107 protein-coding genes and 1 other RNA gene (1 of these 108 running past the window's edge) are annotated in these 115,343 nt (G+C 43.8%); 62 read left to right on the top strand and 46 right to left on the bottom strand.

The window, feature by feature from the left end; translation table 11 throughout:
* A protein-coding gene (gene pmbA / locus EXT48_RS16510; RefSeq protein WP_130165061.1) for a metalloprotease PmbA crosses the window boundary here: on the top strand, window positions 1-1,128 show its 3' portion. The gene continues 222 nt to the left of window position 1, outside the view; 1,128 of the gene's 1,350 nt are visible here — the last part of the coding sequence; the start codon falls outside the window, past its left edge; it ends in the stop codon at window positions 1,126-1,128.
* A 61-nt stretch (window positions 1,129-1,189) separates the two neighbouring features.
* Here the strand turns inward: pmbA and mgtE are convergent, their stop codons facing one another.
* The 12 genes from mgtE to EXT48_RS16450 all read right to left on the bottom strand — a co-directional run bounded on the left by mgtE (window position 1,190) and on the right by EXT48_RS16450 (window position 10,822).
* Window positions 1,190-2,548, bottom strand: a complete 1,359-nt coding sequence (mgtE, locus tag EXT48_RS16505; RefSeq protein WP_039492930.1) for a magnesium transporter — start codon at window positions 2,546-2,548, stop codon at window positions 1,190-1,192.
* Window positions 2,549-3,070: 522 nt separating this feature from the next.
* Complete coding sequence (locus EXT48_RS16500; RefSeq protein WP_010376658.1) at window positions 3,071-3,340, bottom strand: HPr family phosphocarrier protein; 270 nt, start codon at window positions 3,338-3,340, stop codon at window positions 3,071-3,073.
* Window positions 3,341-4,207, bottom strand: coding sequence for an RNase adapter RapZ (gene rapZ, locus EXT48_RS16495; RefSeq protein WP_010605937.1), 867 nt, complete (start codon window positions 4,205-4,207; stop codon window positions 3,341-3,343). It lies immediately after the preceding gene.
* Window positions 4,200-4,658 (bottom strand): PTS IIA-like nitrogen regulatory protein PtsN, encoded by a 459-nt coding sequence (ptsN, locus tag EXT48_RS16490; RefSeq protein ID WP_010605936.1) that lies wholly within the window; start codon window positions 4,656-4,658, stop codon window positions 4,200-4,202. The genes rapZ and ptsN overlap by 8 nt, the downstream gene beginning before the upstream one ends.
* 1 nt (window position 4,659) lies before the next feature.
* Window positions 4,660-4,947 (bottom strand): ribosome hibernation promoting factor, encoded by a 288-nt coding sequence (gene hpf, locus EXT48_RS16485; RefSeq protein WP_010376661.1) that lies wholly within the window; start codon window positions 4,945-4,947, stop codon window positions 4,660-4,662.
* A 29-nt stretch (window positions 4,948-4,976) separates the two neighbouring features.
* Window positions 4,977-6,476 carry an RNA polymerase factor sigma-54 gene (locus EXT48_RS16480; RefSeq protein WP_130165060.1) on the bottom strand — a complete coding sequence of 500 codons (1,500 nt, stop codon included), beginning with the start codon at window positions 6,474-6,476 and terminating at the stop codon, window positions 4,977-4,979.
* 46 nt (window positions 6,477-6,522) lie between these two features.
* Complete coding sequence (gene lptB / locus EXT48_RS16475; protein WP_039492925.1) at window positions 6,523-7,248, bottom strand: LPS export ABC transporter ATP-binding protein; 726 nt, start codon at window positions 7,246-7,248, stop codon at window positions 6,523-6,525.
* Window positions 7,248-7,790 (bottom strand): lipopolysaccharide transport periplasmic protein LptA, encoded by a 543-nt coding sequence (lptA, locus tag EXT48_RS16470; RefSeq protein ID WP_039492922.1) that lies wholly within the window; start codon window positions 7,788-7,790, stop codon window positions 7,248-7,250. Before lptA ends, lptB begins: the two co-directional genes overlap by 1 nt.
* Window positions 7,780-8,334 (bottom strand): LPS export ABC transporter periplasmic protein LptC, encoded by a 555-nt coding sequence (gene lptC, locus EXT48_RS16465; RefSeq protein WP_017219042.1) that lies wholly within the window; start codon window positions 8,332-8,334, stop codon window positions 7,780-7,782. The genes lptA and lptC overlap by 11 nt, the downstream gene beginning before the upstream one ends.
* Window positions 8,331-8,882 carry a 3-deoxy-manno-octulosonate-8-phosphatase KdsC gene (gene kdsC / locus EXT48_RS16460; RefSeq protein WP_130165059.1) on the bottom strand — a complete coding sequence of 184 codons (552 nt, stop codon included), beginning with the start codon at window positions 8,880-8,882 and terminating at the stop codon, window positions 8,331-8,333. The genes lptC and kdsC overlap by 4 nt, the downstream gene beginning before the upstream one ends.
* Window positions 8,882-9,853 (bottom strand): KpsF/GutQ family sugar-phosphate isomerase, encoded by a 972-nt coding sequence (locus EXT48_RS16455; protein WP_130165058.1) that lies wholly within the window; start codon window positions 9,851-9,853, stop codon window positions 8,882-8,884. The genes kdsC and EXT48_RS16455 overlap by 1 nt, the downstream gene beginning before the upstream one ends.
* Before the next feature lie 9 nt (window positions 9,854-9,862).
* Window positions 9,863-10,822 carry a calcium/sodium antiporter gene (locus EXT48_RS16450; RefSeq protein ID WP_010376669.1) on the bottom strand — a complete coding sequence of 320 codons (960 nt, stop codon included), beginning with the start codon at window positions 10,820-10,822 and terminating at the stop codon, window positions 9,863-9,865.
* 174 nt (window positions 10,823-10,996) lie between these two features.
* Between EXT48_RS16450 and EXT48_RS16445 the strand changes: the two genes are divergently transcribed.
* Genes EXT48_RS16445 through murA form a run of 7 tightly spaced genes read left to right on the top strand, consistent with a single transcriptional unit; the run spans window position 10,997 to window position 15,654 of the window.
* Window positions 10,997-11,797 carry an ATP-binding cassette domain-containing protein gene (locus tag EXT48_RS16445; protein WP_010376674.1) on the top strand — a complete coding sequence of 267 codons (801 nt, stop codon included), beginning with the start codon at window positions 10,997-10,999 and terminating at the stop codon, window positions 11,795-11,797.
* Window positions 11,798-11,799: 2 nt separating this feature from the next.
* Window positions 11,800-12,579, top strand: coding sequence for a lipid asymmetry maintenance ABC transporter permease subunit MlaE (mlaE, locus tag EXT48_RS16440; RefSeq protein ID WP_010376675.1), 780 nt, complete (start codon window positions 11,800-11,802; stop codon window positions 12,577-12,579).
* A gap of 13 nt (window positions 12,580-12,592) precedes the next feature.
* A complete protein-coding gene (gene mlaD / locus EXT48_RS16435; RefSeq protein WP_010376676.1) occupies window positions 12,593-13,138 on the top strand; it encodes an outer membrane lipid asymmetry maintenance protein MlaD in 546 nt (181 codons plus the stop codon).
* A 2-nt stretch (window positions 13,139-13,140) separates the two neighbouring features.
* Window positions 13,141-13,827 carry a phospholipid-binding protein MlaC gene (locus EXT48_RS16430; RefSeq protein ID WP_045987633.1) on the top strand — a complete coding sequence of 229 codons (687 nt, stop codon included), beginning with the start codon at window positions 13,141-13,143 and terminating at the stop codon, window positions 13,825-13,827.
* Complete coding sequence (locus EXT48_RS16425) at window positions 13,814-14,119, top strand: lipid asymmetry maintenance protein MlaB (protein ID WP_039492913.1); 306 nt, start codon at window positions 13,814-13,816, stop codon at window positions 14,117-14,119. Before EXT48_RS16430 ends, EXT48_RS16425 begins: the two co-directional genes overlap by 14 nt.
* A 5-nt stretch (window positions 14,120-14,124) precedes the next feature.
* Window positions 14,125-14,382 (top strand): BolA family protein, encoded by a 258-nt coding sequence (locus EXT48_RS16420; RefSeq protein ID WP_039492911.1) that lies wholly within the window; start codon window positions 14,125-14,127, stop codon window positions 14,380-14,382.
* A 12-nt stretch (window positions 14,383-14,394) separates the two neighbouring features.
* Window positions 14,395-15,654 (top strand): UDP-N-acetylglucosamine 1-carboxyvinyltransferase, encoded by a 1,260-nt coding sequence (gene murA / locus EXT48_RS16415; RefSeq protein ID WP_017219046.1) that lies wholly within the window; start codon window positions 14,395-14,397, stop codon window positions 15,652-15,654.
* Window positions 15,655-15,715: 61 nt separating this feature from the next.
* Here the strand turns inward: murA and EXT48_RS16410 are convergent, their stop codons facing one another.
* The 3 genes from EXT48_RS16410 to EXT48_RS16400 form a co-directional block, all read right to left on the bottom strand.
* Complete coding sequence (locus EXT48_RS16410) at window positions 15,716-16,795, bottom strand: trypsin-like peptidase domain-containing protein (protein ID WP_039492907.1); 1,080 nt, start codon at window positions 16,793-16,795, stop codon at window positions 15,716-15,718.
* 102 nt (window positions 16,796-16,897) lie between these two features.
* Window positions 16,898-18,250, bottom strand: a complete 1,353-nt coding sequence (locus tag EXT48_RS16405; protein WP_010376687.1) for a DegQ family serine endoprotease — start codon at window positions 18,248-18,250, stop codon at window positions 16,898-16,900.
* Between the two features lie 115 nt (window positions 18,251-18,365).
* Entirely contained in the window at window positions 18,366-18,821 is a 456-nt protein-coding gene (locus tag EXT48_RS16400) for a YhcB family protein (RefSeq protein WP_010376689.1), read from the bottom strand.
* A gap of 123 nt (window positions 18,822-18,944) precedes the next feature.
* Between EXT48_RS16400 and zapE the strand changes: the two genes are divergently transcribed.
* The 8 genes from zapE to EXT48_RS16360 all read left to right on the top strand — a co-directional run bounded on the left by zapE (window position 18,945) and on the right by EXT48_RS16360 (window position 25,505).
* Window positions 18,945-20,033, top strand: a complete 1,089-nt coding sequence (gene zapE, locus EXT48_RS16395; protein WP_130165057.1) for a cell division protein ZapE — start codon at window positions 18,945-18,947, stop codon at window positions 20,031-20,033.
* A 354-nt stretch (window positions 20,034-20,387) separates the two neighbouring features.
* Window positions 20,388-20,816, top strand: coding sequence for a 50S ribosomal protein L13 (gene rplM, locus EXT48_RS16390; protein ID WP_010376694.1), 429 nt, complete (start codon window positions 20,388-20,390; stop codon window positions 20,814-20,816).
* An 8-nt stretch (window positions 20,817-20,824) separates the two neighbouring features.
* Complete coding sequence (gene rpsI / locus EXT48_RS16385) at window positions 20,825-21,217, top strand: 30S ribosomal protein S9 (RefSeq protein ID WP_161796706.1); 393 nt, start codon at window positions 20,825-20,827, stop codon at window positions 21,215-21,217.
* A gap of 514 nt (window positions 21,218-21,731) precedes the next feature.
* Window positions 21,732-22,322: a ubiquinol-cytochrome c reductase iron-sulfur subunit gene (petA, locus tag EXT48_RS16380; protein WP_039492902.1), complete on the top strand. Its 591-nt coding sequence runs from the start codon at window positions 21,732-21,734 to the stop codon at window positions 22,320-22,322.
* Window positions 22,322-23,623 carry a cytochrome b N-terminal domain-containing protein gene (locus tag EXT48_RS16375; RefSeq protein ID WP_045987630.1) on the top strand — a complete coding sequence of 434 codons (1,302 nt, stop codon included), beginning with the start codon at window positions 22,322-22,324 and terminating at the stop codon, window positions 23,621-23,623. The genes petA and EXT48_RS16375 overlap by 1 nt, the downstream gene beginning before the upstream one ends.
* Window positions 23,620-24,357, top strand: a complete 738-nt coding sequence (locus EXT48_RS16370) for a cytochrome c1 (protein WP_029215832.1) — start codon at window positions 23,620-23,622, stop codon at window positions 24,355-24,357. The genes EXT48_RS16375 and EXT48_RS16370 overlap by 4 nt, the downstream gene beginning before the upstream one ends.
* A gap of 96 nt (window positions 24,358-24,453) precedes the next feature.
* A complete protein-coding gene (gene sspA, locus EXT48_RS16365; RefSeq protein WP_017219052.1) occupies window positions 24,454-25,080 on the top strand; it encodes a stringent starvation protein SspA in 627 nt (208 codons plus the stop codon).
* Complete coding sequence (locus EXT48_RS16360; RefSeq protein ID WP_130165056.1) at window positions 25,080-25,505, top strand: ClpXP protease specificity-enhancing factor; 426 nt, start codon at window positions 25,080-25,082, stop codon at window positions 25,503-25,505. The genes sspA and EXT48_RS16360 overlap by 1 nt, the downstream gene beginning before the upstream one ends.
* Before the next feature lie 37 nt (window positions 25,506-25,542).
* Here EXT48_RS16360 and dolP read toward each other — a convergent pair whose 3' ends face one another.
* The 4 genes from dolP to EXT48_RS16340 are packed head-to-tail and all read right to left on the bottom strand — an operon-like array spanning window position 25,543 to window position 28,956.
* Complete coding sequence (dolP, locus tag EXT48_RS16355; protein ID WP_017219053.1) at window positions 25,543-26,109, bottom strand: division/outer membrane stress-associated lipid-binding lipoprotein; 567 nt, start codon at window positions 26,107-26,109, stop codon at window positions 25,543-25,545.
* The gene (locus EXT48_RS16350) at window positions 26,106-26,693 is read right to left on the bottom strand and encodes an SIS domain-containing protein (protein ID WP_010376705.1); all 588 of its coding nucleotides are present in this window, start codon (window positions 26,691-26,693) and stop codon (window positions 26,106-26,108) included. Before EXT48_RS16350 ends, dolP begins: the two co-directional genes overlap by 4 nt.
* A gap of 1 nt (window position 26,694) precedes the next feature.
* A complete protein-coding gene (locus tag EXT48_RS16345; RefSeq protein ID WP_069020035.1) occupies window positions 26,695-27,060 on the bottom strand; it encodes a YraN family protein in 366 nt (121 codons plus the stop codon).
* 9 nt (window positions 27,061-27,069) lie between these two features.
* On the bottom strand, window positions 27,070-28,956 hold the full coding sequence (locus tag EXT48_RS16340) for a penicillin-binding protein activator (protein WP_130165055.1): 1,887 nt from the start codon (window positions 28,954-28,956) through the stop codon (window positions 27,070-27,072).
* A gap of 60 nt (window positions 28,957-29,016) precedes the next feature.
* On the opposite strand from EXT48_RS16340, the gene rsmI reads away from it, so the two are divergent.
* The 10 genes from rsmI to EXT48_RS16290 all read left to right on the top strand — a co-directional run bounded on the left by rsmI (window position 29,017) and on the right by EXT48_RS16290 (window position 37,350).
* Window positions 29,017-29,877 (top strand): 16S rRNA (cytidine(1402)-2'-O)-methyltransferase, encoded by an 861-nt coding sequence (gene rsmI / locus EXT48_RS16335; RefSeq protein ID WP_130165054.1) that lies wholly within the window; start codon window positions 29,017-29,019, stop codon window positions 29,875-29,877.
* Window positions 29,878-29,931: 54 nt separating this feature from the next.
* Window positions 29,932-30,302, top strand: an RNA gene (gene rnpB, locus EXT48_RS16330) — RNase P RNA component class A.
* 238 nt (window positions 30,303-30,540) lie between these two features.
* Window positions 30,541-32,016, top strand: coding sequence for a serine hydrolase (locus EXT48_RS16325; RefSeq protein WP_130165053.1), 1,476 nt, complete (start codon window positions 30,541-30,543; stop codon window positions 32,014-32,016).
* Window positions 32,017-32,483: 467 nt separating this feature from the next.
* Window positions 32,484-33,503, top strand: a complete 1,020-nt coding sequence (dusA, locus tag EXT48_RS16320) for a tRNA dihydrouridine(20/20a) synthase DusA (RefSeq protein WP_130165052.1) — start codon at window positions 32,484-32,486, stop codon at window positions 33,501-33,503.
* 179 nt (window positions 33,504-33,682) lie between these two features.
* Window positions 33,683-34,339 (top strand): PspA/IM30 family protein, encoded by a 657-nt coding sequence (locus EXT48_RS16315; RefSeq protein WP_130165051.1) that lies wholly within the window; start codon window positions 33,683-33,685, stop codon window positions 34,337-34,339.
* Between the two features lie 47 nt (window positions 34,340-34,386).
* Window positions 34,387-34,596, top strand: a complete 210-nt coding sequence (locus tag EXT48_RS16310) for a PspC domain-containing protein (RefSeq protein WP_010376716.1) — start codon at window positions 34,387-34,389, stop codon at window positions 34,594-34,596.
* 22 nt (window positions 34,597-34,618) lie between these two features.
* Window positions 34,619-34,960 carry a hypothetical protein gene (locus EXT48_RS16305; RefSeq protein ID WP_045987624.1) on the top strand — a complete coding sequence of 114 codons (342 nt, stop codon included), beginning with the start codon at window positions 34,619-34,621 and terminating at the stop codon, window positions 34,958-34,960.
* Window positions 34,961-35,055: 95 nt separating this feature from the next.
* Window positions 35,056-35,580: a copper chaperone PCu(A)C gene (locus EXT48_RS16300; RefSeq protein ID WP_010376720.1), complete on the top strand. Its 525-nt coding sequence runs from the start codon at window positions 35,056-35,058 to the stop codon at window positions 35,578-35,580.
* A gap of 17 nt (window positions 35,581-35,597) precedes the next feature.
* Complete coding sequence (locus EXT48_RS16295; RefSeq protein ID WP_130165050.1) at window positions 35,598-36,584, top strand: DUF2333 family protein; 987 nt, start codon at window positions 35,598-35,600, stop codon at window positions 36,582-36,584.
* 4 nt (window positions 36,585-36,588) lie between these two features.
* Window positions 36,589-37,350 (top strand): TIGR04219 family outer membrane beta-barrel protein, encoded by a 762-nt coding sequence (locus tag EXT48_RS16290; protein WP_010376724.1) that lies wholly within the window; start codon window positions 36,589-36,591, stop codon window positions 37,348-37,350.
* 86 nt (window positions 37,351-37,436) lie between these two features.
* Here the strand turns inward: EXT48_RS16290 and EXT48_RS16285 are convergent, their stop codons facing one another.
* Complete coding sequence (locus EXT48_RS16285; protein WP_017219066.1) at window positions 37,437-38,315, bottom strand: TIGR03899 family protein; 879 nt, start codon at window positions 38,313-38,315, stop codon at window positions 37,437-37,439.
* A 1-nt stretch (window position 38,316) separates the two neighbouring features.
* Window positions 38,317-38,799 carry a hypothetical protein gene (locus EXT48_RS16280; protein WP_130165049.1) on the bottom strand — a complete coding sequence of 161 codons (483 nt, stop codon included), beginning with the start codon at window positions 38,797-38,799 and terminating at the stop codon, window positions 38,317-38,319.
* Window positions 38,800-39,019: 220 nt separating this feature from the next.
* Here EXT48_RS16280 and EXT48_RS16275 point away from each other — a divergent pair, with 220 nt between their 5' ends.
* Both EXT48_RS16275 and EXT48_RS16270 read left to right on the top strand, forming a co-directional pair.
* Window positions 39,020-41,209: an EAL domain-containing protein gene (locus EXT48_RS16275; RefSeq protein WP_130127081.1), complete on the top strand. Its 2,190-nt coding sequence runs from the start codon at window positions 39,020-39,022 to the stop codon at window positions 41,207-41,209.
* Window positions 41,210-41,332: 123 nt separating this feature from the next.
* On the top strand, window positions 41,333-41,593 hold the full coding sequence (locus tag EXT48_RS16270; RefSeq protein ID WP_010376734.1) for a hypothetical protein: 261 nt from the start codon (window positions 41,333-41,335) through the stop codon (window positions 41,591-41,593).
* Between the two features lie 740 nt (window positions 41,594-42,333).
* Here EXT48_RS16270 and EXT48_RS16265 read toward each other — a convergent pair.
* From EXT48_RS16265 to coaBC, 4 genes are all read right to left on the bottom strand, one after another.
* Complete coding sequence (locus tag EXT48_RS16265; RefSeq protein WP_130165048.1) at window positions 42,334-45,246, bottom strand: TonB-dependent siderophore receptor; 2,913 nt, start codon at window positions 45,244-45,246, stop codon at window positions 42,334-42,336.
* A gap of 266 nt (window positions 45,247-45,512) precedes the next feature.
* Complete coding sequence (locus EXT48_RS16260) at window positions 45,513-48,284, bottom strand: prolyl oligopeptidase family serine peptidase (protein ID WP_130165047.1); 2,772 nt, start codon at window positions 48,282-48,284, stop codon at window positions 45,513-45,515.
* A gap of 106 nt (window positions 48,285-48,390) precedes the next feature.
* Window positions 48,391-48,978 carry a nucleoid occlusion factor SlmA gene (gene slmA / locus EXT48_RS16255; RefSeq protein ID WP_095729731.1) on the bottom strand — a complete coding sequence of 196 codons (588 nt, stop codon included), beginning with the start codon at window positions 48,976-48,978 and terminating at the stop codon, window positions 48,391-48,393.
* Window positions 48,979-49,135: 157 nt separating this feature from the next.
* Window positions 49,136-50,332 (bottom strand): bifunctional phosphopantothenoylcysteine decarboxylase/phosphopantothenate--cysteine ligase CoaBC, encoded by a 1,197-nt coding sequence (coaBC, locus tag EXT48_RS16250; RefSeq protein WP_130165046.1) that lies wholly within the window; start codon window positions 50,330-50,332, stop codon window positions 49,136-49,138.
* A 128-nt stretch (window positions 50,333-50,460) separates the two neighbouring features.
* On the opposite strand from coaBC, the gene radC reads away from it, so the two are divergent.
* The 3 genes from radC (at window position 50,461) to rpmG (ending at window position 51,998) form a co-directional block, all read left to right on the top strand.
* Window positions 50,461-51,135, top strand: coding sequence for a DNA repair protein RadC (radC, locus tag EXT48_RS16245; protein WP_010605891.1), 675 nt, complete (start codon window positions 50,461-50,463; stop codon window positions 51,133-51,135).
* A 459-nt stretch (window positions 51,136-51,594) separates the two neighbouring features.
* A complete protein-coding gene (gene rpmB / locus EXT48_RS16240; RefSeq protein ID WP_010376746.1) occupies window positions 51,595-51,831 on the top strand; it encodes a 50S ribosomal protein L28 in 237 nt (78 codons plus the stop codon).
* 11 nt (window positions 51,832-51,842) lie between these two features.
* Window positions 51,843-51,998 (top strand): 50S ribosomal protein L33, encoded by a 156-nt coding sequence (gene rpmG / locus EXT48_RS16235; RefSeq protein ID WP_010364212.1) that lies wholly within the window; start codon window positions 51,843-51,845, stop codon window positions 51,996-51,998.
* Window positions 51,999-52,054: 56 nt separating this feature from the next.
* Here the strand turns inward: rpmG and EXT48_RS16230 are convergent, their stop codons facing one another.
* Window positions 52,055-54,028, bottom strand: a complete 1,974-nt coding sequence (locus EXT48_RS16230; RefSeq protein ID WP_130165045.1) for a winged helix-turn-helix domain-containing protein — start codon at window positions 54,026-54,028, stop codon at window positions 52,055-52,057.
* A gap of 131 nt (window positions 54,029-54,159) precedes the next feature.
* Here EXT48_RS16230 and EXT48_RS16225 point away from each other — a divergent pair, with 131 nt between their 5' ends.
* Window positions 54,160-55,983 (top strand): alpha/beta hydrolase, encoded by a 1,824-nt coding sequence (locus EXT48_RS16225; RefSeq protein ID WP_130165044.1) that lies wholly within the window; start codon window positions 54,160-54,162, stop codon window positions 55,981-55,983.
* Window positions 55,984-56,102: 119 nt separating this feature from the next.
* On the opposite strand, the gene gorA is transcribed toward EXT48_RS16225, so the two are convergent.
* Entirely contained in the window at window positions 56,103-57,461 is a 1,359-nt protein-coding gene (gene gorA, locus EXT48_RS16220) for a glutathione-disulfide reductase (protein ID WP_130165043.1), read from the bottom strand.
* A gap of 177 nt (window positions 57,462-57,638) precedes the next feature.
* On the opposite strand from gorA, the gene prlC reads away from it, so the two are divergent.
* The 4 genes from prlC to EXT48_RS16200 all read left to right on the top strand — a co-directional run bounded on the left by prlC (window position 57,639) and on the right by EXT48_RS16200 (window position 63,870).
* A complete protein-coding gene (gene prlC, locus EXT48_RS16215) occupies window positions 57,639-59,678 on the top strand; it encodes an oligopeptidase A (RefSeq protein ID WP_130165042.1) in 2,040 nt (679 codons plus the stop codon).
* 126 nt (window positions 59,679-59,804) lie between these two features.
* On the top strand, window positions 59,805-60,956 hold the full coding sequence (locus EXT48_RS16210) for a PleD family two-component system response regulator (protein WP_130165041.1): 1,152 nt from the start codon (window positions 59,805-59,807) through the stop codon (window positions 60,954-60,956).
* A 131-nt stretch (window positions 60,957-61,087) separates the two neighbouring features.
* Window positions 61,088-61,786: a class I SAM-dependent methyltransferase gene (locus EXT48_RS16205; RefSeq protein WP_239652605.1), complete on the top strand. Its 699-nt coding sequence runs from the start codon at window positions 61,088-61,090 to the stop codon at window positions 61,784-61,786.
* A 161-nt stretch (window positions 61,787-61,947) separates the two neighbouring features.
* Window positions 61,948-63,870 (top strand): methyl-accepting chemotaxis protein, encoded by a 1,923-nt coding sequence (locus EXT48_RS16200; RefSeq protein WP_039492851.1) that lies wholly within the window; start codon window positions 61,948-61,950, stop codon window positions 63,868-63,870.
* A gap of 743 nt (window positions 63,871-64,613) precedes the next feature.
* Here EXT48_RS16200 and EXT48_RS16195 read toward each other — a convergent pair.
* Window positions 64,614-66,743, bottom strand: a complete 2,130-nt coding sequence (locus EXT48_RS16195) for a S8 family peptidase (protein ID WP_130165040.1) — start codon at window positions 66,741-66,743, stop codon at window positions 64,614-64,616.
* 543 nt (window positions 66,744-67,286) lie between these two features.
* Between EXT48_RS16195 and EXT48_RS16190 the strand changes: the two genes are divergently transcribed.
* Entirely contained in the window at window positions 67,287-68,474 is a 1,188-nt protein-coding gene (locus tag EXT48_RS16190; protein ID WP_130165039.1) for an NAD(P)/FAD-dependent oxidoreductase, read from the top strand.
* Window positions 68,475-68,598: 124 nt separating this feature from the next.
* Here EXT48_RS16190 and EXT48_RS16185 read toward each other — a convergent pair whose 3' ends face one another.
* The 4 genes from EXT48_RS16185 to EXT48_RS16170 form a co-directional block, all read right to left on the bottom strand.
* A complete protein-coding gene (locus EXT48_RS16185) occupies window positions 68,599-71,706 on the bottom strand; it encodes an efflux RND transporter permease subunit (protein ID WP_130165038.1) in 3,108 nt (1,035 codons plus the stop codon).
* Window positions 71,706-72,806 carry an efflux RND transporter periplasmic adaptor subunit gene (locus EXT48_RS16180; RefSeq protein ID WP_130165037.1) on the bottom strand — a complete coding sequence of 367 codons (1,101 nt, stop codon included), beginning with the start codon at window positions 72,804-72,806 and terminating at the stop codon, window positions 71,706-71,708. The genes EXT48_RS16185 and EXT48_RS16180 overlap by 1 nt, the downstream gene beginning before the upstream one ends.
* 15 nt (window positions 72,807-72,821) lie before the next feature.
* Window positions 72,822-73,547: a TetR/AcrR family transcriptional regulator gene (locus tag EXT48_RS16175; protein ID WP_130165036.1), complete on the bottom strand. Its 726-nt coding sequence runs from the start codon at window positions 73,545-73,547 to the stop codon at window positions 72,822-72,824.
* Window positions 73,548-73,731: 184 nt separating this feature from the next.
* On the bottom strand, window positions 73,732-74,394 hold the full coding sequence (locus EXT48_RS16170; RefSeq protein WP_045988002.1) for an alpha/beta hydrolase: 663 nt from the start codon (window positions 74,392-74,394) through the stop codon (window positions 73,732-73,734).
* A gap of 165 nt (window positions 74,395-74,559) precedes the next feature.
* Between EXT48_RS16170 and EXT48_RS16165 the strand changes: the two genes are divergently transcribed.
* Window positions 74,560-75,027 (top strand): N-acetyltransferase, encoded by a 468-nt coding sequence (locus EXT48_RS16165; protein WP_130165035.1) that lies wholly within the window; start codon window positions 74,560-74,562, stop codon window positions 75,025-75,027.
* Between the two features lie 16 nt (window positions 75,028-75,043).
* On the opposite strand, the gene recG is transcribed toward EXT48_RS16165, so the two are convergent.
* Genes recG through asnC form a run of 3 tightly spaced genes read right to left on the bottom strand, consistent with a single transcriptional unit; the run spans window position 75,044 to window position 78,367 of the window.
* Entirely contained in the window at window positions 75,044-77,131 is a 2,088-nt protein-coding gene (gene recG, locus EXT48_RS16160; RefSeq protein ID WP_130165034.1) for an ATP-dependent DNA helicase RecG, read from the bottom strand.
* A 28-nt stretch (window positions 77,132-77,159) separates the two neighbouring features.
* Window positions 77,160-77,858: a tRNA (guanosine(18)-2'-O)-methyltransferase TrmH gene (gene trmH, locus EXT48_RS16155; RefSeq protein WP_069020577.1), complete on the bottom strand. Its 699-nt coding sequence runs from the start codon at window positions 77,856-77,858 to the stop codon at window positions 77,160-77,162.
* Between the two features lie 50 nt (window positions 77,859-77,908).
* A complete protein-coding gene (gene asnC / locus EXT48_RS16150) occupies window positions 77,909-78,367 on the bottom strand; it encodes a transcriptional regulator AsnC (RefSeq protein WP_010374296.1) in 459 nt (152 codons plus the stop codon).
* Between the two features lie 161 nt (window positions 78,368-78,528).
* Here asnC and asnA point away from each other — a divergent pair, with 161 nt between their 5' ends.
* The 6 genes from asnA (at window position 78,529) to EXT48_RS16120 (ending at window position 84,461) form a co-directional block, all read left to right on the top strand.
* Window positions 78,529-79,524, top strand: coding sequence for an aspartate--ammonia ligase (gene asnA / locus EXT48_RS16145; protein WP_010374293.1), 996 nt, complete (start codon window positions 78,529-78,531; stop codon window positions 79,522-79,524).
* Window positions 79,525-79,994: 470 nt separating this feature from the next.
* Window positions 79,995-80,618 carry a guanylate kinase gene (gene gmk / locus EXT48_RS16140; RefSeq protein ID WP_130165033.1) on the top strand — a complete coding sequence of 208 codons (624 nt, stop codon included), beginning with the start codon at window positions 79,995-79,997 and terminating at the stop codon, window positions 80,616-80,618.
* Window positions 80,619-80,720: 102 nt separating this feature from the next.
* Complete coding sequence (gene rpoZ / locus EXT48_RS16135; RefSeq protein ID WP_010374289.1) at window positions 80,721-80,996, top strand: DNA-directed RNA polymerase subunit omega; 276 nt, start codon at window positions 80,721-80,723, stop codon at window positions 80,994-80,996.
* A gap of 248 nt (window positions 80,997-81,244) precedes the next feature.
* Window positions 81,245-83,347, top strand: a complete 2,103-nt coding sequence (gene spoT / locus EXT48_RS16130) for a bifunctional GTP diphosphokinase/guanosine-3',5'-bis pyrophosphate 3'-pyrophosphohydrolase (protein WP_010605866.1) — start codon at window positions 81,245-81,247, stop codon at window positions 83,345-83,347.
* 10 nt (window positions 83,348-83,357) lie between these two features.
* Window positions 83,358-83,750 carry a RidA family protein gene (locus EXT48_RS16125; protein WP_010374286.1) on the top strand — a complete coding sequence of 131 codons (393 nt, stop codon included), beginning with the start codon at window positions 83,358-83,360 and terminating at the stop codon, window positions 83,748-83,750.
* A gap of 120 nt (window positions 83,751-83,870) precedes the next feature.
* The gene (locus tag EXT48_RS16120) at window positions 83,871-84,461 is read left to right on the top strand and encodes a biliverdin-producing heme oxygenase (protein WP_130165032.1); all 591 of its coding nucleotides are present in this window, start codon (window positions 83,871-83,873) and stop codon (window positions 84,459-84,461) included.
* 71 nt (window positions 84,462-84,532) lie between these two features.
* Here the strand turns inward: EXT48_RS16120 and EXT48_RS16115 are convergent, their stop codons facing one another.
* The 4 genes from EXT48_RS16115 to EXT48_RS16100 all read right to left on the bottom strand — a co-directional run bounded on the left by EXT48_RS16115 (window position 84,533) and on the right by EXT48_RS16100 (window position 86,470).
* Window positions 84,533-84,757 carry a hypothetical protein gene (locus tag EXT48_RS16115; protein WP_130165031.1) on the bottom strand — a complete coding sequence of 75 codons (225 nt, stop codon included), beginning with the start codon at window positions 84,755-84,757 and terminating at the stop codon, window positions 84,533-84,535.
* Window positions 84,758-84,801: 44 nt separating this feature from the next.
* On the bottom strand, window positions 84,802-85,485 hold the full coding sequence (locus EXT48_RS16110) for a hypothetical protein (RefSeq protein ID WP_130165030.1): 684 nt from the start codon (window positions 85,483-85,485) through the stop codon (window positions 84,802-84,804).
* 25 nt (window positions 85,486-85,510) lie between these two features.
* The gene (locus tag EXT48_RS16105) at window positions 85,511-85,693 is read right to left on the bottom strand and encodes a hypothetical protein (protein ID WP_045964906.1); all 183 of its coding nucleotides are present in this window, start codon (window positions 85,691-85,693) and stop codon (window positions 85,511-85,513) included.
* A 459-nt stretch (window positions 85,694-86,152) separates the two neighbouring features.
* On the bottom strand, window positions 86,153-86,470 hold the full coding sequence (locus tag EXT48_RS16100) for a helix-turn-helix transcriptional regulator (protein ID WP_130165029.1): 318 nt from the start codon (window positions 86,468-86,470) through the stop codon (window positions 86,153-86,155).
* A gap of 255 nt (window positions 86,471-86,725) precedes the next feature.
* Here EXT48_RS16100 and EXT48_RS16095 point away from each other — a divergent pair, with 255 nt between their 5' ends.
* Window positions 86,726-86,959 carry a hypothetical protein gene (locus tag EXT48_RS16095; protein WP_130165028.1) on the top strand — a complete coding sequence of 78 codons (234 nt, stop codon included), beginning with the start codon at window positions 86,726-86,728 and terminating at the stop codon, window positions 86,957-86,959.
* A 99-nt stretch (window positions 86,960-87,058) separates the two neighbouring features.
* Here the strand turns inward: EXT48_RS16095 and EXT48_RS16090 are convergent, their stop codons facing one another.
* From EXT48_RS16090 to EXT48_RS16080, 3 genes are read right to left on the bottom strand one after another with little or no spacing between them, the layout of a single operon-like run.
* Entirely contained in the window at window positions 87,059-87,565 is a 507-nt protein-coding gene (locus tag EXT48_RS16090) for a DUF3299 domain-containing protein (protein ID WP_010605860.1), read from the bottom strand.
* Window positions 87,566-87,575: 10 nt separating this feature from the next.
* Entirely contained in the window at window positions 87,576-88,907 is a 1,332-nt protein-coding gene (locus EXT48_RS16085) for an FtsX-like permease family protein (RefSeq protein WP_130165027.1), read from the bottom strand.
* A complete protein-coding gene (locus EXT48_RS16080) occupies window positions 88,901-89,593 on the bottom strand; it encodes an ABC transporter ATP-binding protein (protein ID WP_130165026.1) in 693 nt (230 codons plus the stop codon). Before EXT48_RS16080 ends, EXT48_RS16085 begins: the two co-directional genes overlap by 7 nt.
* A 188-nt stretch (window positions 89,594-89,781) precedes the next feature.
* Here EXT48_RS16080 and EXT48_RS16075 point away from each other — a divergent pair, with 188 nt between their 5' ends.
* The 7 genes from EXT48_RS16075 (at window position 89,782) to EXT48_RS16045 (ending at window position 96,680) form a co-directional block, all read left to right on the top strand.
* Window positions 89,782-90,882, top strand: a complete 1,101-nt coding sequence (locus tag EXT48_RS16075; protein ID WP_045964896.1) for a phosphoribosylaminoimidazolesuccinocarboxamide synthase — start codon at window positions 89,782-89,784, stop codon at window positions 90,880-90,882.
* A gap of 116 nt (window positions 90,883-90,998) precedes the next feature.
* A complete protein-coding gene (locus EXT48_RS16070; RefSeq protein ID WP_010374271.1) occupies window positions 90,999-91,631 on the top strand; it encodes a methylamine utilization protein in 633 nt (210 codons plus the stop codon).
* Window positions 91,628-93,964 carry a bifunctional diguanylate cyclase/phosphodiesterase gene (locus EXT48_RS16065; protein ID WP_130165025.1) on the top strand — a complete coding sequence of 779 codons (2,337 nt, stop codon included), beginning with the start codon at window positions 91,628-91,630 and terminating at the stop codon, window positions 93,962-93,964. Before EXT48_RS16070 ends, EXT48_RS16065 begins: the two co-directional genes overlap by 4 nt.
* Window positions 93,951-94,778, top strand: coding sequence for a DUF3034 family protein (locus EXT48_RS16060; RefSeq protein WP_130165024.1), 828 nt, complete (start codon window positions 93,951-93,953; stop codon window positions 94,776-94,778). Before EXT48_RS16065 ends, EXT48_RS16060 begins: the two co-directional genes overlap by 14 nt.
* Complete coding sequence (locus tag EXT48_RS16055; protein ID WP_130165023.1) at window positions 94,779-95,198, top strand: group 1 truncated hemoglobin; 420 nt, start codon at window positions 94,779-94,781, stop codon at window positions 95,196-95,198.
* A gap of 248 nt (window positions 95,199-95,446) precedes the next feature.
* Window positions 95,447-95,848 (top strand): adenylyltransferase/cytidyltransferase family protein, encoded by a 402-nt coding sequence (locus tag EXT48_RS16050; protein WP_010605851.1) that lies wholly within the window; start codon window positions 95,447-95,449, stop codon window positions 95,846-95,848.
* Between the two features lie 4 nt (window positions 95,849-95,852).
* A complete protein-coding gene (locus EXT48_RS16045) occupies window positions 95,853-96,680 on the top strand; it encodes a sulfurtransferase (protein ID WP_130165022.1) in 828 nt (275 codons plus the stop codon).
* Window positions 96,681-96,759: 79 nt separating this feature from the next.
* Here EXT48_RS16045 and EXT48_RS16040 read toward each other — a convergent pair whose 3' ends face one another.
* Entirely contained in the window at window positions 96,760-97,728 is a 969-nt protein-coding gene (locus tag EXT48_RS16040; protein ID WP_130165021.1) for a class 1 fructose-bisphosphatase, read from the bottom strand.
* 154 nt (window positions 97,729-97,882) lie between these two features.
* Between EXT48_RS16040 and EXT48_RS16035 the strand changes: the two genes are divergently transcribed.
* Window positions 97,883-100,306 (top strand): zinc-dependent metalloprotease, encoded by a 2,424-nt coding sequence (locus EXT48_RS16035; protein WP_130165020.1) that lies wholly within the window; start codon window positions 97,883-97,885, stop codon window positions 100,304-100,306.
* Window positions 100,307-100,507: 201 nt separating this feature from the next.
* On the opposite strand, the gene argE is transcribed toward EXT48_RS16035, so the two are convergent.
* On the bottom strand, window positions 100,508-101,674 hold the full coding sequence (gene argE, locus EXT48_RS16030) for an acetylornithine deacetylase (RefSeq protein WP_130165019.1): 1,167 nt from the start codon (window positions 101,672-101,674) through the stop codon (window positions 100,508-100,510).
* Between the two features lie 176 nt (window positions 101,675-101,850).
* On the opposite strand from argE, the gene argC reads away from it, so the two are divergent.
* The 7 genes from argC (at window position 101,851) to EXT48_RS15990 (ending at window position 110,238) form a co-directional block, all read left to right on the top strand.
* Entirely contained in the window at window positions 101,851-102,861 is a 1,011-nt protein-coding gene (gene argC / locus EXT48_RS16025; RefSeq protein ID WP_205992110.1) for an N-acetyl-gamma-glutamyl-phosphate reductase, read from the top strand.
* The gene (gene argB, locus EXT48_RS16020; RefSeq protein ID WP_130165017.1) at window positions 102,858-103,637 is read left to right on the top strand and encodes an acetylglutamate kinase; all 780 of its coding nucleotides are present in this window, start codon (window positions 102,858-102,860) and stop codon (window positions 103,635-103,637) included. Before argC ends, argB begins: the two co-directional genes overlap by 4 nt.
* 9 nt (window positions 103,638-103,646) lie before the next feature.
* Complete coding sequence (locus EXT48_RS16015; RefSeq protein WP_010374249.1) at window positions 103,647-104,567, top strand: ornithine carbamoyltransferase; 921 nt, start codon at window positions 103,647-103,649, stop codon at window positions 104,565-104,567.
* An 11-nt stretch (window positions 104,568-104,578) separates the two neighbouring features.
* Window positions 104,579-105,790 (top strand): argininosuccinate synthase, encoded by a 1,212-nt coding sequence (locus EXT48_RS16010; RefSeq protein ID WP_130165016.1) that lies wholly within the window; start codon window positions 104,579-104,581, stop codon window positions 105,788-105,790.
* A 14-nt stretch (window positions 105,791-105,804) separates the two neighbouring features.
* Complete coding sequence (gene argH, locus EXT48_RS16005; RefSeq protein WP_130165015.1) at window positions 105,805-107,670, top strand: argininosuccinate lyase; 1,866 nt, start codon at window positions 105,805-105,807, stop codon at window positions 107,668-107,670.
* A gap of 402 nt (window positions 107,671-108,072) precedes the next feature.
* The gene (locus EXT48_RS16000; protein WP_223193776.1) at window positions 108,073-108,528 is read left to right on the top strand and encodes a hypothetical protein; all 456 of its coding nucleotides are present in this window, start codon (window positions 108,073-108,075) and stop codon (window positions 108,526-108,528) included.
* A gap of 405 nt (window positions 108,529-108,933) precedes the next feature.
* Window positions 108,934-110,238, top strand: coding sequence for an IS5 family transposase (locus EXT48_RS15990; protein ID WP_130165014.1), 1,305 nt, complete (start codon window positions 108,934-108,936; stop codon window positions 110,236-110,238).
* Between the two features lie 365 nt (window positions 110,239-110,603).
* Here the strand turns inward: EXT48_RS15990 and EXT48_RS15980 are convergent, their stop codons facing one another.
* Both EXT48_RS15980 and coaD read right to left on the bottom strand, forming a co-directional pair.
* A complete protein-coding gene (locus EXT48_RS15980) occupies window positions 110,604-111,962 on the bottom strand; it encodes a capsule assembly Wzi family protein (RefSeq protein ID WP_069020555.1) in 1,359 nt (452 codons plus the stop codon).
* Complete coding sequence (gene coaD / locus EXT48_RS15975; RefSeq protein ID WP_010374242.1) at window positions 111,959-112,441, bottom strand: pantetheine-phosphate adenylyltransferase; 483 nt, start codon at window positions 112,439-112,441, stop codon at window positions 111,959-111,961. Before coaD ends, EXT48_RS15980 begins: the two co-directional genes overlap by 4 nt.
* Before the next feature lie 185 nt (window positions 112,442-112,626).
* On the opposite strand from coaD, the gene EXT48_RS15970 reads away from it, so the two are divergent.
* The gene (locus EXT48_RS15970; protein WP_010374241.1) at window positions 112,627-113,283 is read left to right on the top strand and encodes a TetR/AcrR family transcriptional regulator; all 657 of its coding nucleotides are present in this window, start codon (window positions 112,627-112,629) and stop codon (window positions 113,281-113,283) included.
* A 219-nt stretch (window positions 113,284-113,502) separates the two neighbouring features.
* Window positions 113,503-114,960 carry a tRNA uracil 4-sulfurtransferase ThiI gene (thiI, locus tag EXT48_RS15965; RefSeq protein WP_010374240.1) on the top strand — a complete coding sequence of 486 codons (1,458 nt, stop codon included), beginning with the start codon at window positions 113,503-113,505 and terminating at the stop codon, window positions 114,958-114,960.
* Window positions 114,961-115,343: the final 383 nt, after the last annotated feature.

The raw sequence follows: 115,343 nt of genomic DNA, 5'->3' as shown, positions 1-115,343 counted from the left end.
AAAGGCTCAGCATCAACAGCGGATCTGAGTCCTGAAGCCTTGCGCTCAGTGGTTGAAAAAGCCGTAGATATTGCTCGATTTACCTCGGATGACCCCTGTAATGGTGTGGCTGATAAAGCCTTGCTAGAGATGTCACCAACAGATTTAGATCTTTTCCACCCTTGGCAAGTTTCTCCCGATGAAGCCATTGAGCAATGTATTGCTGCGGAAAAAGCCGCGTTAGAATTCGACCCTCGAATCGTCAATTCTGATGGCGCGAGCTTATCGAGTCACCAAGGGATCCGTGTATATGGCAATAGCCATGGCTTAGTAGCAGGGTTCCCACGTACCAGACACAGCCTGAGCACCATGGTGATCGGTAAAGAAGGTGAGCAAATGCAGCGGGACTCTGCATATGCCTTATCTCGCGTACACACAGAGCTAAAATCCCCTGAAGAAGTTGGTTTAGAAGCTGCGCAATCTACGCTAGCAAAATTAGGCAGTCGCAAATTATCGACGCGTAAAGTACCAGTTATTTTTCGAGCGGATATCGCGAACAGCTTATTTGGGCACTTAGTGTCAGGTATTGGCGGCGGCGCGCTATATCGTAAGTCTAGCTTCTTGTTGGATTCTTTAGACACACAAATTTTTAATCGCTGCGTAAATATTGAAGAGAAGCCACATTTACTAAGAGGGCTTGCTTCGAGTCCTTTCGATAGCGAAGGTGTAAAAACCATCGACCGTGAAATTATCACAGATGGCGTGCTTAATACTTACTTATTGGCAAGCTATGCCGCACGCAGAATGAATATGCAAGCGACAGGTCACGCAGGTGGGATCCATAACTGGTTAGTAAAACCAACACACGACGATTTAACCAGCCTACTTGCGTCGATGGGCACTGGCTTGTTAGTCACTGAACTAATGGGACAAGGTGTTAATACGGTAACTGGTGATTACTCAAGGGGAGCAGCTGGCTTTTGGGTTGAAAATGGTGAGCTTCAATATCCTGTAAGTGAAATTACTATCGCTGGTAATTTAAAAGATATGTTTATGGGGATTGAAGGCGTTGGCGGTGATATTGAATGCCGAGGCGCAGTACAAACCGGCTCTATACTACTCAATAATATGCAAATAGCGGGCGAATAACTCCCTTCATCAGCTCAAGAAATGCTGGTTTTGACCAGCATTTCCCGCCATTTCGACACTGTTACACTAATAACCAAGTTGCGGTGCCAAGGAATGCAAAGATCCCGACAATATCGGTAACCGTTGTTAGTACCACACTACCAGCTAGTGCTGGGTCGATATTCATTCTCTTTAGCATAATTGGAATACTGGCACCCGCGATACCTGCTGCGACTAAGTTCATAAACATTGCGAAGGCAATAACTGCACCGAGTGTAAAATCCCATTGCCATACAGCAATAACCCCAGCGATCAATACTGACCACAGCACGCCGTTTAAGGCGCCGATCGCCAGCTCTTTACCCATTAAAAACTTTTGGTTAGTCTGGTTAATATGACCAAGGGCAATACCACGAATCACTAGGGTTAGCGTTTGGCTACCGGCAACGCCACCCATACTTGGTACTATGCCATTTAACACTGCGAGAATAGGTAAAATATCCAGAGTACCTTCGAAGAAGCTTGCAACAAACGCAGCCATCAATGCGGTTAACAGGTTAATCCCAAGCCAAATAGAGCGGCGCTGGCTACTTTTTAGAACTGGCGCAAAGGTGTCTTCTTCATCTTCAAGACCTGCCATACTTAACAAGCTGTGCTCAGCATCTTCACGGATGACGTCAACAACGTCATCAATGGTGACACGACCAAGCAAATGAGCGTTATCGTCAACTACAGGAGCCGAGATCCAGTTATGACGCTCAAAAAGCTGCGCCACTTCAGACTCATCCATGGAGATAGGGATCGTTTCCTTATCTTCATCCATCAAGTCTCGAACCATACTGTCAGGAGACTTAGTTAATAAGGTATTGACAGGCAGCGTGCCTAAAAAGCAGTTATCTTTATCAACTACATACAACTCGTCCGTACCGTCTGGCAATTCGCCTTTAAGACGTAGATATCTAAATACAACTTCTAAGGTAACATCGGGTCGAATAGTGACCGTGTCGGTGCTCATTAGCGCACCGGCCGAGTGCTCTTTGTAGGACAATGCTTGTGTCGCACGTTCTCTATCTTGGCTATCCATCGCACCGATAACGTCTTGGTAGACGGTATCAGGCAGGCTTCTTAGGACATCACCAAGGTCATCGTCGTCCATGTCTTCTGTAGCGGCAGCAATTAGCTCCGGCTCCATCTGGGCGATGATCCCAAGTCTTACGTCCTCTGACAGTTCCTCTAAGACATCCCCTTGGATATCTGGGTCAACGAGCTGCCACAGCATAGAGCGAACTTTATGAGGAGATGATTCTAAAAGCAGTGCTGTGTCACAAGGAGCTGTTTCTGCGAGCATACGCCTAACTTGAACAAACTGACCACTGTTTAAGGCTTTAGTTACCTTTTGGAGTTGTTCCAGTGTGTAGTCTTGTTCAAATACTTCAGGCATAGGCATCCTTTTTGATAATAATGTTGGCTAACGTGATTTAGTTAACCTAATTCATTTACTTTATCGCAGAAACCAATTTCTTAATTTGAATTTTATTCGTGTTGTTTCTGCTGGTGGGTTGCTACCGTTAATACACGTCAAAGGTGTACGCAACGATAAAGTTGGATTTTCTCGGCAACTCGCTTTACTGCACGAAAGAAACCTAAATTGGTATTACAGTGTAACTCAGTTTATTGAGAACTACCAAGGTTTACGCTTAATTATGAGAGACTTATTATACCAATTCGCTTAATTAAGTGATCTATTTTGAAGCGAGAAAATCTTGTCGATAACACGGCGAAAATTTTGCTATTTAGTTGTTCAAAATGGGAGATTTTTAACACAGTTAGCGTCAGATTTGCTCCTTCAAACTGAGTAAGTATTAAGACTAATTGGTATTAGACCTGTCTGGTTACGGAGGGGGAGATTAGCAGGGAATAAATGAATCAGACCTTAGTGCTATTTTGGTGCTAGTAGCCCAAGTTACTCGGATTCATTAAATTTATTTTCTATTAGTCCGCCAATGGCGTCTAGTGCATACTGAGCATCAGGACCTTCACAAACCACTCGGACTTCTTTCCCTTGGCTGCTTTCAAGTAACAACAGCGCTAGTACGCTGTCAGCAGCTGCACTTTTGTCTCCTTGATATAAGGTCACTTCGGCATCAAATTGGGTCGCTAATTGTGCAAGAACTGTTGCCGCTCGGGCGTGCAGGCCGAGTTTATTCTGGATTAAAAACGTATCTTCTAACATTTAACCCTCTTGCTCACGGTGGCGGATTTTGACGTTTGGATGGGTTTTAGCAAAACGCTCGCCAATGGTTTGCGCTAAGTATACCGAGCGATGTTGCCCACCTGTACATCCTATTGCAATCGTTAGATAACTGCGATTGTTACGCTCTAAGTGTGGTAACCAAGTTTGTACAAAGGTTTGGATCTGCCAAGTAAACTTTTGCACTATGCTGTGACTCGACAAATAGTCTTTGACTGGCTGATCTAAGCCAGTTAGCGGCTTAAGCTCAGGCTCCCAATGTGGATTGGGCAAAAAGCGCGCATCAAAAACGTAATCCGCTTGTTTTGGGATGCCGTGTTTAAAGCCGAAAGATTCAAAGGTAATAATGAGTTGTTTGTCTTTTTTACCTAAGATTTTTTCACGGATATCTTCTGCAAGTTGATGAACGCTCAGGCCTGTAGTATCAATGAGAAAATCGGCGCGAGTGATCAATACGTCTAACAATTCCCGTTCTTTCTTTATTGCAACATCTAGTGGAAGATTATGCAGTGAAAGAGGGTGCAAACGGCGTGTTTCTGAGAAGCGTTTTATCAGGGTTTGATCGTCACTGTCTAAATAAAACAGGGTAGGTTTGGCAAAGCCTGGTAAGTATTCAAGAATGTCGTTAAACTCGTCCTGTTCTTTAGGTAAGTTTCTGACATCAATACTGACTGCTATTTTATTATAATTGTCCGAAACGCTGCGGACTAAAGACGGCAGCAAATTGACCGGAATGTTATCTACACAATAGTAGCCTAAGTCTTCCAATACTCGAAGCGCTACAGATTTACCAGAGCCTGAGCGGCCACTGATAATGATAAGCTCGAGTCCTTTTTCTTCATCACTCATCAAGTTCACCTTGGATCACTGCATATAACTCATCGTCACTTTTTGCTTGCCTAAGCATTTTGCAGAAAGACTTGTCTTTGAGTGTATCAGCAATCGCCGCTAAGGTCTTCAGGTGCTGTTGATTATCACCTTCGGGTACGATGAACGCGACAAAAATATCGACAGGCTGCTTATCTATGGCTTCAAACTGGATCCCTTGCTCGCTGACAAGCACCATTGCAAGGATTTTATCCAAACCTTCAAGTCGACCATGGGGAATGGCAATGCCTTTACCGATCCCTGTGCTGCCTAATTTCTCTCGCGCCATTAAAGCGTCCAAGATAGCATGCTGACTGGTATTTGGAATTTGGCTATGAGCCAGTTCGCTGATGTATTCTAAAATACGTTTTTTGCTATTAAAAAGGACCGCAGCTTTACTGCAGTCCTTGTTCACTAATTCACTTAATTTCATCTTAGTGTCGAGTGAGCTTCTCTTTGTGTTTAATAACTTGACGATCTAGCTTGTCGATAAGGCCATCAATTGCGGCATACATATCTTGATGCTCTGTTGATGCAAATAGCTCGCCGCCGTTTACGTGTAATGTTGCTTCTGCTTTTTGTACTAGTTTCTCGACATCAAGGATCACATGCACGTTATTGATATGATCAAAGTGCCTTTCTAGCTTCGCAAACTTGTTGGTGACATAGTCTCTTAATGAGTCAGTAATTTCTACATGGCGACCAGTTAGATTTAGTTGCATAAGCATTTTTCCTTCTTGGGTTTTACGTCTTATATCAAGCTTTTACGCTGATTTGACGGTGGAATGGCTAGGGATTCACGATATTTTGCAATCGTACGTCTCGCTACCTTAATTCCTTGCTCAGCTAAGATATCTGCAATTTTGCTGTCACTCAATGGCTTCGCGGTATTTTCTGCAGCTATCAGCTTTTTGATAAGTGCTCTAATTGCTGTAGAGGAGCACTCACCTCCATTTTCTGTACTTACATGGCTAGAGAAGAAATACTTCAGCTCAAATATTCCCCGAGGTGTATGCATGTATTTTTGTGTTGTCACACGGGAAATTGTGGACTCATGCATCTCAACCATTTCAGCAACATCATTTAGCACCATAGGGCGCATTGCTTCGGGGCCATGTTCAAAGAATGCCTGTTGTTGTTGCACAATGCAATTGGTAACTTTTAATAATGTATCATTTCGGCTTTCTAAGCTTTTAATAAACCACTTTGCTTCTTGTAAATGTGAGCGAATAAACTGACTATCCGTACTGGATTTCGCCGTTCTAGACATCGCAGCGTAATGGTCGTTTACTCTTATTTTAGGCATAGCATCAGGATTTAGCTCTACGACCCAGCGACCTTTTACTTTTTTCACTGATACGTCAGGGATCACATATTCAGGCTCTTCATGAATAATGCTTGCCGCTGGTTTTGGGTTAAGGCTATGAATTAACGTCATGACCTCTTTGAGATCGGCTTCTTTAAGGCGCGTTTTCTTAGCCAAAGTTCGATAGTCACGGCTGGCAAGCAAGTCGATATGCTCTGTCAGGATCATTTTCGTTTCGGCAATCCATGGTGTATCTGGGGCGAATTGATTTAGCTGAATACACAAGCATTCCTGTAAACTGCGCGCTGCGATACCGACAGGATCGAAAAGCTGAATACGTTTGAGCACGGCTTCGACTTCATCCAGCTCGATAGGCTCTTCGCTACTTTCATCATTAATGCTTTCTAAAATCTCTTCGCAAGACAGTGTTAAAATGCCTGACAGGTCAACGGCTTCAATAATCGCAATTGCAATCGCTCTATCTGTTGGACTAAATGGCGTCAGCTCAAGTTGCCACATGAGATAGTCGTGGAGAGATTCAGAGGTTTCCCCTTGATAAACATTATCGTCATCGGGAAGTGGGCCTGAGCTTGCAGCGGGCGCTGCGCTCATATACTCATCCCAAGTGACATCCATGGCAAGGTCATCACTGACAGTGTCTTTACTCATGGCGGTATCTGAGTCTATTTCATAGTCACTAACCTGCGCTTCATCGCTTGAATCTTGATTGTCGTCAGCACTGCTCTTTTCTTGGCTGTGTTGGTCAGCGTTTTCGCCGTCAGTATTATCACCTTCTTCCACTTCCAACAATGGATTGCTGTCTAATGCTTCTTGTATTTCTTGTTGCAGATCCAATGTACTAAGCTGCAGCAAGCGAATGGCTTGTTGCAGTTGTGGAGTCATTGTAAGTTGCTGCCCCATGCGCAGCTGTAATGATTGCCTCATGTATCTCTAACAATCCTTTTTAACAGTTATTAATACTACGTCTTAACTATAGCTTGAATTGTTCGCCTAGGTAGACATCTCTTACGGTTTGATCTGCCAAAACATGTTCTGGCGTGCCTGCAGCGATTAACTCACCATGTGAAACGATGTAGGCTTTTTCACATACGTCCAGCGTTTCTCTAACGTTATGATCGGTGATTAGCACACCGATACCGCGGTTTTTTAGGTGCTCTATGATTGTCTTTATATCTAACACCGAAATAGGATCAACACCAGCAAAAGGTTCATCTAACAGGATAAACTTAGGATTAGCGGCTAAAGCGCGAGCAATCTCTACGCGTCTTCTTTCGCCTCCCGACAATGCCATGCCCTGTGAGTCGCGAATGTGTTGAATATTAAATTCGTCAAGTAACTCGTTTAGTTCAGCTTCTCTCTCAACTTTAGATAAGTCTTTTCGAGTTTCTAAAATCGCCATCAAATTTTGATAGACCGTGAGTTTTCTAAAGATTGAAGACTCTTGCGGTAGATAGCCAATACCAAGTCGCGCGCGGCTGTGCATCGGTAGCAAAGTGATATCTTCATCATCAATCTGAATAAAACCTTTGTCGCTTGGTACTAACCCTACAATCATGTAGAACGTAGTGGTTTTACCTGCACCATTTGGTCCTAATAAGCCTACAATGCTGCCAGCCTTAACACTTAAGCCAACATTTTTGACGACTTCACGACCTTTATAACTCTTTGCTAGACCAGTTGCTTTGAGCTCGCTCATTAATTGTTACCTTCTTCCTGCGCTTTTTTATCTTTTGCGTCTTTTTTGTCATCAACAGGAACAAGGATGGTTCTTACCCGAGAATCTTCTTGGTCTGAGCGCTCAGCACTGATCAATTGCTTTTCAATGTCATAGGTGATGACTTGCGCATTAATTTTTTGCCCAGTTTGATTGATTTCCGCATCGCCAGAAATGACTAAGGTGCCTTTCGCAACGTCGTAACGAATTTCGTTTGCTTTGGCTTCTAGCAAATTACCATCAGGTTGACGTTCGCTGAAAATAGCTGGGCTGCCAGTTGCAACAAGCAGTTGCTTGTTAGTACCAAGCTCCGCGCGGCGGTGGACTTCTAGGCGATCGGCATTTATTTTTCTGTTGCCATGAATAATAACAACATTCTGTTCAAAAATACCGATGTTGCTTTGCAGTTGAGCTTGCTGACGGCCAGCATCAATAATGACTTCATTTTGTTCTGCAGCATTTGCTAAAGTAGAACTTGCAAGCAAGCCGATGAAAACTAGTTTGTTAATGATTTTACTGGTCATAATAAATTGTCTTTGTGTGGTTGATGAGTTCGATCACTTGCTTTTGTAGATCCGCATGCAGCCCTTTACCCGTGATCCTAAGACTAGGACCGGTGATAACGACAGGGTGTTCCGATTTCATCAATTTTTGCTTAATTTCAACTCTTACATTATCGGCATTGATATCGGTGATCATGGCGTTAGGCGTTAAATTTTTTGCCAGCACATTGCCTTCCAGTATCAAGGTATTGTTTTCGTACAGTGTTGCTTCTAATGCACTTATTTGCCAATTCTGCTCACCGTTATATAAGGTGAAAATAGGCTTTTCAAAGTGACTAAAGCCAAGATCTTGATACAACTCCATCTTATCAGCAGTTACTTGATAGTTTAATAAGCCATTTTCACTATAGGTCGTTTGCTGAAGCGTGGTTGCAACATAATCGGGCTTAGCTAACGGTTCATCTTCTTTTGCTGAGTCCGCCTCTGATGGATTAAACATGGGCGACCACATCCATACCATTAAAGAAGCGAAAACAATGAGTAAGATGACACGTAATACGGTCATGTACTTGATCCTTTGGAAGTCAATAAGTGATTTTGGCTGAGCATTAGAAGATCAGTCAGTTCTCTCACAGCACCAAAACCACCAGGCATCAAGGTTGTGTAATGAGCGATATGTTTAACAAGAGGATGTGCATCATTGACAGCAACGGCAAAACCGACTCGTTCCATTACGGGTAGGTCTGGACCATCATCACCAATATACGCAATTTCGTCATCACTAAGGTTGAGCTTAGTCTTCAATTCATCATATGCCACTAACTTGTTTTCTTGGCCTTGGTAAATATAAGTTACATTTAAACTAGTCATGCGTTGCTGAACTATTTGTGAATGCCTACCAGTGATAACGGCGACTTCGATACCACTATCAATTAAGGCCTTAATACCAAACCCATCTTTGGTATTAAATGCTTTCAGTTCTTCACCATTATTACCAAGGTATATACGGCCGTCTGAGAATACGCCATCAATATCGCAAATCAATAATTTGATTTGTTTTGCTTTTTCCCAAGCTTTAGGTGAAATCGTCTGATATAAATCTTCAAATTGCATTACAGCACCCCCGCTCTAAGTAAATCTTGCGTATTCAAGGCGCCAACCGGGATGTTGTTTTCGTTTACCACAATCAAGCCATTAATTCGTTTGGTTTCCATGATATTGAGTACCTCAGCTGCGAGCATATCGGCGCGTGCAGTCGTACTTTTAGCCGTCATTACTTGCGTGATTGGGGTGGTGTGAATATCGACCTTTTGTTCGATAATTCGGCGCAAGTCACCATCGGTAAAAATACCCTGTAATTGCGAGCTTTCATCTACGATTGCCGTCATACCTAAACTTTTAGCTGACATTTCAAATAAAGCTTCTTTAATTGTGCAATGACTATTGACCATAGGGATTGCATCCCCTTGATGCATGACATCAGCAACGGTTAGTAGTAGACGCCTTCCTAAACTACCGCCAGGGTGAGAAAGCGCAAAATCATCAGCCGTAAAGCCTCTGGCTTCAAGTAGCGCAACCGCGAGCGCATCACCCATCACTAGCGTAGCTGTGGTGCTGGCCGTGGGTGCAAGTCCTAATGGGCAGGCTTCTTTCGATACTCTAACACAAAGGTGAACTGTCGCATTACGAGCCATTGTAGAGCTCGGGTTGCCCGTCATAGAGATTACCGGGGCACCTAAACGCTTAATCACAGGTAGGATAGAGATCACCTCTTGGGTTTCCCCTGAGTTGGAGATCATCAAAACCACATCGTCTTTGGTGATCATACCCAAGTCGCCGTGACTTGCTTCACCTGGATGAACAAAAAATGCGGGGCTGCCAGTACTTGCGAGTGTCGCTGCGATTTTGTTACCGATGTGGCCTGATTTACCCATGCCAATCACGATGATGCGACCTTGGCAGCCAAACATAATTTCACAGGCTTTTACAAATTGTTGATCAACAAACTGTTGCACTTCTTCTATTGCTGCAAGTTCAGTAGCAAAAACTTGATTTGCAGAGTCAATAAATAGGTTCGTTGTCACAAGGCTTCCTTAAATGATGTAGTAAATATAACCGACGAAGCTTGCGACAAGTATGCCACCTTCTAAGCGGTTGATGCGGCGCTGACCTGTTAAGCTGAGGCTCATTAGGATAAGCAGCAGTGTCGCGCCAAGCATAATAAATATATCACGTGACGCAATATTGGCGTCGAGGACAGATGGGTTAATGATCCCAGCAATGGATAGCACGGCCAATATATTAAAAATGTTCGAGCCAATAATATTACCAAGCGCTAGATCGTCTTCTTTTTTAAGTACGCCAGCAACACATGCCGCAAGCTCGGGTAAACTAGTACCAACGGCGATAATGGTTAATCCTATTAGCAGGTCACTCATGCCAAAATATTTGGCGATATCAACCGCAGCGCCAACGAGATAGTCTGCGCTAATAGGCAGTAAAATCATACCCACGATTAACCAGAAAACGGCTTTTTGAGTTGGAATATTATTTGGCACTTCTTCACAGGCTTCACTGACAAATGGGTCATCATTATCTCCACCACCACGCTTGGTGATAATGATAAGTGCAAGAAGAAAAGCGGCGAAACCGACTAATAACAAAACACCTTCTACGAAACTAAAGTGATTATCACTAACGATATACCAAGCAGCCAATGAAACGATGACTAACAGCGGCATTTCGCGGCGCAAAATACCAGAGCCTACGGAGAGTGGCCTTAATAACGCGGTGAGACCCAAAACGAGTAAGATATTGGCGATGTTAGAACCTATGGCATTGCCCACGGCGGTGTCTGTTTTATCTGCAAGAGCGGCTTGCGCAGCAACCATCATTTCTGGTGCTGAAGAACCCATGGCCACGATAGTTAAACCAACAATTAATGTTGGCACACCAAAGTTTCGTGCAAGAGCGGCCGCACCAAAAACAAAGCGGTCAGCACTCCAAACCAGTGCAATAAAGCCAAGAATGAGAATAACAAACGATAAAACCATGAACCTCTAGCCAATAGGATTAAAATTTCGATAGATACTACCAAAAGCGCTCTGGAAAGTATAAGCAAACCGTTACATTTCACTACTTACAAAATTTTACCAAAACGATTTTCCATCTTGTTTGAAAAAAAAGTATCATACTTGGATGAATATAGTCTGGATCTGGAGAGCGACTTGTCGCAGTCAATTGTAGAAATCAAGGATGTAACCTTCTCTCGGGGTGAAAGGATCATCTACAAAAACATGAGCTTTTCCGTACCAAAGGGTAAAATTACCGCAATAATGGGACCGAGTGGCATTGGTAAAACCACCATGCTGCGTTTAATCGGTGGTCAGCTTAAGCCTGATAGCGGTGATATTCTTTTTGCTGGAAACAGTATCCCTAACATGTCACGAGCAGCTTTGTATCAAGCTCGAACGCGCATGAGTATGTTATTTCAAAGCGGTGCTTTGTTTACCGATATGAGCGTGTTTGACAATGTGGCATTTCCTCTACGCGAGCATACCGAGTTATCTGAAGAACTAATCCGTTTAGTGGTGCTGATGAAGCTTCAAGCGGTTGGTCTTCGTGGTGCAAAAGATTTAATGCCGGCAGAGCTCTCTGGCGGTATGGCAAGACGCGCGGCTTTAGCGCGTTCTATCGCACTTGATCCTGAATTAATTATGTACGATGAACCGTTTGCAGGTCAGGACCCGATCTCCATGGGTGTTCTAGTTCGCTTGATTAAGTCCCTTAATGAAGTGTTGGGATTATCGTCGCTGATAGTCACTCATGACGTTACTGAAGTGCTGAGCATTGCCGATCACGTCGTTATTATTGCTGAGCAAGGTGTGATTGGTACAGGAACCCCTGAGCAGATGCTTGAACATGAATCGCCATTAGTGCAGCAGTTCTTACAAGGCCTTGCGGATGGGCCTGTGCCATTCCACTTTAAAGCGCCTGATTATCAGCAAGCGCTGTTGCAAGGAGAGTGAGTATGGTCGACTTTTTACAAAAACTAGGCCACAAAACCCTCAGCCGTTTTGCTGCACTTGGCCGTGCCACAACAATGCTTTTTGGTGCGCTATGTAGCTTACCTAATTTCCGAAAAGGCACGCCGCTGTTGATTAAGCAACTTTACATGGTTGGCCATCAATCATTGTTGATTATCATGGTGTCTGGTTTATTTATCGGCATGGTATTGGCATTACAAGGCTATACCGTGTTAGTTGGGTATGGCGCTGAAGATAGCCTTGGACCTTTGGTTGCTTTGAGTTTACTTAGAGAGCTGGGCCCTGTGGTAACCGCACTCTTATTTGCAGGACGTGCAGGCAGTGCGTTAACTGCCGAAATCGGTTTGATGAAGGCTACGGAACAATTATCTAGTTTAGAAATGATGGCGATAGATCCGCTTAAACGCGTGGTTGCTCCTCGTTTCTGGGCCGGTTTTATTAGTATGCCGTTACTCGCATTGATATTCTCTGCAATCGCTATTTTAGGCGCACACTTGGTGGGGGTTGATTGGTTAGGCGTAGATTCAGGTAGCTTCTGGTCAATTATGCAATCGCAAGTGTCGTTTCAACAAGACATCTTAAATGGTCTTATTAAGAGTTTCGTATTTGCACTATTAGTAACTTGGATCGCGCTATACAAAGGCTATGACTGTATTCCCACTTCTGAAGGAATAAGTAAAGCGACGACAGAGACGGTAGTACATTCTTCACTGGCTGTACTTGGCTTTGACTTTGTATTAACAGCGGTTATGTTCTCAAGTTAAAAGGTTTTAAAAAATGAATACACGGAAAATAGAAATTTTAGTTGGGTTGTTCGTGGCATTGGGCATTGCTGCATTTGTTATGTTGGCGCTAAAGGTAGCTAACTCAGGCTTAAGCGGCAATGGTGAAACTTACACTTTGCATGCTAAGTTCGAAAATATAGGTTCGTTGAAAACCCGCGCCCCAATTAAGGTGGGTGGGGTTGTGATTGGTCGTGTTGATGGAATTCACATCCATCCACAAGAGTTCGTGCCGGTAGTTTCAATGAGTTTAGATAAAAACTACGAGTGTCAGTTTTCCGATACGTCGTCGGTTTCGATTTTGACTTCGGGCATTTTGGGAGAGCAATACTTAGGTATTTCTCCCGTTATTGCTGCTGAATCTGCGAAGCAAAAATGTCTTGGTCAGGAGGTAACGAGTGAAGATAGCGTTGATCTTGAGTCTCTTTTTGGTGTGGAAACAAAAGCGCTAAAAGACGGTGATATGATCACAGATACAAAATCGGCACTGGTATTAGAAGAGCTAATTGGTCAGTTCCTATTTAATCAAGGGAGCGAGTAAATATGTTAAAAAACATCTATGCAAAATGTCTGACTTTGCTTGTAGCATTGATGGCTACCGCATTGGTTCAGGCGAAAGAAGTGGACTCAAGCGATCCTTATAAAATGGTGGAGCAAGTTGCGGCGCAAACTTTTCAGCGTGTTACGAAAGAGCAAAACATCATTGAAAAAGACAAAGAACACTTACGCGTTATCGTAGAAGAAGAGCTCTTGCCGTACATTGATTACAAATATGCTGCGTATCGTGTATTAGGTTCTTATATTCAAAAGGTTCGCAACATTGAAAGTAAAGAGGAGAAAGCTGCTGCTGTCGAGCATATTAGAGAGTTTATTGAAGTATTCAAAAATTACCTGGTAGCGACTTATGCTGGTGTATTTACTCAATATAAAGACCAAAAGGTAGAGTTTGGTGAGCATCGCCCATTTGAGAATGAAGGTGTGGTGGTTGTTAAGACCAAAATTGTAGAGCCTGGTAAGCCTGATATCAAAATTGATTTCAAAGTTAGACGCGGTCAAGACGGTGACTGGCGTGCTTTTGACATGATGGCGGAAGGCATTAGTTTACTCGATGCCAAACAATCGGAGCTACATGGTATTTTACGCCAGCAGGGTATTGAGCATGTGATCCAACTGTTAGATAAGAAGAGCAAGCTTCCGGTGCAATTTAGAGGAGATGATGGTGACGCCTAGTATTTCATTCACCGAAAGTAAAGGTGAAATCGTGTTAACTGGTGAACTTACGAGAGCGAGTTTACCAAGCGCACTGAAACAGTCGACCATCGTTCAAGTGTTGAAAAATGCACAATCAACCGTCTATTTTAACCTTTCTGAGGTGACAAGGGTTGACACCGCGGGCTTAGCTTGGTTAATTCACTCTTTAGGTCAATTGAAACAGCGCGACATTCGTCTCGAGCTGAAAAATACGCCTGAACAACTGCAAAATTTAATGGAGTTGGGGCAGGTGACAACCCTATTTGAGTGAGTCTAATGGAAACAAATCAAGTCGAAACTTTATTGAGAGATGCACTATCGCTTGACGAGATCATCGTTAAAGCTAATGGTAGTCACTACGAAGTCATTGCTGTTGGAACGTGTTTTGACGGATTAAGAAGGCTGAAAAGAGAACAGCTGATCTACGGCCCACTGATGGATACTATTAAAGACGGCACCATCCATGCTGTTAGTATTCGTGCATTCACACCTGATGAATGGCAAAAAGAGCGCAAATTTATTCTTCCACAATAACGGAGTGCCGCAATGGATCAGTTTGTTATCCAAGGTGGCACCACTTTAGCCGGTGAAGTCACTATTTCAGGGGCTAAAAACGCAGCCCTACCTATTTTATTCGCTGCTCTGCTTGGCGATGGTAAAAGTCGTTTTTCTAATGTACCGCACTTACGCGATATAGGTACCACTGAAGCCTTATTAAAAACACTGGGCGCTGAAGTTGAGTGGGACGGCGATATCTTAGAAATCAACGGAGCAACGGTAAATAGCGTGCTTGCACCTTATGAACTCGTTAAGCAAATGCGTGCGTCGGTACTGGCGTTAGGCCCATTAGTCGCAAGGTTTGGTCAAGCGCAAGTATCCCTACCGGGAGGCTGTGCTATTGGTGCTCGTCCAGTCGATCTGCATATTTCAGGCCTTGAGAAAATGGGCGCCAAGATCAAAGTTGAAAATGGTTATATCCATGCGGTAACCGAAGGTCGTCTTCGGGGCGCCGAGATCTTTATGGAAACCGTCAGCGTTGGTGCTACTGAAAACTTACTGATGGCTGCAACCCTCGCCGATGGTAAAACTGTGATAGATAATGCTGCGCGAGAGCCAGAGATTATTAACTTAGCTGAATGCTTAGTTGCCATGGGTGCCAAGATCAGCGGTGCAGGTTCGAGCCGAATTGAGATAGAAGGCGTTGAGCGTCTTAATGGTTGTGAGCATAAAATCCTTCCTGATCGCATCGAAACAGGGACCTTTTTGGTTGCTGCGGCAATGGCAAAAGGCGAAGTGCTGTGTAAAAACACGGATTATCATAGCCTTGAACCTGTGCTTGAAAAGCTACGCGCCGCCAATGCGATTGTGGAGGTAAGTGAAGACAGTATTTATGTGGATATGCGTCAACGCGCTTTGAAAGCCGTTAATATCAAAACTATGCCACATCCTGGTTTTCCAACAGACATGCAAGCTCAGTTTACCGCATTAAATGTGGTGGCTGAAGGGAGCGCGACAATCACAGAGACTATCTTTGAAAACCGTTTTATGCACGTACCAGAGCTACAGCGTATGGGCGCGAATATTCGTTTAGAAGGCAACACTGCAATCTGTGGTGAGACTGAGTCGTTATCTGGTGCGCAGGTAATGGCAACCGATTTACGCGCTTCAGCGAGTCTTATCCTAACGGGTATTGTGGCAACAGGCGAAACCATAGTCGATCGCATCTATCACGTTGATAGGGGCTATCAGAAGATAGAAGATAAGCTAAGTCGGTTAGGTGCAAATATAAAACGCCGTAAAACCTGAGCTTAATTAAGCGAATTGGTAAAAAACAAAAAAGCGTCCCTCTGGACGCTTTTTGCTTTGCTTAATACAGTCCTGTTTCGAGTTCAGCGACTTCCACAGTAATGGTGAGGCGCTGACCACCTCTGAGTACTTCAAACTCGAGTTTAGTACCAGGCGCAGTGTTGCCAATCGTCTTCAATGTCCTTTGCGGATTAGTCACAGGCTCTCCACCTACTTTAACCACAATATCATGCTCTTTCATGCCAGCTTGCCATGCGGGACCTAGCGGGTCTAATTCGCTCACAGCAAGGCCGACAATTGGTGTGTAGAGATCCGTTACGCTTTTACCTGTATTGTCAACTGGCGTGCCTCTAAAGCCGAGGTAGCCTCGGATCACTCTGCCATCCATAATGAGTTTATGCATGACGTCCATTGCAAGATCATAAGGGATCGCAAAAGAGATACCTTGGATATCAATATTCAAACGCGTGCGAAATTGTGCAGAGGTAATGCCAACTAGCGCGCCATTAGAATTGACAACGGCACCACCTGAATTACCAACATTAATCGCGGCATCCATTTGCAGCAAATTATTGAACTGGCTTTCTGTGAGAGTCTGTTTGCCTGTAGCACTGATAATGCCTTGCGTAATGGTTTGTCCAATGTTCAATGGGTTACCAATTGCGAGCACCACATCCCCAACACGTGGTGAGTAGTCATGATCGATAGGAATGACAGGCAAATTCTCAGCTGGAATTTTTAATAAAGCTAAGTCCGTAATCGTGTCAAAGCCTATCAGTTGCGTATCGCTATACTGGCGGCCATCAGGAAGAAGCACAATGATTTGGTCGGCATTGTTCACCACATGATAGTTTGTCAGTATGTAGCCATCTCGGCTCATGATTACGCCAGAGCCAAGTTCTCTAACCGTGCTTTGGCGCTGATATCTTGGCTGATTGCTAAAGCCCTCGGAAAAAATCGTCACGACCGCTGGAGCTGTTTTTTCTACAGCATCAGCAAAACTCATATGATGGGCCTGAATATGTGGGGCCTCAAGTTTTGGCAAGTTATCCCTTAGCTCAGGATTAAACCAAATGATGATAAAAGCGATCCCTAGTCCGGCAAGCAGCGGTGGAAAAATGAATTTAATTAATTTGAACACAAGAGCTTATATTTATCGTTATCTAATACTGCTAATAATGACACAAAAAAAAACACAGCGACAAGTTTCGCTGTGTTTCATTTTTAATATTTGTCTATTTCGTTACTGAATGAGGTAGAAAACCGTCTCGCGATCGCGTTTAATCCCAAGTACGATATTACCTTTAATACCATTAATTAGTTTAGACATATCTTTAACACTAGTGACACGTTGGCGATTCACTTGCATGATCACATCGCCTTCTTCAAGGCCAACGCGTGCAGCTGGTGAGCGAGGTTCTACTGAGGTAATGACGACACCTTCATTACCATTGCGCTCGCCACTCTCTAGTACCGCGCCTCGTAGGTTTGGATGTACATCCTCTGCATTCGCCTGTTCTTCTTGCTTACCACCAAGCTCTACGTCGATAAATTTGGTTTTGCCATCACGGTAAACACCAAGTCGTACCTCACGACCTTCACCCATCGTAGCCACTTTACCGTGGAGTTCATTAAAGCTTTCAATGTCGTCGCCGTTGAGGCTGACAATGACATCATTGGCTTTCAGACCCGCTTTGTCCGCTGCAGAATCTTCCACTACGCGCATGACATAAGCACCGCGCTTAACATCAAAGCCTTGTGCTTTAGCAAGACCAGCATCTAAGGTACGACCCAATATACCCAATGAACCGCGACGAACTTCTCCGTACTCAACAATTTGATCCACTAGGTTTTTCATCATGTTTGATGGAATAGCAAAGCCGATCCCGACATTACCGCCAGACGCGCCTAAAATAGCAGTGTTGATACCAATGAGTTCGCCGTTTAAGTTAACTAGCGCACCACCTGAGTTACCTTGGTTGATTGCCGCATCTGTTTGGATGAAGTCTTCATAGCCTTCGATATTTAAGCCGCTACGGCCTAGTGCACTGATTATTCCTGAGGTGACGGTATGACTTAATCCAAATGGGTTACCAATAGCAACGGAAAAATCACCCACTCTCAACTTGTCTGAATTAGCGAGTTTTATTTCTGTTAGGTCTTCGCCGTCGATTTGTAGCAATGCGATATCAGATTCGGCGTCGCTACCGATTAATTTGGCCTCAAATTCTCTGCCATCCTTTAAAGTGACAAGCATTTCGTCTGCATCATCAATAACGTGATTGTTTGTAACGACATAGCCTTTATCTGCATCGATGATGACACCTGAGCCGAGGCCACTAAAAGGGCGCTTTTGGCTACGAGGCTGCGGTTGTCCAAAGAAAAAGTCGAAAGGGTCGACACGGCGACGCACTTCTTTAGCACCTTTTACTTGGATACTAACAACGCCCGGGGCGACCTTTTCGAGCATAGGTGCTAGCGTTGGTAGTTGTTGGCCGTCTACGGCAACAGGAAGTTTGGCCATGCTTTGCTGCGGTAACAGCAATAAGCTAGAAGAAAGTAAAGCGGCCGATAACAAAGATAGTTTAAATTTCATAGTCGTGAAGTACTCCGCTATTAGCGTTAATATAAGTCATAAGGGGCTGATAATTAGCCCCTTATGAGTAATCAATAACTTCTTTTAAAGACTATGGGGTCAACAAAAAGTTTCATCAAGAGGCTTTAATTTGCTCACTTTCTTTTTTTTGACCAGAAAATAACCCAGTTTCACCTTCGGCATAGTCACTCGGTGGTGCCTCAAAACTTGGATCTTGCTTACGTCTTCTCTCTGGGCGCGCTTGAAGAGAAGCTTGTAGTTGTTCTGTGGTTTCTTTCGAGAAAAAAGGATCCGCAGGATGAGATGGGCGATCCTGTGTCAGTAGTTGGTTGGTTTCTTCCACATGGGTAAGCAGTTGTTGATAACTATCCTGCATTTTATTTACTAGCTTTTTGGTGCTAGCGAGGTGATCTGATACGTCTTGACGATATTGCTCAAGGTCGTGTTTAGCTTGTTGTGCTTGCACTTCCAGCTCGTCGTGTTTGAACTGCTTTTTCGTTACAAAGCCACCTAAAAAGAATGCAGCAATGGCAACAATGATCAGTAATCCAAGCCAAGTAACGGTAGTCATAGGTTTCTCCCTGTGTGCCTCAACGGCAAATAAAATTAAAACTCTGTTAGAGTTAAATATACGCTGTGAATACAGTCGTGTTAATATAACCTACAAACAAATCGTAAAAAAATATTTAAGTCGATGACGCCTTGGGAAAAATATCAGCAAGATCTACAACGTGATGATTTTCAATATGACAGCGCACAAGAAAATGCCGTAAAGCATTTACAGCGACTGTATGACGACCTTATCAATCAGCCCCCGGTCAAACAAAACTTCTTCTCGCGCTTGTTTGGTAAAGCTGAGCCGCCAAAAGTGAAAGGGTTGTACTTTTGGGGTGGAGTAGGGCGTGGTAAAACTTATCTGGTTGATACCTTTTACGATGCCTTGCCGACGGAGCGTAAAATGCGAGTGCATTTTCACCGCTTTATGCATCGTGTTCACGCAGAGCTGAAAAAGCTTAATGAAGTGAAAAACCCTCTGGAAAGCATCGCTGATACCTTCAAATCTGAAACTGACATTATCTGCTTCGATGAATTTTTCGTGCAAGACATCACCGATGCCATGTTACTGGGTGGATTAATGCAGGCGCTGTTTGCGCGCGGTATCGTGTTAGTGGCCACATCGAATATTGTGCCTGATGATTTGTATAAAAATGGCTTGCAGCGTGCGCGATTCTTACCAGCCATTGAGTTGGTAAAAGCCAATACTGAGGTAGTCAATGTGGACTCGGGTATTGACTATCGCTTGCGCACGTTGGAGCAAGCGGAAATTTTTCACAGCCCACTTGATAAACAAGCGGATGAAAACTTATTCGACTACTTTAACAAACTCTCTCCGGAGCCAGGTAAAGCCGGACAGGCGATTGAGATTGAAGGTCGGATGATCCAAACTCGGATGGTGTCTGATTGTATTGTTATGTTTGATTTCCCTGCGCTATGTGAAACCGCTCGTTCGCAAGTGGATTACATGGAGATCAGTCGCTTATATAACACCGTGATTCTATCTAATGTGAAGCAAATGGGTCAGCAAAACGATGACGCGGCAAGGCGCTTTATTGCGCTCGTCGATGAGTTTTATGAGCGCAATGTGACGCTTATCATCTCGGCTGCAGCGCCTATTACTGAACTTTATACCGAAGGTACATTGAGTTTTGAGTTCAAACGCTGCATTAGCCGCTTGCAAGAAATGCAATCCCATGAATATTTAGCAAGAGAGCATTTAGCCTAACGGCAATTACTTTTTTGTTAAGAGGACTTGTTCGGTGTGGGTGTTTGTTAATATCCTATTTGAACGAGTCCTTGTCACGCACACGTCGTCATTTCGTTGGATTTTTTGCCTTTTCTATTTTTTTCGAAATTCTTCAGATTTTCTTGTAGAAAAAAGCACCAAGCGCTGGTTTTCACCCAGAAGGCTTGCTATAATCCGCGGCCTGCCACGTTGCGTTCTATTGCCCTCGTCGGCTTAGCCACTGACTTGAGCGGCATAAAAGTCTTAAACTCGAAGGGGTTAAAGCAAATACAAGTAGAGCGGTAGTCCAAGGACTGCCTGTGGTTTTAAAATTGAAAACTTTGGATTTTTATAATGAAAACGTTTGTTGCTAAACCAGAAACTGTAAAACGTGACTGGTACGTAGTTGACGCTGAAGGTAAAACTTTAGGTCGCATCGCTACTGAAATCGCTCGTCGCCTTCGCGGTAAGCACAAAGCTGAGTATACTCCACACGTTGACACTGGTGATTACATCATCGTAATCAACGCTGAGAAAGTTACTGTAACTGGTAACAAAACTCAGGACAAAATGTACTATGCTCACTCTGGTTACCCAGGTGGCCTTAAGTCTATCAACTTTGAGAAACTTCAAGCTAAAAAGCCTGAAATGATCATCGAGAAAGCGGTTAAAGGCATGTTACCTCGCGGTCCTCTAGGTCGTGAAATGTTCCGTAAACTTAAAGTTTACGCTGGTAACGAGCACAACCACGCTGCACAGCAGCCTCAGGTTCTAGACATTTAAGGAGCACTATCATGGCAAATCAATACTACGGTACAGGTCGTCGTAAAAGTTCAAGTGCTCGCGTATTCCTACGCCCAGGCACTGGCAACATCGTAATCAATAAGCGCTCTTTAGAAGAGTTCTTCGGTCGTGAAACTTCTCGCATGGTTGTTCGTCAGCCTCTAGAGCTAGTTGAAATGACAGAAAAGTTTGACCTATACATCACTGTTGCAGGTGGTGGTACAACTGGTCAAGCGGGTGCTATCCGTCACGGTATCACACGTGCACTAATGGAGTTTGACGAGTCTCTACGTCCAGCTCTACGTAAAGCTGGCTTTGTTACTCGCGATGCTCGTAAAGTTGAGCGTAAGAAAGTTGGTCTTAAGAAAGCACGTAAGAAGACACAGTTCTCTAAGCGTTAATTTATTACGTTTCAAGAATTCAAAAACCCAGCTTATGCTGGGTTTTTTGTTTTTAGCATCTCCTATGCACATCCATCTCTCGAGTTAACGAGGCATCTCGTTCGTTTTATCCTGCTTATTTGCTCAAAAATATCGCGTCGAGTTAAAAAAGTTCAATAAATATAATAATTAGTGCAATTCGAGCGGTAACTTGGCGGTTTTTTTTGCTACAATTGGCGAAGCAAGTAGAAAGACCTGAGATCCAGTCACGCGATTTGGTGCGTATCCTTAGTCGGGGGGTTGATCTTAGTCAGTATATTGTTGTGTCAGATGCGATATCATAAATACTCGGTTTCATGCTCGAAGTAATCATAGATGATTTTCTGCGGGTTTATTCGGGCATGGATCTGGAATAACCTTGTTTTAATCAAGGTATTTATTTATGATCGCGTCTATTTTGTAATTTCTTAAATTAACCTGCTGTAACTGATGTTCTCAATATAGCAAGTGTTGGGAATCAAGTGGAGATAAGTGGATGAGCAATGCGCCTGTAGACAACAGCCGACGTCGCTTTTTAACTATCGCTACCTCTGTTGTAGGTGGCGTTGGTGCGGTTGGAGCTGCTGTTCCTTTTATTGCGTCCTGGAATCCAAGTGAGCGAGCTAAATCTGCAGGTGCGCCTGTAGAAGTAGATATCAGCAAGCTTGAGTCTGGACAACTTATTCGTGTTGAGTGGCGAGGCAAACCAGTTTGGATTGTTAATCGTACACCAAAAATGCTAGAACAAATGAAGCAACACGAAGACAAACTTCGTGATCCTAACTCTGAAGAGCCACAGCAGTTGGCATCAGCGCAGAACGGTTACCGTTCTAAGCGACCTGAGCTTTTCGTCGCGGTTGGGATTTGTACTCACTTAGGGTGTTCACCATCTTTCCTTAACGGAAGCTTTGGTGAAAAAGTAGAAGGCACTGATAGTGGTTTCTTCTGTCCTTGTCACGGTTCGAAGTTTGATATGGCGGGGCGCGTATTCCAAAACGTACCTGCACCTCTAAACTTAGAGATCCCTCCGTATACCTTTATTGACGACACTACCATTTTGGTAGGTGAAGAAGAAGGGGTTGCATAATGTCTGTTAATGTAGATAAAGCAGCAAATACGGGCGTTGTGGGTAAAGTTGTTGATTGGATTGATGCTCGTATTCCGATGACTCGCGTCTGGAATATGCACATTGCTCAATACCCAGCGCCAAAAAACTTTAACTTCTGGTATTTGTTTGGTTCACTCGCCATTCTAGTACTGGTAAACCAGATTGTAACGGGTATCTGGCTAACCATGAACTTTGTGCCTTCTGCTGAAGGTGCATTTGCATCAGTAGAATACATCATGCGTGATGTTGAATATGGTTGGTTATTGCGATACCTACACTCTACCGGCGCATCCGCATTCTTTATCGTGGTCTATCTTCACATGTTCCGCGGTATGATCTACGGTTCTTATCAAAAGCCACGTGAATTACTGTGGTTGTTCGGTATGTTTATCTTCCTAGCACTAATGGCTGAAGCTTTCATGGGCTACTTATTACCATGGGGTCAGATGTCTTTCTGGGGTGCTCAGGTAATCATTTCATTATTCGGTGCAATCCCTGTAATTGGTGATGACTTAACGCTTTGGATCCGTGGTGACTACGTTATTTCTGGTGCGACGCTCAACCGCTTCTTTGCACTACACGTTATTGCACTACCATTAGTACTGGTTATCTTAGTATTCCTTCACATTGTTGCACTGCACGAAGTAGGCTCGAACAACCCTGACGGTGTTGAGATCAAGCGCAAGAAAGGCTCTGTAGCTGAGGAAGACAAACCTAAGTTTAAATTCCATGAATACTACACTGATAAAAAAGATATTGTGGATGCAATTCCATTCCACCCTTACTACACAGTAAAAGATGTCTTAGGTGTTGCTGGCTTCTTAATTTTCTTCTGTGCCATTGTGTTCTTTGCACCGGAAATGAATGGTTTCTTCCTTGAAGCACCAAACTTTGAAGCGGCAAACCCGCTTAAAACACCTGAGCACATTTTCCCAGTTTGGTACTTTACGCCATTCTATGCGATCCTTCGTGCTATCCCTGATAAGTTGATTGGTGTAATTGCAATGGGCGCTTCAATCGTAGCATTGGCACTACTGCCTTGGATTGACCGTGGTTCGGTTCGTTCAATTCGCTACCGTTGTGGTTTCCATAAGTTGAACATTGCTCAGTTTGTTGTCACATTCGTTATCCTTGGCTGGATTGGTGCAACACCGCAAACTGACTTTAAAACGCTATTGTCGCAAATCACGACAGTAACTTATTTTATGTTCTTCGTGTTGCTATTCTTCTACAGTAAAAACGAGAAGACGAAGCCACTACCAACGAGGTTGACGAAATGATGAAAAAGCTAGTAATCGGTTTATTCGCATTGTTGCCAACGTTATCGATGGCAGCGGGCCCATCAGTGCCTTTGATGGAAGCAAACAACGACTTAACTGATAAAGCATCTCTACAGCGCGGCGCTAAGTTATTTATGAACTACTGCCTTGGCTGTCACCAAATGCAATATCAGCGTTATGAGCGTACTTTCCGTGACATCGGTATTCCAACTGAAATTGGTCAAGAAACGCTTATTTTCGATGGTTCAAAAGTAGGTAGCCATATTAAAAATTCTATGGCTAAAGATGATGCAGCAAAATGGTTTGGTGCTGCGCCACCGGACTTAACACTTATCTCTCGTGTTAAGTCTCCGGACTACATCTATACTTACTTGAAGTCATTCTATAAAGATGAGTCTCGCCCATTTGGTGTGAACAACGTTGTTTTCCCATTGGTCGGTATGCCTCACGTACTACAAGAGTTACAAGGCTTGCCAACACCGATCACTGAAGAAGTGGAAGAACACGGTCACACAGTGACTAAAGTTGTCGGCACTGAAACAGATGGTACCGGTGAGATGAGTGTTGATGAATATGACCAAGCAGCACGTGACCTTACAAACTTCTTAGCTTATGTAGGTGAGCCTTCTCGCCTAGAGTCAGAAGCTATTGGTATTAAGGTTATTGGTTTCTTAGTTATCTTCTTCATCCTGGCATTCTTCTTGAAGAAAGAATACTGGAGAGATGTTCATTAATTTGAATATTCAAAGGTAATTTTTGCAATAGGGGCGTTCGCCCCTTTTGCTGTTTAAAGTGATTTAATTACTTTTAGTTTTTTAATGGAGGTAGGCATGGCCGTTGCTGCCAATAAGCGCCCTGTAATGACACTTTTTTCTGGGTCAAACTGTATGTACAGTCACCAGGTACGTATTGTACTTGCTGAGAAAGGTGTAAGTGTTGATATTCATCAGGCTGAAAAGGACAACTTACCAGAAGCTCTACACGAGATTAACCCGTATGGCACTGTTCCTACGCTAATCGATCGTGAGCTTGGCTTGTACCAAGCGAATATCATTATGGAGTATCTAGACGAGCGCTTCCCGCATCCTCCTCTGATGCCTGTATATCCAGTAATGCGTGGTCGTAGTCGTTTAATGATGCATCGTATTGAAACTGACTGGTACTCACTTGCTGAAAAGATCACTGCGGGTGGTGATGAAGCGGCTCAAGCTCGTAAAGAGTTAACTGAAGCGCTGCTAGCTGTAGCACCTATCTTCAATGAAGCACCTTACTTCATGAGTGAAGAGTTCAGCCTAGTTGATTGTTATTTAGCTCCACTACTTTGGCGTTTACCACAGCTTGGTATTGAGCTGAATGGCGCTGGTAGCAAAGAGCTAAAAGAATATATGCTGCGTTTATTTGAGCGTGACTCATTCCAAGCATCGCTAACGGATGCAGAGCGTGAGATCAGATCGTAATGACGTCTAATCGTCCTTACTTACTACGCGCATTTTACGAGTGGATTGTCGATAACGAATGTACACCGCATTTAGTGGTGAACGCAGACTTTCCCTCGGTACAGGTTCCAACACAATTTGTGCAAGAAGGGCAAATTGTGTTGAACGTAAGCCCGTCTGCTGTGACGAATTTCTCAATGGACAATCAAGCACTGAGCTTTAATGCCCGGTTTGGTGGCCAGCCGATGCAGGTATATGTGCCTAATGGTGCGGTATTGGCTATCTATGCAAGAGAAAATGGTGAAGGCACGGTATTTACACCTGAAGAAGAAATCTTTGAAGATGAAGAGTTTGATTTGGTAGAAGAGACGGAAATCTCACAATCGCCAGAGACTAAGCCGGAACCTGAAAAGAAAAAAGGTTCTCACCTTCGAGTGATAAAATAAAAAAACCTGCGGATGCAGGTTTTTTTATGGCTATTGTTTAGATGTACTCAAAGGCTTTAATCACACGTTTTACACCATTAATATTTCTGGCGATTTCTACGGCTGAGTTTGCTTCTTGTTTGGAGACTAAGCCCATTAAGAACACTTCGGCATTCTCGGTAACTACCTTAATATTTGCGCCATTGACTTCGTCGGCCGCCAGCAGTTTGGTTTTAACTTTGGAGGTCAGCCAAGTATCATGTGTTTGCGTCGTGATGCCGATGTTTGAGCTTATTCTCAACTGATTATGTACTTGCTTAATCCCTGCAACGTTCTGTAGCGCACGCTCAGCTTCCGTTTTCATTTCTTGATTAGTGACCTGACCAATCATTAATACTACGCCATTAACACTTACAAGCGTGATATTGGCATGATCAGCAAGGCGCTTAATCTCTTTGATAGCAAGCGTACCTTTGATCTCGATATTGTTATCGTCAATTTGTGCACCGATAGTGCGTCTATCATTTGCTGCAGACACCGCACCGGCTGTACCAGCAACTACCGCAGCAGCACACCCTTGTAGTAACAAGATGGCGGCAAGTAAAGAGGTTATTCTCATCATCATACTTCGTCCTGAGGGAATAAAATTGCGTCGATTAGCTCACTTAAACAGTGAGTATTGAATAGTTGTGACTCGATTATCCGGCTTGGGCGTTTACTTGGGATCCGGATCTCTACATCCTGAGGGCCCAACAGGCCTGTAATTTCACCACCATCATCGCCAACTAGCGCGATGACTTTCATATCTCTAGTAAGAGCCGCTTCCACTGCGCCAATAACCGCCTTTTCTTGCCCGTTTATGGCATACGCCACCAGCAAGTCTCCTTGCTGCGCGAATGCGCGTATTTGCTTGGCAAAGCGCTCTCTGGCTTTGCCATTTTCTGGTGACGCCAAATTATATTGCTCATTCGTTAGTGCAATCGCGGGCAGACATGGGCGTTCGGTTTCGTAAAAGTTGCTTAAGATGGTTGCGAAGTGGTGCGCCAACATATGATTACTTGGCGCGCCGCAGCAGATGATTTTATTGCCATTGATCAGGCTCTGAGCCATAGTCATCGCTGCGGTTTCTAGCGCTTTAGGCAATACTTCGCCCGCGGCTATCTGCGCTTGAATTGACTCTGTAAATATAGACTTTATAGATTCTTGCATGCTAAAAAATATTTCTAATCCAGTTTATTTCAGGGGGATCGGCCCCTTGAATGGCAACAAAGTCGACTCTAAGTTGCGTGTTATGCAAATTTTGCTGTGCTAAATAATTATAAATACTACGCTTTAATCTTTGAAGCTTAGTTTTTGATAGTGCGTTAATTGCGCCACCAAAGTGGCTGCTATCGCGATACTTTACTTCAATAAACACTAAGGTTTGCGACTCTCGCATAATGAGATCTATCTCTCCGTATTTACAGAGATAGTTTCTGGTGACGGGGGTTAATCCTTGTTTTACCAAGAATTGCTCCGCAATCACCTCAAAATGCTCGCCCTTACTCCGTGTGTTGCTAAATAATCCTTTAAACATCCAGATATCCTATCTGATCAAAGAGTCTCCCGCAGGTTTCTCTTGTTGCATAAATAATGGTAGCGGAGGCTGTTCATCTAAGCTCACCAAACGAATTTGTTTATTATGATACTGTGCCCAACTGAGCTTTCGCACAACATCACTGCCACCGCGGATGCTGAGCTGACCGGTTAAGCCATCAAAACTTTTACCCGAGAGCCAAGCCAGTTGGCGCAACTCGGGGACTAAATTCGTGGCGTCATATGCCATTGCAAACAGGCGCTGTTCTAAATCGGCCTGCTCAGGCCATAAAGATTGATAGGCATCTCGAAGCGGTGCTTTTTCAACAGCACCCGGTAGCATCCAAGGCTGCTCGGTAAAATAAAGTCCTTCTAAATCGCCCTTATCAGTAACATCAATTTGTTTACTATAGCTGCGAGAGCTGGCATATAAAGGGATCCTATCGGCAAATGTACTGACATTGACGTCTAAATAAGGTTTGAGCAGTCTAGTTTCCATTGCATCACCTAAAATATAGATGGCATCAATGTCGCGTCTAGAGCGTGTTTCACTTTTGACCTCCTTGCGAAATAGACTTTTGATGACGCTAGTGCGTGCTTTGGATGCATCGACCTCTAAAATATCCGTGATGACATCCGCCATGTTGGTACTATTGGTATAATAACCCACTTCTGGTGCGGTCTCACTGTAGCGTTTCCAACCTTGATCAAAATACTCAATTAAACGCTTACCAGAGGCGTTCGCTGGAGCCAGTAACATGGGTTTTTTATAGCCTTTAGCAAGAAAGTGCTTCATTGCTTGCTCGACTTCATGCTCAGGGTTAAGCGCAAAAAAGTACTGTTCACTGCTGCTAGGCGTAAGGGTTTCGCGAGCATTTAAAAATAAGGTGGGGTAAGCCGCAAAACCTTTATCTGCGAGTAGTTTTTCAACGTTGGATTTTAATAATGGACCAATGACAAAATCGACATTTGCCTCAGCAAGTTGCGTTACGATTTCAGATTCGGATGCCATTTCATCAATGAAGAAGACCTCTTCAATCGCGCCTTCGTCAGTAGCAGCCAAGAAACCATTTTTCAAGGCTGTGCCGAGTCGCTCGCTCGCACCAGATTGTGGTAATAACACTGCAAGTCTTTTAACTTGGTAAGGTTCAAGCGCAACAGCGCCTTGTAAATCTTTAGGCAGCAAAGCAACCGCAGGGTGATTAGTAAAACGACGACGCCAATTATTCATGGCTTGGTCGAGCTGGACGCTAGAACCCAAATAAATTTGTTGATATTTAGCCAGTGTCACCCAACCACGTTGTAAAACTGAGCCAGAATCAAAGCGCTCTAGGGCGTAACTTGATAGCTGCTGTAGCGCGAGCCAAATCTCTTCGTGTAACCCGGCCACCGCTAAGTTATGTTCATTGGCAATATCGGCCGCTTTAAAATACTCAACCAACGCTTTTTTTGGTAGTTGCTGAGAGGCATAAATACTACCCAGTAAATACTCATACCAAGCTTGGTGTTCAGGGGTGTTGAGCCTACCTTCTAGTGTGTTCAGGATGGCTAACGCATTGGCATACTGCGACAATTCTTTGCGAGCAAGTGCGATGTATAATTTGTTTTGAATATGATCAACACTGGCTTTTGCTTCCATCGCTAAACCAATTTGCTCTAACATTTGCCAGTCTTTTTCTAAGATAGCAGCGTCTCTGGCTGCATATAGCAATTGGATTTTGGCAACGCCTTCTTTAGTCTGCGCCTTTGCAAATAACGACGCGGCATTGTCATCCGATTGGCTAACGGCTTTAGTTGTTTTAGTTTCTTGGGCGGATTTGGTGACATTTGTGCTTGTACTACAAGCGGATAACCCCGACAATATGGCAACTAAAAGCGCTATCTTTTTAAACTGCACAGGCAAACCTTCTTTTTCACGACTGAGTGGATATCTTACTGACTGATATTGGAGAGCTCAATGGCTAATCTTCACAACGAAAACAAAATCGGCACCCTACATATTGTAGCGACACCAATAGGTAATTTAGATGACATCAGTGAACGTGCACTGAAAGTGTTAAGTCAGGTCGATTTGATCGCTGCCGAAGATACGCGCCACACCGGTAAATTATTGAGCCACTTTAGCATTAAAGCAAAAACTTTTGCACTGCATGATCACAACGAGAAGCAAAAAGCGCAGCAAATTTTAGATAGGTTAAACGAAGGTAAAGACATCGCGCTAGTGTCTGATGCGGGGACGCCGCTTATCAGCGATCCGGGCTATGCTGTGGTAAACCTGTGCCGTGAAGCAGGTGCGACTGTGACTCCCGTTCCTGGCGCGTGTGCCGCCATTGCTGCGGTGAGTTGTTCAGGCTTACCGACAGATAAGTTCCAATTCGTGGGATTTTCACCAGCAAAAAGCCAAGCGCGTCAGCAATTTTTTAAAGATGCAGTCGCCTCTGGTATCACCAGTATCTTGTACGAAAGCACCCACCGCATTATGGCAAGTCTAGAAGATATGAAAATCGCGCTGGGCGAAACACAACAAGTTGTTTTTGCTAAAGAACTGACCAAAACCTATGAAACCTTTTTCAGTGGCACGGTTACCGAGCTCATTGAGTTTTTAACCGCAACACCTGAAAAGCAAAAAGGTGAACTGGTGTTGATGTTACCCGGTGAACAAATAGATGAACAAGCATTAACACCAGAAGCGAAAAAGCTGATTGAGTTACTAGAGCCAGAAATGCCATTGAAAAAGGCCTGCGGCGTAGCAGCTGAATATTTAGGGCTAAAAAAGAACGCCTTGTATAAGGCTATCATTGCTGAGCGAGAAGCGTAATACACGCAATTTATCGCGTGCGTTATTGCATTAAAGTGCGTATAATCCACCGCCTGAGTCAGCCGGATAATCGCTGCCTGTGACGAAAATGATCAGGGGGAGGAAAGTCCGGGCTCCAATGGGCAGGGTGCCAGCTAACGGCTGGGGGGCGTGAGCCTACGACAAGTGCAGCAGAGAGAAGACCGCCTAAGTCCTTCGGGACCGGTAAGGGTGAAAGGGTGCGGTAAGAGCGCACCGGGCCACTGGTAACAGTTGGTTGCAAGGTAAACTCCATCCGGAGCAAGACCAAATAGGGTTCCTTATGGTGTGGCCCGCATCGGAACCGGGTAGGTTGCTCGAGCCTAGGAGCGATCCTAGGCCTAGACGAATGATTATCGATCTCCTTCGGGAGTGAACAGAACCCGGCTTATAGGCTGACTCACACCTCAAGCGTAAACATCCCAACATGAGATGTTTACGCTTGAGACTCCCACTTTATCACCTCACGATTACCTTGTTAAAAACGCCATTTATTTGTATATCTCACCACTTTTCGTTAATTTATTCACTAATTTTTACTTTCTGAATTTGTTTAAGTTGCTGATAAACAATGATTTTTAAGGTTGGTACAATACTTGGAAAGATAGAGCTATCTCTCAAACGAAAATGAGTAATGGAACTATCATGTACAAGAACAACAAAGTTTTACTATCAACCGTGTTATGGTTTGGCACGCTTTTATGGTCGGCATTATTTTCATCCTTAGTGAAGGCTGAGTCGGTAGACAAGCTGATCAAAACCCTCATGAAAGAAAGGCATATTCCCGGATTACAGTTAGCCGTGGTTAAAGACGATAAAATCATTAAGCAAGGAAGTTATGGTTTTGCAGACTTACAGCATCAAGTGCCTGTGACTGAGCAGACGTTATTTCCGATTAATTCGATGACAAAGGCGTTTACCGGTGTTGCGATTGTACAGCTCGCTGAGCAAGGTTATCTAAACATTGACGATGAAATTGGTAAGCACTTACCCGATTTACCAAAGGCTTGGCAGCAACTTAAAATTAATCAATTAATGGGTCACACCACAGGTTTGCCGCCGATCCTGGCATCAAATTATGCCCTAGAAACCATTGTACCGAATGATGCGGAAGCCTCATGGCAAGCTGTGCAAAAGCAGCCACTTCAATTTACACCTAACTCGCGTTTTAGTTATAACCAAACCGGCTATGTGATTTTGGGTAAAGTCATTGATAAATATGCACCTGAAGGGTTTCCTGCTTTTATTACCAAGATGCAGTTAGCACGTGCTAACATGCCGCAAACCGCGCAGGCAGGTTTTGATTATCTTGAACTTATGGTGCCAAATCAGGCTCGCCAATATATTCATTTAGGTGAGGGGAATTACAAAAACTTTTACGGCGAATTCCCTTATATGTTGAGAACCGCAGCGGGAATGAGTTCAACCGCAACGGAACTAGCTAACTATGTTGTATCACTACAACAAGGCGAGCTGGTTAAAGAGTTAGATATGCTATGGACGCCAGTTAAGCTAAACAACGGGCGTACAGAAGCCTTTAACACCAAAGAAAACGGCTATGCAATGGGCTGGCAAGTGGTTCAGCGTAAATATCACCCCGCAATCAGTGCAAGCGGTGGAAATGCGACTACAGTGATCACCTACCCTGAAGACAAGGTTTCGGTGATTGTGCTTACTAACCTGTTGGGTGGATTACCCATTGAGTTTGTTGATGATATTGCCGCTTACTATATTCCCAACTTTAACGACGCTAGTAAGCAAAAGGCTTATCAGCCGATGGCGTACTTAAAGCAGCTTACAGATAAACATGGCTTTGCCGACTTCGCGACTATGTTTGCAAAAGCGCAGCAAGATACAGGTGTAATGTATGATTTAGAGATCTTGGTGGAGTGGGGCAATAAGCTTGTCGAAAATGGTCAAGTTAATAATGGTATCGAAATCTTTAAATTTGCACTGACACAAAATAACGAGCAGCCATATTACCACAACAGCATCGCGCAAGCGTATGAGTTAAATAAGCAGTATGCACAAGCACTTGAGCATTATCAGCAGTTACTTGCGATAAACCCAAACAGTCAGTTCGCAAAAAATAAAGTCGCGGTAGTGAAGGAGTATCTTTAACTCTCCATAAGACTGTGACGGCAGCCTAAGCAAATCGAAAGCCGCAAGTTCAATTACTTGCGGCTTTTTGGTATTTAACCTGAGGTTTGGATAAGGAATTATCTAACTCATTGTTTTTAAAATAATATTAAATTATTTCCTTGTCTAGCCAGAAAGTTTTGGAGATAACTCCGCTCTCGTGTCCTGCTACCGCCTAGCTACCTACATCCTTGTAGGCAAGGCGAATTTACGCACCAATAGCTGGGCTATTGGAAGTGAATTCAACGCAGTTAGCGCAAAAACTGGCTGCTAGAAAGGCATAAATTATCCGAAGCTCAGGTTATTTACTTTTGGCAATAAATTGCTGTCTATACTTAACGAAGTATTAGAAGCTGCGGTATACTACGCAATCACCTATTTGAGCTATGTACTGCTATAGATAGTTAGTGCAGCTCGTTGATAGCAAATCTGATTGAGAAAGTCATACCATGAGCCAACAACCAACTCTACCCTTAGCGCCACAAACACCGAACCACTGCGTTGATGCCTTTCGCCGCTTTAGCGTTGCACCCATGCTGGATTGGACGGATCGCCATTGCAGAACCTTTCACCGTAAGCTGACTAAACATGCGGTGCTTTATACTGAGATGATCACTACAGGTGCGATTATTTTTGGTAAAGGGGATTATTTGGCGTTTGGTGCACATGAGTTACCAGTGGCGTTGCAGTTGGGTGGCTCTGATCCTAAGGCGCTGGCAGAGTGCGCTAAGCGTGCTGAGGAATATGGCTACAGTGAGGTAAACCTAAATGTGGGTTGCCCGTCAGATCGCGTGCAAAATGGTCGCTTTGGTGCATGTTTAATGGCTGAGCCTCAGCTCGTTGCTGATTGTGTGGCGGCGATGAAGGCAGAAGTGAATATTCCGGTAACGGTAAAAACGCGCATTGGTATTGATGAACAAGACTCTTATGAGTTTCTTACGGCGTTGATTGAAGCCTCGCAGGCGGTGGGCTGTGATGACTTTATCATTCATGCCCGTAAAGCATGGTTGCAAGGCTTAAGCCCGAAAGAAAATCGTGAGATCCCACCATTAGATTATCCTCGCGTTTATCAATTAAAGAAAGACTATCCAGATCTGCATATCAGTATTAATGGTGGTGTTAAAACTCTTGAGGAATGTCAGCATCATTTGGCTCACCTTGACGGCGTAATGGTTGGCCGTGAAGCCTACAGCAACCCGTTTATGTTGTCGCAGGTTGATGAGCTATTGTATGGCGAAGCTGCGTTTACGCAAACTCGCCATCAAGTCGTAAGAAGCATGTATGACTACTTTGAAAGTGAAATGTCGAATGGTGCAAATTTTTGGCATATTGCGCGTCACATGTTGGGTATTTTTCAAAATCAGCCTGGTGCGAGAGGATTCCGTCGTCACTTATCAGAAAATGGTCACAAAAAAGAGGCTGGCATAGAGGTGATGGAAAAGGCGCTGTCTTTTGTACCTGAAGTGTAAAATATATTGCTCCAATCCTATGTGTGAAAAAGACGATTTTATCGTCTTTTTCACTATTTAATGTATCTCAATAAATCTATTTTTCTTTTCAAAAAACCTTAACTCAATGATTTAATTTTGTTTTTATTTTTGGCACGGCTCTTGGAATAGTCTAACTATATTATAAAAGGAGCCGAACAATGACCATCATCAACAGAATTGAAGATCTTATCAAAGCGGAACTTAACGCATTACTAGATAAAGCCGAAGACCCACAAAAAATGGCAACTCAGTTAGTGCGTGATTTAGAAGAAGCGCTATCTGATTGTCGTGCAACGGCAGCTGAGCTTATTTGCCAACAAAAAATAGCGCAGCGTCAAGCTGAGCAAGCAAATAAAGCTGCGGCAACGTGGCAAAGCAAAGCCGAACATGCTCTTGAAAAAGGTCGTGAAGATCTTGCCCGCTCAGCCCTTGAGCAAAAGCAGCGAGAAACCGAAAAAGCGCAAGAAGCACAGCAAAAAATTGATGATCTAACGCCTGCACTTGAAAAACTCAGCACAGATGCGAACAAGTTGCAAAGCAAAATTCAGCAATTAAAGGCAAAAGAAAAGGCCATGTTGCGCCGCTTGGAAGCTGGTAAGGCAAGGTTAACTATCAAACAAACGCTGAATAGTGACGATATGCACTCTGCAACGCGCAAGTTCGACGAGTTAGAACGTAAGGTGGCGCGCCTTGAAGCTGAAGTCGAATCCTATGACTTAGGGCAGCCCGATGTATGGCAGCGCTTTGAAGATGAGCAAAAGCAACAACAAATCGACGATGAATTAGCCCAACTGAAGCAAAAAATGGCGAGCTAGGCTCGCCCACAGCAACGACTGAGCAATCAAAGCGAAAGGGGATAAAGATGAAAAATAGATATCAATCAACACTGTCTCAAATGAATAGTTCAAAGAAAATTGGTGGCGTATGTGCGCAACTAGCACAACGTTTTGATATGCCAATTTGGTTAACGCGTTTACTAACGGTATTGCTGTTTTTTAAGTTTCCAATGTTGGTGTTATTGGCGTATGGCGTCGCTTGGTTTGCAATGCCAAAAGCGCAATACGAAAACTAAGTACGGCGACGAGGTAGGCACTATGAAAGTCGTGGCCGGTATATTATTAGCGCTGGTATTTTTATTGGCGCTATCTTGGGTGTCGCTGCCACTAATATGGTTAGACATCAGCGATCTGCAACTCGATATGGGATTTGACCTAGGTTGGTTTGGCTTTGAAATACTCACGTTGCTATTTGCAATTGTAGCGCTGGTGGTGCTAGGAGCACTCTTGAGCGCGGGTGTTTTAGGGTTGCTCCTTATTGTGTTCATTGGGCTAGTAATGACATTGCTATTTAATTCGCTGATAGTGCTATTTCCACTCATCTGTATTATTGCAATTGTGTGGTTAGTGGTAGACAAATCTGCTCAAGCAAAAGTTTGAGCAGTGGGTTTTTGTTGGCGGTAGGAGATAAAAAACACGCTAAATTGGGATCTGTGATATAGTTATTTGCAGTTATAAATCCAAGGAAAGCCAACATGAAATCAAGTGTAATCAAAACCTTAATTTTTGCTTTATCAACTTTTATCGGCTTTAACGCTTCAGCTCATCAAGGGCATGAACATGGTGAACATCATCATGGTTCGGAGCAACTTTCTGTTCACAACGCAACCGTGCGTACTTTTTTACCGGCAGCGCCTTCAACTGCAGGTTATCTCGTTATTGAAAACCCAACGCAGCAAAATAAAGTGCTGGTTAAGGCTTCGCTTGAAGGCGTTAAGCGTGTTGAAATTCACGAGCATGTTCATAAAGAAGACATGATGAAAATGCAACGTGTCGACGAGCTCGCGATCCCCGCGGGTAAATCAGTAACATTTCAGCCTGGTGGTTATCACTTAATGGTGTTTGAACCAGTAGAAACATTAAAAGTCGGTGAGAAGCGTAAGCTTACGCTATATTTTGCTGATGGCGATAGGATCTTCACCATGGCGGAAGTCGTCGCACTTGCAGACATGTTTGGTGGCAAAGAAAAATCAAACGCCGGACATCACTCTCATCACTAAAAACAGTGAGGTATTAAATGGGAAATCATACGGGAAAAATCATCTCTGGCATTATCGCTGTCATATTTCTGGGTTATGTTATAGCCGTGTATTGGAGTGTGGAACCAGAGCAGTTTGACGTCGTCGCGGCAGCAAAAGCGGATGCGCAGAAAAATGGCAATACATTAGTCACTGGATATGTAACGACACATACCTTGATTAAAGTGACAGATACACTTTTAAATAAGCCAGGTGGTTACTTGTCGAATGACATGATGCCACCAAGCGTAATGATGGATAACATGCCTGCTTGGGAATACGGCGTGCTTGAGATGACACGAGATCTTACACTTTCGATGCGTAAAGATTTTAGTCGTTCACAATCTCAATCGACTGAACACCCAAGTTTAAAGCTAGCCCAACCACAGTTTAATATCAGTTCAACAGCGTGGATGTGGCCAAGTGCTGAAGGTGAATATCAAAAAGGCAATGACTTACTACGTCAGTATTTGACTCAAATCTCTGATAATAGTAACCGCGACAGCCAGTTTTATGCGCGTGCTGATAACTTGAGAGCTTGGCTAAAAGAGGCCGAAAAGCGCATGGGCAGCCTAAGCCAAAGATTAAGTGCAAGCGTAGGTCAAGACAGATTAAATACCGATTTAGCTGGGGATTCGGCAGCCGATCAAGCAACCATGACGCCAAGCCATAATATGGTGAAAACCTCTTGGTGGCAGATTGATGATGTATTCTATGAAGCCAGAGGCGCCACGTGGGCGTTACTGCACTATATGAAAGCGGTAGAGCATGACTTTAGACCTGTGCTTGAAAAGAAAAATGCACTTGTCAGTCTACAGCAGATCATCAGAGAGCTAGAGGCGACTCAAGAGACAGTGTGGAGCCCTATGGTATTAAATGGCAGTGGCTTTGGCTTGGTAGCGAATCATTCTCTGGTTATGGCAAATTATATTTCGCGAGCCAATGCGGCTCTCATCGAACTTAGTGAACTTTTAGCGCAAGGATAACATCATGAAAAAACACTTTTTAGCAGCGGCATTATCTCTCGCTTGCTTAGCACCTGCTGCACACGCAGACACGGTACTCGGGCTTTATGTCGGTGCAGAAGGGTGGGATACCGAAACCGAAGGTAGCTTTGCTGAAAAAGGCAATATGCAAACCTTTAACTTTGACGATGAAACTTTTACGAGTTTCTATGCTGCACTTGAGCACCCAGTACCGCTGGTACCAAATATCAAGTTACGATATACCGAGCTTGAGTTAAATGGTCAAACGACGTTAACAGAGTCTTTTGACTTTGGTGGCCAAGTTTATACGGTTGGTACTGACGCGACAACAAACGCAGATCTAAACCACATCGACTACACATTGTATTACGAAGTGCTAGACAATGACTTGTTGACGTTAGACTTTGGTGTGAACTTTAAGCAGTTTGACGGTTCTATCATGGTAACTGGTACTGCAAATGGTCAAACACGCACAGAAGAGGTTGAATTCTCAGGCTTTGTTCCTCTAGGTTATTTGCGAGGTGAAGTGGGTTTACCACTTACAGGGCTAAGTGTTTTTGCCGAAGGCAGCATGCTTGCAATTGATGACAGCAAAATCCAAGATTATCAAATTGGTATCGCTTATGAGTTTATCGACAATATGGCTGTTGATGTTGCGGTAAAAGTGGGTTACCGCTCTATGGTACTTGAGCTAGATGATATTGACGATATCTATACTGATTTGGATGTCTCAGGTCCATTTGCAGGGATCCAACTACACTTCTAAGATAATGTAGTTTACTCCTTTACCGGCTTGGTGCGAGCGATCGGCCAAGCCTTTTTGGTTTGTGTTGAGTAAATAGAACAACTTCCTTATCTATCTTCCCACTCGAGAGAAAATTCGCTTTCAAAGGCCTTTTCTACAAGTTGCTTGTATTGTTTATTGATTGGGCTTTGGAGTAGTTTTTTTAGCTCGTCTCCGGTTTGCGTTAGCTTGTAATAGCTCAGTACCAAGTCATTGGATTTGGCCGTTAAGGTCATTTTTTTACGTAAATAAACCAGCTGCATTGACTGTCCTTTTTGTAGCGATGCGGACTCAATTTCTTGCCGATAAAGGATATTAATATCCATCAGCGTAAGTATATTTGGGAAGTTCAGCCCAGCTTGACTTAAGTTGATGGATTCAGTGCTGCCTTTACGTAGCAAATCAAAAATAGACGGCTTTTTATAGTAGCCATGAAGAATAAGGTAGCTGTCTTCTTTTTCTAAGTAGCCACACAATGGTGCACATCTTTGTAACGCGGTTGCTTCACGCTGGGTCATCATCTTTAGGGTTTGCAGACTTTTAATTGAAAAAGTGCCGGGTGTAATACTTTCACCCACTAATATCTTTGCCCACAACTTTTGCATAGAGTGATTGGCAATGTCTTCTGCAAGGGTGATGAAGTGCTCCAACCAATCGGGATCGGGGCGACCTCGGGCGGTAACCTCGGGGCATAATGTCAGCGCCATGCCCATAATGGCCTCAAGATTTTGCTGGCGCTGGATCTTGATTAATTGTTGGCGCTTTAGAGCGCGTTTTAGCGTGCCGTGCTCAGTTCGCACCGTGTATTGGTTATCTTTATTTTTATCAGACTGATAACGGTCATTTTGAGTGACCAGCGGTGTGATCCGTTTCACCATGGGGTAGCCGAGCTTTTCTTCAATCGAAAGCGCTAAGGCTGATTTTACTTGTGCATTTTTGACTGCCATATCAAGCTCGTAGTTTATACAGTGTATGCATATGATTGACCGCAGAATTGGTTACTTGCGGTAAATACTGCTGCATAAAAAGTGCGATAAAACTGCCAATAAAGGGCGTATTGGCTCTTCCTTCAATCGTGATGGTCAGTTGTTTATCGGCCTGAGCAGTCAACAAATTAAGGCTAATTTTGGCTAAATGTTCATCGTCTACATGTAATGAAAGCTCTAAACTCTGTTCGTTGATTTTGGTGATGGTCATTTCTGCTTCTCCCCAAGGATGCACTAACACTGCTGAACCACCCACTCGTTGCTTTTTTGGCAAAATACGAAAGTGGATGTCTTCGGTTGCTTGCCAATTAAATAATGCTGGCCAATGGGATAATACCAATGGAGAGAGTGTTGTGTTATTTGCAGAAATATCGGTGCTTTTTACCACTTTATAATGGTGTGGCATCGCTAAACCAGCAATCACAATGATAAGTGCCAAAATCATCAGCATTCTAATAGGAGTAGATAAACGTTTGATACAGAATCCTCTTTGGTAAAAAGTATGCTAAATCATCTATTTTGTTCTATGCTCGACTATAATATTTCATGTATGTTAATCAAACAGAACTGTAATAGTAAAAATGTACCATATTTTGTAAGATGGTAAACACTGGAGTGAATCAGTGCCTATAATTAAAGAGTAGTGCGGATTTAAAGGGTAAAACATGGCACCTGAGCAAGAAGATTATTTGTTTGCAGAGCACGAAGAAGTTACTCAAGAAGAAGAAACGACAAGTGCTTTTTGGGATGTCTTAGTCGTTGATGATGACCCAGAGATCCATTCTGTTACTAAACTTGCGCTGTCTAATTTAGAGTTTTGGGGCAAAAAGCTCAGGTTTTTTCACGCCTATTCTGGCAAAGAAGCCATTGAGATTTTAAAAGAACAAAATAATATCAGTATCCTTTTACTCGATGTGGTGATGGAAACCGACGACGCAGGTCTTAATGTCGTGCGTCGAGTGCGCGAAGAGATCAAAAATATGGCAGTACGTATTATTATGCGTACAGGTCAACCGGGTTATGCACCGGAAGAAAAGATCATTCGTGAGTTCGACATTAACGATTATAAAATGAAGACAGAACTCACCCGCAGCAAACTGGTTACTTCTTTACTTACCGCTATCCGTTCTTATCAACAAATTTGTGAGCTCGAAGCGCAAAGCCACGCACTAGAGCAGATCCTTTCAGCTTCTCGCGCCATACTCGGCCATACCGATATGGGCTCCTTTGCAGCAGCGGTCGTTGCCCAATTGGCAAATATTTTAGATGCGTCAGGCGAAGGCTTAGTGAGTGGCTACCTAGATGATGATATGCATTTAAGGGTGTTTGGCGGTAGTGAGCAGTACCGTGAATTCTTTGGTCATGGTATAGAGCAGCTTGATAATGGTCGTGTCATCATGCAAGTACAAAACTGTATTGATACCGAATCCCACCAATCTACCGCGCATGACATTACCTTCTTACTTGAAAGCAAAAACAAAAAAGCAGCCATTTATTTAGAGCTAGAGGCTGAGCCATCGGAAGCGCAATTGAAGTTTGCTGAGATATTCCTGACTAACGTTGGTGTTGGTCTTGATAATATTAAGCTATTCAACGAATTACGTGAGGTTGCTTACAAAGATAATCTCACCAAACTACCTAATCGCGCTAATTTTATCGAGAAAATAGAGTCGTACTTTAACCAGCAACAGTCGCTCGTTTTTATTCTTGTTGATATTGCTCAATTTTCTGACATCAATAACGGGTTAGGCCAAGAAGTTGGGAACTTGCTGTTATTAGGAGTTGCTGAGCGAATTAGTATTGAGTTTCCTGAGGCCCAGTTAATTTCACGAATTGGTGCGGATGTGTTTGGCTTTTTAATGCCAGAGTCGCAGTTTGATGAAGAGTCTTTTATTGATAACTTGTGCGTGCCCTACCATGTCGGGGAGCATTTGTTGACTATGCACTTTCATATTGGAGTGTGCCGTCAAGAAGACTTCCAACCGCAAGGAATAGAGACCTTAAAACTTGCGTATATTGCGCTTAACCAAGCAAAACAGTCGAGTATTCCACTGGATTGGTATACCCCAGATTTAGAAGAAAAAATGGCTTGGAAGCTGGGGTTAATAAGACAGCTCAGGCAAGATTTTGAGATGAAAAAACTCGAGGTCTGGTATCAGCCTCAGTTTTCTATTGCTGATCGCAAGGTGATTGGCTGTGAGGCTTTGTTGCGTTGGCCTTCAGGAAACGGGAATTATATTTCCCCTGCGATTTTTGTTCCGCTTGCGGAAAATGCAGGGCTTATTGTCGAAATTGGCCAATGGGTATTAGAACAAGCCTGTCAGTTGCAGGCAACGTTGCAGCAGCAGGGATTCGGTGAGCTTAGCATTGCTGTTAACGTCTCTGTGCCGCAGTTTAAGGTGCCAAACTATGCACAGCAGGTTAAGGACACTATCTTGTCGTTTAATGTGGAGCCTAAGCATATTGAGCTTGAAGTGACAGAAAGTGTAGTCATGGATGAGGTAAACTCGGTGATCAATACACTCCAAGAGTTACAAGAATTTGGTGTTGAGGTGGCCATTGATGACTTTGGTACAGGATTTTCTTCTTTGAGCTATTTGCAAAAACTTCCTTTAGCACGGCTTAAAATCGACCGTGCTTTTGTCAAAGATATTCCTCATGATGACAGCGGTGCAATTGCCGATCTTGTCATCTCTTTAGGTCAGCATCTTGGCCTAAAAACCATTGCGGAAGGTGTTGAGACAGAAGAGCAAATGACGGTGCTACAAAAGCTTGGCTGCGATGAGGTACAGGGATTTTTATTAGCAAAGCCAATGCCTGAGCGAGACTTGCTTGAATTTTTAGAGTCAAATTAGACAATTGTGTTGTTAAAATCGGTGCAATTGCTTTTCTTTGTAATGTTGATTAGACTAAAGTTTGAACACTCCGTTCTTAAATGTACTTAGGTACTTTGTATTATCAATAATAAAGGATTTGCTATGAAAATCGCAGGAGTTTGTGTTGTCCTATTGGTGCTTCTGACGGGTTGTAATTCAACGACCGAGTCGGCAAAAAACAATAATGAGAGCACGATAGCTAAGAATCAAGATGATTTATACTGTAAGCAAGATATCATCACTGGTAGTAAGTTTACAAAACGAAGATGTCGTACTAAAGACCAGATCGAGCATGATCGACGTGCGGCGAAAGACATGCTTAACCGACAGCAGAGTACTGTTGGCGTTCAGGGCGGTCAGTAAATTTCGCTTTGTTAGGCTAGCACGAGCAGTCTAATTATTTGCTCTAATTGAGGAAACAGTTGCGAGTTGCGCTGAAAACTCCTCTTTTAGAGCAATTACCTTTCTTTCTCTCTCAAGTTTAAATTACGCTTTATCTTTCCTGACTATCTCCACTTATTTAACCTGAGGTTTGGATAAGGAATGAGCTAACTCATTGTTTTTAATAACACATTAAATTATTCCCTTATCTAGCCAGACAGTTTTAGGGATAACAAGGCGAATTTATGCACCAATAGCTGGCTATTGGAAGTGAATTCAACGCAGTTAGCGCTAAAACTGGCTGCTAGAAAGGCATTAATTATCCGAAGCCCAGGTTATTTAATTGTGATTACGGTGGTATGAACGTTAGCGGTGATAGATATTATTGTGTGCATGGTATCTCATGTTTTAATACCAAATAGTCTTAATACCCACTCGATGTGAGAGGGGAGACCTGACGCTAGCTGCGTTAAAACTTCTTTTTTAGAATAACTAGGTGCATTGCTGCTAGCTGGGTGCGGAGCAAGCGACAAGACTTTCTAACCTCAAAAATAGCTCACCTTATTAAAAAAGCTTTGATGTCAGATGAGTAGTTAACAGATATTTGCCTTCAAGGCATCATGATTAAGCAGTGGTGTGAGAGTGACGTTAAACTAAAAAAGCCCCCGCAGCTTTAAACCTGCGGGGGCTCATAGTTACGACTAAATCTTGCGGGCTTTAGACTACAGTCTAAATGTGAAACCTGCGAAGATATAGCGACCCAAAGAATCATAGAAACCAGGGTAAGTGTTACCATTTGCTGGGCCTGCAGGACCATTTGGTACTAGTGGAGCTGTATTATCAAAGATATTATTTACACCACCGCGGAATTGCAGGTTATCAGAAGCATTCCATGTTACTGCAATATCAACGTAATCACGTGCAGTCATTGGAACTGGTCCATCGATTACTTGGCCGTCGTCATTTCGTGCGAATTCCTTCACTTCACTTACATAACGATAGGTTGCTGTAATGTTTGCATCCCAAGGTGTTACCCAAGTTGTTGAGAAGTTTGACTTAAAGTCAGGAACTGGATATTCACATACCGCTCTATCCCAACGACCAGCACAATCGTCAATATCACCACCTGGTAAGTTTTGCGTTGCAAACTTATCTAGCCATGTACCGATTAGCTTGAAGCGTAAAAGACCCATATCATCAGGCAGGTTATAACGGTATGATGCATCAAAATCGATACCGCTTGTTTCTACGCTACCAATGTTGGTATCAATCGCAGTGATCGCATCCTGGCCTAGCCACAATGAGCCTGTTGGACCACGGTTAATCAGTCCACAGAACTCGTCGTTACCATTAATCGCACACTGATTGAAGATTGTTGCTTCAGGGATTTCTTGAATTGCGTCTTCAACAGTAATGTCGAAGTAGTCAATCGCAATGTCTAAACCTTCAATGGCTTCAGGAGATAATAGAATACCAAACGAGATAGTATCTGATTTCTCAGGCTCTAGGTCTGGGTTACCACCAGTGATACTATTGTATTGACCTGCTGGGTTGATTAGTGCGTTAGAACCATATTTAGATGGATCAAGACCTGTTCTGGCACACTGCTCAACAGTTAAAGTTGGATTCGCGCCACCACATGGATCTTCCCAGTTAAACAAACCTAAACCAGCAGATCTGAATAGGTCACGTACGTTACCTGCACGCACTGCGCGTTGGAAGCTTGTTCTCAAACCAAGTTGATCATTAACGCGGATATCAAACGCACCTTTATAGGTGTTAGTTGTTTTATCCGTTGAATAATCAGAGTAGCGGTAAGCTAACTCTAAAGTAATATAATCAGCAAATTCAGAGTCTTCGACTAAAGGTACGTTGAATTCAGTAAAGAATTCATTGACGTCAAATTCACCACTTACGCCAAGAACTGGACCACCTTGACCTGCACCGTCACCCGACTGGAAGCCTTGATCCGGATTGAAGTCTAGCGACTCTTTTCTGTGCTCAAGACCAAATACCACGCCCACACCAGTGGAAGTCCCAGGTACTACAACACCGTACTCAGTAAGGTCACCAGTAACATAACCACTAATTTGTTTTGTTCTCGTGTCACCACGAGCAAATAGAGGCATAGTTAGATAGTCAATTTGCTCTTGAGTGATGTTCGCTGGATCGAAAATATTCCAAGGAATACAGGTTGGATCGCTACCATCTACAACTGACTTACATACCACGTTACCGTCATCATCTGTTGTTGCTTGTAATGAACGAATGATTCTGGTTGTAGACATGTCGTTTTGGTAAGTCTGAGCATATGATACGTTACCAAAGTTCATATACGCATCATAACTCCAGTTGTCATCGATTTCACCGCGAACACCTAGTACAAAACGAGTTGAGGTATGGCGAATATCGTCTTGACGAGGGCCACCTTCAACATTACGTTTACCGATGAAAGCACCCTTAACAACACCATCTGTTGCAACACCGTCAGGTCCGCAAAGCGTATTTCTTTGTGAAGCTGAAAGTAGTGGGTTATCACAGCTAATATCAACTTGATTCAGGAATGAACCAGAAGGTGCGATCTGAGCCACTGTGCGGTTGTCCATGTAGTTAAACTCAGCATAAAACGTATGGCTGTCGTTAAAATCATAGTGACCTAGTAAACCAAATGTTTTACGTTTGTCTGGACGTTGGAAATAGTTTAGTGGGCCGTAGTTGTACACTGTGCCAGCTGTAGGAACTAGATCGGTACCAGATACTTTGTAGTCATAGGTATCGAAATCGGTAATACGGCCATCTGGAATTGTTCCTGAACCACCACAAATACGTGTACCTGTCGCGTTTATATTCATAGCACAGGCACTGTAGTCACGGTTATCCTGTGTCACCTCTTCGATATCACGCCAAGTCGCGTAACCTGTGATGTTAGCACGGCCATCTGCAGAGTTTGCACCAAAAGTCAGAGAGATATCATGGGTGTCGCCATCCCATTGACTTCCGTCAGGTACCGGGAAGCCTCTATCTTTTAGTGCTCGTTGCATGTCTTTGTGGTCGTTATCATGTTGATAAACACTACCTTGATACTCAACTTGGAAGCCTTCAAAGTCGTCTTTCATGATAAAGTTTACAACACCAGCAACAGCGTCTGAGCCGTATGTTGCTGACGAACCACCAGTTAACACATCAACACGATCAACTAAAGCTGCTGGGATTTGGTTAAGGTCAGCACCGATACCACCAGCAACAGGAGAACCAGAAGGCAAGCGACGTCCATTAACGAGTACCAATGTACGTTCTGTGCCTAAGTTACGAAGGTTTACTGTTGCGGTACCTGTAGCTCCATTTGCTTGGCCTGAAGTTTGGTCAGCAAAGATTGCAGGCATATCGTTGAGTAGATCTTCTACCCTAGTAATACCTGCAACTTTAATGTCTTCGGCCGTAACACTTGTTACAGGGCTCGCACCGGTCATGGCAGCTCGCTTGATACGCGTACCAGTAACCTCGATTCGTTCTACGCTATTAGTAGCGTTGGCATCTGTTTCTTCAGCGTGGGCGATACCTGATACGCCTGCAGTCAGCGTTGAACAAGCCAGTAGAGATAGCCTGATCGTTGCTGATAGGTTAGAAAGTTTCATCTTATTTCCTTATTTATTTATTTATTAGCAGAGTAGGAAAATGTTCCTGCAACATAGAACTTACAACGCATCTACTGAAAGTTCAATGGTTCGTTTGTAAAACCGTCAAATGTAATGGAGATATGAGCTTTTTTATAACGAAATTATACGGATGAAAGTTGAAACAAAACATTTCTAGATAAAAGTAAAACAAAGGAATGAGTAAATTGTTGCCAAAAAAAGGACACCGCGATGGTGTCCTTGACGATGAATACCTGTGGAGTTGCTTACTCTTCAGTGATAAATGCTTCACCGGATTGAATCCACTCTGCTGGTGGCAATCCTTTCAGGTGATAATCAAAGTATTCTTTCATACGAATTGAATAATCTAGCTGATTTGGCAGCTTTTTCAGATGGTGCGGTTCACCTTCGTATTGTAAGAAAATAGCGTCTTTATCATGTCTTCTTAAGGCTAAATAGTATTGAATACCTTCTTGCCAAGGCACTGCGCCGTCGTTATCGCCAAACATGATCAAAATCGGCGTGTTTACTTTATCAGCGTAAAACACTGGAGAGTTTTCTATATATAATTCAGGCGCTTCTGTTAGCGGCTTACCGATACGGCTTTGGCCTGTTTCGTATTGGAACTGTCTTGCAAGACCTGATTCTAAACGGATCCCACTGAATGCTGAAGTCATATTGGATACTGGCGCGCCAGACACAACCGCTTTAAACATATCTGTCTGTGTGATCATAAATGCACTTTGGTAACCAGCCCAAGAGTGGCCTTGTAAGCCAATTTTATCCGGATCCGCAACACCTGTATCAATCAGCGCTTGTGCTGCATTGATCATGGTTTGTGTTGAAGAGCGCCCTGGGTGGCCGATTTCAAAACGAATATCAGGCAAGAATATCGCATAACCGTTTGAGGTATACATTGGCAGGTTTGGTCTGTGATTTAACTCCATTTTCGGGAAGTCATACATGCGCTGGCTCATATAGCGGTAGAAGTAAATCACCACTGGCACTTTATCACCGGCTTTATAATCAGCAGGTTTGATTAACACGCCTTGAAGATCTTCGCCATCGTAGCCTTTGTACTTCACAAGTTCAGGTTTTTGGCCCCAAGCAAATGTCTGCTGCTGTGGATTTAAATCTGTGAGTTTTGTCGGGTTATTAAAGCTGCTATCTGAGACCCAATAATCAGGAAATTCTTGATAAGACTGTCTTGTGAAAATATAAGTGTCCGCCTCTTTGGCTTTTCTCACAACACCATATTTAGCTTCGCCAGACAAAACAGTTTGCAACTTGTTAGCTTGTAGGGAAAGCGTTGCAATATGCGTTTGTTTATTTTCGAGGTTGTGCGCACTTAATAGTAAGGTATCGTCTGGGTTAAAGCCTAGTTTGTCCTTATCTTTATACTCAATGCGGTATTGTGTTTGGGTCTTATAGCCGTCAGTTAGTCGAGTTGCTTTTGCCGTTTTGGTATCAAATGCCCAAATATCATATTTACTATAGGCGTAGAGCGTCGAACCATCGAGCTGCCAACCAGCAAATCCAAACCCTTCGTTTGGTTCTGGTTTATCATGTTTATCATCAGCAAACAGTGCGTTTTTAACCGCTTTGCTGACCGGGGTAAGCTGTTGTGTGGATAGCGATTTCAACCAGACTTGTTGACCGTCGAAATAGGCCGCATGTTTACCGTCAGGTGCGACGGTAGGGCGATTTGAACTTTCTTTAACAATGAGTTGTTTATCACCGCTGTTGATATCAACGCTGTAGTAGTCGCGATAAAAGCCCTTGTACATAATCTGCTTTAGGTAGGGAGTATCGTCGCTGGCCAGCACAAAATTTGCGTTTGTGCGCAGTGAAATAGCAGGCACTTGAAGGTTTTCAAGCTGTACTACACGCTCGCCATTAATGTGATAAACCGCTTGATAATGTTGATCTCGACGGCTTTCATTCCATGTTTTTATTTCTCTAGTTTTGATTTCAGGATCGGCATTGTGCCAAACTTTTAAGCCTTTTTGCTGGCGAATGGTATCGTAATCATAAAGTGAGCTTTCATCTGTGTATTTAAGCACTTTGGCTTTTGCTTCAAGCTGTGGACGATTTTCAAAAAACAGTCGAGAGCCATCTTCAGACCATTTGATTGATGCTGTCTTGCCTGAAAACCAACCGCTTGGGTTGTGGATGTCGGTTATTTTATTGCTTGTTGGAGACCATAATTTGAGTTGGTAGTCGCGGCGGCGTTTGTCATCGTTGACATAATTACCTAAATAAAAAGCGACATGTTGAGAATTGGGTTGCCAAGCAATGTCTCCTAAAGTCACACCGGGCTCATCAATAAGACTTGTGATTTGATTGCTTGCTAAGTCAATAACGGCCACACGGTTTTTACTGCCGTCTTCACTGCGCTGATTGACAAGTATCGCGTTACTATTTGGTGCTACTTTGTATGCTGCGATGTCGTCATAGCGAGTGCTCTCATTGTTAGAAAGATTCAGCACTACAAGCGTTAAGGTTTCGTCGCCTTTATCTGCACTGATTTTGAGTTCATCAGTTTGCTCGTCTGTATTCGCTTTTTCGTCTGATTTGTTGTCGCCTTTTTTTGCATCCTCACGGTACACCAGCCATAGGCCATCATCTGAAAGTTGATAATCTTTAACCGAGCTAAAGGTTTGCTGGGCCTTAGTTGTGGTATTCACCAACACTAAGTTGTTTTTTAGTGTTTTTTTCTTCTTTTTATCTGCCGTTTCTTTTTCAAGTAGGGTAGGGCGCTGGGTAAAGCTAACCCATTGACCGCCTTTATTGATAACTGGATTCGTGCCACGGGGAACCGATGCAATCAGTGCTTTATTATTGAGAGAATACACTTGGCCTTCGCTGTCACCACGGTAAGGCTTTGCACTTAGGCCGAGGAATGTGCCTTGTTCGGAGATCACCGTACCCTGAGGGTAACGAAAATCAAAAACATCTTTAAATTCAAGGCTGGGTTTAGCTGCTAAGCTGCTTACACTAAAAAGTGCTGCGCTTAAGAGAGAGAGTTTTAGAGTCATATTTAGAGCATTTTAGTATGTATTTATGATGTTTTTATCACTTTTAACGGTGAAACTAAAATGCTCTGCGGTGTGCGGATGTATTTAAGCGGCTAGCCGCAGGTGCTTAAAGCCAGATTTTCTCAAGCTCAACCCACTGTTTATCGAATTGCGCGGTTGGTTTTGCTTTAAAGTCACTTCTGACAAACTGATTCATCTTACCCTCAACAAAAGCTAAGAATAGGTTAGCCAGTACACTTTCTTCGCTCGTGAATGTCTTACCTTCTCGTAGTTTACGCTCTCTTAATACTTGTTTGAATTGTGTCTCAAGCTTTTCAAATAAGCTTTGTACTCGTTCACGTAAGCGTTCTTGCTCACCTTGTAGTGCATCACCCGTTAAAATACGTGTGATCCCAGGGTTTTTCTCTGCAAAGGCTAGGAGTAGAGTAAGAATGTTGTAGATCCGGTTACGGGTTTCTTTTTCGTTTTCTAGGATTAAATTAATGCGTGACAGTAACGTATCTTCGATGAACTCAATAAGCCCCTCAAACATTCTCGCTTTACTTGGAAAGTGGCGATAAAGCGCAGCTTCTGAAACCCCGACTTCAGCAGCGAGTTTAGCTGTGGTGATACGCTGTCCCGGGCTGGTTTCCAGCATTTGTGCGAGTGATTGAAGAATTTGCTCTTTGCGATTACTACGTTTTGTCGCTGGCATGAAATTTCCCTTATTTTTCTAATTGTTATATTGTTTTTGTCGGGTTTATTAAGCACAGAGAGTGATGCGCAGAAGTGCAAACCCCGACTCGTTTACACGTTATCGGGGTATCATGTTAATGTTTTATTCAGTTTCTTTCCAGTCTTTTACATGAAGGTTATTTTATCTTTTCGGCAATAGCTTGCATGACAGTGAGTGCTAACTCTTTTTTGCTAGAGTGAGGGAGTTCAAGTCGGTCTTTTTTCCAATATAGGGTCAATGCGTTGTTATCTGAATTAAAACCACCTGTGCTATCCGACACATCATTCGCACAGATCATATCCAGCCCTTTATTTACCAATTTTCCTTGCGCATATTCGGCGACATTCTGCGTCTCAGCGGCAAAGCCAACGGTATAAGGACGAGACTGTTTTAGTGCTGCGACAGTGGCGATAATATCGGGGTTTTTGACCAGTGTAAGTGTGATTTCATCGCCTTGCTTTTTAATCTTTTGCTCGGCAACGGTGGCTGCACGGTAATCAGCGACCGCCGCGCAGCCGATAAAAATATCCGATTGTACGGCATATTCGAGTGCAGCTTGTTGCATCTGCTCAGCACTTTCTACATCAATTCGAGTAATTCCAGTGGGGGTATTCAGTGAAACCGGCCCTGCTATCAGATTTACGCTTGCACCTAGAGCTTTTGCTGCCTCGGCAAGACTAAAACCCATTTTTCCTGAACTGTGGTTGGTAATAAAACGCACCGGATCTAATGCTTCGCGTGTCGGTCCTGCGGTGATAGTTACCGTTTTTCCTGTTAATACTTGCTCAGTAGGGCGAAGTGCAGTTAAACACAGTTGTACCAACTCGTGAGGTTCAAGCATGCGTCCTGCGCCTACATCTCCGCAGGCTTGCTCGCCTTTACCGGGTCCCCAGATTTGGACATGGCGTGAAGTAAGGGTATTGAGATTTGCTTGAGTCGATAGATGTGCATACATCTGTTGATTCATTGCCGGCGCTACGGCAACAGGCGCGGGCGTTGCGAGCAGTAATGTGGTCAGTAAATCATCTGCAATACCCGCCGCCATTTTGGCGAGGATATTCGAGGTCGCAGGAGCAACCAGCACTAGGTCTGCCCATTTTGCAAATTCGATATGCCCCATTGACGCTTCTGCTTGTGGGTCAAGCAAAGAGTCAGAAACGATTTCACCAGAGACCGCCTGCATTGTCAGTGGCGTGATAAAGTGCTTAGCAGACTCAGTCATCACCACTTTGACATCTATTTGCTGTTCTTTTAGGCGGCGAACGAGTTCTGCGCATTTGTAAGCAGCGATACCACCGCTGATCCCAAGTAAGAGGCGTTTATTTCTTTGCATGTTTGTTTTATACGATCACAGTATCAATAAACTAAAGATATCACAGTCTGTGTTTGCTTTTGAATAATCGTGATCACCCGCTAAGCTTAATTTAGTCAAGGAGACATACAAAGATAAGGAATAGTAGGATGCAAATATCAGCCTTACCCAAATCTGCACGACCAAGAGAAAAGTTAATTGAGCAAGGCCCTGAGGCGTTATCCAATGCCGAATTATTGGCTATCTTTTTACGCACAGGGATCAAAGGATTAAATGCCATAGAGCTTGCCGAATCCTTGTTGCAAGAACAGCAAACGTTACAGCGTTTATTCAATGCCTCGTTAGAAGAGTTTTCAGCGTTAAAAGGCTTAGGCGTTGCCAAATACACGCAGTTACAGGCCGTTTTAGAGCTAAGTCGGCGTTATCTAAAAGAAGAGTGCTTAAGAGAAACGGTATTTCAAAACCCGACAGCGGTACGTGACTATTTGAGTGCTCAACTACGGGGGCTTGGGCATGAAGTGTTTATGGTGCTGTATCTAGACAACCAAAATCGCCTGATAAAAGATGAAGTGTTGTTTCACGGTACAATTAACGCGGCTTCGGTTTATCCAAGAGAAGTAGTAAAGGCGGCACTAAAATACCACTGTGCAGCCGTGATTTTTGCCCATAACCACCCATCGGGTGTGGCAGAGCCCAGCGAAGCGGATAAACTCATCACGAAAAAGTTGCAGCAAGGTTTGGCACTGGTTGATATTAATGTACTTGACCATTTAATCGTCGCCGGAAGTCATTGTATTTCGTTTGCCGAACGAGGACTGATTTAAGCTGAGTTGCTGTTTTATCAGGTGGGTTTCGCTTTCTCAAGCTGTCCTTTTGAACTGAGCAAAATAGAATGGAGCTTGATCACTCAGCTTTTACTCGAAGTGTGAGGTAGCTGGTGGAGTGTTGCTGCCTAAATATACGTATAAGCACGAAAATTAAACAGTGAAAATTACGATGTAGAAAGGGCCAAAATAGAAATTTGCTCGTTAAATCAGCATATTTGTATAAATTTTATAAATTAGTTCAATTTAAATGCAGTTTTTACTTTCCTAGTGGGCTTCGGATCATTATAATTGGCCGCTATCAAATTTACCCATGAGCTGATTTCAGTAGGATCAGATCCTTGATCTCTGCCTGTAGATACTGTATAAAGAGCGCCCTTTGATTTTACCTAGGGCACGCAGTTAAAAGGCCTTTAAGGGAAAATTAAGCTCGAGCGAAGTTATTGGAGATACATAGACATGTCTAAAGTCTGTCAAGTTACAGGTAAGCGCCCAGTGGTTGGTAACCACCGTTCGCACGCGCGCAACGCTACTAAGCGTCGCTTCCTACCTAACCTACAAACACACCGTTTTTGGGTTGAAAGCGAAAAGCGTTTCGTTTCTCTACGCACTACTACTAAAGGTATGCGTATTATCGATAAAAAAGGCATCGACGCGGTATTAGTAGATATCCGTGCTCGCGGCGAAAAAGTTTAAGGAGCTGAATCATGCGTGATAAGATCCGTTTAGTTTCAACTGCTGGTACTGGTTATTTCTACACTACCGACAAGAACAAGCGTAACATGCCTGAAAAAATGGAGATCAAAAAGTTCGACCCTAAGGTTCGTAAACACGTGATCTTCAAAGAAGCGAAAATCAAGTAATTCGTTTCAAGAATCAATAAAAACCCAGCCTCGGCTGGGTTTTTTGTTTTTGTACTTTAATTTTTCACGGTTAATTGCCAAAGCTCACCACTTGGTTGCTTCAGCTCACTGAAAATCACATCGCCATTTTGCAATATATCAAACTGTCCAATAAATCGTTGTGGCGGGGTGAAATACAACTTTTCTTGTTTAGTCTTCAGGTCAAATCGCCAAATACTTTTGTCTTTTTCATAGTAAAGCGCATTATCTCTGAGTCGCCAATTCAACCAATTTCTCACTGGTACATCCGTCACAACTACAGACTCTAGCCCGTCTTCCAGTTGCCAAATTCCGGGTTGTGTAAACTTGGTAAAATACAACACATTATTAAGCTTGTAGCCGCTGTAGCCACCTTGTGTTGTAAGTTGCTGATGTTGGTTTGTTATTAGATTTAGAGACCATAACTGCCAACTACCAGAGCGTTCACTGCTGTAAATGATTTCGTTGTTATCTTGGCTGTAATTGGCAACGTAAGGCTTAAGCTCAGGACTTATAAGTTGTGTTGTTTTTTGGCTGTTGATAGCAAACTGGTAAATAGCGTCTTGATATTCATACAGTATTGTTGAGGCATCGTGGTTAAGTTGAAAGCGCTGAAAATTAAATATGTGAGGCAAGTCAACTTGAGTGTGTTGTTGTGTTTCAGTGTCCATAGACCATAAAGCGGAATGCGCGCCGTGATCCGAAATATACCAAACTCGCGGCATTTGATTTGCGCGAGGTAAGCGATTCAATGCCTGATTATCAACAAGTGGTGAAAAGGTTTGATCCGATGCGTCGAAAAGGTGAATTAGGCTAGTTAACTTATATTGGTTAAAGAGCAGGGTCTCATTGCTATCTTGTAATACTAGGCTTTCGATTGGTGCTGTGAGCTTGTGAAGCAGTTCTGCTTTACTCGATTTTATATCAGCGCGATAAACGCTACTACCTGCGCTAAAGTAAATAGATTGTCCGCTGGCAGACCAAGTTAGTGCCGTGAGATTATAAGGTAACTTAACGGTGCTCTTTACTGACATGCTTGGGTAATCGTACACCGTCAGTTCGTGCTTATCTTCTCCAAGATAGCGTGCGGCGGCGAGTTGGTCTTTAGTTGTGGATAAACTAAATAGATGATCGCCTCTAAGGTTTCCTGAGATTGGAGGAAGCGTTAGCTGAATATGTTGTTTTGTATTCGAATCGAAACGGTAAAGGCCGTATCCACTATGTATATTTGTGCGTTTTCGATAAATGATTTCGTGCGGATTTGCGCCCCATATTAGTTTAATGTTTTCGATAGGCTGGCAAGGAAATAGCGCCATGTGCTGTGCCTGCGTGATATCAAACTGTTTTACGGTACAGCCATTATCATCGTCGATATAGGCAATGTGTTTGGCGTCTGAGCTTAAGGCTTGTGCGCTTATGTTGCCAGAAAACAGCTTTCTATTTTGCTTGCTGTGATTGAGCCATAACTCCGATTGCTGAGTGTCGGTAGGATGCAGGTAGCTAAAGCTTTTATATTGAGGTGCGCTACTTAACTGCAGCTCGATACCGCTCTGGCTCGTTAATTTTTGGGGCGCGAGTGGTTCGTTATTTTGCGCTGGCTGCATGAACTGATAGGCTATAAATGCACATACGCTGGTAATAAGTAGTGAAGCACCTAAAAGTGGCGCGATCCGGGAGCTGGTCTTACTTATTGTAGCCGGAGTATGACTTGTGACTGCCGGAATAAGTCGGTATCCAAGGGTAGGGATAGTCTCTATATACTCGGTTTTACCATCTAATTTATTCATATACTGGCGCAACGTCGACATGGCTTTATTGATTGCGCTTTCTGTGACTACGCGACCTTGCCACACTTCTGCAATGAGTTTATCGCGCGAAACAACATTACCATTTGCTGCAATTAAGGTTTGTAGCAATAAGTAAGGCTTAGGCTCAAGTCTGATGGAGTCTGTGCTACTCGTCAGCGTTCGATTAACCGTATCAAACCGAATGGCTGCAATCTCATAGCGCATTTATTATCCCTTTGATTATATTGTTTATATTTATTGGTAAGGAATTCCTCACAACGATTTCATGTGAATTCGTCGCGGCCTTTTTCAAAGTATTTAGAGTACATGAAAACAATAAAATAGGAATGGCTAACATGACAAGTCGAATGTTTTTAAAACAGGCGTTAGGTTTAACACTCGCAGCTTTAGTCGCGGGTTGTGGCAGCAGTAGCGACAGCAAAAAGGCGTCAAGCAATGACGATGGAGTGTTAAAGCCCGTAAATGGTTTAGAGGTTCATCAACTCAATGGGCGTTACTATTATATGAAGCCGATTGAAAAGTCGCATAAAGCGTACAAGCTGATGTTGGCTTTTCATGGTTCTGGAGGGACTGCTTACGGTATGGCAAGTTTAACCAAGCTACATGAGCAAAGCGATGATTATATCGTCGTTTATCCCAAATCAAAAAATGAAGAGTGGAATGAAGGCTGTGGTTGTAACAAGGCACATCGTTTAGGTGTAGATGACTTAGGCTTTGTTGATCAGATGATTGCGGAAATAAAAGCCAAATATGATGTCATTGACGGTGAAATTTATGCGACTGGCTTTTCTCAAGGCGGGTTATTTGTACAAAACCTATTATGTAACCGCTCGGGGACGTTTAATGCGATAGTAACGGTTGCAGCACCTATGTCCTACCAATTAGGTGATAGCTGTAATTTTTCGACACCTACAAACTACCGAATTATGCACGGTAAAGCAGACTCAGTATTGCCTTATAATGGCAAAAGTCACGCAAATTTTGGGCTACTCTCGTCACCTCAAGCGATTAAAATTATTGCTAACTTAAATTATGAGGCTGCTTTATCTGTTGATGAAGAAATAGCGGAAGGCGTGACGTTAACTCACTATCCTAATCGCAATATTCAAACGCAGCTAATTAGTGTAGACGGGGCTCATCATAGTTGGAATTTACCACCTGTCCATACCACCGAATCGATAATGACATTTTTTGAATCGACAAGTCGTTATGTGCTGCCCCAAGGTTCTGATCTTATCGCAGTAAACAACGATTATTACCATGTACGGCAATTAAAACAGCACACTGATAAACCAACCGTGGTCATGCTCTCGGGTGCGAATATGCATTTTCATAGTGACAGTGCTTGGTTCGCGTTACTACAGCCTTACTTGGCAGAGAGTTTTAATGTTTGCGTCATTGATAGGCTAGGGCAGGGATTAAGTAGTGTTGATGACGCGCCTTCCATGAATAAATTTGCACAAGACCTCCCTGTACTATTTGAAAAGCTCAATCTCAGTGATGTGCATTTGCTGAGTTACGCAAATAGTAATTCAGTGCAGCTAATTGCGATGCAAAAATCACAGGAATTTAAGCAAAAGATAGCAAGCATGTTGTGGTTAGACCCAGATATTTTGCTGCCACATTCTATTGCTCAGTATCAAGGTTACCCAGTTGATGTTTATCGTCAATACGGACAAGACTTGATTGATCATGTTGCTGCCGGTAATTGGCAAGAAAAAATGGATGGCAAAATAGCTGAAGAACAGGCGCATATTGAAGCTCTGCTTGAAGGGAGTGAGTTTGCAGACTACATGGATTGGCAATATTTCAATCACATCATGCAAACCCGCCACAGTGTTGCAGCTCAACTTACTCGAGTACACGAGATGATGAACTACCATGACGACTTGGAGTTAGTAAGAAACTGGCAGCCAGACAGCAGCATTCCGATTTCAGTGATAGACAGTGAGTTTGAAAAACTAGATATTGCCAATGCAGAGTCTGAGGAAGTGAAAGCCAATCTAATAAAATGGGAGGCTGAGGGGAGAAAATGGTCTCAAGAAGTTGCTGAAACCAGCGGTGGGCAGTATTTACAAATATCATCAACTGAGCACTTGATCCCATTTACCCATCCTGAGCTTATCAAGCAGGCATTGACTGAGCTTGCGAACCAATGACACCTATCCAATTTGCTAGATGAACGCTTGAAGCATTGAGTTAACATATAAAAAAACGCGAGCTTGTCTGCCGCTCGCGTTTAATTTTTAAAAGATTATTTGATATTTAAATCAGTATGTTACCTCATAGTAACAAATTCCTCGGAGCCGGTTGGGTGTATCGCGACTACCGAGTCAAAGTCTGCTTTGGTTGCGCCCATCTTCATTGCGACGGCGAAACCTTGGATCATCTCATCTACTGCAAAGCCGATACCGTGTAAGCCCACTACGGTTTCTTCTGGGCCTGCGCACACTAGCTTCATACGACACGGTTGGCGGTGCTGAGTGACCGCGGTATACATTGCAGCAAAGGTTGAGGTATAGACCTTGATGTTGTCTTTACCGAACTTTTCTTCCGCTTCTGGCTCTGTTAGACCAATGGTGCCAATTGGTGGGTGGCTAAAGACGACGGTAGGGACTAAGTCGTAATCCATTTTTGCGTTTGGCAATTCCGGATTGAATAGGCGCTCGGCTAGCATTCGACCTGCTTTCACGGCAACAGGAGTAAGCTCTATGCCCCCATCCATAATATCACCGAGCGCGTAGATACCTTTGGCTGTGGTGTTTTGCCACTCGTCGACTTTAATATGGCCGCTAGGCGTGGTTTCTACATCTGTCGCAGCGAGGTTGATAAGATCTGTCATAGGTTCACGGCCAATTGCCCAGATCAGTTTGTCTACGGTGTAAGACTCACCATTTTCAAGATGTAAGGTGACTGAGCCATCTTCTTCTTTAGTCACTGACTGTGGCACTGCGTGAGTGTGCAGCGTTGGACCTTCTTTTTCCATTACCTCAGTTAAGGTTTCAACCAAGATAGGATCAAAGTTACGAAGTGGAGCGTGCTTACGAACAAATAGGTGGGTTTCTGTGCCCAAGCTGTGCAATACGCCCGCAAGCTCTACCGCGATATAACCCGCGCCCACAACCGCTACGCGGCGAGGTTGCTCTTTAAGCTCAAAGAAACCGTTTGAATCGATACCATGCTCAGCGCCTGGAATATTAGGGATCGTTGGGCGGCCACCTACGGTAATATTGATATGATCGGCAGTGTAGTGCTCACCATTGACTTCAATGGTGTTGTTATCAACAAACTTAGCAAAGCCATTGATCACGGTGACGCCATTTTTCGCTAGGTAGCCGTTGTAACCTTGGTGAATACGGCCAATGTAGGCTTCGCGGCTTTCTACCAGCTTACCCCAATCGAAGTTCTTTAGTTCAACATCAAAACCATAATCTGGTGCGTATAGTTTAATGGCTTCAGCAACTTGAGCGCCGTGCCACATGGCTTTTTTTGGCACGCAGCCCACGTTTACACAAGTACCGCCTAAGTGCTTTGCTTCTATTAATGCCACCTTGGCACCTCGCATCGCCGCTCGGTTTGCAGATGCGATCCCGCCGCTACCGCCACCGATTGCGATATAGTCAAAATGTTGAGCCATAAAAATTCCTCGCCAATTATTTGTTTTGCTTAAACCCTACTACTTTATATTAAGTAAATAGCAAAAGTGCACAACCGAAGACCGATATTAAGCAAAAATCTGTTCAGATACTTGTAAATGCGGTCATTCACCCTTATTTCAACCTCAATATTAGAATAGAAAATAAAGAGCGTGCCCATGAGTAACCCATTAATCGGGCTAGAAGGATTGCCTCCTTTTTCGAAAATTAAGCCTGAACATATTGTTGAAGCATTAAAATCTGTCATCGCGCACTGTCGTGAAACTATCGACACTGTTTTAGCGCAGTCGAATTATACCTGGGACAACTTTGTACTACCGCTAGAAGAAGCGGACGATAAACTTAGCCGCATGTGGTCGCCGGTATCGCATATGCACTCAGTGGTCAATTCAGAAGCGCTGCGCAAAGCGTATGATGAGTGTTTGCCATTAATCTCTGAATATTCGACTTATTGTGGCCAACATCAAGGACTATATGAAGCTTATAAAGCAGTAAAAGAGTCAGCTGAGTTTGGTAGCTTAACGATTGCTCAGCAAACGTCGGTGGATAATGCACTGCGTGATTTTCAACTTTCTGGCATTGCGCTTGAAGCTGCGAAGCAAAAGCGCTATGGCGAAATTAAAGCCCGACTGTCGGAGCTGTCATCAAAGTTTGGCAACAACGTAATGGATGCCACTCAGGCATGGCAAAAGCATATTACTAATGAGTCAGATTTAACTGGGCTACCGGAATCTGCCTTGGCACTTGCCGCTCATACTGCCGAAGCCAAAGGATTAGAGGGCTGGGTATTTACGCTAGATATTCCTTCTTACCTTCCTGTGATGACTTACGCAGATAGCCAAGCGCTCCGTGAAGAGGCTTATCGTGCGTTTGTAACTCGCGCCTCGGATCAAGGGCCTAATGCTGGCGAGTTTGATAACTCAGCGATTATGCATGAAGCGCTTACGCTAAGACACGAATTGGCTCAGTTACTTGGCTTTTCTAGTTTTGCAGAAAAATCACTGGCAACCAAAATGGCTGAGACGCCAGAGCAAGTATTTACGTTTTTGAATGACCTTGCTGCTAAGTCAAAACCACAAGCCGAGCAAGAAGTGGCTGAACTACGAGACTTTGCGAATAAAGAACACGGTGTAAGTGAGTTAAAACCTTGGGATTACGCATATTATGGCGAAAAGTTAAAACAAGCTAAGTATGCGATTTCTGACGAAGCACTGCGTCCTTACTTCCCTGAGCATAAGGTACTTGCCGGTTTATTTGAAACTGTAAATCGCCTGTTTGGGATCCGTGTGAGTGAAGTCAAAGACATTGATACTTATCATCCAGACGTACGTTTTTTTGCTATTCACGATGATCAAGGTGAGTTGCGTGGTCATTTCTATCTCGACCTATATGCCCGTGAACATAAGCGTGGTGGTGCTTGGATGGATGACTGCATGGGCCGAAAAGTACGCGAAAATGGTGAGTTGCAGACTCCTGTCGCTTATTTAGTGTGTAACTTCAATAAAGCCGTTGGCAATAAACCTGCACTATTTACCCATAATGAAGTAACTACTTTATTCCATGAGTTTGGTCACGGTATTCATCACATGCTAACACAAGTGGATGCCGCGCCAGTTGCTGGTATTAATGGTGTGGCATGGGATGCGGTTGAGCTGCCAAGTCAGTTTTTAGAGAACTGGTGCTATGAAGAAGAAGCGCTGAACTTCATTTCAGGGCACTATGAAACGGGTGAACCGTTACCAAAAGAAATGTTAGACAAGTTACTGGCAGCAAAGAACTTCCAATCAGCCATGCAAATGCTACGTCAGTTGGAGTTTTCGTTGTTTGATTTTCATATTCACGCAGACTTTGAGCCGAATACGGATTGCCAAATTCAAGCAACGCTCAATGCGGTGCGTGAGCGCACAGCAGTTGTTAAAGCTCCCGAATTTAATCGCTTCCAGCATAGTTTTAGCCACATTTTTGCTGGTGGCTATAGCGCAGGCTACTACTCTTATAAGTGGGCAGAAGTGTTGTCTGCGGATGCGTTTTCTAAGTTTGAAGAAGAAGGGATATTTAACCCGCAAACCGGGCGTGAATTTATGCATCACATTCTTGAAAAGGGTGGTTCAGAAGCGCCGATGGTACTGTTTACTCGCTTCCGGGGTCGAGAACCAAAAGTAGATGCGCTATTACGCCACAGCGGGATCGCCGCCTAGTACTTTTTCCATTCTATACGCCTTCTTCTGAAGGCGTTTTTTTTGTCTTAGAAAGTGTGACTTTTTGTTAGCAAATTCAATATCTCTGACTATTCTATAAAGATATGAATTAATAGGGAAAGCCACATGACGAAACTGGTTCTTGCCATTGATGATGACAAACTCGTCCATCACATTGTTGATGAGGCGCTATCGCGTACGTGCAAAATATTACATGCGAAAAATGGCGAGGAAGGCTTACGGTTGGCTAAAAAATATCGTCCGGATATTATTTTGCTTGATGTCGAGATGCCTGGACTGTCGGGCTTTGAGGTATGTGAGCAACTCAAAAAACTAGAGGACACCACTGAGATCCCAGTTATGTTTTTGTCTTCTCGTGCCGATATTTCAGAGCGGATGCGGGGCTACAACGCCGGCGCTGCAGACTACATAGTCAAACCCTTTAACGCCGAAGAATTGCTAGCGCGTATTAATGTTCTTGATGACTATAGAAAAACCTCGTCGCAGCTCAAACAAGACGTACAGCGCGCCCAAACCACAGCTGAAATCGCCATGACCGACTCTGGTGATATGGGCCGTATAATGCGCTACGTTGGGCAATCGTATCACGCGCATGACCTCAATACTTTGAGCACTCATTTTTTAGAGTTTTTTATGCCGATGGAGCTCGATGTTGCGGTGGCTTTTTGGTACCACCAAGACGCGATGTTTTATTCCAGTGAAGGTGCTATTCAACCGATAGAGCAAGAGCTATTTGAGAAACACAAAGATGGCAGTCGCTTTGTTGATTTTGGTCGCAGAACTATCATTAACTATCCTAAAGTCTCTTTACTGATTAAAAACATGCCTGTTGATGATGTTGCGGTTTATGGTCGCTATAAAGATTTGTTTCCGCACATACTGGAAGCCACTGATGCTAAAATCAGAGACATGGAAGTCAGTGAAGATGCGCTCAATAAAGTGGAACATATCGGGCAGGTATTTGCTGAGCTGAGCGATCATTTAAGCGGCGTTGGCGATCATTACAGTGGCAAAGTTGCTGAGTTTCAGACGGTGCTAGAAAGCGACAAGCTTGCAATCTTAGAACCAAGTGAAAGAGAACGGTTGCAAGAACTCTATGAGCACTTCACTTATTTAAGCGATGAGCTAACCATAATTAAGTATAAGTTAGGAGAAGTGACTGAGGTACGCCAGCAGCTTATAGAGAGTTTAAACAAAATAGCGAAACCTTGGGGTGAGGATGAAGTGGCATCGCAAGCAGATATTGAACTGTTTTAAGCCACTGGATAATCAAAGACACTAGAAAGGGAAAGGGGTATACTGCCACGGTTGGTAACCCTTGGGAGCTTAGCTTGTACATTCACACCCCTTTTGAAGAAAACAGATCCTACCTAGATACGCTAACTAAGCTGTTTAATTTATCCGCGCTTAATATTAACGAGGCGGAGTTTCAATTGGTTTATGATGAGCTAGGCTTACAATTATTCAAAAAAGATGAGCCAAAACTCGGTGCTATCCGAGTCGACTTTGTGACTGGCGCAGTAGCTCATCGACGCAAATTTGGTGGTGGTAAAGGGCAAGCAATTGCAAAAGCAGTGGGTTTAAATAAAGGTGCTGTGCCTACGGTATTGGATGCAACTGCGGGACTTGGACGCGATGCCTTTGTGCTTGCGTCTATGGGTTGCAAAGTTGTGCTACACGAGCGTAACCCGGTAGTCGCAGCGCTGCTATATGACGGCTTACAACGCGCTTATCAAGATGCTGAAATTGGCGAATGGGTACAGTCAACTATGCGACTGGAGTTTGGCTCCAGCCATGACTTGTTAGAGCAAGCGGGTTGGCGTCCAGATGTAGTGTATCTTGATCCTATGTTTCCGCATCGTGAAAAGTCAGCGCAAGTGAAAAAAGAAATGCGCGTATTCCAAGATTTAGTTGGTAATGACTTGGATGCAGATGCACTTTTGCCTTTTGCTTTGCAGTTAGCCGCTAAAAGGGTGGTGGTAAAACGTCCAGACTACGCTGGCTTCTTAAATGATAAAACGCCAAGTATGCAAATAAAAACCAAGAAAAACCGCTTTGACGTTTATGTTAATGCCGCAATGAAATAGCACACACTACCTGATTTAATTTTGTGCAGTAGATATCTAGATGGATATACGCAAAAAGTATGGTTTTGTACTATTGTACAGAAAAGGTAACCAGATTTAATCAAGTTGTCATAAATCCTTAATACTCTTGCGGAGCATTTTGATAAAGGGGTTGTGATTCTATGCGCGTGTCTACATTTACTCGGCTATTGGCAATATTATTGACCACTGCGAGTATTCTACTTGGGGCGAGTCTGTTTTGGGCGAGCCAAGTATTAACCGAGCTTGATGTGCAAGACGCCGCTTACAATCAAGTTAAAAATGCGGTGATCATCGAGCTTGAGGGTACAGTAGAAGATTACTTGAGTGCGGGCGACAGTCAGTATTTAAGTAAGGCTGATGAACAAATCAAAGCATTACAGCAAAGTGTAGAGCAGTTGCCACCAGCGCTTGCTGAGCAACTTAAAACTAAACTCACACAACTACAACAAGATATTGCAGGCAAATACCGTGCACTTGGCAAGCTTTCTGGTAATGAACTTGCGTTGTTGGATAATGCGCTCAGACAAATGTCAGGTTCAGCATCGAGTCTCGTTAAGTACGCAATTAAAGCACAAGATAGTGCTGCCAAAGAATCCTACTTTAATCTCGCTTCAGACTATTTTAGCGAAGTATCAAACTTGAGCTTATATACCTACCAATTAGTCATGGCTTACGAACAGCAGACCGAGCAGAGTTTGATGTCGAGCTTAAGCCGTTTGCAGGATATTGCTGCGCGAATAGACCGACTCGAAAACTTAGGGGTAATGAGTGAGGTAGACGAAGACGAGCTATTTTTAGGTGCCGAAGCCGAAGACCTCGCGCTAGAAATAAAAGCGGAGCTTGTGAGCTGGCCTAAACGTTATGCCCGCGACTTGGAAAATACCTTACAGCAGTCCAAACAACGTCAAGCTGGCATGCTGGCACTGCGAGGTGATATTAAAGCAATCTCAGAGAATATCCTGCAAGCAGAAACCAACTTAAAAACTGAGCAGGCTGACGTAAAAACCAATGTATTTATGCTGTTTGGTGTGGCTATTGGGTTACTCGTACTGCTTGCAGGTGGTGTCTACTTTGTGCAGTTCAATCAAGTATTAACTCCGCTAAGACAACTACGCGATGGCTTCGCTCAGCTTATCGAAAGCAATGAATTACGTAATATTGAAAGTAAAAACCAAGACACTGAAATTGGCGAAATTGCGAGTTACTTTAATCAGTTAATTGATAGGCAGCGAGCAGAAGCGGACGAACGCTCAGAAATGCTGAGTGTGATCAATACCTTTATGGAGGAGATGAACACTAACTTGGCGCAGATCTCTGCACAAGCTGGAGACACGTTTGAGCAGGTGGAGCAAAACCAAGCACAGCTTGACTCGCTTAGAGCGCTTGGGGCGGATGCCAATCAAATCAACGCGCAAGTTGCCGACAATGCCAATAACACCTTTGAAGCAATGACACAAAGTGTGTCCTATGCGGATGCTATGTTGAGCGCTTCATCTACCACGCAAAAGCGGGTAGAGCAGGGATTAGAGAGCTTAAATGAATTACTTAATGGTGTTTCAGATGTAAGTAAAGTGATTGATATGATCAGCTCCATCGCAGAACAAACGAACCTACTCGCGCTCAACGCTGCGATTGAGTCGGCGCGCGCAGGTGAACATGGTCGCGGGTTTGCGGTCGTTGCGGACGAAGTACGAAAGCTAGCACAGCAAACACAAGCCTCACTGACTGATATTCACCAGCAATTAAATGTTTTGAGTGATAATTCAAACAAAGTATCGACACAAATCTCGGCTTTGGCAGACGAGGCACAGCAGCAAACAGGCCATGCACAAGAGTTGAAACGCAACTCAGAAGGTGTGGCAGAGAGCGCACAGAGCGCCAACCAAGTTGCCGCCCATGCAATGGATCTTGCCAATCAGCAATCAGACCTACTAGACACCTTTGGCCACGCCATGGACAGCATGAAAGGTCAGGTTAATAGCTCACATGAGCAAGTTCAGCAAATTCAACAAAGCCTTAAAGAGAAAATGCGAGAGATCAGGGGCACTTTAGGTTTGCAGTAATCAGGATTGTGCCGTAGATCGAGATTTATCTCGACAGCATAAGCTGAAAGCTAAAAGCTCGCGAGGTAAACTCGTTCCTACCAGCGAGTATTGTAGGTCGAGATTTATCTCGACTACTGCAAGCTAAAACGTAGCAGCAGCTTCACGCGGCGAGTAGTTAAAAGATCGCGAGGTAAACTCGTTCCTACCAGCGAGTGCTGTAGGTCGAGATTTATCTCGACAGCATAAGCTGAAAACATCGGAGCCGCTTCACGCGGCGAGCAGTTAAAAGAGCATGAGGTAAACTCGCTCCTACCAGCGTGTTTTGTAGGTCGAGATTTATCTCGACAGTATGAGCTGAAACGTCGGAGCCGCTTCACGCGGCGAGCAGTTAAAAGATCGCGAGGTAAACTCGTTCCTACCAGCGTGTTTTGTAGGTCGAGATTTATCTCGACTACTGCAAGCTAAAACGTAGCAGCAGCTTCACGCGGCGAGCAGTTAAAAGATCGCGAGGTAAACTCGTTCCTACCAGCGAGTGCTGTAGGTCGAGATTTATCTCGACAGCATAAGCCAAAACGCAGGAGCCGCTTCACGCGGCGAGTAGTTAAAAGATCGTGAGGTAAACTCGTTCCCAGCAACGAGTTTTGTAGGTCGAGATTTATCTCGACTACTGTAAGCTGAACTCTACAAAATAATTAAAAAAGGCCGCAAATGCAGCCTCTCGTTGGGGAAAGAAGACTCAACCAGAGCCTACTAAATTTTGCTTATGGCTTGTACTGCGCGTCTAACGTTAGGCCAGAAAACGTACGGTAAGCATTAACACTTAGGTGCCATGTACCCGCTTGCGGATTAGTGATTACACAAGTCTCGGTATTACCATTTTCATATGGACGACAGTCATAGCTGCTTGCTGTAGGCTGAGAGCCAAACTTAACGAATAAGTCAGCGTCACCTGAGCCACCAAATGTTTTCACGGTGAAGTCGCTCATACCCTCAGGCACTTCGATTGTGTAGTGAACCCACTGGCCACTTGAAGCTGAAATATCTTCAACGGTACCGCCACCCGCTTGAGGGCCACCTGTGCTAGAACCTGAAGTTGCCGCAACTAAACTTACGCCTGAATAAGCTTTATAGCCGTTAATCATTACATGGTATGTACCAGCTTGAGGTGCGTCAAAGCTACAAACTTCGGCATTACCACCTTCATAAGGACGACAATCATAGCTGCTTGAAGTTGGTTGACTGCCAAGTTTTACATAAAGGTCAGCATCACCAGTACCACCGCTCATGGTGAAAGTAACATTGGTTTTACCTGCAGGCACGTCGAAAGTGAAGAACTGATCACTACCAGCTGCACCACTTAAGCCTGTTTTCGCTATACCATCTTCGAGCGCATTACCTGTAGGAGGTGTAACAACATCGCCTAGTGCTGCGTTGACAGCTGCTGAAGCATCAACTAAACCGGTACCACAATTTGAACAGCTACCAGCGAAACTGCGAGTCGTATTTTTTAAGATTGACTCTACTTCATCAGGTGTCGCTGATGGTTTAGCTTGCTTGATAAGCGCAGCAATACCTGCAACATGAGGTGCTGCCATCGATGTACCTTGTGAGTAGTGGTAAGTATCATTCGAAGGTGAACCAGAACCTGAGTTGTGAGTAGATAGGATACCTTCAGGGTCATTCGCAAAACTTTGCGCGCCACCTGGAGCTGCAACATCAATGTTTGCGCCATAGTTTGAGTAATAAGCACGGCTACCATCACGACCCACAGATGCTACGTTTACCACGCCATTACAGTTACCAGGGTTGTAGTTTGCTGAGTTATCGTTGTCGTTACCTGCCGCAATAACAATGACTGTACCGTTGTTACGTGCTTGGTTAATTGCGTTTTGCGTCGTCGAGCTACATGCACCCGAGCCACCTAAACTCATATTAATAACATCGGCAGGGTTAGCATTTGCTGGAATGCCTGATACTGAGCCACCTGACGCCCAGATAATACCATCAGCGATGTCAGAAGTTAAACCACCACATTTACCAAGAACACGTACTGGTACTACTTTAGCGTCATACGCAACACCGGCAACACCTTCACCGTTGTTTGATACTGCTGCAACGGTGCCTGCTACATGCGTACCATGCCAGCTTGAACCTTGTGCACCGTGAGTATAGCCACACTCATTTGCTGAAATTGCATCACCAGGATCTCGAGCATCGCTATCGCGACCGCCACCGTCATTCGCGACAAAAGTATCAGAAATCATATCGTAGCCAGGTAAAATATTCGCATTCAAATCTAGGTGCGGACGATAACCTGTATCGAGTACAGCAACAACAACGCCCTGACCTGTTGCTTTATCCCATGCAGCAGGTGCATTAATACCAGCGGCAGCCTCGTAGTAATGCCATTGGTCGCTATAACGAGGGTCATTTGGTGTTGCGAATGGTTTTAACATCTGGTCGATTTCAATGTATTCAACATTACCTGACGCTACTACTTCTTCCATAAACGCTTGCGCTTCTTTTGCAGAAAGCTTTTTGTCAGCACGCATAACGTGGTGATTGTTTAGTGCCATCGAACGTACGTATTGAGCACGGGCACTTGCTTTGCTGCTCTTAAAGCCTTTTACGAAGCTTTCTGCGCGCTGTTGCATTTTACCAGGCGCAAGGTCAGCGGCTGAAAGCCCCATCATTTGTGAACTTGCATCCTTATATTTGATAATAAATTGAGTACCAAGTGTGTTTTGAGATGAAAGTTTTTGTGCTGTTGCTGCAAGTGCTGCATCTTGGCCGATTGATTGTGCTGGTGCGGCTGTAACTGCTGTTGCAGTGAATAATGCGCTCACTGCGACGCTTAGTGCAGCACGCTTAAAGTTTTTATTGATTGTCATAATGTTTCCCTAGTTTCTAACTTGTTGTTCAGCTGTTAATAAAAAGCTGATGGTCAGTGAAAGTAAACTCCTAGTTAAAAAAAAGAAAGCGCTGTTTTGTTATTTGCACTAATTTTTTAGTTATATGTGGACGGATAAATGGCTATAAAAAATTCTTACTGTATTGTTTTTAATCGATATTTTTCATTTTTGTGAGAGGGTGAATAAATTTCAGTTACATTGTAAATGACTGTAAACAAAATAGTGTTTTTAACTTTGTGAAGCATTTGTAGCCAATAGAGTGGAGACTTTCTTAGTATTAAAGGTTGGTTTTTTTTGTTGTTCTAGTTGTATTTTCTTATTTTTGAGGGTTTAAGAAATGATAGCGCTGACATAATGTTTACAAGTGTTTAAAAGGTATGCGAGTGGCTATTGATATTCGCAGCTGTGATTGGATAAAGAATCTAGGTATAATTTTCGCTTGGTCGCGATTTTGCCGTTAAAAGCTAAACTGTTGGCAAAGCGGTAAGTGTAGAAATCTTAGATAAAAAGTTGAGTGAGTTTATGCAACAAATAGAGGTAGTCGTTATCGGCGCAGGCGCTGCAGGATTGATGTGTGCTGCACAGGCTGGATACCGAGGGCGACAAGTTGCAGTGGTTGATATGGGAAAAAAGCCTGGTCGTAAAATTTTGATCAGTGGCGGTGGCCGCTGTAATTTTACCAACGAAAATGCTTCACCTGCTAACTATCTATGTAAAAATCCACACTTTGTAAAGTCGTGTTTGAGCCGCTATACCCAGCATGATTTTATTGAACTGGTAGACCGCCACGGTCTTGCATACCACCACAAAACACTTGGGCAGTTGTTTTGTGACAATAGCGCGCAAGACATTGTGGATATTCTTCTTACAGAATGTGACTGGGCGGGCGTGTCACTTCACTTACGTCAAGAAGTCCTTGCGGTTGAACACCAAGCTGATGGTCGCTACTTAGTCAAAACCACGACTCAAACCTTTAACTGCGAGTCAGTGGTGATCGCCGCTGGTGGCCTAACCATGCCAAAACTTGGCGCAACGCCAATCGGCTACAAAATAGCGGAGCAATTTGGTTTAACGGTGTTACCAACCACGGCAGCGCTTGTACCATTTACACTCCATGATCACGACAAAGCACGCTTTGATGGTTTGTCTGGTATTAGCGTAGATAGCCTAGTGACCAGCGCAAGCGGTATCCAATTTAGAGAAAATATTCTCTTTACTCACAGAGGCTTATCTGGCCCTGCAATTTTGCAGATCAGCTCATTTTGGAAAGCAGGCGAGTTTGTTAGCATCAATTTACTACCTGACTTAGATGTGCAAGCACAACTCCATGATTGGCGCAGTGAGCAAGGGCAAAAGAGCCTCAAGAACTTGCTTTCGACCATTTTACCAAAGCGCTTTATTGAAGCCCTAATCAGCGACGGTAGCATCCCAGATAAAAACGCCAACCAACTCAGCCACACTGAGATTGAAAAGCTCACTGAAACTCTCACCAGCTGGAAAATAAAACCAAATGGTACAGAGGGTTATCGCACCGCAGAGGTTACGTTAGGCGGTGTAGATACCGACGAACTAAGTTCAAAAACCTTCGAAGCTAAAAAACAAAAAGGCCTGTACTTTATCGGCGAAGTAACCGATGTCACTGGATGGCTCGGGGGCTATAACTTCCAATATGCATGGAGCTCCGGCTGGGCATGCGGACAGGTTTGTTAGCCCAAATAACGCTCAAAAGCGGCTATAGATTGATATTAATTGTAGCTTATCAAAAGAAAGGTTTTACCAATTAAAAAGGACACTAAGTATGGCACTTAGTGTCCTTTTGATTGTTAGCCAGTTATCACGTCATACTGACTTTGCCTACTAACGGTGCTTCAGGATAGGTTTCAATAGTTTCGGCTTCGCCACGGTGATCGCTGGCTAGCTTTTCATAAAGCAGCGGTAAGACAATCAAAGTGAAGAAAGTACCAATGAGCATGCCTGCGACTAAGATAATACCTATACTGTTGCGCGCTTCTGCGCCTGCGCCAGTTACTAAGACCAACGGGAAGTGACCAAGCACGGTTGCACCTGTAGTCATCAGTATAGGTCTTAGACGTGTGGCCGCTGCCCCTTTTACCGCCTCAAATTTCGATTTACCTTCAAGTTGTAAATGGTTCGCAAATTCAACAATCAAGATGCCATTTTTGGCGATTAAACCGATGAGCGTAATTAGGCCGATTTGACTGTAAATATTGACTGTTGTGAGTGATAAAAACGGTAGCATCAATGCACCTGCGAGTGCCAGCGGTGCGCAGCCGAGTAGTACCACGAGCGGATCTCTAAAGCTGTTGAACTGGATCGTCAGTAAGAAAAACACCACTATCATGGCAAACAAAAGTACGCCAACCATGGTATTGCCTTCTTTTCTTAGCTGTCTTGATTCGCCAGCGTAGTCAATTGAGTAGTGACTAGGTAAAACGTCTGCTGCAATTTCCTCTACCTGTGTGAGCGCTTGCTCTTTGGTAATGTGTGGTAGTGTGCCTGCCAATATTCTAAACGAGTTTTGCTGGTTGAATGAGCCTAGCACTCTAGGGCTTGTAAAGGTGCGCAAGGTAGCAAACGCTGAAATCGGAATAAGATCGCCAGCATCGGTTCTTACTTGCATATTAAGAATGTTCTCAGGATTGTACCTTTCGCCATCGCCCACAATGGGAATGACGCGGTAGGCTTTACCTTCTTTGTTGAAGTAGTTGGCAAAATTATTCGACATATAAATACTAAGTTGCTCGTTTACCGACGACAAACTGAGACCTAAGTCAGCAACCAGCTCTCGGTCGATTTCAAGCTCGGCTTGCGGCAGGTCGATTTTTAGGTCGGTATTGACGAACATAAAGCTGCCACTGGCGGTAGCGCGTTGAATAATCTCATCAGCGTACTGCTTCATCGCAGTTGGGTCGTCACTGGCACGGAATACTACTTCAACATCAAACTGTCCTGCGGTAGGAAGCGATGCTGGTAGAATAGGAAATAAACTTAGTCCAGTCACGCTGCCTAACCGGCCGTATAGATCGTATAGTAAGTCGTGTACTGAATTTTCTCGCTCATCAAATGGTGCAAGCTCTACACCACCAAAACCTGCTGCCGCCGTAATAATCTGCCAAGTAAACTCAGCGCCTTCAGTGGCGTTCATGACTTCGGCTGTGTCATTCATTTTCGCTGAAGTATAAGCTTGAGAAGACTCAGGTGGTGCTTCCACTACGACTTGGATACTGCTTTGATCTTCGATGGGCGCTAGCTCTTTTTGTGATAACAGGTAAAACGGCACCGACAATAAAGAGAACACGATAGCGACAAAAAAGACCTGTGGACGCCACTTAAACAAGGTATCGAGTGCTCGAAAGTAGAACGCTTGTAATCGATCAAAATAGCCATTGACCTTTTGCGTTAATTTACCTTCTTTACCGCCTTCGGGATTAACGTAAGCACTCATGATGGGCGATAAGGTAATAGCAACCAGTCCAGAAATTAATACCGCAATGGCTAGGGTGAACGCGAATTCTCTGAATAAGAACCCCGTTAAACCTGTTAAAAATCCGATTGGCGCGTAGACCGCAGCAAGGGTCAGCGTCATGGCAATTATTGGGACGAGTAATTGACGTGAACTGATAAGCGCGGCTTGTAATCTGGGTTTGCCTTCGCGCATATGACGTGCAACGTTTTCAACCACCACGATGGCATCATCCACCACTAAACCAACAGAAAGCACGATAGCCAAAATGGTCAGTAGGTTGAGTGAAAAGCCCATTGCTGAGATCACCGCGATTGCGCCTAAAATAGAGATAGGAATAGTCACCAGCGGCACCATGGCGGTTCTAAACGAGCCCATCATCGCGAGTACAACAATCCCCACAAGTAGGACGGTTTCCCCAAGCGTGGTGAAGATTTCTTTTATGGAATCACGCATATAAAGCGTGCCATCGTAGCCAATTCTTAGATGCATGCCGTCGGGTAAGATGGTATTAATCTCATCAATCTTTTTATACAGCGCATCACCAATATCGATTTCATTGGCACCCGGTAATGCCCACACCGCTAAGAATACCGTATCGTGGTCATCAAGGCGTGCGGTTACCATGCCTTCGGCTTCACCGAGTTCTACCGTGGCGATGTTACCAAGCTTGAGTTGCGTGCCATCAATTTCTTTTACCACTAGGTTGTTAAAATCAGCTACCGTTTTTAACGAGGTATTGGCCATCAGGTCGATGCGTTGTCTGTTATTTTCACTGTAACCTAAGGTGGCAATGGTGTTGTTTGCTTGTAGCGCGGTAAATACATCGCTGGCACTTACGCCATAGATAGCGAGTTTTTCGGTATCGAGCCAAATTCGCATAGCGGGATCGCGGCCACCTTCCAGCGTCACTTTTTGGACACCGGGAATATCAGACATAGAAGGGACAACATTACGGATCAAATAATCACTCACGTTATTACGTGGCAGACCTTGAGATTCTACATCGAGATAGAATACCGCATATGGGCTGTCGGCACGTACGATTTGAATGGCTGGATCTTCCGCTCCGCTGGGTAACTCAAATTTAATCTGGTTTAATCGGGTAGTCAGCTCAGCCAAGGCGTCGGTGGTACTGTGATTAAGTTCAAGCCAAGCGGTAACTTTGCTAAGTCCCGAGGTAGTTATCGAGTCTACATAGTCGACACCCGGAACGGTAGAGGCCACTCGCTCGATAGGCTCAGTAACATAGCCTTTTACGACGTCTGCGGCAGCGCCCGTATAGACAGTGTTGATCACCAGTGAGGCACTTTCTATTTTTGGATATTGCTGCACCGATATATCTCGGGCGGCATTAAAACCCGCTAGTACAATAAGCAATGACACCACGATCGCCAGTACCGGCCGGTTAACAAAAATATCCATGATAGACGGCTTATTTTCGTGTAATGCGCTCATTACTGGCCTCCGTTATTGCCATCAACAGCGGCAACCTGATCGGTATAAACCAGTAAGTTTTCTTGTAGCTTAAATGCGCCTTCAGCAGCAATAAATTCACCACCGCTAAGGCCTGATAGCACAAGTTGCTGATCGTTGACCTTATCGCCTAATGTGATTTTTACCGGTTTTGCCCGCCAATTTTGGCTGTCGTCCTTTTCAAGTACATAAACAAATTCCCCAAAGTGATTACGAGTAATCGCATTGGTTGGCACTACTGCGGCGCTCACGACCTCGGTTGGTACATTGACTAACACCATTTGGTTGTGGCTGAGTGTGCCATCGCTGTTTTGTAGCTCAGCACGATAACTTTGTTGACGCGATGCGACATCGACCATTGGCATTTTGGCTGATACGCGAGCAGGCTTTTGGCCGCTGGTATTAGAAATTGCTACGTTAACGTCTTCGCCTAAGTCAGGTTGTGGTAAGGTTTGTGGAATTTTGAAATCCACCCAAATGCTGTCGTCTAACCCAACCAGGAAAGTGATTTCGCTATTGGCATCAAGTAATTGACCAACCTGATATTGCTCTAACCCCGTTTGACCCGGGTAAGGTGCTCGGATGGTTTTTTTCTCGATTAATGTGGTTAGTCGTTTTACGTCTGCCTGATTAATTGCAACTTCAGCCTCGGCTTTGTCTACCTCATCTGGGCTGATCCGTTTTTGTTCTAGTAATTTGGCAACCCGTTGATAGGTTGATTTAGCAAGCTTTACTCGAGCTTTAGCCGCTAATAGATTCGCCTCATCAATGCTGCTATCTAAGCGCAGTAATACTTGGTTTGCTGCTACTTGCTCACCGGGCTGAAAACCGACGTAAGTGATAAGACCGGGATACTCGTTACTAATGGTAACGGTGCGCTTGGCATGGAGCTGACCTACAACCTTAACCGATTTAATATGCTCAGTGGTTGATACATACGTGCTTTTTACCGAAGCCGAGGGCTCTGGGAAAGATTCCCCAAAGGCGATTGCCGCTTGGATTTGTGTAAACTTCACAAATCCAAGGCTGGTAATAACGATGAGAATGATGACAACGGCCATAAGCCAACGTTTGATGTTCATTGTGATTTCCTTAAGTTAACGAAGCTCGAGCGCTTGCAATTCTTTCTCTATGCGTACCAGCGAATCTTGAGTGATAGGCTGTTGCCATGGATAACTGTTAAGTAATCGCACGGTACTGCGAATAACAGGGTCATTAAGCTCAAGTGGTGCGAGCAATGAAGCCGTGCCCTCAACAATTTGCTTAGTTTGTTGCAAGCGCAGTACTTGCTCATATCCTACGGTAAGCGCCCATCCGGTGATGATGATTTCTTCCACCATGTCGTGTAGATCTGGTGTAGCTTGCAACTCACCTGCTTCAATGCCATCAATCAGCGCTTGTTTAAACACGTTTTCACAGCCACCACAGGATTCGATAATTTTATTAGTCCAAAACTCAGAAGCCCTTTTAATCACTGCCTCATTGGTAGAGTAGGACTGCAATTCATAATCAAAAGAGAAGCGTTTTAGTTTTTGTGGCGAGATAAGACACACTGCGAGCATGCGTTCTGGCGTGCTAAGTGGTAAGGATAACACTTGCTTAAAAACACTGGATGTATGGGTAAAAGACTCATAGGCCAGCGCCATTACTAGGTCTTCTTTGGTCTGCACAAATTTATAGATTGAGCCCATAGACAACCCTGCAAGCAAAGAGACTTTTGCCATTGTAAAGTCAGTGACTGAAGACTCATTAATGCATTGTTCCGCAGCGTTTAAAATCATGCGTTGCTGGGTTTCTTTATCATATTTAGGTGCCGGTGCCATCGTTTCTCCTTAGAGGTTGAACCTTATTCGAATGATATTCGAATAAGGTTCAATTATAGAGAGCATTTTTAAAAGTGCAATAAGTAAACAGAATTTTGTTTTCAAAATAGGAATTTTGTGTATAGATTGGTTCTGAAGGAAGGCTCAGCACGGCGCGTCATTGTTATAGCGACGTGCTAATAGTTTAGTGGTTTAAAATCCAGCTTTTAACGGGCTTTAACCACTCGTCTCTCGGGAGATAAAAAGCGCCGTGTTCCTTACCGGTTGAAATCGAAATCTCTGAAAAGCTTTTGAGGTTTGCAGAGCGTGCTTTCACAAAATCGCAAGAACCCACTTGATCTGAGGTTTCGTAAACGGACAACACCTTGCCATAGAGTTGAATCTCGGTTTTACTTTTGATAAGTCCAGCGCAGCCTGCTAGTACCACGTAGTGAATGGCATCATTTTTTAATGCATCACTTGCCATTATCGTTAACGCGCCACCGCGAGAAAACCCCACGAGCGTAATGTTGCTAGCACTGACGCCCGCGTCCAGTAATTTGTGAACCTTGCTAACCAAGGTTTTTGTATACGCGTCTGGTGCGACGCCTTTAGGGCGGTGCTCAGCAATTAGCGTATAGGCATCATCACTTAAAGCTTGTTTGATGGCTGGAAAGTCATATTTCCCCCAGCGCTTATGAATAGGCGTTTCATTATCACCTTCAACGATATAGCCATGAGAGTAAAAAACATATTTGGCAGATGGATTAATCTGCTCAGGTATATCTGGGAAAACTGCTTTTGCAGAGGCGATTGATGCCACGCAAGCGGCAAAGGAGGCGCATACAGCGCGTAGTAAAGGATTCATTTTTGAGTCTTTTTAGTTGATGTAGCGAGATGGTAGCCAAGCTTTGATAAAAGAAGCAAGCGTAGTGCGACCATCGTTGGGTATTGAGGTGAAGGCCAAATAAAGTATGCAGATATTTCTATAGTAGGTACACTAACTAGCGAAACAGGTAATAGGGTAAATCGAATGAGTAGATTACAGTTTTTGAAAGTAAATAGTGATGTAGCAGATGACATGCTCAAGTTAAAAGTGCGTGACTCACAACAACATCTAATTGCATCAAACGCCGAGTGGATCATTGAGGATAGCTTTAATGAAGATAGCGTGTGTTTTGGTATGTACGATGATGACTTGCCTGTTGGTATGATTGCGCTTATTGATCCTCGCTTGGTTGGGGATGACAATGGGCACTTTCAGGCACAACACTTATACATATGGCGTTTGATGATTGATGAAGCGTCACAATCTAAAGGCTATGGTAAAGCCGCGATGTGTTTTGCCAAACAGTATGCTGAGTTAATAGGGTTAGTTGGTTTGTCGCTTACAACCATGGATACAGAGGCCGAAAACGCGTTGAACTTTTATCAAGCATTAGGTTTTACTCCGACAGGAAGAAGGCTTGATGGTGAAATTGAGCTCATCTACACACAGTAATAATTACGCTTCAGGCTTACGCCATTGCCAGCTCGCTCTTATCACCCATCCAGCGCCAGATAATCGGGTCAACAATATCGCTGTGGTTTTTTAGCACGGTAAAAGCGAGGCTTCTCACTTGCGGTAATAAATGTTTATCACGGCTAAGATCGGCAATTTTTAGCTCTGCCAATCCAGTTTGTTTTGTACCAAGCACTTCACCCGGGCCGCGGATCTCAAGGTCGCGCTCGGCGATGACAAAGCCGTCGTTACTTTCTCTAAGCACTCCTAAACGCTTTTGCGCAGTGACCGACAGTGGCGCATGGTAAAGTAGTAAGCAATGTGATGCGATTTGTCCGCGACCAACACGGCCGCGCAATTGGTGAAGTTGTGCAAGGCCCAAGCGCTCAGGGTTTTCAATGATGATAAGGCTAGCGTTGGGTACATCCACGCCAACTTCAATCACGGTTGTGGCAACCAGCACATGGGTATGACCTTGTTTAAATTCGTCCATGATGGTCTGCTTTTCTTGGGCTTTCATGCGACCATGTACCAGCGCAATATTAAGTTCTGGCAAGGCTTCGGCAAGTGCTTTGGCGGTGTCTTCTGCGGCCTGGCATTGTAACGCCTCCGACTCATCTATCAGCGTACATACCCAGTAAACTTGACGCTTATCTTCAACACAGGCCTTTTGTACTTTTTTGATCACTTCATTGCGTCTGGTGTCTGGCACGGCGACGGTTGTGATTGGTGTTCTGCCCGGTGGTAGTTCGTCGATAATTGAGGTTTCAAGATCTGCATAGGCCGTCATTGCCAAGGTTCTCGGGATTGGGGTTGCAGTCATCACCAGCTGATGCGGATAGCAATCGCCAAACTTTCCCTTTTCTCTCAGCGCTAGGCGCTGATGCACACCAAAACGATGTTGTTCGTCGATGATGATAAGCGCAAGGTTAGAAAACTGTACTTGCTCTTGGAATAACGCATGGGTGCCGACCACCATCTGTGCTTGCCCTGAAGCAATACGCTCAAGAGCATGAGTGCGTTCCTTACCTTTGGTTTTACCACCCAGCCATACGGTTTCTATGCCCATAGGTTCAAACCAATTAAGGAAGTTGATGCCGTGTTGTTCGGATAGGATCTCAGTGGGTGCCATCAGTGCTACTTGGTAACCCTGTGCGATAGCCGTTAACGCGCTAAGCGCTGCCACAAGCGTTTTTCCTGAGCCAACATCCCCTTGCACCAATCGCATCATGGGATAGGGATGTTGTAAATCGCCTTTGATCTCTGCCACTACTCGGCTTTGGGCATTGGTGGGGGCAAATGGCAAGGCCGACAAAAACTGGGCTTCAAGTGGATTGGTGGGCGGTAGTGCAACCGCTTTTACCGCTTGGCCTTTTTGCCTAAGCTTAAGCAAGCTGAGGTTTTGCGCCAATAACTCTTCAAACGCCAATCGTGCTTGCGCGGGGTGTTGCCCAAGCTCTAATTGCGCTAAATCCACTTCCTGTGGTGGGCGGTGGAGTAATAACAGCGCTTCTTTTACACTTTGCTGCGATGGCCGATATTGAGCTGGCAAATAGTCTGGTACATCATACTTGCGCAGTAACTCAACGGCTTGATCGGCAATTGCCCGAATGCTCAGTTGCTTTAATCCTTCGGTGGTAGGATAAACTGGGGTAAGCGTCGCAAGACTCGGATCGCTCGGTGCAGAGCGCGTCTCTTTGATGCTGTATTCTGGATGCGCCATTTCAAAGCCATAATGACCGCGGCGAACCTCACCAAAACAGCGGATCACTTTGCCCGCTTGCATGGCATTTTTTTGTGCCGCATTAAAGTTGAAAAAGCGCAGCGCGATCCGCCCCGTCCCATCATTAACATAACACACCAACATGCGGCGTTTGCCTTGCGTGATTTCGCTGCGTTCAATCTCGGCTTCAATACTGACATGGCTATGCGCTTGCAGCTCGCAGATAGGATAGGTGCGTGCACGGTCTTCATAGCGTAGCGGAAGGTGAAATAACATGTCTTGCACCGATTGAATGCCAAGTTTGGCCAAACGCTCGGCCGCTTTTGGGCCTACGCCTTTTAATTCGGTGATTGGATAAGTGGCCAAATTTGGTGTCGACATGCTAATCCTCTAGCGCGATCCGCGTTATTTATTTCTTCTGCGTAAACTTAAGAATGTCCCAAAAAGCCTCATCTGCAACGATTTCACCGTGCTCATCAAGTGCCGGGTAAGGTAGCCCTTTTTCGCGACAGCGGGTTGCAATGATTGGATGACATCCTTCAAATAGTAACTTATGTTTTACCACAGGATCCATCATATCTGTACGTTTGTACAGTCCTGCTGCATCTCTTTGGCGCTGCGCTTCGTATAAAATAAGCGCTGCAGCAACAGACACATTGAGTGATTGCACCATACCTTGCATTGGGATCACGATGTGCTGATCCGCATGCTCAAGTGCGCGCTCTGAGATCCCTAAACGCTCTTGCCCGACAATAATAGCGGTAGGTTTGGTGTAATCAATTTCACGAAAATCAACGGCGCTATCGCTAAGATTTGTAGCTAATAATTGTACACCTGGGTTTTGTTCACGAATTGTCGCAACAGCTTGGTCGATATGCTCATGCATATGGGTTTCAACCCAATTTTTGCTGCCGCCAGAGGTATTGTTTGTTAACCGTCTTTGATCTTGTGGCCATACTGCGTGTACATGGTGACAGCCAACCGCGTCTGCGGTGCGCACAATCGCTGACAGATTATGGTGCTTATGTACTTCATCTAGGCATACTGTGAGGTCGGTTTGGCGTCTATCTAATACGCTTTTTACACGATGGAATCTATTCTCAGCCATCTACTTACTACTCTAATCAAAAAATTCCCGCGATTATAACAAAAAAGAAGCTAGGGCATAACGGTGCGCTGAATTGGGTTTTGCAGTGAGATTAGTGTTTCGGTTGACTGGATAGACTCAATGGTTTGCACTTTATTGATAAGCACATCTTGAAGGTGGTCGATGGAGCGCGCCATCACTTTGATAAAAATGCTGTAATTGCCTGTGGTGTAGTAAGCCTCAACAACTTCTTCAAACTCCTTTAAACGTGCAATGGCTCCCGGGTAGTCGCCGGCATGTTTTAAGTTTATTCCGATAAAACAGCAGACATCATAACCAAGTCGTTTGGCATTAATGCTCACTTGAGTTCCCTCAATGATCCCCGCTTGCTTCATTTTTTCGACCCGAACATGGATGGTACCGGCGCTAACAGCAAATCTTTTTGCTAATTCTGCGTAGGGCGTTCGTGCGTTTTCTTTTAAAGCATGAAGGATGGATCTATCCAGATTGTCGATCTCATAATTTTCCATGTAAATATCCATTAACAATTATCGTTTATATAAAATTTATAGCATATTTTTGATGAAAATAATTATGTAAAGGTGTTTTTGTTGAGGGTTATTGATGTTTGTGTCGCTTTCTTTAAATATAGACTCAACAAAACGACAAATTCGGGAATGAGGACCTAACCATGTTGAGCAAGTATCAAGAGACACAAAAACAGATAGCACGAGTAAAACAAGTATTTTCAGCACAGCTAACCGAGCAATTGGGTTTAGTTGAAGTACAAGCGCCTATTTTGGCGCGTTTGGGCGATGGTATTCAAGACAACCTAAGTGGCCACGAGCAGGCGGTGCAGGTAAAAGTGAAAACGCTACCGGATGCGCAGTTTGAGGTAGTGCATTCACTTGCTAAGTGGAAACGTAAAACACTAGGCGATTATGGTTTTGCTAAAGGCGAAGGCCTCTATACGCACATGAAAGCGCTACGCCCTGACGAAGATAAGTTATCGCCAATCCATTCTGTCTATGTGGATCAGTGGGACTGGGAAAAGGTGATTTGCGAAAACAGTGAGCGTTCGCTGGCAAAACTAAAAGAAACGGTAGAAACCCTTTATCGCTCAATTAAAGCAACTGAAAAAGTGGTTGAGGATGAGTTTGGCATTGCGGCATTCCTCCCTGAGAAAATTACGTTTGTGCACAGTGAAGAATTACGCACTATGTATCCAGATTTCACAGCTAAGCAACGTGAAAAAGCGATTGCCCAAGAATATGGCGCGGTATTTTTAATTGGTATTGGTGGAGAGCTTGGTGACGGTAAGATTCACGACGTTCGCGCGCCGGATTATGACGATTGGTCAACGCCAACATGCGACAAATACCAAGGGCTTAACGGTGATATTTTGGTGTGGAACCCGGTGCTAGAAGACGCATTTGAGATCTCGTCAATGGGCATTCGTGTTTGTCCTGATTCGCTAGCAAGACAGCTTAAATTAACCGATGACGAAGCACGCTTGAGCTTAGATTGGCACCAACAGTTAGTTGCGGGTGAATTACCACAAACCATAGGAGGTGGTATTGGCCAATCGCGTTTAGTGATGTTGCTGTTGCAAAAGCAGCACATTGGTCAGGTACAAGTTGGGGTGTGGCCTGAAGAAGTACGTAGCAGCGTAGCCGATTTGCTTTAAACAGATCACGAGGTGAATACCTTGGTAGGCGCTGCTTTACGCGGCGAGCTGTTAAAAGATCGCGAGGTGAACTCGCTCCTACGGGGTGAATGCATTGGTAGGCGCTGCTTTACGCGGCGAGCTGTTAAGAGATCGCGAGGTGAACTCGTTCCTACGGGGTAAATACTTTGGTAGGAGATGCTTTATGCGCGAGCTGTGAAGAGATCGCGAGATGAACTCGCTCCTACTGGGTGAATGCCTTGGTAGGCGCTGCTTTACACGACAAAATAACATTCTGTTTTAGAGGAATAAATTTAGTACAGTGATAGGTTTCTGGGTTACTCACAGTGCTGAATTTATTCCTCGACTTTTCCTTATTCTCATCCCTAGTGTATTCTTATACGTTACTCGGTATAATGCCCGCTTTTAGCTCTGCGGCAGACTTGAGTAAACCAATACCACTCGGCCGGTACTAATTGTTGAGAATGACTATGACATCACCTACACGCGGTAATCTGTTTATCCTTTCTGCGCCTTCTGGTGCGGGTAAATCAAGTTTAATCAAAGCGTTATTGGAAAAGCACGACGATATTAAAGTGTCGGTGTCTCACACGACGCGTACTCCTCGTCCAGGCGAAGAAAACGGCGTACATTACCATTTTGTCTCGGTTGATGAATTTAAGCAGCTGATCGATAAAGGCGATTTCTTTGAGTGGGCACAAGTATTCGAAAATTACTACGGCACTTCAAAACAAGCGATAGAAGATCAGCTTGCCGCTGGTATTGATGTGTTTTTAGATATCGACTGGCAGGGGGCGCGTCAGGTGCGTGAGTTGATGCCAGAAGTAAAGACCATCTTTATTTTACCTCCTTCAACTGCGGAGCTAGAAAAGCGCTTAAATGGTCGTGGCCAAGACTCTCAAAAAGTAATCGCAGGTCGCATGGCTGAAGCGAAATCAGAAAGCTCACACTACAACGAGTTTGACTATATTCTTGTCAATGATGACTTTGAGCAAACACGCGGTGAACTTGAACATATTGTTATTGCCGCAAGACTTGAGCAAAAAGCACAGTCTATCCGTCATCAAGCACTTATCGCCGACTTGCTAAAATAATTACTTTTAAACCTGAGGTTTTTTAACCATCAATACTTGGCGAAAGGCTAGACATACAGTAAACTAGCCTTTTGCATAATGAACTGAATTTGGAGTGCTTCGATGGCTCGCGTAACTGTAGAAGATGCAGTAGATAAAATTGGTAACCGCTTTGACTTGATTTTAGTAGCAGCGCGTCGCGCTCGCCAAATTTCTGTAGGCGGTAAAGATCCTATGGTTGATGCTGAAAACGACAAGCCAACCGTAATCGCGCTACGTGAAATTGAGCAAGGTTTTGTCACCACTGACTCGCTTGATATTATCGACCGTGAAGAGCAGCAACACCAAGAAGCTGCAGAGCTTGCTGCAGTAGCTGCAATCGTTGGTGGCAATCGCTAATCCAACCACTGTCTAGATTCAATAATGCCAGCTTTTTTGCTGGCATTATTGTTTTATAGCAATTGAAATTAAGCAAATTGGTATAAATCGCCAGCACATTACACAACGCGTAACGCCTTTAATTTCCTAACAAGTAGCATAAATTGTTCATTGGCATTGCTGGTGTTTCATCGTATATTCTTAAGTAACTAGCTTGTAACCCGTTTTATACTCGCCGAGTATAGCTTCTCTGAAACATTGGAGTGTGAATGTATCTGTTTGAAGGCCTCAAAAAGAAAATCTCAGAATATTTGTCACCAGAAGACGTCGATTTGGTGCAAAAAGCCTATGTCGTGGCCCGTGAGGCACACGAGGGACAGACGCGCTCTAGCGGTGAGCCCTATATCACTCACCCAGTAGAAGTAACCCAGATCCTTGCGAGCATGAGGCTTGATCATGAAACACTCATGGCTGCGCTTATGCACGATGTTATTGAAGACACTGACTTTAGCCAAGACGACTTAGCGGAAATCTTTGGTGATACGGTCGCTGAGTTGGTGGAAGGGGTGTCAAAGCTCGATAAACTGAGCTTCAAAGATAAAAAAGAGTTCCAAGCCGAAAACTATCGTAAGATGATCATGGCGATGACGCAGGATATTCGTGTCATCCTTATTAAGCTTGCAGACAGAACGCACAATATGCGAACGCTAGGCGCTTTGCGTCCTGACAAGCGCCGTCGAATTGCCCGCGAAACATTAGAGATTTATGCACCAATTGCAAACCGCCTTGGTATTCATGATATTAAAAATGAGTTAGAAGATCTCGGGTTTCAGGCGTTATATCCAATGCGCTATCGTGCGTTACGTTCAGAAGTCGCAAAAGCACGTGGTAATCGTAAAGAAGTGATCAGCAATATTCAGTCTGAAATTGAATCTAGACTGGAAGAAGCGGGTATTCAAGGCTCAGTAAAAGGCCGTGAAAAGCACTTATACAGTATTTACCGCAAGATGCTGAATAAAGAGTTGATGTTTAACGAGGTGATGGACATTTACGCCTTTAGGATCAATGTCGACAACCTGGATACTTGCTACCGTGTGCTAGGCGTTGCGCATAATTTATATAAGCCAATTGAAACTCGTTTTAAAGACTATATTGCCGTACCGAAAACCAATGGTTACCAGTCGCTTCATACGTCGCTGGTAGGCCCGCACGGTATTCCGGTAGAAATCCAAATTCGTACTCATGATATGGATCATATGGCGGATAAAGGGGTAGCAGCGCACTGGATGTATAAAAAGTCAGGTGATAATGCCGGCCATACCGCGCAGCAGCGTGCGCGTCAGTGGATGCAAAGCTTGCTTGAGCTACAGCAAAGTGCAGGCTCGTCTTTTGAATTTGTGGAAAACGTTAAAACCGAATTATTCCCAGAAGAAATTTACGTCTTTACGCCAGATGGCCGTATTGTCGAGTTACCAATGGGGGCGACGGCAGTTGACTTTGCCTATGCCGTGCATACCGATGTGGGTAATACCTGTGTAGGTGCTCGTGTAAACCGTAAGCCTTATCCATTGAGTAAAGCGTTGGATACTGGTCAAACTGTCGAGGTTATTACTAGCTCAGGTGCACACCCTAACGCTACTTGGCTGAACTTTGTGGTAACGGGTAAAGCACGCCTTGGGATCCGCAATTACCTCAAGAGCCAACAAGAAGAAGAGGCGATCCAACTAGGCCGTCGTTTGCTCGACTCGGCATTGGGTGAGTATAAGCTAGATGATATTGCTCAAGAGCAAATCGACAACGTACTTGAAGAGCATAACCTCAATACCTTGTTGGAGCTGCTGGTTGAGATTGGCTGTGGCAATATCATGAGCGTATTGATAGCGAAGCGTTTACTGCAAGATGATAATGCGGTAGAAGATATTGCTAAACGTGCCAAAGCCGCGATAATCGGAACAGAAGGCATGTTGGTAACCTATGCTAAATGTTGTCGTCCGGTGCCGGGTGACGCTATCACAGCATATATGAGCCAAGGCAAAGGCCTAATGGTTCACCGCCAAGAATGTAAAAATATTAAGGGTTGGCGCAACGAGCGTTCGAAGTACTTCGTCGTGAAGTGGGAAGACAACCCAGAGAAAGAATATATAGCGGCGCTGCGTGTGGAAATTATTAACCACCAAGGTGCGTTGGCTAAATTAACCAATGTGGTTGCGACGACTCAAGCTAATATTGTCGAAATCGCAACGGACGAAAAAGAAAGTAATTTATACGTGATTGATCTAGGTATTACCGTGAAAAACCGAATTCATGTCGCTGATATTATGCGCCGAATTCGAGTGATGCCAGATGTACAACGCGTGTATCGTAAAAAATAAAGGAACATTAATGAACAAAGCTATTATTTCAACAGATAAAGCGCCAGCAGCAATTGGCACTTACAACCAAGCGGTAAAAGTTGGTACTGCGGTCTATTTATCTGGCCAAATTCCATTGGTACCAGAGACAATGGAATTTATTTCTGAAGATTTTGCAGAGCAAACGCACCAAGTGTTCAAAAACCTTATCGCGGTATGTGAAGAGGCTGGTGGCGAGTTACAAGATATGGTTAAGGTTAATATCTTCCTAACTGATCTGAGCAACTTTGCAACGGTCAACGAGATCATGGCTCAGTATTTTAGAAAGCCATACCCAGCTCGTGCTGCAATTGGTGTAAAAGAACTACCAAAAGGCGCACAGGTTGAGATTGACGGTATTATGGAGTTGCCTTCAACTAACTAACCACAGGTTAACTAGTTGTTAGATATATCTCTTCGCTCCAGTGTCAATCGCTGGAGCGGCTTTTCAAAAAGCCAACACAGTCCATTCATTTTCCCCTCGCATTACATTACAGGAAGTCCCATGACCGCAGCCAGCGCACTTACTAGCCGTGCATTGAAATTAAAAGCAAGTACTGCTGATCTTCACGACCGCATAGATAACAGCATTATGGCAAAAGACCCGTTTGCCAGCATTGAGCGTTATCTCCAGTTTTTGACTCTTCAGTACCTGTTTCTTAAAGATGTCGCTGCATTATATGAGCACCGTGAACTCTCTATGCATATTGACGATCTCAAATCGCGCCGACGGCTTGGGTTGTTGGAGCAGGACTTTGCTGACTTACAGCACACATTACCTGTGCCGTCTTTGTCGCCGTTTATCACAACTTCAACCGAGTTTGCGACTGCTTTGGGCGCGTTTTATGTCGTTGAAGGCTCTAAGGTTGGGGCCGCAATGCTTGGGCGTCAAGTGCAGGCGCGTTTGCCCGTCACAGGTGAGTATGGCGCGCGTTACTTAGCAGGCCCCGGAGTCGGGCGCGGCAGTGCGTGGCGTCACTTAATTCAATTTATCGATACGGTTGAGTTAACCTGTGCACAAGAAGATGCATTGATCACCGGCGCTCGTCAGGCCTTTATGCGTTTTCAGCAGTATCAAGCAGAGGTCTATGCTTAATACAATTGGTATAAGTTGAACGGAGAATAGCACGGTTGCAGTCGCGACATTACATCGCGACAGATTAGTGACTAGCACATATTGGTTGGGCAATCACAATGTAATGTATTTGGCTCAGGAACACATGCTAACGCCTTTGATGGGCAGACCATCGTTGGGCTATCGGTGTCACAGTTTAAGTCGCGACTACAATAGTAGGAGCAACCACCGCCAATCTCACGGGTCTTGTTGTTATCCAAAATTAGCTTACTACCTGCTAATGACTTCAGTTGCTTTTTGTTCAGTTTTAAATCCATCGTTTATTCCTTCAATTGATTTAGGGTAAAAGCAGCACAGATCACTATGACCTATGCTGTGGCTCGGATTTTTTAAGCGTTAAGTCTTCTTCACTTTCTTTAATTGGCGCAGGACGAAAACGTTCAACGTAAACTGTTGCTAGGAGTACAGTTATGACACATGAAAGCAGAATCGATTTAATGTAGGGGTAAGCCTTATAAAACCAATTCCAGCTCCAAAATTGTTTTGCAAAACTTTCATCTACTCCAAAGTATTCTAGATTTCGAATAATGTTCTCAGCTAAAGTTGCCAGATCTACTAGCATAAACAAAAAGAATAAACCGACCAGCAGAATATCAGCATGTGTCATATAGATATATTCTTGCTTCTCCGGGGCAAATCTATTTACATAATAGGTGGATAAGCGAACTCTATTTTTGAGATAGAAAAATACCCCAAGATCCATCAAAAGTTGAAATGATAATGTTAGGGTGTTTTTTACATAGGCTGGATGCTCAGCGAACCATAGTTCTGCAATTAACTCATAGCCAACAAATTCAATAGCAATAAATAGGAGTAATCCGATAGTAATATGTATTATATTTTCTTGTTCTTTTGCTATGTAAGAGAAAGATAAAACTAGTAATAGCAAGGGGATATCAACGAAACGTTCAAAATAAATATGAAAGTACGAGATCAATCCCCAAAGGGTTAGCATGATGAGAGCAAAGCCCCATGTTCTGTTCATTAGATAACTCCAAACTTCATACGTGTTAACTTCCTAAATCGGCTGTTACATTTTCTGTTTCTACTTTTGGATCGTCGCCAATTTTTCCTGTACTACCACCACTCACCAATTTGGCAGAAGTAATATATATAGGTTGGGTGTAAATTAGCTTATTTTTTGGTTTTGTGAGTAATAACTTTTTTACGAAATGGCGATTCAAGAGTTTCATATTAGTGTTCCTTGCGGTCTTTGCAGTGGGTTAAACTTGTTAATACTGTACCCTGAAAATCACCTATTGAGAATCACTTGTAAAACTGAGAGGTTTTAAATGTGATCTCTTGTTCAGCTGTTTGCTTGCCTGTAATCCCACCCCTTCTGGGTTTACTTTAGTCTTGATTGCCTTACTCACCTTTTGTGATTTTGGGATCTATTTTTAATAAACCGTCACTACCCCCCGATTACGGTATTTAACTGGTGAATATCGAGCACTTGGAGCTGCGTTGCCTTTTGAGCATGAAGGCTTAACTTCGGATCTTTTGCTGTTCCGCCATGACTTCCCCCAGTTACCTTCTTGATTTCATGAAAGTATATTTTTCTGGAGTTTAAATTTTTGGGTGTTGTACATTGCATTAATGAGTTCATTTATTTTTATCCTTTTGCAGCTCAAATCAACTAAAAACATGACTACTTACTCTTCCACTTTCTTTGCATCAGGAGAGGTCGGGCTTTTGCGTCTTAATTGGGTATCACTAATTAAGCTCCGCAGGGCTTGAAACTGTTTAATAATGGGAGAAAGGTCAATATCACAGTATTTACACCAAACTTGAAAGTGATCCCATGGTATACGGCTTACACCATTTTCATAGTTTTCGTATGTTTGGCGGCTAATACCAACAAGATCGGCCATTTGCTGCGTGGTTTTTTGGGCAGCAAGGCGCATTCTTCTGAGGTCATCACCGTTATATTTAAAATTGGGATTGCCCACCAATTTAATCCTTTCTTGTATGGGAGAGTATGTTCACTCTATCTAAGTTATTTTTATGTGTAATCTTTGTTAACTTGTAATTGTAATCAATAAAAATGTTTCTGCAAGAGGAAATTTAATCAGTCAATTATGGATATATCGCTCAAGAACCTACGTATACTTTTTACTTTATTTTCATCATTTTAATAGAAAAATGGGTTCGACAAGATTTTTTAGCGAGGCTTTTGTTACTGTAGTGTGAAATGAAAACAAGGGTAACAACTGACTGAGGGTGATATGGATTATCTACGTCAATATAACGACTTAAATATTCTCTATGAAGCACTTAAAAAATCGAGTCGCGGAGAGGTTGAGATAGCAGAGACGACCGCTAAGTGGTTTTCTCTTGTAGAGAGTACCTTATTTGAGCTTCAGGAGCTGGCGTATATGGAAAAGGCGTATATGCAAAAGTCACGAACCATGAATAATCTTATCGAACTGGTGTATGCCAGTGTTCCTACCACTGAGTAGGGTAAATAAAAGAAATAAAATTGTATGTTTTGCAGTGGTAAGAGTGCCAATCTAGCTCAATTAAGTATTGGCACTCTTTTTTAGTGATTTATATGACTTTTAGAGCTCAAATGGCGCGACGCCTTTGGCTTCCATCATATAACCTGTTTGCGCGATGTCGCCCTTCCAAGTAGAAACCTTAATCGTGCCACTGACTGTGATTGCATCATATAGGCTTTCAATCGGAACACCGCCTTTAATTTTGACATGAACAATTTGGTTTGGCGGCGGTGGTGGCACGTGAATACAAGCGCCAAAGTAGGGAACCAGCAAAAATTCGGTGATCACTTCACTGTCACCTTCAAGTGGTACAACAAAGCCGGGTAAGCTGACTAGTTGACCATCTAACTCTTTGACTACTGGGGCATCTAAGTCAGGTTGCACCCAATTTTGCTCGGCGCCATCATGACTTGCTGCGTCTTGATTGCTGATCTGGACATGCCCTTTTGGGATTAAATCTTCCCAGAATATCTCTTTAGGTGGTGCTGCGTTTGCGATACCACTGAATACCATCGCAGTGATGAATGCAATGAAGTAAAAAACGTGAGTTCGTGCGGTTAACTGCATCTTGATCCTCTTAGGTTTTAATTTGCATGCCATCGGCAAGCGAGTAAAAATAAGCACGGGCGGCAGGAATGGCGCCGATCAAAGTACCTGCGCCTATAATAACGCTTAGTAGCGTGAGTTCATAGGTTGAGAGCGCTGAGATACTTAGGACTACGCCAAATTGACTTTGTAGGCCGGATTGGGCAGCAATGAGCAAGGCATAAAAAAGCGCTACACCGAAAGCACACCCTAACACGGTGATAAAAATCGCTTCGCTAATGAGAAGCGTAAAAATATGCCAAGGCCGCGCACCAACGGAGCGTAGGATAGCAAGTTCTCGGCGCCTTTGATTCAACGTGGCGAGCAATGAGGTCAACATGCCAAGTAAGCTTATCAACACCACAGCAAGGGTAATGAGAAGCAAGATTTTTTCGACGATATCTAGCATTTCCCATAATTCTCTTAATGTCACCCCCGGCATAATTGCCAGCAAAGGCTCACCTTTATACTGATTAATATTTCTGCGCACTTGGAGGGTATAGAGCGGTGACTCAAAACCGAGTAAAAATGCAGTGATTTGCTTTGTTGAACCGATTAAATCACCGGGTTTGGAGTCGAGGTTGTGAACTAGAGCATTATTGTTTTTGCTGTCATGCTCATGCTCATGCTCATGCTCATGCTGCGTTGCATCTTGTTTTCGTGCAACTATTCGTGATGGCTTGCTGTGCCCTGAGCTATGCATACTCTCGATGGCACTTAATGGCACATGTAGCGTTTTATCTACCGGCGTTCCTGTGGCTGCCAAAATGCCAGAAATAACCAGCGGATTGTCATCATGATGATGGAAACTGGTATTGCCCATGCCATGAGAAATGACGATTTTTTGTCCCAGCTGATAACCCAGTTTTTTTGCGACCATAGCCCCAAGCACCACTTCTTGGCCATTGTGAAATGGTCGACCAGCGGCAAAGGTGAGGTGTTGTTTTTTAGCGTATTGATAATGGCTGAAGTAACTTGCATCTGTGCCCAGCACAGCAAAGCCTTTGTGGCTATCGCCTAAACTAATGGGAATGCTCCAAGCAACGCCGCGCTGTGCCTTGATGTACTCGTAACTTTGCCATTGTACGGCATTATTGGCGTGACCAATTCTAAATACGCTTGAAAGCAAAAGCTGAATATCACCAGTACGTGCGCCGACAATCAGGTCTGTGCCAGAAATAGTGTTTGCGAAGCTGGATTTTGCGTCTTGGCGTACACGCTCAACCGACAGCAGCAACATGACACTAATTGCAATGGTCACTAGAGTTAGGGCGACGCTGGCTTTTCGGTTTAGTGTACTTTTCCACGCAAGTTTGATTAGCATAGCGATGCTCCTTGTTGTAAATCAGGCAAGCTTATTTGCCTATCAAATAACGGCGCTAAACTTTTATCGTGACTGACAAAGAGAATAGATGCACTGTAAACCGCGGCTTGGCTAAAGAGTAATTTAATAAAGCCATCACGGCTGTCGGCATCGAGGGCTGAGGTTGGCTCATCGGCAATAATGATTTCGGGCCTGCCAATAAATGCGCGAGCGGCGGCTACGCGCTGCTGTTGGCCAATACTTAACTCCGCGACACTGCGCTGCTGAGTGTGCTCGTCTATACCAAGATCAGAGAGCAGAAGTTTGGCTTCCTGCTCAAGCGATTTATTCTGCGAGGAGATGTTTTGCCTGCGCTTTTTGGAAAATTCGCAGCCAAGAGTAACGTTTTCAACAGGCGACAAATAGGGCAACAAATTAAAGTTCTGAAAAATAGTACCTATATGGTCGGCTCTAAACTTATCTCGTTGGCCACGGCTCAGTGCGCTCGCGTTTGTACCTGCAATTTCAATTTCTCCCTGCTGGCAATCCAAGGTGCCGGCAATAAGTCCTAGCAAAGTCGATTTACCGCTGCCGCTTGGACCATGTAAAAACACGTGTTCACCTAGGGCGATATGTAGCTTAGGTATGGTTAGCACCGGGGTGCTCGACTTAGGCCATGTAAACTGTAATTGAGATATCGTAAGCATAACGCCTCAACGCTGGCAAATAATGTTGTGATGGTATAACAATAATGACTAAAGCAAAACTAAGTTAAGCTCAACAACAAGCGTGTAAGTTAAATTGTGATTTTTGTTCAGCTCGACTATTATAGCGACCCTAACCCCCTCATTATTTTGTGCCCTTTAGCAAGGCGCATCCTGTCATTGGAGTAACAATGAGTAGCTACAAAGTTTTAGACGTTAATGACGATCTTCCAATTCGCACTAAAGGTGCGGTTCACAGTGGTAAAGTACGTTCAGTTTATTGGTTAACCGACGCCGACAGTGCACGTTTAATTGAAGAAAAAGGCTATCAAGTCCCGGTTGGTACAGAGCTGGCAATTATGGTCATTTCAGACCGTATTTCAGCGTTTGATTGTATTTGGCAAGGTGAAAATGGTCTTAACGGTGTACCGGGTAAGGGCATTGCGCTTAACAGCGTTGCTTCACATTGGTTTTCACTTTTTGATAAAGCTGGCCTTGCAGGTAATCACATTGTTGATATTCCACATCCTTATGTTTGGATTGTGCGTAAAGCCAGTACGGTAAGAGTTGAAGCGATTGCGCGTCAATATATTACCGGCAGCATGTGGCGCGATTACGCAAAGGGCGTAAGGGAGTTTTGTGGCTTGCAATTACCAGAAGGTTTAGAGGCCAATCAAAAACTAGATGATGTCTTAATCACACCATCAACCAAAGGGATCATCAAAGGTTTAGCAGACGTACCAGAAGTGGATGACGTAAACATCTCTCGTAAAAACATCGAAGATAATCTTGCGGCGTTCAACTTTAAATCTGCGGCAGATGTGGATAAGTACGAGCAGTTGCTAACCGAGGGCTTTGCCCTGATCAGTAAAGAGCTTGAGAAGCTTGATCAGATCTTTGTTGATACTAAATTTGAGTTTGGTTACGTTGAAGATAAAGACGGCCAAGAGCGCCTAATTTACATTGATGAAGTGGGTACGCCTGACTCGTCACGTATCTGGGATGGCCCAGCTTATCGCGATGGTAAGATCGTTGAAAACTCAAAAGAAGGTTTCCGCCAGCTATTGATAAACAACGTACCAGATAGCGATGTGCTGCTGAATAAAGACCGCATGCCTGAGCGTGAAGCACTTGCTCGCGATTATCTTTTGCCAGAAGCTGTGATGATGTCGGTAAGCGAAACTTACGTTGGGATCGCAAGTAAAATCGTTGGCCGTGAACTAACGATCCCTGCTGATCCTCGCCAAGAAGTTATTGATATTCTTGATAAGCAGTACGGTTTAATAGATTAATTCCTTTTCAGTTGCCCTGATAGACAAGTTTATTAGGGCAATTTCCTCAATTCACTTGCTTTTCATTGCAAGGTCTCTTTTACTTAACCTAATTGTTGCAAAAAATAGAGTCAGATATGCGAACGTCTGTTCTACTCCTACTAAGTTTTTGTTTTTTATTCCTTTTAGATTCAAACTGCGCAAATGCTGGGCAATTAACAGTGCTAGATGGCAGCGGCAAGCCCTTGCAGCATGCCGTTGTTGAATTGACGGACGAGCCTGTCGAGTCAGCAGCAAAAGCAGTGGCGGTTATGGATCAAATCAATAAACAATTTGTTCCTTTCATCCTTACTATCCAAAAAGGACAATTGGTTAATTTTCCCAATAGCGATGATATCCGTCATCACGTTTATTCGTTTTCTGCGGTAAAACCTTTTGAGCTAAAGCTATACGCTGGCACGCCAAATCAACCGCTTAAGTTTGAAAATGCTGGTGTAGTGGTGTTAGGTTGTAACATTCACGACTCTATGGTGGGCTATATTTACATTGCAGATGACAAGCAAGTATTGGTATCGGATGCGAATGGATTAGTAACTTTGCCGAATTCTACGAAACAAGTAACGGTATGGCACCCCTATCAAGATAATGACATAGATAGTCGGCAAACCGTGCAAATAGTGAACACAACGGCGCCAATGTCCGTAACAATAAAAACAACTTATCCAGCGCCGCGTAATACCTTTGGCGAGCGCTTTGGACAACATGAATGAATAACAGCTTTAAAAATAAAATAATTAGTCTCTGTATTTTGCTTATCCTTGTCACGGCGGGGATGAGCTTGGCAAGTTTTTGGTGGTCCACAAGTAAATTCAATGAAGCGCAAGTGCAAAGAAAAATTCAAGTGGCGCAAAATGTTTATCAACAATATTTAAAAGCGCGAGAGCAGCTATTGGTTACCGCGGCGACTGTACTGACCGCTGACTTTGGCTTTAAACAGGCGGTCGCGACGAGAGATGCACAAACCATCAGTAGTGTGTTGCTTAATCACTCCCGCCGTATTGATGCCGACTTAATGCTGTTGCTGGATGTGAAAGGCGATCTGATCTCCGCTAACAGAGAAGGACTCGACTTCCCGAGCGACACCAGAACTTGGATGCAAGCGTTGCAAAGCCACACCGACCACTCAGCTTTTGTGGTGCTTAGTGAGCAGTTGTATCAAGTGATTATTTTGCCTGTGCGAGCACCTAGGACGATTGCATACTCAATTATTGGCTTTGAGGTTGGATCTGCTGTGGCGTTAGAGCTCAAAGAGCTGACAGGAATGGAAACAAGCTTTGTTGGTGCCGCTGATAACCTAAAAGCAAGCTCGCTGACTGCTCTTGCACTTGGTGGTGATTTATTTACTTTCCTAGCGGCGCAAAAAACGACACGGTGGCTTAGCCAGTATCCGGTATATGAAAGTGCTGAGGTGAGTTTACCTTCTCTTGCAAGTAACCCGGTGAGTTTGGTACTCAGTGCGGATTTAACTACTCAGTATCAAGAATTCGATAAAATGGTGTTGACCATTATTTTACTCTCCCTCGGTACTATCCTTATTGGTTTTATCACCAGTGGTATTGTTGCCAAGAATCTTACGACACCGCTTAGTAAGCTTACAGAGTTGGCAAAACGCTTTGCTAAAGGGGATTACTCAGCCAAATTGGAAGAGGCTCGACCGACCCAAGAAATTTGCCAGCTTGTTGACGCTTTTAATGATATGGGCGAAGACATTCAAGAGCGTGAAGAGCAGATCCGCTTTCAAGCCAGTCATGACCATTTGACTGGGTTTTTTAATCGTAATGCGGCATTGGATAAACTACATAGTATGCTCAGCAGTGGTGCAGAGTATTACTTTATTGCCATAGACATAAAGGGATTACGCCATATCAATGACAAGCTCGGCCCTCGGGTAGGAGATGATTGCATTAAAGCCGTGGCGAAACGGATAGCGGAGATCAATACAGCAGAAGGCGGATTGAATGTTAGGCTTGGTGGTGATGAGTTTTTAGTTGCACATCCAGCGAGTGCGTGTGCCGATCCGCAAAGTGCTGTGCTCGGTATTGTTGAATGTGCTGAGATGCTAAATCAAGGTCTGAGCAAGCCCTACACTGTGCAGGGGTTAGATATTTCGCTTCACTTTAGTATCGGCGTAGTGCATTACCCCAAACAAGCACATACTCCCGAAGATGTCGTTCGCCGGGCTTTGATCGCAGTTGATACTGCAGCGCACGATGGTCATGATGTTTACTACTACCAATCAGGTGAAGATGAAGCCCATCTAGAGCGCCTGCAAATTATTGATGAACTAAAACACGCTATTGCCAACGATGATGGTCAGCTTTTTATGACCTACCAACCAAAGCTAAATATGAAAACCAATCGTATCGATAAGGTTGAGTCTCTCATTCGTTGGCAACGTAAAAATGGCGAATGGGTGTCGCCCGAACTATTTATCGATCTTGCCGAGCAATCAGGTTTGATTGTTGAATTAACTCAGTGGGTAGTAAAGACTGTGGTGTCACAAGTTGCTAATTGGGTACGCCAAGGTGAACGCATCAAGGCAGCCATTAATGTATCGGCACAAGACATCGCAGATAAAAACTTCTTGTTTCATCTTAAGACGCTACTAGACACACATAACGTCAAACCTGAGTTGATCACCATTGAGCTTACTGAGCGAGACATGATTGAGAATGAGGAAAAAGGCATTGCGGTTCTTCAAGCGCTCAAACAGCTTGGCGTGCAGGTCTCGCTTGATGATTATGGTGTGGGTCAAACTTCCCTTGGTCGATTAAAAATGTTACCTATTGATGAGTTGAAACTCGACAAGGTGTTTATTCTAAAGCTCGCACAATCGGAAAAAGACCAGTTTATTGTGCGCTCCACTATCACGCTTGGTCACCAACTTGGTTTTAGCGTGGTTGCGGAAGGCGTTGAAGACAAAGCATCGCTTGAGCTACTTGAGTCAATGCAGTGTGATTATGCACAAGGTTACTATCTAAGTAAGCCGCTCAAAGCCGCTGACTTTGACCTGTGGCTGGGGAGATATAATGAAGTGGGCTAATGTTTTTGCCGTGTGCTTACTAGTGTGCGGACCAACTTTCGCCGCAACAGGAAAGCTACTAGCGACTCCTGGGGTATCACAGGTTGAGGGAAGTGCAGGTGGTGGCATTGTGCCGTGGGCGCAGCTTGCTGGATATGCATCGGAAGATGAATGGTCGGCGAGCGGGTTTTGCAGCCGAGCTAGCCTGAAAGACTACCAGCTCGATGTGTGTGGCGTTCAAGCCAACTTATTCAATCGCGTAGAGTTAAGTTTCGCTCGACAAAACTTCGATGTGGATGCGCTTAATCTTGATATTGAGCAAGATATTGTCGGTGCCAAGGTACGGCTATATGGCGATATCGTCTACAGTAAATATCCACAATTGAGCTTTGGCATTCAGCATAAGTCCTTGGATGATGCTACGGTTGCCAATTTGCTCGGCGCTGAAGATAACTCAGGAACGGATTATTACTTAGCTGCAAGCAAACTGCATTTGGGTGCTGTAGGCGGTTATAACTGGTTCTGGAATATTACGATGAGACACTCTAGAGCTAATCAACTTGGCATACTAGGTTATGGTGGTGCTAACGACGGTGCGCCTTGGCAACTAGAAGCCAGCAGCGCAGTATTTTTATCGAGGCATTGGGCTGTCGGTGCCGAATATCGCCAAAAATCCAACAACCTTGGACTTGGTGAGTCAGATTGGAAAGATGTATTTGTCGCTTGGATCCCGAATAAGTCAGTGAGTGTGACGGCGGCATGGCTAGACCTTGGCAAAATCGCAGGGCAGCCTTCTCAAACGGGTTGGTATCTATCTGTTACGGGGTACTTTTAAATGAAATGGTTATCACTAACGGCAATCTTGCTTTTCCTCGTGGCGTGTAGTGCTTCGACTCCACAAACCTCCCTGTATGAGCAAATAGGGGGTAACGCTGGCGCAGAAAAGCTAGTAGACGCGTTTATTAAACAGATTGGCAATGATGACGTTATTTTACCGTATTTTAGAGAGTCCAATGTTAGGCACTTTCGTGAAGGGTTTATTATTCATCTGTGCGATACCTTAGACGGCCCTTGTGATTATGAAGGCGATAGCATGGTACAGATCCACACCGGCATGGCTATTAGTGAGTCTGACTTTAATCGAGTGGTTGATCTCTTGATCAACGCAATGAATGAGGTTGGGATTGCTCACTCTGTACAAAATCAAGTTCTGGCCCGCCTAGCACCGATGCGAAGTGAAGTTATCAAGTTGTAGGCTCGATAGCAAAAAGCTTGTAGAGAGAATTGTTTGTATTTTGTTAGCAAATAACCCCTTGCTGATAAACTGTGTTGTTTTTTGGAATTATGGTTCTTCATTCAAAAGAGTAAAGTAAAAGCTGAATTTTGATGCTTAATTCTGTAATCTAGTAGCCAAATTGTCGTAAAATCCGTCACGGTTTTAGCAACAAACAAATGCCATAGTGAGTTACAGCTCAAACCGTGCTGATTAGAAAGAGAGCCAAGTTGAAAAAAGTTATCACATTTGGAACCTTTGATGTATTCCACGTTGGTCATGTCAATATTTTAGAGCGAGCGAAAGCACTGGGTGATTATCTCATTGTGGGGATCTCATCGGATGAACTTAACTTTTCGAAAAAAGGTAGAAATCCAATATACTCAATAGCAGATCGCCTAAAAATCATTAGCTCATTGCGATTTGTAGATGAGGTGTTTGTGGAGGAGTCTCTGGAGCTAAAAGCGCAATATATCAAAGACTTTGATGCTGATGTTCTGGTGATGGGTGATGATTGGAAAGACAAGTTCGATATATATAAAGATATCTGTGATGTGGTTTATTTAGAGCGCACCCCATCAATTTCAACAACGGAAATAATAGAGGTCGTACGCAGACCCGAAGGAAAATAATAGCATGAAGCACGTGGTCGATAGGGATTGGCTCTTTGCAAATCTTGGCAAAGTGAAAGTATTGGATGCTGGCATTGTGAAACCGGGTCAGTCAGGCCCTTATAACGCCCCAGCAATCATTCAAGACGCGCTGCGTTTTGATATTAGTGGTGCGCTAGCTAATCCCCATGCTACATCACCCAATATGTGCTGCAGTCCAGCTCAATTTCAAGCAGAAATGCGACAGCTTGGTATCAACCAACATGATGTGTTAGTCGCTTACGATGATAAGGGTATGTTTAGCGCTGCCAGAGCTTGGTATATGCTCAAAATGATGGGTCATAAACAAGTGTATGTACTGGATGGTGGATTACCTGCTTGGTGTGAAAAACAATACCCTTTGAGTCAAGCGTACGCGCAAGTCCAACAAGCAGGAAACTTTGTCGCTGCATATGATGAAACAGCATTTGTAGATAAAGCCGCTGTGCTTAGTAATATTGACGCCGAACTGAGTTATCTATTTGATGCTAGAGGTGCAAAGCGCTTTACTGGTGAAGAGCAAGAGCCTCGTGCAGATATGCGCAGCGGCCATGTGCCTAAAAGTAAAAATCTGCCATACACGAGTTTGTTAAACGCCGATGGCTGCTTTAAACCACTCACTGAGCTTGAAGAGTTGTATAGCGACTTATCAAAGGACAAAACTAAGCCTCTGATATTCTCTTGTGGCTCAGGTGTTACAGCTTGTATTTTAGCGCTGGTGGCTGACGAGCTAGGTTACGAACATTTGACGGTATATGACGGCTCGTGGAGTGAATGGGGCGCTGATCCCAATGTGCCCGTTGAGACAAATTAATCCACTATTTAATGTGAAAAAGGTGCCATTGGCACCTTTTTCATGTGTGAAGCGAGCTATTTACTCGCTTCAAAATAGATCACTTATGATAAGTAAGGCACGCTTCAACTTCGTGCTTTGAACCTAAGATAACACCAACGCGTTGATGTATTTCTTCAGGTTGAATATCCAAAATGCGTTCACGACCAGTGTGGGCAATACCGCCTGCTTGCTCGATAAGCATCGCCATTGGATTGGCTTCGTAAAGTAGGCGAAGTTTAAATGGCTTGTTTGGATCTTTACGATCTTCTGGATAAGTGAATAGTCCGCCACGGCATAATACGCGGTGAACATCGCCAACCATTGCCGCTATCCAGCGCATATTGAAGTTTTTACCACGCGGTCCGGTTTCACCTTCAAGTAGATCGGCAATGTAATTTTGCATTGCTGGGGTCCAGTGGCGTTGGTTTGAAGCGTTGATGGCAAACTCTTTGGTGTCTTCTGGAATGGCTGCAAAGTCTTGCGTGAGTAGGAAGCTACCGTGTGTTTTGTCTAGGGTAAACAAGCGAGTTCCCTTGCCTGTTGATAGCGCTAACATGGTTGATGGGCCATATAACACATAGCCCGCTGCTACTTGTTTATGACCTGGCTGCATAAAAATAGCAGGATCGCTAGGGTCTGAACCTTCAGGCGCTTCCATAATAGAAAAAATAGTACCAACTAGTGAGTTAATGTCGGTATTGGATGAACCATCCAACGGATCGAAAGCGACAATATAGTTCGCTTTTGGATTGCCGGCGACGGTGTAATCTTCTTCTTCAGAAGCGATGGCTTTAACATAGCCAGATTCAAGCAAAATATCTTTCAATAGCTGGTTTGAAAGTACATCGAGCTTCTTTTGCGTTTCACCTTGAATGTTCTCATCTAAGGTTGAACCTAATACACCTGAAAGTGCACCTTGGCCAACACGGAACGATATTTCTTTACATGCCGCGAGAATGGTTCGGATTAGAGAAACCAACTCACGAGAACAACCATCTTCAATTAACACCGGAGGGAGTCTACGCATTTTTTAAATCCTGATCACCTTGTGTTTATGGCAATAAATAGTGTGAGAGGTGCCATAAACAGCGCTGTAATTCGTCTTGAAAGACTGTAAATTGTATACGATTTCATATACAACTGGGGTTAAGCCTCAAAACCATAAATAACAAAGAGCAGCCATGAGAAAAATAACGTGCTTCACTCAAACTGTATCCGCTTTGCTACTGTGTATGATAACCCAAGCACACGCAGCAATTAAGTCTATTGATGAATTTACTGCCAGTTTTAATCATCATCCCGGTTTTTACGCCTTCTATAGCGATGATTCGAGCGGCAAACTGTACTTAGACATCGACAAACTAGACGCCCCTTTCTTGTTACAGCATAGTTTACCTTATGGTGTAGGTTCGAATGATATAGGTTTAGACCGCGGGCAGTTAGGTGGGACGCACTTAGTTCAGTTTGAACGTTTTGGTGATAAGGTAATGCTGCGTGCTATCAACACGTATTATCGCGCAAGTGCGAATAATATGGCCGAAAAGCAAAGCGTTAAAGAGGCTTTTGCTTCAAGTATTCTACACGGGTTCAACGTGGTTGCAGAAGATAAAGACAGTGTTTTGGTTGACTACACGCCTTATCTACTCAGCGATGTGCATGGTGTTTCTCGCACGTTGGCAAATCGTAATCAAGGTAGTTTTAGCTTAGACTCAAGCCGCAGCGCTGTGTTTATGTCGCGTTCAAAGGCATTTGTTAAAAACACAGAACTTGAAGCCGTGTTGACATTCAAAGGTACAAAGCCTGGTGAATATGTACGCCAGGTGAGTGCAGATCCTTATGCGCTTACGGTACATCAGCACCATTCTTTAATTGAGTTGCCTGACGATAACTACCAGCCACGTGCATTTCATCCGCAATCGGGTTATTGGAGTATCGAGCATAAGGATTACTCAGCGCCGCTTGGACAGTCAATGTTTGTGCGTTATATCCCACGCCACCGTTTACAGAAAAAAGACCCAACTGCAGAAATCTCAGAGGCCGTAGAGCCGATTGTTTACTATCTTGATCCTGGTGTACCTGAGCCGGTCAAAACTGCGTTACTTGATGGCGCTAAATGGTGGGATCAAGCATTTGAAGCTGCTGGCTACAAAAATGCGTTTCAAGTCAAAGTACTTCCTGAAAATGCCGACCCTATGGATATTCGCTATAACGTGATCCAATGGGTGCATCGCGCTACTCGTGGGTGGTCATATGGCGCGTCGGTGATAGACCCACGTACCGGTGAAATTTTAAAAGGTCACGTGACGCTAGGTTCGCTTCGTGTCCGTCAAGATATTCTTATCGCCGAAGCACTTTCTGCGCCATTTGTTGAGGGTAATGAGGTGACTGAGCGACTTCATGCTATGGCGCTAGACCGTATTCGTCAGTTGAGTGCACATGAAATTGGCCACACGTTGGGCATTGCACACAACTTCTCAGCGTCGGTAAAGGATCGCGCGTCAGTCATGGACTATCCTCATCCGCTGGTGGGATTTGAAAATGGCCAACTGGATATCACTAAGGGCTACGCAAAAGGCATGGGCACGTGGGATACACAAGTGATTAAATATGGTTATAGTGATTTCGCTGGTGCTGATGAAGCCACTGAGCTTGCAGCTATTCTTGCTGAAAATAAGGCGCAAGGGCTTGAATTTATCTCTGACTCTGACGCCAGAGCGCAGGGCGGGGCACATCCAACGGCGCACCTTTGGGACAATGGGGCAGATCCCGCAGCTGAATTACTGCGTGTGCTGGATGTCCGCAAGCAGGCGTTGAATAGCTTTGGTATTCACAGCATTCAAAAAGGAGTTGCTCTGTCGCAGCTAGAGGAGAAACTGGTCCCACTGTATCTTTTCCATCGTTATCAGGTTGAGGCCGCAGTAAAATTGATTGGCGGTGTGGATTACGACTATGAAGTTCGCGGTGACGAGATGATAAAAGGGGCGAAAGTCGTGGCTAAAGAGGCGCAGAAAAATGCGGCCAATGCGCTTTTGAGTACGCTGTCGCCTGCGGCGTTGACTATTCCTGACTCTATTTTGGCGTTAATACCTCCTAAGGCTTACGGTGAGTACAAAACTCGCGAAAGTATTAAAGGGAGAACTGGACTAACCCTAGATGCGATGGCATTACCAGAAGTCGCCGCACAGCATAGCCTTGACTTGCTGCTTAATCCACAGCGATTAAACCGTCTTGCACAGCAGCACGCACGCGATACTCAATATTTTGGTACACAGGCGCTTTTAGAGGCTTTATATCAGCAGGTATTTGCCCAATCAGGCAGCAAAGGTATGGCTCAAAAGCTACAGCAACGAGTGCAATATCTAAGTGCAACTCAGCTTGTAAAACTGAGTCACAACGATAAAGTCGCACCTGAAGTGCAGGCGCAATTAAAGTTTTATTTAGCAAAAGTTGCGAAAGACTTTAATCAGTCGTCGGTATTTAGCGATGTTGCTTTTGAGCAAGCGTTTAAACATATGCTCGCACAGCAAATTAATCACTATCTAGATTCAGGAGAGTGGCCTGAAAGCTTTAAGGCGCTTGAAATGCCGCCTGGCTCACCAATCTAGTCTTTAAAGCAAAGCTGAAAAAAGGGCGCTCGAGGGAGCGCCCTTTTTAGTTATAATTAATACCAATTGAATTAATTCTCTAATCAATTTGAAGGGTGAAATAGCATATTAGCTTCGTTAAAAATTTCTCATTTAGAACAACTAAATAGCAAAATTTTTGCCTTGCTACTAAAGCTATTTCCCCGCTTCAAGATAGATCATTTACTTAATACAACTGGTATAAGCAAAGCAACTTTCTCTTATTAGCTGCTTAATAATATCCTGACTTGGCTGGATTTTTTCCATTGCTAAAAACTCGTTGGGTTGGTGTGCTTGATTAATGGAACCTGGCCCCATAACGATAGTTTCGCAGCCTAGCTGTTGTAGAAAGGGTGCTTCGGTACAATAGTTTACAGCAATTGCTTGTTGTCCTGACAGGCGCTCAGCCATTTTCACCAAAGCAGAATCTGTCGAGCCGGTAAAAGCCGGAATGGGTTCGTGCATATCTATAACCGAGACACTATTCGGATACTGTGTATTGATGGGTGCCATAGCTGCCGTGAGCATGGCTTGCAGTTCTTTGATGCTAAGACCTGGCAAAGGGCGCATATCAATATGCAGTTCACAACAGCCACAAATACGGTTGGCGTTGTCGCCGCCATGAATGTGTCCAAGGTTTAAAGTTGGGTAAGGAATAGCAAAATGTGGAGTTGAATATTTATTCTTTAATTCTTCTCTTAACTTTAATAAATTTGCAATCACCTGATGCATGATTTCAATGGCATTTAAGCCGCGCTCAGGATCTGAGCTATGACCTGAGCGACCAACGATGCGGATGGCGGTCGTCATATGGCCTTTGTGGGTAAATACTGGCACCATATCAGTGGGTTCACCAATAATGCAGCGCGCCGGCTTCAAGCTTGGATGTTTTGCGATTTCCTGAGCACCAGCCATGGTGGTTTCTTCATCGGCGGTGGCTAAAATCATGATAGGAGCATTTTGCTGTAATTCATCAAGCTCTGAGATTGCATTCAATACGAAAGCAAAAAAACCTTTCATATCAATACTTCCAAGGCCATATAATTTATTATCTTGCTCGCTTAATTTAAAAGGATCGAATTGCCAGCGGCTATCGTCGAAGGGAACGGTATCCGTGTGGCCGGCCAACATTAATCCACCATCGCCATTACCTCGTCTTGCAATTAGATTATATTTTCCTTTTGCATGTTCAAGCTCTGTTACTTCGACAGTAAATCCTAACGTTTCGCACCACTGTGCGAGTAGCTGGATCACATTCTGATTACTCATGTTGAGACTGTCTTCTAATGCACTGATAGATGGCGCGGCGATCAGTTGCTGATACATTTCCATAAAAGCGGGCAATTTCATAAAAATTCCTAAAATACTTATTCAAAGTTCTTGCATAAAAATATAAAGATGTTTAGAGTGAATATCAATTCACTTTTTTAGCATAAATATATTTTGGAACAGCAATGCGACGATTTGACTTCAACAACTAGCAGAACCAATCCTAATCAAACTTTTTTAATCTTGAGAACACTATGTTGAAAGTATCTATAATCGGAGCGAGCGGCTACAGTGGCGCTGAGCTTGCTAAGCTGGTTGCCAAGCATCCTGCCTTCACACTTGCGCATTGCTTTGTATCTGAGCAAAGCTTAGACAAACACAAATTCATCAGCGATTTATATCCAGAATATTCGGGCTTGCTAGATATTGAGCTGCAACCCTTAAATGAGCAAGCTTTTTCGTTGATAGAGCAATCATCGGACTATGTGTGTTTATGCACGGATCACAAGGTTAGCGTAGAACTTGCACCGGTATTTTTACAGATGGGCAAACGGGTTTTTGACCTATCTGGAGGTTACCGTTTATCTAGCAATGAAGACTACGAAACTTACTACGGTTTTTCTCACCCACATCAAGACTGGTTAGCGCAAGCGCAATACGGGTTAGCTGAATGGTATGGCGATGTTATTAAAACGGCGAAGTTAGTGGCGGTCGCAGGCTGCTACCCCACGGCGGCACTCAATGCACTTAAGCCATTACAACAAGCTGATCTGATAACAGAGCAACCAGTTATCATCAATGCTGTTTCTGGTGTGACTGGCGCTGGTAGAAAAGCGAATGTCGCCACACACTTTTGCGAAGTATCTCTTGCACCGTACGGTTTGTTTACGCACAGACATAGTCCAGAAATAGAAAAGTACCTTGAACACCCAGTGTTGTTTACGCCGCATTTAGGGAATTTTAAGCGTGGTATCTTGGAAACGATCTACGTCACTCTGAAAGAAAATATCACACCAAATCAAGTTGATGCCGCTTACCAGGTGCTTGCCGATGAGCCGCTGATCAGATTAAAGGGGAGTCAACTCCCATCAATCAAAGCCGTTGAAAATCAGCCTTTTGTTGATATTGGTTGGCAGCAAAAGGGCAATCAACTGATTGTAGTGGTCGCGATTGATAACTTGCTTAAAGGGGCGGCAGGCCAAGCATTACAGTGTATGAACTTGGCGGCGGGACTTGAGCATTATCACGGTTTAGGAGTATCAGCATGAGCAAACAAACTTGGGTGATAAAACTAGGTGGTGCGGTGTTGAATCAAGAGGGTGCAGCGCAAGCATTGTTTTCAGCTATCAAGCAAATTCAACAGGATGCACCACACAAGCAGTTTGTGATTGTTCATGGTGGCGGGGCGCTGGTTGATAAGTGGCTGACCGATGCCGGTTTTGCTACTGCAAAACATCAAGGACTGCGGATCAGTCCACAAGAGCAAATGCCCTATATTGTTGGTGCACTTGCAGGCTGTGCTAACAAGCAACTGATGGCGGACGCCATTACTGCCACGCTCAAGCCCGTTGGATTGTGCTTATATGATGCTGGATTTTCCACAACTCAAAAGCTTAAAGCGCTTGGCCGTGTAGGTAGCTGTGAAGCGAGTGAAGGTGGCATGCTTGAAGCAGTGTTGGAGTTTGATAGGTTACCTGTTGTTAGTTCGGTAGGTATTGGTGCGGACGGTCATTTATACAACGTGAATGCGGATGAAGCAGCAGCTGCTATCGCCAGTAAACTTGGTGCAGAACTTATTTTTATGACTGACGTTGAGGCGGTACTTGATGGCGATAAACAGCCATTAAATCAACTTAACGCGGAACAGATTTCAACGTTAATCGCGCAAAAGGTCATTGTGGGCGGGATGGAGGTCAAAGTTAAGACCAGTCTTCACGCTGCCCAACACTTACGACGAGGGGTGTACATCTCTAGCTGGCAAAAGCCAGAAAATTTAATTGCGTTGCTCAATGGTGAGCACGTAGGTACACAAATTCTGCCGTAGGAAAACATCATGACTAAGCATTTTTTAACTGGTTTGGAATTAGACCAAACTAACGTTTTGAACTTATTAAAGCTTGCAAAAAATATTAAAAATCAACCGCAAGAATATAACCAAGCCTTAGCTGGCAAGTCGATAGTTACGCTATTTGAAAAGCCGAGCTTGAGAACGCGGCTGTCGTTCGATATCGGTATTCATAAACTGGGCGGTCATGCTGTGTATTTAGATCAGCAAAATGGCGCAATGGGGGCGCGTGAATCAGTAAAAGATTTTGCGCTTAATATTTCGACTTGGGCCGATGGCCTTGTGGCGCGCGTAAATCACCATAGTACGCTTGAGACGCTCGCTGAGTTTTCGTCGGTGCCTGTTGTGAATAGCCTATGTGATTTATATCACCCTTGCCAAGCGTTGGCTGATTTTCTCACCTTATTTGAAACTTACGACGATGTCAGCCAGATCAAAATCGCTTACCTCGGTGAAGGCAATAACGTAACACATTCATTAATGTTGCTTGCGGCAACATTAGGCACTGATTTTGTGGCGGTTTGTCCTAAAGGCCATTCTCCAGATGCACAAATTGTAAAGCAGGCTGAACAAATTGCAGCGGTAAATGGTGCCTCAGTTCTGGTCAGTGATCGGGTAGAAGCGGCGGCTGGCGCTAATGTGCTCTACGCTGATACTTGGGTTTCGATGGGGAATAAAACGCCAATTGAACAGGTGAAAGACACCTTTATGCCATATCAAATCAACCAACAATTGGTTGAAGCATGTGGCGCACAAACCATTTTGCATTGCCAGCCAGCACATCGTGAGTTTGAAATTACTTCCGAAGTGATGGACGGGCCAAAGTCAAAAATTATTCAACAAGCTGAAAACCGCATGCATGCCCAAAACGCATTGCTGGTATCGCTGTTAAACAAAGATTACGTTTGAGGTTAAAGAACATGAGCAAGATTAAAAAAGTGGTACTGGCTTACTCTGGTGGATTAGACACATCAGCGATTGTGCCATGGTTAAAAGAGAACTACGGTTGTGAAGTTGTCGCCTTTGTTGCCGATGTAGGTCAGGGTGAAGAAGAATTGGTCGGGGTTGAAGAAAAGGCAATCGCATCAGGTGCCTCTGAGTGCTATATCGTCGACTTAAAAGAAGAAATGGTTAGCGACTATATTTATCCAACTCTTAAAACTGGCGCTATCTATGAAGGGACATATTTACTGGGTACTTCGATGGCGCGTCCTATTATCGCCAAAGCACAAGTTGAAATCGCTCGTAAAGTTGGTGCAGATGCACTTTCTCATGGTTGTACTGGCAAGGGGAACGATCAGGTGCGTTTTGAATCTTGCTTCTCAGCGCTTGCGCCTGATCTTAAAGTGATTGCACCATGGCGTGAATGGTCATTGTCAAGTCGTGAATCGCTGCTTGACTATTTGGCCGAGCGTAATATCCCTTGTGCAGCCTCTGCCACCAAAATTTACAGTCGTGATGCCAATGCTTGGCATATTTCTCACGAAGGTGGTGAATTGGAAGATCCATGGAATGAGCCAAGCGATCAGGTTTGGACCATGACTAATTCTCCAGAAGCCGCACCGGATCAGCCTGAATATGTGTCTGTATTAATCGAAAAGGGTGAAATCACCGGTGTTAACGGTGAGCGTTATAGTCCTTATCAGTGTCTAGTTAAGTTAAACGAGATTGCATCACCGCATGGTGTTGGTCGTGTGGATATCGTTGAAAACCGCCTAGTCGGCATGAAATCTCGTGGCTGTTATGAAACACCGGGAGGCACTGTGATGATGGCTGCGTTACAAGCGATTGATGAGCTGATCTTAGACAAATCTTGTCGTAAATGGAAAACCGCGCTTAGCGAAGAGTTTGCGCACTTAGTTTATGACGGTCGCTGGTTTACCCCACTTAAAGATTCAATTCTAGCTGCCGCAGAGTCTTTCGCACAGCAGGCAACTGGCGAGGTGGTGCTTAAGCTTTATAAAGGCCATGTACATGCAGTGCAAAAGCAATCAATCAATAGTTTATATAGTGAAGATTTTGCCACATTTGGTGAAGATGACGTATATGACCAATCTCATGCGGAGGGATTCATTCGTCTATTCTCATTATCTAGCCGGATAGCGGCGTTAAACAAGCAAAAGCAGTCTTAAGGTAGGAGAGCGAGATGGCATTATGGGGCGGCCGTTTTTCATCAGGTCCTGATGAGGCATTTAAGCAATTTAATGATTCTCTGCCATTTGATTATCAATTGGCAGAGCAAGATATTGTTGGCTCTATCGCTTGGGCGGGTGCGCTAAAGCAAGTAGAAGTATTAACTGAAAGCGAACATCAGCAGATCATCTCTGCGCTGAAACAGCTTTTGGATGAAGTGATTGCTGATCCGCATAGTGTAGCAACCGCGGGACATGAGGATATTCATTCTTATGTTGAAGCTAAACTTATCGACAAAGTGGGTGATTTAGGTAAAAAGCTGCACACAGGTCGAAGCCGTAACGACCAAGTAGCCACTGATTTTAGACTGTGGAGTCGTAAAACGGCGCAGCAACTGCTTGTGGCACTGAATTCACTAAAGCTAGCTCTAGTGACACTCGCAGAGCAGGAGCTTGGTACTATTTTGCCTGGCTACACCCATTTACAGCGTGCTCAGCCTGTACTTTTTAGTCATTGGTGTATGGCTTACGTTGAGATGATTGAGCGCGATGAGTCGCGCTTAAATGATGCGCTTGAAAGGTTAAATGTGTGTCCACTTGGCTCAGGTGCGCTAGCGGGGACTGCCTATCCTATCGATCGTGAAGTGTTGGCCGTTAACCTTGGCTTTAGAGAAGCCTCTCGTAATAGTTTAGATGCGGTCTCTGATCGTGACTTTGTTGTTGAGCTACTCAGTTGTGCGTCTATTTCTATGATGCATTTATCTCGTTTTGCTGAAGATTTGATCTTTTACAATTCTGGTGAATCTGGATTTATTGATTTGGCCGACAGTGTGACATCCGGTTCATCCTTGATGCCACAGAAAAAGAACCCTGACGCCTTAGAGTTGATCCGTGGCAAAACAGGTCGAGTTTTTGGCGCCTTTAGCGGCATGATGATGACGCTTAAAGCTTTGCCTTTGGCCTACAACAAAGACATGCAGGAAGACAAAGAAGGCCTATTTGATGCCATGCCAACTTGGCTTGCGTGTATTCATATGGCTGAAGCATGCGTTAAAGGCATTAAGGTTAATGATGATAAAACGTTAGCGGCGGCAAAAGGTGGTCACGCCAATGCAACAGAGCTTGCTGATTATCTCGTTGCTAAGGGAATACCGTTTAGGGAAGGCCATCACATCGTCGGTGAATTAGTGCAGTTAGCAATTAGTAAGGGGCAAAACCTCGAGGATCTGAGCTTAGAGGAATTCCAGCAAGTCAGCGCAGTAATTGCAGAGGATGTCTACCCGGTACTCGAAATTGACGCTTGTATTGCCGCTCGTAAAGCATTAGGCGGCACCTCATTGCCACAAGTGACCAATGCCATTAAAACGGCAAAAAAAAAGCAAAAAATCCTAGTGCGTGATGCCAATTTAGATGATGTTGAAGCCATTGCCGGACTGATCCAGTATTGGGCTAAAGTAGGTGAGAACCTACCGCGAGCGAAAAGTGACATGATCCATAGTATCAACGAGTTTGCGGTGACAGAGGTCGATGGCAAAGTGACAGGATGTGCATCTTTATATATTTACGACACTGGGCTTGCGGAAATTCGCTCTTTGGGTGTAAATCCCGAAAGCGAAATAAAGGGACAAGGGCAACTTTTAGTTGAGCATTTACTGGTGAAAGCCAAAAAATTGGCACTCAATCGTATTATTGTGCTAACTAGAGTGCCAGGCTTCTTTATGAAACAAGGCTTTAACAACTGTACCAAAGATAGCTTGCCTGAAAAAGTGATGAAAGACTGTGAGTTGTGCTTGCGTAAAGATAACTGTGATGAAATTGCGATGGATTTCATTATAAAACAAACATCTAGCTTAAGTATTCCATGTAAATTTGTGGCTTAACATCCAACTTTTATAGAATCAAAAAGAGCGCTAGTAAGCGCTCTTTCTGTATGTAAATCAACCGATTGAAATTAATTTAATAAATGTTGGCATGTCTCGTGCTATGTAAATCTCGATAATTTTTAGGTGACTCACTTTTAGAGTTAAGACTAATTTGTAAATATTGAGGGAAATTCAATGCTAAAGATGATTCTAGCGAGAAAAAATCAAGCTAAAACAGCTGGTCAAACAAAGTCGCTTTCTGATAAGGTAATTCAATCTGGAAGTAAACTTGAGATGGTATCTGGCGCACGTGGAAGTGTAATTACTCCGCCTGGGTCTAAAGAACCGTACTAATGATTAATGTTAATTTATGACTTTTTTGGTATGAGTATAGGAGCCCTTGTTATATGGGGCTTCTTGATGGCCACACTGCTACATCTATTTTTTTATATACTAAAAGTCCAGAAAAATTTACAGCTACTCCTTGCTTCTACTCTGTTATTTATCTCCTACTTTGTAAGCGATTTTATCATTGTTTCTGATAGCTATAACACAGCTATTCACGGCATATTTGCTTTATTTGATCTCTTTACTTTATTAGCTCTTTTTCTTGCCACTTATACTTTTTTTAAAGATGAAAAGCTTGAAGTGGGCGTTTTATATACTATGATAGGTTTGGCTATTAATACTGTTATGTTCTTCTTTATGTATATTGATACATATATTTATGAAAATGTAACGCGCTGGCTGTTATGGTATTTGTACTCATATTTAGTGATTTCTGTGGACTTTATTATGGTTACTTCTCTATTAGTCAATAAAGATTGGTTAGGTATTAAATGGGCTATAAGTAAGGTGAGAGCTAGGGTAGCTTGAAGTTGTGGTCGATTTTCACTATTTGTTTTACTTGTTTCTTAGTAGTTTGCACTCATGGATTCTACTGTTTGTTGCACTCTTTAACTTTGTTCGAGCAACTAAAAACCCTAAATTTAAGCAGCTCAGTGGCATTTCATTTCTCCTCGCAGGTTCATATTTTCTCACAATACCTACATTTTATTTTTGCGAGTCAAAAGGCTGGTTAACTGGTACAGCGGGGTTCTATGATCTTTCAATTTACTTTATATTTTTATTCTTAGATATTTCTACAATACTTTTGCTAGTTAGTCTCCCCTGAAACCAATTTAATTTATTGAATTACTTGAAGATCTAAACGATCTTACTACCCTCAAATTGCAGCTTTTTTGAATCACATAGCCAAAACATTGCAATTTGAGTGTAAAAATGAAACCAGAACCAACCACGCAAACACCACAAAAGCACCTGTTTCAAATCGAGCTTATTGATATTGTTTCACCGCGTCATGAACTCGTGAAATTGGCAAAACTCATTGATTGGCAGCGTCTAGAGGTTGAATTTAAACAGCATTATGGCGATAAAGGCGCTGGCGCCAAGCCTATCCGCCTACTTGCGGGTCTCGAATATCTGAAACAAATTCACAAACTGTCTGACGAAAACACGGTGGCCATGTGGTGCGAAAATCCGTATTGGCAATATTTTTGTGGCATGCAATTTTTTACGCATGAACCGCCTTGCGATCCCAGTTCAATGACACGCTTTCGCAAGCGAATTGGTGAGGATGGCGTTGAGTTAATGCTGTCGCTCACGGTAGATGCGGGCCTTAAAAGTAATACAATTAAGCCTTCAAGCTTGCGAGAAGTAGTCGTAGACAGCACCGTTATGGAGAAAAATATCGCCCATCCAACAGACAGTAAACTACTAGAAAAATGCCGCAATAAACTGGTTGGCTTCGCTAAGCAAGCCGGCATTGTGCTTAGGCAAAGTTATGAACGAGTAGGCCCTAAGGCCGCTCAAAAGGTGGCAAGTTATGCTCATGCCAAACAATTCAAACGCATGAAGAAGACACTGAAAAAACAGAAAAACTATCTCAGGCGAGTGATGAAAGACATCTTGCGGAAAATCACCGAGCAACCAAGCAAGGAATTCTTCGACACCCTACAGCAGGCTGAGCGACTGTTAAAGCAAGAAAAAACGAGTAAAAACAAACTCTATAGCCTACATGAGCCGGATGTTGAATGTATCGCCAAGGGAAAAAGCGCAAAGCCATATGAGTTTGGTGTCAAAGTGAGTGTCGCGACAACATTGAAAGAGCAGTTTGTGGTGTGCGCTCATGCAATGCACGGCAATCCCTATGATGGTGACACGTTATGGGAAACGTTGAGAATAGTAGAAAACGTCACGGATAAAAGACCATACAACTGTTTTGTAGATAGAGGTTATCGCGGGCACTTTGCAGAACGTTATGATGTGTATATTGCAGGGCAAAAGCGCGGTGTGACGCCGAGTATTAAGAAAAAACTCAAGCGACGCAATGCGATAGAGCCAATCATCGGGCACATGAAACAAGATGGTCACTTAGGGCTTAACCGCTTAAAAGGAAAGCTCGGTGACAAACTGAATGCAGTGCTTGCGGGTATAGGCCAAAACTGTCGTAAAATCCTAGCCCAACTGCGGCTTTTTTATGCCTGGATTTTATATCAGTTATTAACAGCGAAAAGCGCTGCGTAATAACAGGACTGTCGATAAAGGTGGTGCTCAGGCTGGACTGATCTTGTACTGCCAGTCTAAGCATTAAAACGTCAATATTCAGAACCGACTAGTTAAGCTATTTAAGTTTCCAGAATTTAGACTGACAAGAGTAGTGAAGTCCTATGTGATAGGTTTTTTAACAGTAAACTCATTTCTTTTTGTTTTAATTATAAGTGAGGATATTATTACTAATCACCGAGTGGATAAAGAGTATCGTGATTGGGTTTACTGGTTATACACTATCGGAATGTATATAACCGATTGGCTTTTAATTGTCGTTTTGCTTATTCCTAAGGACTTTCTTGGATTATACGCCATAATAAAAGAGCGGCGATGGCCGCTCGTTAAAACTGATATTCCACGCTCAACGTGAGTGCTGCGTGGCTTTCGTCTTCTTCCTGAGACTTATCTTGCCATGCCTTTAGGCCAATTTTAGCAAGCGCGCCAAACACACCTTGTTGGTAACCGAGCTCGAGCTGATTTCGTTCAACGTCTAGTGTGTCAAATTCAACTCGTTTTAGTTTGGCATAAGTACCAATGCCATCTGTGCTGAAGTAATCTAACGCGAGAGTGAGGTTTTTAGCGTCTAATCCCGAGCTTGCTCCAAGCCAAAGGTCGCGTTCACTGTAGTTCGCTGAATCTAGGGTATTGTCTCTTGGGCAAAGCGCGAGCTTTAGCTCGTCTTTACAATCAATGCTTGTATCTGAGTATTCAATAAAGCTTTTAAGACGATAGTCTTTACCACCCCAATAACTTTCAATACCTAGGGTGTACATTGGATTGCTTGGTAACGCACCACTGTCGTTATTGCCTGCAAACTCACCGTATAAAGCGAGCGGTTGATTAGCTAGCCTAGTGGAATATTTGAAGTCAACGCTGGTGAGGCGTTGCGTTTGCTTTTCGCTTTCAAGGTTTTGTTGTTGATAAACAAAGTCGCTGGATGTTGTACTAAAGCCAAGCTCTAACCCTTGAATTGGAAAAGCTGCCGCTCTAAACCCCCAAAAATCACCATCCTTTTTACTGGCTATACTTGGGCGTTGTTTTGCCATAATGGCCGTCACTTGCCAAGGACCAACGAAAGAGAGAAAGCTCGGTCCAATGTAGTTGTTATTGGCACGACTCAAACGAACCGCTTTCATTGGGGCTGCGTTGTTTGAAAGCATCAGCGCATTTTCGTTACTCGGTCCCCACCAGTAGCTTAGCCGCTCAGCGCTGAGAGACCAATTACCAAACAGCACTGCGAGGTGGCTGCCGTGGTGATTAACATATTTTCCATCTTGGCCTTCATCTGCGTAGTTAACCGCAACTTTAGCGCTAACAGCACCACCTGTAATAACGCCATAAGTACGCAAGCCTGAACGTTCATTTTGACGTTCACCAAAGCCTGTTGAGTGCTCTTCAGCACCGTTAAAATGTGCTTTTACACTACTGTATCTTTCTCTTTTTGCTTGTTTTAGCGCATGGCGTAAATGTGCCAATGCAAAGCTTGCGGTTTCAGAGAGATTTCTGTCATCAATAGCGGCGAGGTCATTTACAATGCCGCTCCATAGCAGAGGATATTGATTAACTGGGCGATTTATCACGCCTTCTGCAACCAGTAAATCTATGCTGTGTTTAAGCTCACTTTGCGACACCTCTATCCAAGGTGAAGCGTGCGCATAAGTACCAACCAATACGGCTAGGGATAATAGGCACTTTTTCATCCGTGTAGTTTTTCCTCTAAAGCTTTGGCAACCAGCGGATGAACAAATTCACTGACATTGCCTTTATGAAGCGCAACTTCTTTTACTAAAGTTGACGAGATAAATGAATTCTTTTCAGATGGCGTTAAAAATACGCTTTCCAAATCGGGATGTAAACGGCGATTCATATTGGCCAGCTGGAACTCATAGTCAAAGTCAGACACCGCGCGAATACCGCGGATCAGCACGTTGGCTTTTTGCTCTTTCGCTAAATCAACGAGTAATCCTGAAAACCCAATCACCTTTACATTTTTATGTGACTTTAAAATTTCTTCAGCCAAAGCAACACGTTGCTCTAGTGAGAAACAAGGTTGTTTATTTGGGTTATGGGCAATTGCCAAGATCACGGTATCAAACATTTTTGCTGCACGTTTGATTAAGTCTTCATGTCCATTAGTGAGGGGATCAAATGTGCCAGGGTAGAGGGCGATGACTTTCATAAGCGTAACTATGTTGAATTTTTTTGTATGGTAACAAGGTTTTTTTGAAAAAACACTGGTCAGCTTTGTCGGATCTAAGCTTATCTAGAGGTAAAATTAGTGCTATTTTTTCACATGGAGCGCGCAATAGCCTAGTAACACTAGCAATAGCGCGACCACGTTATCAACAAAGATAGAGAATCGTAATGAATACCAAGGAAAAAATAATACGTACCAGCATCGCGTTATTTAATTTGCATGGAGAGCGCGCGATTACGACAAACCATATAGCGTCCAGTTTGGGGATTAGTCCTGGCAATTTGTACTATCATTTTAAAAATAAAGAAGACATCATTCGGCAAATATTCGCGCTTTATAGCGAGCATTTAAATACGCATTTTAAGCCACTGGAGCAGCACAACGAACCGCTTGAGCAGCTAACTCAATATTTAGACTCCTTGTTCGACCTGATGTGGCGTTATCACTTTTTCTACGACAATCTGACAGACATCTTGGCTCGTGATGATGAATTGAAAAAAAACTACATTGCTTTTCAGTCACGCTTACTTGAGCAAGTAAAAGCGGTAGTAATTGGCCTAAGAGATACGGGCGTGATCACCATAGATGATGACGATGCTAAAGAGCTTGCGCATATGTTGAAAATGACCGTTAGTTTCTGGACTCCTTATGTTAAAGCCAGAAGAATGACAGGCGTCCTTGAGCAACAAGATATATACAATGGCATTGTTAAAGTACTGATGATTTTTAAACCTTACGCGACGCCCATGAGCGCACCGAAAGTGGCACAACTTCAGCAGCATTATCAAGCACTAGCTGAGGCGAGCTTACCGAGTATTGCTTAGCCTTAAATAACTAAGCGGGCCTTTTGCCTGGGGGAGCACAGGCAAAAGGCTTTGTAGAGCACAAAGGGAAAAGGTTTGTTTATTTCCTAATCGGCTCTGAGTTTGATATACTCGCGCGCCCGAACTGTCCCTCGGTCAGTGTGCGCCACGATAGAGTCCGCTTAGGTCAAATCAGTGCGTCATCGCAACCGATAATCGATCTGTAGTAGAGTGACTTTTATGCTTAAATTTATCGTCAAATTACATCCCGAAATTGCTATTAAGAGCAAATCCGTCCGTAAGCGTTTTACCAAAGTATTAGAGAAGAACATCAAAATGCTGTTGGTTCGCGTTGACGAAAACGTAAAAGTTAAAAATAACTGGGACAATATCTCAGTGACGAGCGAGCTAAGTGACGAGAAAACCCGCCTTGGTCTAATTGACCACCTTAAACGCACGCCAGGTATTGTGCAGTTTATTGAGGTGCAAGAAACACAGTTCGATACGCTTGATGATATCTACCAACAAACGATTGCTTTGGTTGAGCCATTGATCAAGGGCAAAACGTTTTGTGTACGCGTAAAGCGCCAAGGTAAGCATGAGTTTACTTCAAGCGACGTGGAGCGTTATGTTGGTGGCGGTTTAAACCAAAATGTAGAGGGTGCCAGCGTAAGGCTGAAAAAACCTGATGTGACGGTTAAAATCGAAGTCAAAGACAATAAAGCCTACATCGTTCGTCACCAGCACTTTGGTCTAGGTGGCTTCCCACTACCAACGCAAGAAGACGTGCTGTCTTTGGTTTCTGGCGGATTCGACTCCGGTGTTGCGACTTATCAAATGATGCGAAAAGGGGCGCGTACGCACTTTTTGTTCTTTAACTTAGGTGGTGCAGCCCACGAAATTGGCGTTAAGCAAGTAAGCCACTACTTGTGGAAACAATTTAGCTCTACCCACAAAGTTAAATTTATTACGATTGACTTTGAGCCAGTTGTCGCTGAAATTCTTGAGAATATCGAAAGCGGACAAATGGGCGTGGTGCTAAAGCGCATGATGATGCGTGCAGGTGCTGTAGTCGCAGAGCGTTTGGGGATCCCAGCACTGGTAACTGGTGAAAGTATTGGCCAGGTATCGAGCCAAACCTTGGCTAACCTTAACGTGATTGACCGTGTTACAGAGATGCTGATCTTACGACCGCTTATTCAACACGATAAAGAAGAGATCATTCGTATTGCCAGAGCGATTGGCACCAATGAAATGGCAGAAGCAATGCCTGAATATTGTGGTGTGATCTCTCAAAAACCAACGGTAAAAGCACAGCTTCACAAGATATTAGCTGAAGAAGAAAAGTTTGACTTTGATGTATTGAATACAGTTGTAGCGAACGCGACGGTAAAAGATATTCGTGATATTGAAGCTGAAGCAAAAGAAGAAGTGAAAGAAGCGGAATCGGTAAGTGAATTACCTGACAACGCGGTGGTACTAGATATTCGTTCTCCAGAAGAGGAAGATGCCAACCCTCTAGAGCTAGATGGTGCACAAGTGATCCACTTACCTTTCTTTAGATTAGCCACTAAGTTTGGTGACTTACCACAGGACAAAGAATACTACTTGTACTGTTCGAAAGGCGTAATGAGCCAGTTACAAGCACTTATTTTGCATGAAAATGGCTATGCTAACGTCAAGGTGTACCGTCCTTAAAATAAAGCGTGTTAACAAGCGTTGGGTGAGACTTTAGGATTTACCCAACGCGTTTTTTGTGGGGTTGCTTGTTTATCCCCGTTTATTTACTAGGTATTTTGTAGCTGCCTTCCACAGTTAGTATCAAAGCGCATCCATGCGCTCCTCGTTCATTCTTTTGAAACGACGCAATCGAGCGAATCAAGAAAACGTCGCCCCGACATCATACTGAATCCTAAACCCAAAAAACGGATAGGAAAGCAACCGACATCCCGCCGGCGCATTGCATATCGGCTTATGCTTCTCAGGTGTGATGAAAGGGGAATTATACCAGTTGTATTAAGTAAATGATCTATCTTGAAGCGGGGAAATAGCTTTAGTAGCAAGGCAAAAATTTTGCTATT

It is taken from the genome of Pseudoalteromonas sp. CO348 (assembly GCF_004208845.1).
Classification (GTDB): domain Bacteria; phylum Pseudomonadota; class Gammaproteobacteria; order Enterobacterales; family Alteromonadaceae; genus Pseudoalteromonas; species Pseudoalteromonas maricaloris.
This window is presented reverse-complemented; position numbering and strand designations above follow the sequence as displayed.

Coding starts and splice junctions, on each gene's coding strand:
- mgtE (WP_039492930.1), bottom strand. CDS start 2,548: ATGCCTGAAGTATTTGAACAAGACTACACACTGGAACAACTCCAAAAG.
- EXT48_RS16500 (WP_010376658.1), bottom strand. CDS start 3,340: ATGTTAGAAGATACGTTTTTAATCCAGAATAAACTCGGCCTGCACGCC.
- rapZ (WP_010605937.1), bottom strand. CDS start 4,207: ATGAGTGATGAAGAAAAAGGACTCGAGCTTATCATTATCAGTGGCCGC.
- ptsN (WP_010605936.1), bottom strand. CDS start 4,658: ATGAAATTAAGTGAATTAGTGAACAAGGACTGCAGTAAAGCTGCGGTC.
- hpf (WP_010376661.1), bottom strand. CDS start 4,947: ATGCAACTAAATCTAACTGGTCGCCATGTAGAAATTACTGACTCATTA.
- EXT48_RS16480 (WP_130165060.1), bottom strand. CDS start 6,476: ATGAGGCAATCATTACAGCTGCGCATGGGGCAGCAACTTACAATGACT.
- lptB (WP_039492925.1), bottom strand. CDS start 7,248: ATGAGCGAGCTCAAAGCAACTGGTCTAGCAAAGAGTTATAAAGGTCGT.
- lptA (WP_039492922.1), bottom strand. CDS start 7,790: ATGACCAGTAAAATCATTAACAAACTAGTTTTCATCGGCTTGCTTGCA.
- lptC (WP_017219042.1), bottom strand. CDS start 8,334: ATGACCGTATTACGTGTCATCTTACTCATTGTTTTCGCTTCTTTAATG.
- kdsC (WP_130165059.1), bottom strand. CDS start 8,882: ATGCAATTTGAAGATTTATATCAGACGATTTCACCTAAAGCTTGGGAA.
- EXT48_RS16450 (WP_010376669.1), bottom strand. CDS start 10,822: ATGGTTTTATCGTTTGTTATTCTCATTCTTGGCTTTATTGCACTGGTT.
- mlaE (WP_010376675.1), top strand. CDS start 11,800: ATGGTCGACTTTTTACAAAAACTAGGCCACAAAACCCTCAGCCGTTTT.
- mlaD (WP_010376676.1), top strand. CDS start 12,593: ATGAATACACGGAAAATAGAAATTTTAGTTGGGTTGTTCGTGGCATTG.
- EXT48_RS16430 (WP_045987633.1), top strand. CDS start 13,141: ATGTTAAAAAACATCTATGCAAAATGTCTGACTTTGCTTGTAGCATTG.
- EXT48_RS16425 (WP_039492913.1), top strand. CDS start 13,814: ATGGTGACGCCTAGTATTTCATTCACCGAAAGTAAAGGTGAAATCGTG.
- EXT48_RS16420 (WP_039492911.1), top strand. CDS start 14,125: ATGGAAACAAATCAAGTCGAAACTTTATTGAGAGATGCACTATCGCTT.
- murA (WP_017219046.1), top strand. CDS start 14,395: ATGGATCAGTTTGTTATCCAAGGTGGCACCACTTTAGCCGGTGAAGTC.
- EXT48_RS16405 (WP_010376687.1), bottom strand. CDS start 18,250: ATGAAATTTAAACTATCTTTGTTATCGGCCGCTTTACTTTCTTCTAGC.
- EXT48_RS16400 (WP_010376689.1), bottom strand. CDS start 18,821: ATGACTACCGTTACTTGGCTTGGATTACTGATCATTGTTGCCATTGCT.
- zapE (WP_130165057.1), top strand. CDS start 18,945: ATGACGCCTTGGGAAAAATATCAGCAAGATCTACAACGTGATGATTTT.
- rplM (WP_010376694.1), top strand. CDS start 20,388: ATGAAAACGTTTGTTGCTAAACCAGAAACTGTAAAACGTGACTGGTAC.
- petA (WP_039492902.1), top strand. CDS start 21,732: ATGAGCAATGCGCCTGTAGACAACAGCCGACGTCGCTTTTTAACTATC.
- EXT48_RS16375 (WP_045987630.1), top strand. CDS start 22,322: ATGTCTGTTAATGTAGATAAAGCAGCAAATACGGGCGTTGTGGGTAAA.
- EXT48_RS16370 (WP_029215832.1), top strand. CDS start 23,620: ATGATGAAAAAGCTAGTAATCGGTTTATTCGCATTGTTGCCAACGTTA.
- sspA (WP_017219052.1), top strand. CDS start 24,454: ATGGCCGTTGCTGCCAATAAGCGCCCTGTAATGACACTTTTTTCTGGG.
- EXT48_RS16360 (WP_130165056.1), top strand. CDS start 25,080: ATGACGTCTAATCGTCCTTACTTACTACGCGCATTTTACGAGTGGATT.
- dolP (WP_017219053.1), bottom strand. CDS start 26,109: ATGATGATGAGAATAACCTCTTTACTTGCCGCCATCTTGTTACTACAA.
- EXT48_RS16350 (WP_010376705.1), bottom strand. CDS start 26,693: ATGCAAGAATCTATAAAGTCTATATTTACAGAGTCAATTCAAGCGCAG.
- EXT48_RS16345 (WP_069020035.1), bottom strand. CDS start 27,060: ATGTTTAAAGGATTATTTAGCAACACACGGAGTAAGGGCGAGCATTTT.
- rsmI (WP_130165054.1), top strand. CDS start 29,017: ATGGCTAATCTTCACAACGAAAACAAAATCGGCACCCTACATATTGTA.
- EXT48_RS16325 (WP_130165053.1), top strand. CDS start 30,541: ATGTACAAGAACAACAAAGTTTTACTATCAACCGTGTTATGGTTTGGC.
- dusA (WP_130165052.1), top strand. CDS start 32,484: ATGAGCCAACAACCAACTCTACCCTTAGCGCCACAAACACCGAACCAC.
- EXT48_RS16315 (WP_130165051.1), top strand. CDS start 33,683: ATGACCATCATCAACAGAATTGAAGATCTTATCAAAGCGGAACTTAAC.
- EXT48_RS16310 (WP_010376716.1), top strand. CDS start 34,387: ATGAAAAATAGATATCAATCAACACTGTCTCAAATGAATAGTTCAAAG.
- EXT48_RS16305 (WP_045987624.1), top strand. CDS start 34,619: ATGAAAGTCGTGGCCGGTATATTATTAGCGCTGGTATTTTTATTGGCG.
- EXT48_RS16300 (WP_010376720.1), top strand. CDS start 35,056: ATGAAATCAAGTGTAATCAAAACCTTAATTTTTGCTTTATCAACTTTT.
- EXT48_RS16295 (WP_130165050.1), top strand. CDS start 35,598: ATGGGAAATCATACGGGAAAAATCATCTCTGGCATTATCGCTGTCATA.
- EXT48_RS16290 (WP_010376724.1), top strand. CDS start 36,589: ATGAAAAAACACTTTTTAGCAGCGGCATTATCTCTCGCTTGCTTAGCA.
- EXT48_RS16285 (WP_017219066.1), bottom strand. CDS start 38,315: ATGGCAGTCAAAAATGCACAAGTAAAATCAGCCTTAGCGCTTTCGATT.
- EXT48_RS16280 (WP_130165049.1), bottom strand. CDS start 38,799: ATGATTTTGGCACTTATCATTGTGATTGCTGGTTTAGCGATGCCACAC.
- EXT48_RS16275 (WP_130127081.1), top strand. CDS start 39,020: ATGGCACCTGAGCAAGAAGATTATTTGTTTGCAGAGCACGAAGAAGTT.
- EXT48_RS16270 (WP_010376734.1), top strand. CDS start 41,333: ATGAAAATCGCAGGAGTTTGTGTTGTCCTATTGGTGCTTCTGACGGGT.
- EXT48_RS16265 (WP_130165048.1), bottom strand. CDS start 45,246: ATGAAACTTTCTAACCTATCAGCAACGATCAGGCTATCTCTACTGGCT.
- EXT48_RS16260 (WP_130165047.1), bottom strand. CDS start 48,284: ATGACTCTAAAACTCTCTCTCTTAAGCGCAGCACTTTTTAGTGTAAGC.
- slmA (WP_095729731.1), bottom strand. CDS start 48,978: ATGCCAGCGACAAAACGTAGTAATCGCAAAGAGCAAATTCTTCAATCA.
- coaBC (WP_130165046.1), bottom strand. CDS start 50,332: ATGCAAAGAAATAAACGCCTCTTACTTGGGATCAGCGGTGGTATCGCT.
- radC (WP_010605891.1), top strand. CDS start 50,461: ATGCAAATATCAGCCTTACCCAAATCTGCACGACCAAGAGAAAAGTTA.
- rpmB (WP_010376746.1), top strand. CDS start 51,595: ATGTCTAAAGTCTGTCAAGTTACAGGTAAGCGCCCAGTGGTTGGTAAC.
- rpmG (WP_010364212.1), top strand. CDS start 51,843: ATGCGTGATAAGATCCGTTTAGTTTCAACTGCTGGTACTGGTTATTTC.
- EXT48_RS16230 (WP_130165045.1), bottom strand. CDS start 54,028: ATGCGCTATGAGATTGCAGCCATTCGGTTTGATACGGTTAATCGAACG.
- EXT48_RS16225 (WP_130165044.1), top strand. CDS start 54,160: ATGACAAGTCGAATGTTTTTAAAACAGGCGTTAGGTTTAACACTCGCA.
- gorA (WP_130165043.1), bottom strand. CDS start 57,461: ATGGCTCAACATTTTGACTATATCGCAATCGGTGGCGGTAGCGGCGGG.
- prlC (WP_130165042.1), top strand. CDS start 57,639: ATGAGTAACCCATTAATCGGGCTAGAAGGATTGCCTCCTTTTTCGAAA.
- EXT48_RS16210 (WP_130165041.1), top strand. CDS start 59,805: ATGACGAAACTGGTTCTTGCCATTGATGATGACAAACTCGTCCATCAC.
- EXT48_RS16200 (WP_039492851.1), top strand. CDS start 61,948: ATGCGCGTGTCTACATTTACTCGGCTATTGGCAATATTATTGACCACT.
- EXT48_RS16195 (WP_130165040.1), bottom strand. CDS start 66,743: ATGACAATCAATAAAAACTTTAAGCGTGCTGCACTAAGCGTCGCAGTG.
- EXT48_RS16190 (WP_130165039.1), top strand. CDS start 67,287: ATGCAACAAATAGAGGTAGTCGTTATCGGCGCAGGCGCTGCAGGATTG.
- EXT48_RS16185 (WP_130165038.1), bottom strand. CDS start 71,706: ATGAGCGCATTACACGAAAATAAGCCGTCTATCATGGATATTTTTGTT.
- EXT48_RS16180 (WP_130165037.1), bottom strand. CDS start 72,806: ATGAACATCAAACGTTGGCTTATGGCCGTTGTCATCATTCTCATCGTT.
- EXT48_RS16175 (WP_130165036.1), bottom strand. CDS start 73,547: ATGGCACCGGCACCTAAATATGATAAAGAAACCCAGCAACGCATGATT.
- EXT48_RS16170 (WP_045988002.1), bottom strand. CDS start 74,394: ATGAATCCTTTACTACGCGCTGTATGCGCCTCCTTTGCCGCTTGCGTG.
- EXT48_RS16165 (WP_130165035.1), top strand. CDS start 74,560: ATGAGTAGATTACAGTTTTTGAAAGTAAATAGTGATGTAGCAGATGAC.
- recG (WP_130165034.1), bottom strand. CDS start 77,131: ATGTCGACACCAAATTTGGCCACTTATCCAATCACCGAATTAAAAGGC.
- trmH (WP_069020577.1), bottom strand. CDS start 77,858: ATGGCTGAGAATAGATTCCATCGTGTAAAAAGCGTATTAGATAGACGC.
- asnC (WP_010374296.1), bottom strand. CDS start 78,367: ATGGAAAATTATGAGATCGACAATCTGGATAGATCCATCCTTCATGCT.
- asnA (WP_010374293.1), top strand. CDS start 78,529: ATGTTGAGCAAGTATCAAGAGACACAAAAACAGATAGCACGAGTAAAA.
- gmk (WP_130165033.1), top strand. CDS start 79,995: ATGACATCACCTACACGCGGTAATCTGTTTATCCTTTCTGCGCCTTCT.
- rpoZ (WP_010374289.1), top strand. CDS start 80,721: ATGGCTCGCGTAACTGTAGAAGATGCAGTAGATAAAATTGGTAACCGC.
- spoT (WP_010605866.1), top strand. CDS start 81,245: ATGTATCTGTTTGAAGGCCTCAAAAAGAAAATCTCAGAATATTTGTCA.
- EXT48_RS16125 (WP_010374286.1), top strand. CDS start 83,358: ATGAACAAAGCTATTATTTCAACAGATAAAGCGCCAGCAGCAATTGGC.
- EXT48_RS16120 (WP_130165032.1), top strand. CDS start 83,871: ATGACCGCAGCCAGCGCACTTACTAGCCGTGCATTGAAATTAAAAGCA.
- EXT48_RS16115 (WP_130165031.1), bottom strand. CDS start 84,757: ATGGATTTAAAACTGAACAAAAAGCAACTGAAGTCATTAGCAGGTAGT.
- EXT48_RS16110 (WP_130165030.1), bottom strand. CDS start 85,485: ATGAACAGAACATGGGGCTTTGCTCTCATCATGCTAACCCTTTGGGGA.
- EXT48_RS16105 (WP_045964906.1), bottom strand. CDS start 85,693: ATGAAACTCTTGAATCGCCATTTCGTAAAAAAGTTATTACTCACAAAA.
- EXT48_RS16095 (WP_130165028.1), top strand. CDS start 86,726: ATGGATTATCTACGTCAATATAACGACTTAAATATTCTCTATGAAGCA.
- EXT48_RS16090 (WP_010605860.1), bottom strand. CDS start 87,565: ATGCAGTTAACCGCACGAACTCACGTTTTTTACTTCATTGCATTCATC.
- EXT48_RS16085 (WP_130165027.1), bottom strand. CDS start 88,907: ATGCTAATCAAACTTGCGTGGAAAAGTACACTAAACCGAAAAGCCAGC.
- EXT48_RS16080 (WP_130165026.1), bottom strand. CDS start 89,593: ATGCTTACGATATCTCAATTACAGTTTACATGGCCTAAGTCGAGCACC.
- EXT48_RS16075 (WP_045964896.1), top strand. CDS start 89,782: ATGAGTAGCTACAAAGTTTTAGACGTTAATGACGATCTTCCAATTCGC.
- EXT48_RS16070 (WP_010374271.1), top strand. CDS start 90,999: ATGCGAACGTCTGTTCTACTCCTACTAAGTTTTTGTTTTTTATTCCTT.
- EXT48_RS16065 (WP_130165025.1), top strand. CDS start 91,628: ATGAATAACAGCTTTAAAAATAAAATAATTAGTCTCTGTATTTTGCTT.
- EXT48_RS16060 (WP_130165024.1), top strand. CDS start 93,951: ATGAAGTGGGCTAATGTTTTTGCCGTGTGCTTACTAGTGTGCGGACCA.
- EXT48_RS16055 (WP_130165023.1), top strand. CDS start 94,779: ATGAAATGGTTATCACTAACGGCAATCTTGCTTTTCCTCGTGGCGTGT.
- EXT48_RS16045 (WP_130165022.1), top strand. CDS start 95,853: ATGAAGCACGTGGTCGATAGGGATTGGCTCTTTGCAAATCTTGGCAAA.
- EXT48_RS16040 (WP_130165021.1), bottom strand. CDS start 97,728: ATGCGTAGACTCCCTCCGGTGTTAATTGAAGATGGTTGTTCTCGTGAG.
- EXT48_RS16035 (WP_130165020.1), top strand. CDS start 97,883: ATGAGAAAAATAACGTGCTTCACTCAAACTGTATCCGCTTTGCTACTG.
- argE (WP_130165019.1), bottom strand. CDS start 101,674: ATGAAATTGCCCGCTTTTATGGAAATGTATCAGCAACTGATCGCCGCG.
- argB (WP_130165017.1), top strand. CDS start 102,858: ATGAGCAAACAAACTTGGGTGATAAAACTAGGTGGTGCGGTGTTGAAT.
- EXT48_RS16015 (WP_010374249.1), top strand. CDS start 103,647: ATGACTAAGCATTTTTTAACTGGTTTGGAATTAGACCAAACTAACGTT.
- EXT48_RS16010 (WP_130165016.1), top strand. CDS start 104,579: ATGAGCAAGATTAAAAAAGTGGTACTGGCTTACTCTGGTGGATTAGAC.
- argH (WP_130165015.1), top strand. CDS start 105,805: ATGGCATTATGGGGCGGCCGTTTTTCATCAGGTCCTGATGAGGCATTT.
- EXT48_RS16000 (WP_223193776.1), top strand. CDS start 108,073: ATGGCCACACTGCTACATCTATTTTTTTATATACTAAAAGTCCAGAAA.
- EXT48_RS15990 (WP_130165014.1), top strand. CDS start 108,934: ATGAAACCAGAACCAACCACGCAAACACCACAAAAGCACCTGTTTCAA.
- EXT48_RS15980 (WP_069020555.1), bottom strand. CDS start 111,962: ATGAAAAAGTGCCTATTATCCCTAGCCGTATTGGTTGGTACTTATGCG.
- coaD (WP_010374242.1), bottom strand. CDS start 112,441: ATGAAAGTCATCGCCCTCTACCCTGGCACATTTGATCCCCTCACTAAT.
- EXT48_RS15970 (WP_010374241.1), top strand. CDS start 112,627: ATGAATACCAAGGAAAAAATAATACGTACCAGCATCGCGTTATTTAAT.
- thiI (WP_010374240.1), top strand. CDS start 113,503: ATGCTTAAATTTATCGTCAAATTACATCCCGAAATTGCTATTAAGAGC.